Annotated in this window: 105 protein-coding genes and 1 pseudogene (2 of these 106 cut by a window edge); 73 read left to right on the top strand and 33 right to left on the bottom strand. The window is 69.7% G+C overall.

The genetic code is table 11. The annotated features are described in order from the left end of the window. The 9 genes from ABZX12_RS02500 to ABZX12_RS02460 all read left to right on the top strand — a co-directional run. On the top strand, positions 1 to 839 hold the end of the coding sequence (locus tag ABZX12_RS02500; RefSeq protein WP_355689115.1) for a sodium:solute symporter family protein. The gene continues 841 nt to the left of window position 1, outside the view; the window shows 839 of its 1,680 coding nt (coding positions 842–1,680); its start codon lies off the left edge, out of view; the stop codon is at positions 837 to 839. A 13-nt stretch (positions 840 to 852) separates the two neighbouring features. Further along, the gene (locus ABZX12_RS02495) at positions 853 to 1,098 is read left to right on the top strand and encodes a hypothetical protein (RefSeq protein WP_355689113.1); all 246 of its coding nucleotides are present in this window, start codon (positions 853 to 855) and stop codon (positions 1,096 to 1,098) included. 97 nt (positions 1,099 to 1,195) lie between these two features. Further along, complete coding sequence (locus ABZX12_RS02490; RefSeq protein ID WP_355689111.1) at positions 1,196 to 1,963, top strand: phytanoyl-CoA dioxygenase family protein; 768 nt, start codon at positions 1,196 to 1,198, stop codon at positions 1,961 to 1,963. Then, positions 1,960 to 2,862, top strand: a complete 903-nt coding sequence (locus ABZX12_RS02485) for an AraC family transcriptional regulator (RefSeq protein ID WP_355689109.1) — start codon at positions 1,960 to 1,962, stop codon at positions 2,860 to 2,862. Before ABZX12_RS02490 ends, ABZX12_RS02485 begins: the two co-directional genes overlap by 4 nt. A gap of 113 nt (positions 2,863 to 2,975) precedes the next feature. Further along, a complete protein-coding gene (locus ABZX12_RS02480; protein ID WP_355689107.1) occupies positions 2,976 to 3,836 on the top strand; it encodes a trypsin-like serine protease in 861 nt (286 codons plus the stop codon). A gap of 205 nt (positions 3,837 to 4,041) precedes the next feature. Then, entirely contained in the window at positions 4,042 to 6,522 is a 2,481-nt protein-coding gene (leuS, locus tag ABZX12_RS02475) for a leucine--tRNA ligase (RefSeq protein WP_355689105.1), read from the top strand. Then, entirely contained in the window at positions 6,522 to 6,926 is a 405-nt protein-coding gene (locus tag ABZX12_RS02470) for a YjbQ family protein (protein ID WP_355689103.1), read from the top strand. The genes leuS and ABZX12_RS02470 overlap by 1 nt, the downstream gene beginning before the upstream one ends. 100 nt (positions 6,927 to 7,026) lie before the next feature. Then, positions 7,027 to 7,221: a hypothetical protein gene (locus tag ABZX12_RS02465; protein WP_355689101.1), complete on the top strand. Its 195-nt coding sequence runs from the start codon at positions 7,027 to 7,029 to the stop codon at positions 7,219 to 7,221. Positions 7,222 to 7,383: 162 nt separating this feature from the next. After that, a complete protein-coding gene (locus tag ABZX12_RS02460; protein WP_355689099.1) occupies positions 7,384 to 9,972 on the top strand; it encodes a helix-turn-helix domain-containing protein in 2,589 nt (862 codons plus the stop codon). Between the two features lie 665 nt (positions 9,973 to 10,637). On the opposite strand, the gene ABZX12_RS02455 is transcribed toward ABZX12_RS02460, so the two are convergent. Further along, the gene (locus ABZX12_RS02455; RefSeq protein WP_355689097.1) at positions 10,638 to 11,222 is read right to left on the bottom strand and encodes an ABATE domain-containing protein; all 585 of its coding nucleotides are present in this window, start codon (positions 11,220 to 11,222) and stop codon (positions 10,638 to 10,640) included. Positions 11,223 to 11,326: 104 nt separating this feature from the next. On the opposite strand from ABZX12_RS02455, the gene ABZX12_RS02450 reads away from it, so the two are divergent. The 4 genes from ABZX12_RS02450 to ABZX12_RS02435 are packed head-to-tail and all read left to right on the top strand — an operon-like array spanning position 11,327 to position 13,843. Next, complete coding sequence (locus ABZX12_RS02450) at positions 11,327 to 11,875, top strand: carboxymuconolactone decarboxylase family protein (protein ID WP_355689096.1); 549 nt, start codon at positions 11,327 to 11,329, stop codon at positions 11,873 to 11,875. Further along, positions 11,872 to 12,738 (top strand): pyridoxamine 5'-phosphate oxidase family protein, encoded by an 867-nt coding sequence (locus tag ABZX12_RS02445; RefSeq protein WP_355689094.1) that lies wholly within the window; start codon positions 11,872 to 11,874, stop codon positions 12,736 to 12,738. Before ABZX12_RS02450 ends, ABZX12_RS02445 begins: the two co-directional genes overlap by 4 nt. Further along, entirely contained in the window at positions 12,735 to 13,196 is a 462-nt protein-coding gene (locus tag ABZX12_RS02440) for a nuclear transport factor 2 family protein (RefSeq protein WP_355689093.1), read from the top strand. Before ABZX12_RS02445 ends, ABZX12_RS02440 begins: the two co-directional genes overlap by 4 nt. Positions 13,197 to 13,201: 5 nt before the next feature. After that, entirely contained in the window at positions 13,202 to 13,843 is a 642-nt protein-coding gene (locus ABZX12_RS02435; protein ID WP_355689091.1) for a hypothetical protein, read from the top strand. Here ABZX12_RS02435 and ABZX12_RS02430 read toward each other — a convergent pair. Further along, entirely contained in the window at positions 13,804 to 14,316 is a 513-nt protein-coding gene (locus ABZX12_RS02430; RefSeq protein WP_355689089.1) for a pyridoxamine 5'-phosphate oxidase family protein, read from the bottom strand. The genes ABZX12_RS02435 and ABZX12_RS02430 overlap by 40 nt on opposite strands. 53 nt (positions 14,317 to 14,369) lie before the next feature. Here ABZX12_RS02430 and ABZX12_RS02425 point away from each other — a divergent pair, with 53 nt between their 5' ends. The 3 genes from ABZX12_RS02425 (at position 14,370) to ABZX12_RS02415 (ending at position 19,439) form a co-directional block, all read left to right on the top strand. Continuing rightward, a complete protein-coding gene (locus ABZX12_RS02425) occupies positions 14,370 to 15,212 on the top strand; it encodes a DegV family protein (RefSeq protein WP_355689087.1) in 843 nt (280 codons plus the stop codon). A 1,034-nt stretch (positions 15,213 to 16,246) separates the two neighbouring features. Beyond that, positions 16,247 to 16,963, top strand: coding sequence for a helix-hairpin-helix domain-containing protein (locus tag ABZX12_RS02420; RefSeq protein WP_355689086.1), 717 nt, complete (start codon positions 16,247 to 16,249; stop codon positions 16,961 to 16,963). Then, entirely contained in the window at positions 16,950 to 19,439 is a 2,490-nt protein-coding gene (locus ABZX12_RS02415; RefSeq protein WP_355689084.1) for a ComEC/Rec2 family competence protein, read from the top strand. The genes ABZX12_RS02420 and ABZX12_RS02415 overlap by 14 nt, the downstream gene beginning before the upstream one ends. Positions 19,440 to 19,539: 100 nt before the next feature. Here ABZX12_RS02415 and ABZX12_RS02410 read toward each other — a convergent pair whose 3' ends face one another. After that, on the bottom strand, positions 19,540 to 20,085 hold the full coding sequence (locus ABZX12_RS02410) for an isochorismatase family protein (protein ID WP_355689083.1): 546 nt from the start codon (positions 20,083 to 20,085) through the stop codon (positions 19,540 to 19,542). Positions 20,086 to 20,239: 154 nt separating this feature from the next. Here ABZX12_RS02410 and holA point away from each other — a divergent pair, with 154 nt between their 5' ends. After that, positions 20,240 to 21,235, top strand: coding sequence for a DNA polymerase III subunit delta (gene holA / locus ABZX12_RS02405; RefSeq protein ID WP_355689081.1), 996 nt, complete (start codon positions 20,240 to 20,242; stop codon positions 21,233 to 21,235). Positions 21,236 to 21,280: 45 nt separating this feature from the next. On the opposite strand, the gene ABZX12_RS02400 is transcribed toward holA, so the two are convergent. Both ABZX12_RS02400 and rpsT read right to left on the bottom strand, forming a co-directional pair. Continuing rightward, positions 21,281 to 22,258, bottom strand: a complete 978-nt coding sequence (locus ABZX12_RS02400; RefSeq protein ID WP_355689079.1) for an NAD(P)-dependent oxidoreductase — start codon at positions 22,256 to 22,258, stop codon at positions 21,281 to 21,283. A gap of 128 nt (positions 22,259 to 22,386) precedes the next feature. Continuing rightward, positions 22,387 to 22,647, bottom strand: a complete 261-nt coding sequence (rpsT, locus tag ABZX12_RS02395; RefSeq protein ID WP_141859325.1) for a 30S ribosomal protein S20 — start codon at positions 22,645 to 22,647, stop codon at positions 22,387 to 22,389. Positions 22,648 to 22,818: 171 nt separating this feature from the next. Between rpsT and ABZX12_RS02390 the strand changes: the two genes are divergently transcribed. Together ABZX12_RS02390 and ABZX12_RS02385 are read left to right on the top strand one after the other, a co-directional pair. Continuing rightward, positions 22,819 to 23,751, top strand: a complete 933-nt coding sequence (locus ABZX12_RS02390; RefSeq protein ID WP_355689077.1) for a DUF2207 domain-containing protein — start codon at positions 22,819 to 22,821, stop codon at positions 23,749 to 23,751. An 82-nt stretch (positions 23,752 to 23,833) separates the two neighbouring features. Then, positions 23,834 to 26,827, top strand: coding sequence for a S8 family serine peptidase (locus ABZX12_RS02385; RefSeq protein ID WP_355689075.1), 2,994 nt, complete (start codon positions 23,834 to 23,836; stop codon positions 26,825 to 26,827). A 44-nt stretch (positions 26,828 to 26,871) separates the two neighbouring features. Here the strand turns inward: ABZX12_RS02385 and ABZX12_RS02380 are convergent, their stop codons facing one another. The 4 genes and pseudogenes from ABZX12_RS02380 to ABZX12_RS02365 form a co-directional block, all read right to left on the bottom strand. Then, positions 26,872 to 27,993, bottom strand: coding sequence for a hypothetical protein (locus ABZX12_RS02380; RefSeq protein WP_355689073.1), 1,122 nt, complete (start codon positions 27,991 to 27,993; stop codon positions 26,872 to 26,874). Continuing rightward, complete coding sequence (locus ABZX12_RS02375) at positions 27,990 to 28,106, bottom strand: hypothetical protein (protein ID WP_355689720.1); 117 nt, start codon at positions 28,104 to 28,106, stop codon at positions 27,990 to 27,992. Before ABZX12_RS02375 ends, ABZX12_RS02380 begins: the two co-directional genes overlap by 4 nt. Positions 28,107 to 28,216: 110 nt before the next feature. Further along, a pseudogene (locus ABZX12_RS02370) lies at positions 28,217 to 28,294 on the bottom strand (SigE family RNA polymerase sigma factor); the annotation flags it as partial. Between the two features lie 126 nt (positions 28,295 to 28,420). Then, positions 28,421 to 29,326 carry a hypothetical protein gene (locus tag ABZX12_RS02365; protein WP_355689072.1) on the bottom strand — a complete coding sequence of 302 codons (906 nt, stop codon included), beginning with the start codon at positions 29,324 to 29,326 and terminating at the stop codon, positions 28,421 to 28,423. A 120-nt stretch (positions 29,327 to 29,446) separates the two neighbouring features. Between ABZX12_RS02365 and lepA the strand changes: the two genes are divergently transcribed. From lepA to ABZX12_RS02325, 8 genes are all read left to right on the top strand, one after another. Continuing rightward, the gene (gene lepA / locus ABZX12_RS02360; RefSeq protein WP_355689071.1) at positions 29,447 to 31,336 is read left to right on the top strand and encodes a translation elongation factor 4; all 1,890 of its coding nucleotides are present in this window, start codon (positions 29,447 to 29,449) and stop codon (positions 31,334 to 31,336) included. Next, complete coding sequence (locus ABZX12_RS02355; protein WP_355689070.1) at positions 31,337 to 32,245, top strand: aminoglycoside phosphotransferase family protein; 909 nt, start codon at positions 31,337 to 31,339, stop codon at positions 32,243 to 32,245. A 71-nt stretch (positions 32,246 to 32,316) separates the two neighbouring features. After that, positions 32,317 to 32,895: a TetR/AcrR family transcriptional regulator gene (locus tag ABZX12_RS02350; RefSeq protein WP_355689069.1), complete on the top strand. Its 579-nt coding sequence runs from the start codon at positions 32,317 to 32,319 to the stop codon at positions 32,893 to 32,895. After that, a complete protein-coding gene (locus tag ABZX12_RS02345; RefSeq protein WP_355689068.1) occupies positions 32,892 to 34,271 on the top strand; it encodes an MFS transporter in 1,380 nt (459 codons plus the stop codon). The genes ABZX12_RS02350 and ABZX12_RS02345 overlap by 4 nt, the downstream gene beginning before the upstream one ends. Positions 34,272 to 34,311: 40 nt before the next feature. Further along, complete coding sequence (locus ABZX12_RS02340; protein ID WP_355689066.1) at positions 34,312 to 34,938, top strand: MOSC domain-containing protein; 627 nt, start codon at positions 34,312 to 34,314, stop codon at positions 34,936 to 34,938. Then, the gene (locus ABZX12_RS02335; protein ID WP_355689064.1) at positions 34,935 to 36,173 is read left to right on the top strand and encodes an MFS transporter; all 1,239 of its coding nucleotides are present in this window, start codon (positions 34,935 to 34,937) and stop codon (positions 36,171 to 36,173) included. The genes ABZX12_RS02340 and ABZX12_RS02335 overlap by 4 nt, the downstream gene beginning before the upstream one ends. Before the next feature lie 71 nt (positions 36,174 to 36,244). After that, positions 36,245 to 37,015 (top strand): hypothetical protein, encoded by a 771-nt coding sequence (locus tag ABZX12_RS02330; RefSeq protein ID WP_355689062.1) that lies wholly within the window; start codon positions 36,245 to 36,247, stop codon positions 37,013 to 37,015. Positions 37,016 to 37,017: 2 nt separating this feature from the next. Beyond that, on the top strand, positions 37,018 to 37,731 hold the full coding sequence (locus ABZX12_RS02325; RefSeq protein ID WP_355689061.1) for a class F sortase: 714 nt from the start codon (positions 37,018 to 37,020) through the stop codon (positions 37,729 to 37,731). Here ABZX12_RS02325 and ABZX12_RS02320 read toward each other — a convergent pair. From ABZX12_RS02320 to kduI, 3 genes are read right to left on the bottom strand one after another with little or no spacing between them, the layout of a single operon-like run. Continuing rightward, a complete protein-coding gene (locus ABZX12_RS02320) occupies positions 37,716 to 38,465 on the bottom strand; it encodes an IclR family transcriptional regulator (RefSeq protein ID WP_355689060.1) in 750 nt (249 codons plus the stop codon). The two genes, ABZX12_RS02325 and ABZX12_RS02320, sit on opposite strands and share 16 nt — an antisense overlap. A gap of 19 nt (positions 38,466 to 38,484) precedes the next feature. Further along, the gene (locus ABZX12_RS02315) at positions 38,485 to 39,240 is read right to left on the bottom strand and encodes an SDR family oxidoreductase (protein ID WP_355689059.1); all 756 of its coding nucleotides are present in this window, start codon (positions 39,238 to 39,240) and stop codon (positions 38,485 to 38,487) included. Continuing rightward, positions 39,237 to 40,061 carry a 5-dehydro-4-deoxy-D-glucuronate isomerase gene (kduI, locus tag ABZX12_RS02310; protein WP_355689057.1) on the bottom strand — a complete coding sequence of 275 codons (825 nt, stop codon included), beginning with the start codon at positions 40,059 to 40,061 and terminating at the stop codon, positions 39,237 to 39,239. Before kduI ends, ABZX12_RS02315 begins: the two co-directional genes overlap by 4 nt. 140 nt (positions 40,062 to 40,201) lie before the next feature. Between kduI and ABZX12_RS02305 the strand changes: the two genes are divergently transcribed. The 4 genes from ABZX12_RS02305 to ABZX12_RS02290 all read left to right on the top strand — a co-directional run bounded on the left by ABZX12_RS02305 (position 40,202) and on the right by ABZX12_RS02290 (position 45,909). Then, positions 40,202 to 41,713 carry a sodium:solute symporter family protein gene (locus ABZX12_RS02305; RefSeq protein ID WP_355689055.1) on the top strand — a complete coding sequence of 504 codons (1,512 nt, stop codon included), beginning with the start codon at positions 40,202 to 40,204 and terminating at the stop codon, positions 41,711 to 41,713. Positions 41,714 to 41,765: 52 nt separating this feature from the next. Continuing rightward, on the top strand, positions 41,766 to 41,951 hold the full coding sequence (locus tag ABZX12_RS02300) for a tautomerase family protein (RefSeq protein WP_355485809.1): 186 nt from the start codon (positions 41,766 to 41,768) through the stop codon (positions 41,949 to 41,951). 165 nt (positions 41,952 to 42,116) lie between these two features. Then, positions 42,117 to 43,142: an aspartate-semialdehyde dehydrogenase gene (locus tag ABZX12_RS02295; RefSeq protein ID WP_355689053.1), complete on the top strand. Its 1,026-nt coding sequence runs from the start codon at positions 42,117 to 42,119 to the stop codon at positions 43,140 to 43,142. Positions 43,143 to 43,182: 40 nt separating this feature from the next. Beyond that, positions 43,183 to 45,909, top strand: a complete 2,727-nt coding sequence (locus ABZX12_RS02290) for a BTAD domain-containing putative transcriptional regulator (RefSeq protein WP_355689051.1) — start codon at positions 43,183 to 43,185, stop codon at positions 45,907 to 45,909. Here ABZX12_RS02290 and ABZX12_RS02285 read toward each other — a convergent pair. Beyond that, the gene (locus tag ABZX12_RS02285; protein WP_355689050.1) at positions 45,897 to 47,492 is read right to left on the bottom strand and encodes a peptide-N4-asparagine amidase; all 1,596 of its coding nucleotides are present in this window, start codon (positions 47,490 to 47,492) and stop codon (positions 45,897 to 45,899) included. The genes ABZX12_RS02290 and ABZX12_RS02285 overlap by 13 nt on opposite strands. A 108-nt stretch (positions 47,493 to 47,600) precedes the next feature. Between ABZX12_RS02285 and ABZX12_RS02280 the strand changes: the two genes are divergently transcribed. Next, on the top strand, positions 47,601 to 49,436 hold the full coding sequence (locus ABZX12_RS02280) for an AMP-dependent synthetase/ligase (RefSeq protein WP_355689048.1): 1,836 nt from the start codon (positions 47,601 to 47,603) through the stop codon (positions 49,434 to 49,436). 102 nt (positions 49,437 to 49,538) lie between these two features. Here the strand turns inward: ABZX12_RS02280 and ABZX12_RS02275 are convergent, their stop codons facing one another. Beyond that, positions 49,539 to 50,210: an IMP cyclohydrolase gene (locus ABZX12_RS02275; protein ID WP_355689046.1), complete on the bottom strand. Its 672-nt coding sequence runs from the start codon at positions 50,208 to 50,210 to the stop codon at positions 49,539 to 49,541. 53 nt (positions 50,211 to 50,263) lie between these two features. Here ABZX12_RS02275 and ABZX12_RS02270 point away from each other — a divergent pair, with 53 nt between their 5' ends. Then, positions 50,264 to 50,566 (top strand): hypothetical protein, encoded by a 303-nt coding sequence (locus tag ABZX12_RS02270; RefSeq protein ID WP_355689044.1) that lies wholly within the window; start codon positions 50,264 to 50,266, stop codon positions 50,564 to 50,566. A gap of 3 nt (positions 50,567 to 50,569) precedes the next feature. On the opposite strand, the gene ABZX12_RS02265 is transcribed toward ABZX12_RS02270, so the two are convergent. Both ABZX12_RS02265 and ABZX12_RS02260 read right to left on the bottom strand, forming a co-directional pair. Beyond that, complete coding sequence (locus tag ABZX12_RS02265) at positions 50,570 to 51,460, bottom strand: MBL fold metallo-hydrolase (RefSeq protein WP_355689042.1); 891 nt, start codon at positions 51,458 to 51,460, stop codon at positions 50,570 to 50,572. Between the two features lie 103 nt (positions 51,461 to 51,563). Next, the gene (locus tag ABZX12_RS02260; RefSeq protein ID WP_355689041.1) at positions 51,564 to 52,241 is read right to left on the bottom strand and encodes a Crp/Fnr family transcriptional regulator; all 678 of its coding nucleotides are present in this window, start codon (positions 52,239 to 52,241) and stop codon (positions 51,564 to 51,566) included. A gap of 287 nt (positions 52,242 to 52,528) precedes the next feature. Between ABZX12_RS02260 and ABZX12_RS02255 the strand changes: the two genes are divergently transcribed. The 4 genes from ABZX12_RS02255 to ABZX12_RS02240 all read left to right on the top strand — a co-directional run bounded on the left by ABZX12_RS02255 (position 52,529) and on the right by ABZX12_RS02240 (position 58,178). Beyond that, complete coding sequence (locus tag ABZX12_RS02255) at positions 52,529 to 52,981, top strand: META domain-containing protein (protein WP_355689718.1); 453 nt, start codon at positions 52,529 to 52,531, stop codon at positions 52,979 to 52,981. Positions 52,982 to 53,042: 61 nt separating this feature from the next. Next, positions 53,043 to 54,269: a radical SAM family heme chaperone HemW gene (gene hemW, locus ABZX12_RS02250; protein ID WP_355689039.1), complete on the top strand. Its 1,227-nt coding sequence runs from the start codon at positions 53,043 to 53,045 to the stop codon at positions 54,267 to 54,269. A 98-nt stretch (positions 54,270 to 54,367) separates the two neighbouring features. Continuing rightward, positions 54,368 to 56,761: a polysaccharide lyase 8 family protein gene (locus ABZX12_RS02245; protein WP_355689037.1), complete on the top strand. Its 2,394-nt coding sequence runs from the start codon at positions 54,368 to 54,370 to the stop codon at positions 56,759 to 56,761. Between the two features lie 79 nt (positions 56,762 to 56,840). Beyond that, on the top strand, positions 56,841 to 58,178 hold the full coding sequence (locus tag ABZX12_RS02240) for a M60 family metallopeptidase (RefSeq protein ID WP_355689036.1): 1,338 nt from the start codon (positions 56,841 to 56,843) through the stop codon (positions 58,176 to 58,178). 89 nt (positions 58,179 to 58,267) lie between these two features. On the opposite strand, the gene ABZX12_RS02235 is transcribed toward ABZX12_RS02240, so the two are convergent. Genes ABZX12_RS02235 through ABZX12_RS02220 form a run of 4 tightly spaced genes read right to left on the bottom strand, consistent with a single transcriptional unit; the run spans position 58,268 to position 62,946 of the window. Then, a complete protein-coding gene (locus ABZX12_RS02235; protein ID WP_355689035.1) occupies positions 58,268 to 59,527 on the bottom strand; it encodes an alpha-L-fucosidase in 1,260 nt (419 codons plus the stop codon). Then, positions 59,524 to 61,179, bottom strand: a complete 1,656-nt coding sequence (locus ABZX12_RS02230; RefSeq protein ID WP_355689033.1) for an extracellular solute-binding protein — start codon at positions 61,177 to 61,179, stop codon at positions 59,524 to 59,526. Before ABZX12_RS02230 ends, ABZX12_RS02235 begins: the two co-directional genes overlap by 4 nt. 10 nt (positions 61,180 to 61,189) lie before the next feature. Further along, positions 61,190 to 62,083: a carbohydrate ABC transporter permease gene (locus ABZX12_RS02225; RefSeq protein WP_355689031.1), complete on the bottom strand. Its 894-nt coding sequence runs from the start codon at positions 62,081 to 62,083 to the stop codon at positions 61,190 to 61,192. Further along, complete coding sequence (locus ABZX12_RS02220; protein ID WP_355689029.1) at positions 62,080 to 62,946, bottom strand: ABC transporter permease subunit; 867 nt, start codon at positions 62,944 to 62,946, stop codon at positions 62,080 to 62,082. The genes ABZX12_RS02225 and ABZX12_RS02220 overlap by 4 nt, the downstream gene beginning before the upstream one ends. Before the next feature lie 286 nt (positions 62,947 to 63,232). On the opposite strand from ABZX12_RS02220, the gene ABZX12_RS02215 reads away from it, so the two are divergent. The 6 genes from ABZX12_RS02215 (at position 63,233) to ABZX12_RS02190 (ending at position 72,586) form a co-directional block, all read left to right on the top strand. Further along, on the top strand, positions 63,233 to 64,321 hold the full coding sequence (locus ABZX12_RS02215) for a hydroxyacid dehydrogenase (protein WP_355689027.1): 1,089 nt from the start codon (positions 63,233 to 63,235) through the stop codon (positions 64,319 to 64,321). A 38-nt stretch (positions 64,322 to 64,359) separates the two neighbouring features. Further along, complete coding sequence (locus ABZX12_RS02210; RefSeq protein WP_355689025.1) at positions 64,360 to 66,195, top strand: DUF2264 domain-containing protein; 1,836 nt, start codon at positions 64,360 to 64,362, stop codon at positions 66,193 to 66,195. Further along, positions 66,155 to 67,255 carry a LacI family DNA-binding transcriptional regulator gene (locus ABZX12_RS02205; RefSeq protein ID WP_355689023.1) on the top strand — a complete coding sequence of 367 codons (1,101 nt, stop codon included), beginning with the start codon at positions 66,155 to 66,157 and terminating at the stop codon, positions 67,253 to 67,255. The genes ABZX12_RS02210 and ABZX12_RS02205 overlap by 41 nt, the downstream gene beginning before the upstream one ends. Before the next feature lie 212 nt (positions 67,256 to 67,467). After that, the gene (locus ABZX12_RS02200; protein WP_355689021.1) at positions 67,468 to 68,790 is read left to right on the top strand and encodes an ABC transporter substrate-binding protein; all 1,323 of its coding nucleotides are present in this window, start codon (positions 67,468 to 67,470) and stop codon (positions 68,788 to 68,790) included. A gap of 106 nt (positions 68,791 to 68,896) precedes the next feature. Beyond that, complete coding sequence (locus ABZX12_RS02195; RefSeq protein WP_355689019.1) at positions 68,897 to 69,916, top strand: LacI family DNA-binding transcriptional regulator; 1,020 nt, start codon at positions 68,897 to 68,899, stop codon at positions 69,914 to 69,916. 93 nt (positions 69,917 to 70,009) lie between these two features. Further along, the gene (locus ABZX12_RS02190) at positions 70,010 to 72,586 is read left to right on the top strand and encodes a DUF3376 domain-containing protein (RefSeq protein WP_355689018.1); all 2,577 of its coding nucleotides are present in this window, start codon (positions 70,010 to 70,012) and stop codon (positions 72,584 to 72,586) included. Positions 72,587 to 72,619: 33 nt separating this feature from the next. Here the strand turns inward: ABZX12_RS02190 and ABZX12_RS02185 are convergent, their stop codons facing one another. The 4 genes from ABZX12_RS02185 to ABZX12_RS02170 all read right to left on the bottom strand — a co-directional run bounded on the left by ABZX12_RS02185 (position 72,620) and on the right by ABZX12_RS02170 (position 76,242). Then, on the bottom strand, positions 72,620 to 73,444 hold the full coding sequence (locus ABZX12_RS02185) for a DUF3097 domain-containing protein (RefSeq protein WP_355689016.1): 825 nt from the start codon (positions 73,442 to 73,444) through the stop codon (positions 72,620 to 72,622). A 9-nt stretch (positions 73,445 to 73,453) separates the two neighbouring features. Next, complete coding sequence (locus ABZX12_RS02180) at positions 73,454 to 74,983, bottom strand: NCS1 family nucleobase:cation symporter-1 (protein WP_355689015.1); 1,530 nt, start codon at positions 74,981 to 74,983, stop codon at positions 73,454 to 73,456. A gap of 91 nt (positions 74,984 to 75,074) precedes the next feature. Next, entirely contained in the window at positions 75,075 to 75,845 is a 771-nt protein-coding gene (locus ABZX12_RS02175) for an MBL fold metallo-hydrolase (RefSeq protein ID WP_355689014.1), read from the bottom strand. Positions 75,846 to 75,855: 10 nt separating this feature from the next. Further along, positions 75,856 to 76,242, bottom strand: a complete 387-nt coding sequence (locus tag ABZX12_RS02170; protein ID WP_355689012.1) for an EF-Tu/IF-2/RF-3 family GTPase — start codon at positions 76,240 to 76,242, stop codon at positions 75,856 to 75,858. A gap of 93 nt (positions 76,243 to 76,335) precedes the next feature. Here ABZX12_RS02170 and ABZX12_RS02165 point away from each other — a divergent pair, with 93 nt between their 5' ends. The 10 genes from ABZX12_RS02165 (at position 76,336) to ABZX12_RS02120 (ending at position 84,269) form a co-directional block, all read left to right on the top strand. Continuing rightward, complete coding sequence (locus tag ABZX12_RS02165) at positions 76,336 to 76,986, top strand: ThuA domain-containing protein (protein WP_355689010.1); 651 nt, start codon at positions 76,336 to 76,338, stop codon at positions 76,984 to 76,986. Further along, positions 76,983 to 78,074: a Gfo/Idh/MocA family oxidoreductase gene (locus tag ABZX12_RS02160; protein ID WP_355689008.1), complete on the top strand. Its 1,092-nt coding sequence runs from the start codon at positions 76,983 to 76,985 to the stop codon at positions 78,072 to 78,074. Before ABZX12_RS02165 ends, ABZX12_RS02160 begins: the two co-directional genes overlap by 4 nt. Before the next feature lie 49 nt (positions 78,075 to 78,123). Then, entirely contained in the window at positions 78,124 to 79,146 is a 1,023-nt protein-coding gene (gene hrcA / locus ABZX12_RS02155) for a heat-inducible transcriptional repressor HrcA (RefSeq protein WP_355689006.1), read from the top strand. Positions 79,147 to 79,177: 31 nt separating this feature from the next. Beyond that, positions 79,178 to 80,320: a molecular chaperone DnaJ gene (dnaJ, locus tag ABZX12_RS02150; protein ID WP_355485778.1), complete on the top strand. Its 1,143-nt coding sequence runs from the start codon at positions 79,178 to 79,180 to the stop codon at positions 80,318 to 80,320. Then, positions 80,321 to 81,037, top strand: coding sequence for a 16S rRNA (uracil(1498)-N(3))-methyltransferase (locus ABZX12_RS02145; RefSeq protein ID WP_355689004.1), 717 nt, complete (start codon positions 80,321 to 80,323; stop codon positions 81,035 to 81,037). Positions 81,038 to 81,087: 50 nt separating this feature from the next. Then, entirely contained in the window at positions 81,088 to 81,417 is a 330-nt protein-coding gene (locus tag ABZX12_RS02140) for a helix-turn-helix domain-containing protein (RefSeq protein WP_355689003.1), read from the top strand. A 98-nt stretch (positions 81,418 to 81,515) separates the two neighbouring features. Continuing rightward, positions 81,516 to 81,938, top strand: coding sequence for a hypothetical protein (locus tag ABZX12_RS02135; RefSeq protein WP_355689002.1), 423 nt, complete (start codon positions 81,516 to 81,518; stop codon positions 81,936 to 81,938). Next, positions 81,935 to 82,144: a hypothetical protein gene (locus ABZX12_RS02130; protein ID WP_355689000.1), complete on the top strand. Its 210-nt coding sequence runs from the start codon at positions 81,935 to 81,937 to the stop codon at positions 82,142 to 82,144. The genes ABZX12_RS02135 and ABZX12_RS02130 overlap by 4 nt, the downstream gene beginning before the upstream one ends. A 23-nt stretch (positions 82,145 to 82,167) precedes the next feature. Continuing rightward, the gene (locus ABZX12_RS02125; RefSeq protein WP_355688999.1) at positions 82,168 to 82,854 is read left to right on the top strand and encodes a response regulator transcription factor; all 687 of its coding nucleotides are present in this window, start codon (positions 82,168 to 82,170) and stop codon (positions 82,852 to 82,854) included. Further along, a complete protein-coding gene (locus ABZX12_RS02120; RefSeq protein WP_355688997.1) occupies positions 82,854 to 84,269 on the top strand; it encodes a HAMP domain-containing sensor histidine kinase in 1,416 nt (471 codons plus the stop codon). Before ABZX12_RS02125 ends, ABZX12_RS02120 begins: the two co-directional genes overlap by 1 nt. Here the strand turns inward: ABZX12_RS02120 and ABZX12_RS02115 are convergent. Together ABZX12_RS02115 and ABZX12_RS02110 are read right to left on the bottom strand one after the other, a co-directional pair. Beyond that, positions 84,262 to 85,389 carry a Gmad2 immunoglobulin-like domain-containing protein gene (locus ABZX12_RS02115; protein WP_355688995.1) on the bottom strand — a complete coding sequence of 376 codons (1,128 nt, stop codon included), beginning with the start codon at positions 85,387 to 85,389 and terminating at the stop codon, positions 84,262 to 84,264. The genes ABZX12_RS02120 and ABZX12_RS02115 overlap by 8 nt on opposite strands. Continuing rightward, a complete protein-coding gene (locus ABZX12_RS02110; protein WP_355688993.1) occupies positions 85,386 to 85,895 on the bottom strand; it encodes a SigE family RNA polymerase sigma factor in 510 nt (169 codons plus the stop codon). Before ABZX12_RS02110 ends, ABZX12_RS02115 begins: the two co-directional genes overlap by 4 nt. Before the next feature lie 104 nt (positions 85,896 to 85,999). Here ABZX12_RS02110 and ABZX12_RS02105 point away from each other — a divergent pair, with 104 nt between their 5' ends. From ABZX12_RS02105 to ABZX12_RS02070, 8 genes are all read left to right on the top strand, one after another. Continuing rightward, entirely contained in the window at positions 86,000 to 86,962 is a 963-nt protein-coding gene (locus ABZX12_RS02105; protein WP_355688992.1) for a hypothetical protein, read from the top strand. Positions 86,963 to 87,113: 151 nt separating this feature from the next. Next, positions 87,114 to 88,040 carry a PhoH family protein gene (locus tag ABZX12_RS02100; RefSeq protein WP_355689717.1) on the top strand — a complete coding sequence of 309 codons (927 nt, stop codon included), beginning with the start codon at positions 87,114 to 87,116 and terminating at the stop codon, positions 88,038 to 88,040. Beyond that, positions 88,037 to 88,513, top strand: coding sequence for an rRNA maturation RNase YbeY (gene ybeY / locus ABZX12_RS02095; RefSeq protein WP_355485772.1), 477 nt, complete (start codon positions 88,037 to 88,039; stop codon positions 88,511 to 88,513). Before ABZX12_RS02100 ends, ybeY begins: the two co-directional genes overlap by 4 nt. Positions 88,514 to 88,520: 7 nt before the next feature. Then, the gene (locus ABZX12_RS02090) at positions 88,521 to 89,825 is read left to right on the top strand and encodes a hemolysin family protein (protein ID WP_355688991.1); all 1,305 of its coding nucleotides are present in this window, start codon (positions 88,521 to 88,523) and stop codon (positions 89,823 to 89,825) included. A 19-nt stretch (positions 89,826 to 89,844) separates the two neighbouring features. Beyond that, complete coding sequence (locus ABZX12_RS02085; protein WP_355688989.1) at positions 89,845 to 90,177, top strand: cytidine deaminase; 333 nt, start codon at positions 89,845 to 89,847, stop codon at positions 90,175 to 90,177. Continuing rightward, complete coding sequence (era, locus tag ABZX12_RS02080; RefSeq protein ID WP_355688987.1) at positions 90,161 to 91,090, top strand: GTPase Era; 930 nt, start codon at positions 90,161 to 90,163, stop codon at positions 91,088 to 91,090. Before ABZX12_RS02085 ends, era begins: the two co-directional genes overlap by 17 nt. Beyond that, the gene (locus ABZX12_RS02075; protein ID WP_355688986.1) at positions 91,090 to 91,758 is read left to right on the top strand and encodes a GNAT family N-acetyltransferase; all 669 of its coding nucleotides are present in this window, start codon (positions 91,090 to 91,092) and stop codon (positions 91,756 to 91,758) included. Before era ends, ABZX12_RS02075 begins: the two co-directional genes overlap by 1 nt. A gap of 127 nt (positions 91,759 to 91,885) precedes the next feature. Next, complete coding sequence (locus ABZX12_RS02070; RefSeq protein ID WP_355688984.1) at positions 91,886 to 92,839, top strand: hypothetical protein; 954 nt, start codon at positions 91,886 to 91,888, stop codon at positions 92,837 to 92,839. A gap of 55 nt (positions 92,840 to 92,894) precedes the next feature. Here ABZX12_RS02070 and ABZX12_RS02065 read toward each other — a convergent pair whose 3' ends face one another. Both ABZX12_RS02065 and ABZX12_RS02060 read right to left on the bottom strand, forming a co-directional pair. Continuing rightward, positions 92,895 to 93,902 carry a GNAT family N-acetyltransferase gene (locus ABZX12_RS02065; protein WP_355688983.1) on the bottom strand — a complete coding sequence of 336 codons (1,008 nt, stop codon included), beginning with the start codon at positions 93,900 to 93,902 and terminating at the stop codon, positions 92,895 to 92,897. 41 nt (positions 93,903 to 93,943) lie between these two features. Further along, on the bottom strand, positions 93,944 to 94,927 hold the full coding sequence (locus tag ABZX12_RS02060; protein WP_355688981.1) for an oxidoreductase: 984 nt from the start codon (positions 94,925 to 94,927) through the stop codon (positions 93,944 to 93,946). A gap of 73 nt (positions 94,928 to 95,000) precedes the next feature. On the opposite strand from ABZX12_RS02060, the gene ABZX12_RS02055 reads away from it, so the two are divergent. Beyond that, positions 95,001 to 95,939 carry an AraC family transcriptional regulator gene (locus tag ABZX12_RS02055; protein ID WP_355688979.1) on the top strand — a complete coding sequence of 313 codons (939 nt, stop codon included), beginning with the start codon at positions 95,001 to 95,003 and terminating at the stop codon, positions 95,937 to 95,939. Positions 95,940 to 96,004: 65 nt separating this feature from the next. Beyond that, complete coding sequence (gene katG, locus ABZX12_RS02050; RefSeq protein WP_355688978.1) at positions 96,005 to 98,212, top strand: catalase/peroxidase HPI; 2,208 nt, start codon at positions 96,005 to 96,007, stop codon at positions 98,210 to 98,212. 6 nt (positions 98,213 to 98,218) lie between these two features. Here katG and ABZX12_RS02045 read toward each other — a convergent pair whose 3' ends face one another. Genes ABZX12_RS02045 through ABZX12_RS02035 form a run of 3 tightly spaced genes read right to left on the bottom strand, consistent with a single transcriptional unit; the run spans position 98,219 to position 100,106 of the window. Beyond that, positions 98,219 to 98,638 (bottom strand): PPOX class F420-dependent oxidoreductase, encoded by a 420-nt coding sequence (locus tag ABZX12_RS02045; RefSeq protein WP_355688976.1) that lies wholly within the window; start codon positions 98,636 to 98,638, stop codon positions 98,219 to 98,221. A 17-nt stretch (positions 98,639 to 98,655) separates the two neighbouring features. After that, positions 98,656 to 99,315 carry an alpha/beta hydrolase gene (locus ABZX12_RS02040; RefSeq protein ID WP_355688975.1) on the bottom strand — a complete coding sequence of 220 codons (660 nt, stop codon included), beginning with the start codon at positions 99,313 to 99,315 and terminating at the stop codon, positions 98,656 to 98,658. 11 nt (positions 99,316 to 99,326) lie between these two features. Further along, the gene (locus tag ABZX12_RS02035; RefSeq protein WP_355688973.1) at positions 99,327 to 100,106 is read right to left on the bottom strand and encodes a hypothetical protein; all 780 of its coding nucleotides are present in this window, start codon (positions 100,104 to 100,106) and stop codon (positions 99,327 to 99,329) included. A gap of 113 nt (positions 100,107 to 100,219) precedes the next feature. On the opposite strand from ABZX12_RS02035, the gene ABZX12_RS02030 reads away from it, so the two are divergent. After that, positions 100,220 to 101,527: a DUF1800 domain-containing protein gene (locus ABZX12_RS02030; RefSeq protein ID WP_355688971.1), complete on the top strand. Its 1,308-nt coding sequence runs from the start codon at positions 100,220 to 100,222 to the stop codon at positions 101,525 to 101,527. 8 nt (positions 101,528 to 101,535) lie between these two features. Beyond that, the gene (locus tag ABZX12_RS02025; protein ID WP_355688970.1) at positions 101,536 to 102,786 is read left to right on the top strand and encodes a DUF1501 domain-containing protein; all 1,251 of its coding nucleotides are present in this window, start codon (positions 101,536 to 101,538) and stop codon (positions 102,784 to 102,786) included. 156 nt (positions 102,787 to 102,942) lie between these two features. On the opposite strand, the gene ABZX12_RS02020 is transcribed toward ABZX12_RS02025, so the two are convergent. Beyond that, positions 102,943 to 104,265, bottom strand: a complete 1,323-nt coding sequence (locus ABZX12_RS02020; protein ID WP_355688968.1) for a HAMP domain-containing sensor histidine kinase — start codon at positions 104,263 to 104,265, stop codon at positions 102,943 to 102,945. Continuing rightward, on the bottom strand, positions 104,262 to 104,924 hold the full coding sequence (locus ABZX12_RS02015) for a response regulator transcription factor (protein WP_355688966.1): 663 nt from the start codon (positions 104,922 to 104,924) through the stop codon (positions 104,262 to 104,264). Before ABZX12_RS02015 ends, ABZX12_RS02020 begins: the two co-directional genes overlap by 4 nt. A gap of 312 nt (positions 104,925 to 105,236) precedes the next feature. Between ABZX12_RS02015 and leuA the strand changes: the two genes are divergently transcribed. The 8 genes from leuA to ABZX12_RS01975 all read left to right on the top strand — a co-directional run. Beyond that, positions 105,237 to 106,910, top strand: a complete 1,674-nt coding sequence (gene leuA / locus ABZX12_RS02010; RefSeq protein ID WP_355689716.1) for a 2-isopropylmalate synthase — start codon at positions 105,237 to 105,239, stop codon at positions 106,908 to 106,910. Between the two features lie 247 nt (positions 106,911 to 107,157). After that, positions 107,158 to 108,258, top strand: a complete 1,101-nt coding sequence (locus ABZX12_RS02005; protein ID WP_355688964.1) for an ABC transporter permease — start codon at positions 107,158 to 107,160, stop codon at positions 108,256 to 108,258. Positions 108,259 to 108,262: 4 nt separating this feature from the next. Next, on the top strand, positions 108,263 to 109,159 hold the full coding sequence (locus tag ABZX12_RS02000) for an ABC transporter permease (RefSeq protein ID WP_355688962.1): 897 nt from the start codon (positions 108,263 to 108,265) through the stop codon (positions 109,157 to 109,159). Between the two features lie 5 nt (positions 109,160 to 109,164). Beyond that, positions 109,165 to 110,262 (top strand): ABC transporter ATP-binding protein, encoded by a 1,098-nt coding sequence (locus tag ABZX12_RS01995; protein ID WP_355688961.1) that lies wholly within the window; start codon positions 109,165 to 109,167, stop codon positions 110,260 to 110,262. Continuing rightward, positions 110,259 to 111,317 carry an ABC transporter ATP-binding protein gene (locus ABZX12_RS01990; protein WP_355688960.1) on the top strand — a complete coding sequence of 353 codons (1,059 nt, stop codon included), beginning with the start codon at positions 110,259 to 110,261 and terminating at the stop codon, positions 111,315 to 111,317. Before ABZX12_RS01995 ends, ABZX12_RS01990 begins: the two co-directional genes overlap by 4 nt. After that, entirely contained in the window at positions 111,317 to 111,535 is a 219-nt protein-coding gene (locus ABZX12_RS01985) for a hypothetical protein (protein WP_355688959.1), read from the top strand. The genes ABZX12_RS01990 and ABZX12_RS01985 overlap by 1 nt, the downstream gene beginning before the upstream one ends. A 45-nt stretch (positions 111,536 to 111,580) precedes the next feature. Then, complete coding sequence (locus ABZX12_RS01980; protein WP_355688957.1) at positions 111,581 to 113,446, top strand: ABC transporter substrate-binding protein; 1,866 nt, start codon at positions 111,581 to 111,583, stop codon at positions 113,444 to 113,446. Positions 113,447 to 113,497: 51 nt separating this feature from the next. Then, on the top strand, positions 113,498 to 114,129 hold the 5' end (the start) of the coding sequence (locus tag ABZX12_RS01975) for a GNAT family N-acetyltransferase (protein WP_355688956.1). 817 nt of this gene lie beyond the right edge of the window; only the first 632 of its 1,449 coding nucleotides appear in the window; its start codon is at positions 113,498 to 113,500; the stop codon falls past the right edge of the window.

The following is a 114,129-nucleotide window of genomic DNA, read 5'->3' as shown; positions in this document are numbered from 1 at the left end:
TGTCGGCGGCCCGGCGGACCCCGATCATCGGCTCGTTCCCGAAGATGTTCGTGCCGTTCATCGTGATCATCCCCGGCATCATCGCCGCGGTGATCGTGCCGGAACTGGCCCAGTTCAAGGCAACCGGCAGCGGCGAGGTCGACTACAACGACGCGCTCCTGCTGCTGATGCGCGACCTGCTGCCGAACGGCATGCTCGGCCTGGCGATCACCGGCCTGCTGGCCTCGTTCATGGCCGGTATGGCGGCGAACCTGAGCTCGTTCAACACCGTCATGTCGTACGACATCATCGAGCGCTACGTGATCAAGGACCGGCCGGACGACTTCTACCTGCGGACCGGCCGCTGGGTGACGGTCGCGGGCACGGTGATCGCGATCGGCACGGCCGCGATCGCGTCCGGCTACAGCAACCTGATGGACTACCTGCAGCAGCTGTTCTCGTTCTTCAACGCACCGCTGTTCGCCACCTTCATCCTCGGTATGTTCTGGAAGCGGATGACCGCGGCGGCCGGCTGGATCGGCCTGGTCAGCGGTACGGCGACCGCGATCCTGGTGTTCGTGCTGTCCGAGAACGGCGTGATCAACCTGCCCGGTCAGGGCGCCAGCTTCGTCGGCGCCGGTGCGGCCTTCGTGGTCGACATCCTGATCAGCGTCCTGGTCAGCACCATGACCCGGCCGAAGGAGGACTCCGAACTGGTCGGCCTGGTGTACTCGCTGACGCCGAAGGAGCAGCGCACCGAGGTGACGCTGCGCGGTGACCACGGCTGGTACCGCAGGCCGGTCCTGCTGGCCGGGATCTCGCTGGCGATGACCGTCGTCCTGAACATCGTCTTCGGCTGATTGGGAGCAAGTGATGGCACAGAAGAAGACCGGAGCGTTCGACATCCGGATCGTGATCGCCGCCCTGGTCGGGATCTACGGCGTGGTGCTGACGATCCTCGGCCTGGTCGAGAAGCAGGCCGAGATCGACAAGGCGGCCGGAATCAACATCAACCTCTGGGGCGGCATCGGGATGCTGCTGTTCACCGCCCTGTTCGTGCTCTGGGCCCGGCTGCGGCCGATCGTCGTACCGGTCGAGGACACGTCGGCCGGCAAGTAGTCATGTCCGTTCGGCGAACATCGGCGTCCGGTCGGGTCCTCCCGTCCGGACGCCGCCGTTCGTAGGCTCGAAGTACCCGATCAGGAAGTACTCCGAGATGACGATCACAGACGGGCGTCCCGAACTCTCGACGCTCGCGCAGCAGTACGCCGAGAACGGCTTCGTCCTGGTGAAAGGCCTGCTCAGCAAGGAAGAAGCGGCCCACTACCGGCAGCGCAGCCACGACCTGCTGGCGCAGCTGAACCGGTCCGACGACCCGACCTGGGGCGCCGCCCGGGGCATGACCGAGGCGCCGACGAAGCTGCAGCACCTGCACGACGCGCAGTTCTACGACGCCGAGTTCTCGAAGCTGATGGTGGACCCGCGGTTCACCGACGTGGCCGCCGCGGTGATGGGTGTGGACAACGTCCAGTTGCACCACACCAAGCTGTTCGTGAAGCCGCCGGAGAACGGTTCGCCGTTCCCGCTGCACCAGGACCACCCGTTCTTTCCGCACACCTACCACCGGGTCGGGGCGGCGATCTTCCACTTCGACGACGCGCCGGAGGACAAGGGCTGCGTGCGGGTCATCCCGGGCAGCCACAAGGACGGGCCGCGGGAGCACAGCCCGGAGGGGTCGTACCACCTGCTGGAGCCCGGTTTCGACGCGGCGACGCCGCAGCCGGCCGAGGCGGGCGACGTTCTGTTCTTCACGTACCTGACCGTGCACGGGTCCGGCGTGAACACCAGCGACGAGGCGCGCACCACATGGCTGATCCAGTACCGCGACCCGGCGGACCCGCCGACGGTGAAGACCCACGACTGGTCGCTCGGCCAGGGCATGATGCTGCGAGGAGTCGACCCGACCGGCAGGAGCGCTGTTTGACCCTCCCTCCGATGCTCTCCGGCGTCGCTGCGGCGGACCGGTTCGTCGACCTCGCGGGACTGCTCGAGTCCTGCGAGGTCGACGGCTTCCGTGCGGACTTCTTGAGCTGGGGGCACTACCGGCCCGAGTACTGGCGCAACTACTGGCACACGCACTCGTTCCACGAGGTGTGCCTGGCGTACTCCGGCGAGGGCCGCTTCAACAACGGCACCGTGCGGTACGACGTGACGCCCGGCTCGGTGTTCCTCGCGCGGCCCGGCGACGTCCACGAGATCGAGTCCTCACGCACGTCGCCGCTCGGCATCGCCTTCTGGGGCTTCACCTTTCGTCCGGGGTCCGACGAGCGAGGGTGGTGGTCCGGGCTGACCCGTGCTGACGGCCCGGTCATGTCCGCGAGAAGCGGTTCGCTGCCGGCACTGATCACAGGCCTGGCTGCGGAGGCGGCTGCGCCGGTCTCGGGCTACAGCACTGTGCTGGCTGCTCTTGGTGCCACCCTCGTGCTGGAAACGGCCCGTGCGTTCGCGTTGGACGAGGACCTGGCAGTGGAGCCCGTCAGGCGCGACCGTGGGCCGCTGGTGGTCGAGGCGATGCAGCGGCACCTCCGCGACAACCTGTCCCGTCCGATCACCGTCCGGGACGTGGCGGCCGTCGTACACCTGTCGGAGCGGCACGCCGAGCGACTGTTCACGCAGCAGACAGGCGCCTCGATCATGTCGACGCTCCGCCGGCTCCGGCTCGAGCTGTCCGCACAGCTGCTGCTGGACCACACCCTGTCCATCACGGAGGTAGCACGCGCCTGCGGCTACTCCGACGTACGGCCGTTCTCCACTGCGTTCAAACGCAAGTACGGCCGTACGCCGGGCGACCACCGCCGGGCCGGCGGCACGGAGTTCATCTGAAACGACGTGTCTGAACGAACTGTCACACAGGGTAGTCAAACGAAGTCTGGACAGCGCGAGGCGTGATTGCTCCAATGCCCTCAGGTATCCCGCATACCCCAGGAGGGGAACATATGAGGACACGACTCGGCCGAATCATCGGTCTGTGCGCACTCGCTCTCGGACTGGCCGTCACCCCGGCGCTGTCCGCCAGCGCGATCACCGGCGGTGAACCGGACGGCAACGCGCACCCCAACGTCGGGCTGATCCTGTTCTACCAACCGGACGGGCGGTTCCGGTGCACGGCGACGCTCGTCTCGCCGACCGTCGTGGTGACCGCGGCGCACTGCACCCTCGGCACCCTCGGCAAGACCCTGGTGACGTTCGACTCGGTGATCGCCGAGCAGCCGCCGTCGCCGTTCCCGGTCGCCGCCGACCCGTCGAAGGGCTACACGCAGGCGGAGCTCGAAGCAGCCGGCTACAAGTCCGGTACGGCGTACGCACACCCGCAGTACTCCGACTTCACCGACCTGGCCAACTGGAACGACGTCGGCGTCATCGTGCTCGACCGGCCGGTCACCAACATCGCCCCGGCGAAGATCGCGCCCGCCAACTACCTGAACGCGTACCAGCAGCCCAAGCTGAACAGCACGATCTTCACGTCGGTCGGCTACGGCACCGAGGTCCGCAAGGCCGACTCCGGCCCGCAGAAGCCGACCCCGATGTCGTACCCGCTGCTGCGCCGCTGGGCCGAGGAGCCCGGGCAGAAGCTCACGCCGCAGATCCTGCAGGTCAACGGCAACGAGAACGACAACCGCGGCACCGGCGGCACCTGCTTCGGTGACTCCGGCGGCCCGACGTTCCTCAACAACTACCAAGTGACCGTGACCAGCTACGGCTACACGAGCAACTGCCGTTACCTCGACGGCCTGCAGCGGATCGACATCAAGGTCGTCCAGGACTGGCTGAAGACGTTCGGCGTCCCGATCGGCTGACAGCCCTGTGTGCCGCGACCGTCCCGGACGGTCGCGGCACCGGTGCTATCCTGCTGCTATGCGAGTGAGCCTGCTCCTTAGTTAGCCGTACTGGCATCCAGGCGCAATCTGAGCGCCGGTCAGTGCGGCACCCCCTCCTGTGTGAGGGGATTTTTCATTTCTGGCAGATTTAGGCTCAACAAGACCAAGAAGCAGGAGTAGGACCGTGACGGAGCAGGTGGAGGACGCCCCTATCGACCGGGGTGGCTACGACTTCAACGCCATGCAGGCCAAGTGGCGTCCGGTGTGGGAGAAGCTGGACCCGTTCAGGGCGAAGGACGACGGCTCGGCGGAGCGCCGCTACGCGCTCACGATGTTCTCCTACCCCTCCGGCGACCTGCACATGGGCCACGCCGAGGTGTTCGCGCTGCACGACGTGCTGGCGCGCTACTGGTTCCAGCAGGGGTACGACGTCCTGAACCCGATCGGCTGGGACTCGTTCGGCCTGCCCGCCGAGAACGCGGCGATCAAGCGCAACGAGCACCCGGCGACGTACACGTACGCCAACATCGAGACCCAGGCGGAGTCGATCCGGCGCTACGCGCTGAGCTTCGACTGGTCCCGCCGGCTGCACACGTCCGACCCGGAGTACTACCGCTGGACGCAGTGGCTGTTCCTGCGGCTGTACGAGCGTGGTCTGGCCTACCGCAAGGCGTCGTTCGTCAACTGGTGCCCCAACGACCAGACCGTGCTGGCCAACGAGCAGGTCGTCCAGGGCCGCTGTGAGCGCTGCGGCTGGGAGGTCACCAAGCGCGAGCTGACCCAGTGGTACTTCAAGACCACGGAGTACGCCCAGCGGCTGCTGGACGACATGGAGCTGCTGCAGTGGCCGGAAGAGATCCTGCTGATGCAGCGCAACTGGATCGGCCGCTCCGAGGGCGCGTTCGCGAACTTCGAGGTCGAGGGCCGCGACGAACCGATCAAGGTCTTCACCACCCGGCCGGACACGCTGTTCGGCGCCACCTTCATGGTGGTCGCGCCGGACGCGAAGCTGGCCGCCGAGCTGGTCACGCCGGAGCAGCAGGAGGCGTTCGACACCTACCTGGCGAAGGTCAAGGGCGAGACCGAGATCGAGCGGCTGAGCACCGAGCGGGAGAAGACCGGTGTCTTCCTGGGGTCGTACGCGATCAACCCGGTGACCGGGCAGCGGATCCCGATCTGGGCCGCCGACTACGTGCTGGCCGACTACGGCACCGGCGCGATCATGGCGGTCCCGGCGCAGGACACCCGGGACTACGAGTTCGCCGAGAAGTTCGAGCTGCCGATCGTGCGGACGGTGCAACCTCCGGCCGACTTCGACGGCAAGGCCTACACCGGTGACGGCCCGGCGATCAACAGCGCGAACGACGAGATCAGCCTGGACGGGCTGGAGGTCGCCGAGGCCAAGTCGCGGATCATCGACTGGCTGGAGACCAAGGGCCTGGGCGAGCGGACGATCAACTACCGCCTGCGCGACTGGCTGCTGAGCCGCCAGCGGTACTGGGGCTGCCCGATCCCGATCATCCACTGCCCGTCCTGCGGCGAGGTCCCGGTCCCGGACGACCAGCTGCCGATGGAGCTGCCGGACCTGCGCGGCGCCGACCTGCAGCCGAAGGGGGTCTCGCCGCTGGCGGCCGCCCGCGAGTGGGTCGAGGTCGACTGCCCGAAGTGCGGCGGCAAGGCCGAGCGCGACACCGACACGATGGACACGTTCGTCGACTCGTCCTGGTACTTCCTGCGCTACCTGTCGCCGGAGTACACCGACGGCCCGTTCGACCAGGCGACCGCGGATCGGTGGATGTCGGTGTACCAGTACGTCGGCGGCAAGGAGCACGCCGTACTGCATCTCCTGTACGCGCGCTTCTTCGTCAAGGCGCTGCACGACATGGGCCTGCTGCGGGTCACCGAGCCGTTCACCCGGCTGCTGAACCAGGGCCAGGTCATCAACCAGGGCAAGGCGATGAGCAAGTCCCTGGGCAACGGCGTGAACCTGGGCGACATGATCGACGAGTACGGCGTCGACGCGGTCCGGCTGACCATGGTCTTCGCCGGTCCGCCGTCGGACGACATCGACTGGGCCGACATGTCGCCGGGCGGCTCGCTGAAGTTCCTGCAGCGGGCGTGGCGGCTGGCCGGAGCGGTCGAGTCGCCGGTCGGCGCGGACCCGTCGACCGGTGACGTGGAGCTGCGCAAACTGACCCACCGGACGGTCGCGGACGCGGCCGAGCTGATCGACTCGCACCGCTTCAACGTCATGGTCGCCCGGATCATGGAGCTGGTGAACGCGACCCGGAAGGCGATCGACTCCGGCCCCGGTGCGGCCGACCCGGCCGTGCGTGAGGCGGTCGAGACGGTGGCGGTGCTGCTGAGCCTGGTCGCGCCGTACACGGCCGAGGAAATGTGGGAAGAGCTGGGCCACGAGCCCACGGTCGCCAAGGCCGGCTGGCCGAAGGTCGACCCGGCGCTGCTGGTCCAGGAGTCGGTCACCTGCGTCGTCCAGATCGCCGGCAAGGTGAAGGACCGGCTGGAGGTCGCGCCGGACATCTCCGACGCCGACCTGGAGCAGCTGGCGCTGGCGTCCGAGGCGATCCAGAAGGCGCTGGACGGCCGCGGCACCCGCAAGGTGATCGTGCGGGCGCCCAAGCTGGTCAACATCGTCCCCGCCTGATGGACTCGGTAGTCCTCGAGGTGCACACCGGTGCTCGTGAGGTCGTCCTCGACCTCACGAGCCGGTGTGCGCAGTTCGTCGACGGCCGGGGAGACGGCCTGCTGCACGTGTTCGTGCCGCACGCGACGGCCGGCGTGGCGATCCTGGAGACCGGGGCGGGCAGCGACGACGACCTGCTCGCGGTGCTCGAGGATCTCCTGCCGCGGGACTTCGGCTGGCGGCACCGGCACGGTTCGCCCGGCCACGGCCGCGACCACGTGCTGCCCGCGCTGATCCCGCCCTCCGCGACCGTGCCGGTCCTGGCCGGGCGGCTGACCCTCGGCACCTGGCAGTCGATCTGTCTGGTCGACACCAATCGCGACAATCCCGACCGGCAGGTCAGGTTGTCGTTCCTGGCCGGTTAGCGGACTACCCGGTAACAAGTAATTCCGGGATTTTCGTGACTTATCGTGATGTTGCCGATCGCGTTACGTTTGCGAAACACGACTCCGCTTGAATTACCGCATGGCTGCCCTTGACACGCTGCGCGACGTCACCGTCGACCTCCTGGTTCGCGCCACCCGCGGCATTTCCGACGGCAGCCTGCTGAATGCGGACTCCGGTCGCGCCGATACCCGCGCCCGCCTCGACGACTGGTCCGACGTGCTTTCTCTGTACGCCGCCGACAGTGAATCCCCAGCGGTTCGCGCAACTGCTTGAAGCGTGCATTTCTGAGTCCACAGGTGTTTCCCGTCCGTTGCTCCGGTCAACGAATTGTGTGACCCAGGCCGCATCCCGCACGCCGGTCAGGACCCGCAGAGGCCCGCCCGTCACGCTATGTTGTGCGGAGGGTGTGTGAGGCCTCCAGAGGGGTGACGGGCTGTGTCGGACACGGAAAGCCGGGCGGACGGGCGGCGGGGTTTCGCCGATCTGTTGCTCGACTTGAGGGTCCAGGCCGGTCTTTCCCAGGAGGAGCTGGCCGATCGGGCCGGGCTGAGCGTCCGGTCGATCCGTGAGATGGAGGCCGGCCGCGTCGCGCGGCCGCGCAAGGACTCCGTCCGGCTGCTCGCCTCCGCGCTCGGCCTGCAGCCCGACGACAGCGAGCACTTCCTGGCCGCCGCGGGCCACGGCTCGGCGCGCCCCGTCGTACGGCCGAACGTCGCCGCAGCCCACGTCGTCTCGGTCGCGGACGCCGCGCCGACCGGTCTGCGCTGGCGTGGCACCCGGCCGATCCCGGACGGACTCGTCGGCCGGGAGCAGGAGCTGTTCGAGCTCGAGGAGCTGCTGCGGCAGAACCGGCTCGTCACCCTCGTCGGCCCCGGCGGGGTCGGCAAGACCGAGCTGGCGCTCGCCGCCGCGGACCGGTTCTCGGGCGCCGACACGACCGTCGTGGTCGTCGACCTCACCACCGTCCAGCGCGACGCCGCCGTACCGTCTGCGATCCTGGACGCCTTCGGCACAGCGCCCGGTACTTCCGACCTCGACGACGTCCTGTCCGGCCGCCGGCCCGGTGACCTGGTCATCGTCGAGGACAACGCCGAGCACGTCCTCGACGGTGTCGCCACGGTCGCCAACCGGATGGTCCGCAGCTTCCCGGGTATCGGTGTGCTGGTCACGTCCCGGATCCCGCTCGGCCTGCCGGACGAGGTGGTACGCCGCGTGCAGGTGCTCGGCGTACCGGCGAACGACGAAAGCTTCGAGGAGGTCTCGGCGTCGCCGGCTGTCGAGATGTTCTGCCGTCGTGTGGCCCGCGTGCGCCCGGACTTCAAGCTGACGCCTGCGAACGCTCCGACCGTGGCGCGGCTGTGCCGACGGCTGGACGGATTGCCGCTCGCGCTGGAGCTTGCCGCCGCGCGGGCCGGATCGCTGTCGGTGGATACGATCCTTGCCGCGCTGGACGACCGCTTCCGGTTGCTGTCCGGGCCGCGCCGGTTCGGTGCGCCGCATCAGCGGACGCTGGCGGACACGATCGCGTGGAGCGTCGACGCACTGTCGGACCCGGCGCGGCAGCTGCTCTACCGGGCCTCGGTGCTCGGCTCGCCGTTCACGCTCGAGGCCGTGGCGGGCGTGTGTACGGGAGAACCGATCGACGAGCTCGACGTACCGATGCTGCTGGCCGAGCTGGTGGAGAAGTCGCTGCTGCAGCCGGTGCACGAGTTCGAGCAGCTGTACGGCGCGCGGTACAAGCTGCTGGAGACGATCCGGGAGCACGCGTACGCCGGGCTGTCGTCGCAGGACGATCTCACCGAGTTCCGTGACCGTGCCGTCGAGTGGTGCGCGACGTACGTGTCGGGGCTGGAAGGCGCGTGGTCGTCGCCGGACCGCGACCGGCGGTACCGGGCGGCGCATGCGAACTCGGCGCTGTTCGAGGTGGCGCTGGCGCGGGCGGGCGAGCTGGGGGAGTGGGACACCGCGGCGCGGATCGTGCTCGGGTTCCGGATCGCGTGGCAGTACCAGGCAAGTGTGGCCGAGAGCGGGATCCGGTGGGCGACGCTGTGCGCCGAGAACGTTTCCGACAAGGAGACGAGCGGCAGGCTGCTCGCCATCGCGGGCCGGCTGTCCAGCCTGACCGGCGATATCCGTGGCGCGCGCCGGCACTACGGGGAGGCGCGCACGCGGATCCCTGGTGAGACCGAGATGGGCCTCGTCGCACGGGGCGGCTGGGTGTCGTCCGGCTCGCATCTGCTCGACACACAGAGTCTGGCCGAGATACCGGCGCTGGTGGCCGACGCCCGGAAGCATGGCGACGTACAGCGTTCAGCCACGGTGCAGGCGATCTGTGGGCTGGCGCTGCTCCGGTGGGGCCGTCTGGTCGAGGCCAAGGAGTTGCTGCTCGCGTGGGAGGCCGCGCTGGTCAATCCGGGTGTCTACCCGGACGAGATCGCGTACATGGCGCTCAGCCGCGTCGACCTGGAGCTGGGGAACCTGTCCGGCGCACGGCACTGGGCCGAGCTCGCCCGCGACAGCCAGGCGTCGGACGATCCTGAGCGCACCAAGGTCGCCGGATGCCTGGCGATGGTCGAGTACCACGAGGGCCGGTACGACGAGGCGCGGACGCTGCTCGACCAGGCCGATGCGGACATCCGCGGGCACCGTGGGTACTTCGACTACCTGGTGATGCTCTACCGGTCCCGGCTCGCGCGTGACGCCGGTGAGGTCGAGCAGGCGCGGGTTGCCGTCCTCGACGCGCTGAACCGGCTGCTGCTCGAAGGGCGGGTCGTCTACCTGCTCGAGGTGCTTCCCGAGGCTGTGGCGGTTCTGCACGCGCTCGGTCGCTCCGAGGCCGGGGACGCGGTGTGCGGTCAGCTGCTGGCCTGGCAGCAGACCATGGACCCGCCGATGCTGCCCACCGCGTGGGCCGTGCTGCAGGAGTCCTGCGCGAGCGCGTCGGTCGCGGAGGGGTGGCCCGAGCCGGACCCGGCGGCCGCCGTACAGCGGCTGGCGAACGACGTCCTCGCCGCGCTTTCCTGACGCGGATCCGCCGAAGCTGCCGGGTAACTGCCGGTTGTTCTGCCTCGTCCTGACATGGCCGCCCGACAAAGAATTACAGCCGTAGGGCAGGTTCCACGAAGCAGAGACCGACACCGGCGACCGGCAGCGAAAGAGGTGGTGAACCCATGAAGAGGCCATGGCGAACCACCGGCCTCCGGCACCCGGCGAAGGCGACGCGGAGGGCCTCCGGCGGCTGGTTGGTGGGGGCGCCGACCGGCGACCGAGAGCTCCGGAGTGCTGCGGACTGCGGATCTGTTCTGCCTGTACCGGGCGCGGTGCACCGTCAGGGCACTGCTTCCGGGGCGGGGTCCCAGCTCAGGGTCAGGCACACGACACAGGGGACGAGTGTCGCGGCCCGGCTGGTGCGGAGCAACCGGCGGGTTTGGTCACCCGCCGGCCGGCCGGCCGCTGGGGCCTCCCGGGACCTCGGCGAGCTCGCGGTCAAGCCGGTTCTGAGCGAGCCGGACACGGGGAGTAGCTCGCCGAGGCTCCGCCAACTTCAGCTGACAGCCAGGGGGAGTCAGCGGGCCGGGCTGTTGACGCACAGGGGACGTCAGTAGTCCGGCACAACCAAGAGCGAGGTGAAGGCCCGGGAGGGGTGGCCTTCACCTCGCTGGTGTTCACTGCCTGGTTCACTGGCTGGTTTACTGCTTGGCCTTTGCCGATCGGACACCTTGGTAGTGGCGTGCCGCACGGGCGCGATTTCCGCAGGCCACCGAGCACCACTCGCGTCGCTGGTGGGTCTTCGTGAAGTACAGGACGCAGCCCGGGGCGTAGCAGGCCCGCAGGAGTGACGGGTTCTCGCCGAGCAACTGCTGGGCCTCGGCCGCGACCTGCGCCAAGCCGGTGGTGACCGGGGACCCGGCGACGTCCGCGGCGAGAGTCAGGCCTGTTTCGCTCAGCCGCAACCGTTCCCGCGGGAGCTTGCTCGCCGCGTCGTTCACCACAGCGATCGCCTGGCCGGGCGTCGCGGCTGACTGCGCTGTCGCGCGCGGCCGTTCGTCGGCGGTCACGAGGGCCGCGAGCCTGCGGACGGAGTCCCGCAGTTGGCGGGCGCTGTCGTGCTCGGCGGGTGTCGCCGCAACGCCCTGCCGGTCGACGCCGACAGCGTCCAGCCACGCGTCCACGTCGCTCGGTGCGGCGAGGTCGTCGTGCAGGCCGGCGGTGTCGGCCCAGATCGTGGCCATCAGGCGGACCGGGACCGGCTCGTCGGGTAGCAGCCAGGTCATGCGGCCGAGTTTATCACGGGTGATTTGGCTTGAACCCGTTAGAAGATCCTGCTACAACTTCTAACGTATGAATCATTGATCACCCGTTAGAAGGAGACTGTGAGATGACCGAGACCACGGTGGCCCTCGCCCCGATCCAGCCGGAGACGGCCACCGGAGCTGCCAAGGAATTGCTCGACCAGGTGCAGAAGAGCCTCGGTCTGGTTCCGAACATGACCAAGGTGATGGCCAACAGCCCAGCTCTGCTGCGGGGCTATCTGGCCCTGGCCGGCGCGGTGGGCTCCGGCAGCCTCCCGGCGGCGGTGCGGGAACGCCTGGCGATCGCCACGGCGCAACTCAACGGCTGCGAGTACTGCCTGTCGGCGCACACCTACATCGGCGGCAACCTGGCCAAGGTCGACGCCGCCGAGCTCGACGCCGCCCGGAGCGGAGAGTCCGGCGACCCGCACGTCGAGGCGCTGTTGAAGCTGTCCAACACGATCGCCGCGAACGCGGGTGACGTCGATGCCGAAGCTGTCGACGAGGCGCGCGCTGCCGGTGTCACCGACGAGGAGATCGGCGAACTGGTGGCGAACCTCGCGCTGAACATCCTGACCAACTACTTCAACGTGCTGGCAGCCGTCGAGAACGACTGGCCGGTCGTCGAGCTGTGAAGACCTTCGCGGACACCGGCTTCCATGCCGGCGAGCTGGCAGTGCAGCGCAAAGCCGGCGTACAGCGCGATGCGGCCCGACTCTCCCGGATGCTCGAATCGGTGGACTTGTCCGGCGGCATCGTCAAGTTTCTCGCGGAGCGGACCTTCCTGGTCATCACAGGTCGCGACGAGACGGGCCGGCTGTGGACGTCACCGCTGGTCGGTCCGCGGGGTTTCCTGGATGCCGAATCCACCACTCGGCTGGCGGTTCACGCCGCGCCGCCGGCCGGCGACCCGCTGCACGGGATCGCCGCAGGTCAGCAAATCGGCATGACCAGTGTCGAGTTCGCCACCCGGCGGCGAGTGCGTCTCAACGGGACCCTGGTCGAGGCCACGGACGGCTTGCTCGTCGTCGACGTGGAGCAGGCCTTCGGCAACTGCCCGCAGTACATCCCGCAACGGCTGCTTTCGCCGCAGCGGTCGGAGCCGGGCGGCGACGTTCGGCGCGGGAGCGCCCTGGAAGAGCAGGACGTCAAGCTGATCGAGTCCGCGGACAGCTTCTTCCTCGGGACCGTGCGCCCCGGCCGGGGCGCGGACGCATCGCATCGCGGGGGCCCGGCGGGCTTCGTCCGCATCGACGGACAGGGCGTGTGGTGGCCGGACTACCAGGGCAACAACCTCTTCAACAGCCTCGGCAACATCGAGGTGAACCCCGAAACCGCGCTGCTCTTCTTCGAGTTCACGACCGGCCGGACGCTCCAGCTGTCCGGCACTGCGAACATCGAATGGGGCGACGACTCCGACCGCAGCATCCGATTCAGCCTCGAGCGCCTCGTGGCGGGCCACCTGCTGGGCGCACAACGTGAAAGGTCCTACCGATGACCGAAAGCCGACCACCGTTTCCCCCGTTCGATCTGGACACCGCGCTCCAGAAGGTGCAGGCCGCGGAGGACGCCTGGAACACCCGCGATCCCGAGAAGGTCGCGCTCGCGTACACACCGGATTCGGTGTGGCGCAATCGCGACGTACACCTCGTCGGGCGCCCCGCGATCGTCGAGTTCCTCACCGGCAAGTGGGAACGCGAGCAGGACTACGCTCTCCGTAAGGGTCTGTGGGGATTCCGCGAGAACCGGATGGCGGTGCGGTTCCAGTACGAGTGGCACGACGCGGAGGGGCAGTGGTGGCGTAGCTACGGCAACGAGCTGTGGGAGTTCGCGGACAACGGCCTCATGAGCCGGCGGGAGGCATCGATCAACGACCGCGGCATCGACGCCTCCGAGCGCCGGATCTTCGGACCTCGGCCGGCCGACGAGCGCGGTCGCGACTTACCGGTCTGGTGAGCGCCGTGGACAGCCAGCGGGCGTACGGCGCGCTCGCGCAGGCGGATCCGGTGCTCGCGGAACTGATCGCGCAGTACGGCACACCGGATCCGTTCGCGTTTCACGACGGCGGCCGCACCACCGGCAGCAACTTCGCGGCCATGGTCCTGCACATCCTCGGCCAGCAGATCTCGACGAAGGTCGCGTTCATCCTGTACGACCGGCTGGTCGACCTCCTGGGCGGAACGCCGACCGCCTCGTCGGTGGCCGGGCTCGGTCCTGAGCGGGTGAAGGCGCTCGGAACCTCACGGGCCAAGGCCGTCTACCTGGCCGATCTTGCCGAGCGGGTCCGGAGCGGCAGTCTCGACATCGAGCGCATGGACCATCTCACCGACGAGGAGGCCGTCGAAGCGCTTGTCGCCGTGAAAGGCGTCGGGCAATGGTCGGCCGAGATGTTCCTCATCCATCAGTTGCGGCGCGCCGACATCCTCCCCGCGGGGGACGTCGGCATCCGCAAGGCCGTTGCCGCCGCCTACCGGCTCGATGCTGTCCCGGGGGTCGACGAGGTCCGGGAGCGAGGCGCCCGGTGGGCGCCGTACCGGACCTTCGCCAGCGCCCTCCTGTGGAGCTACTTGTCCGTCAGCACTGCCGCCTTGTCGAAGGCGTAGCCGACCATCCAGGTGGGTCGGAGACGGCAGTAGACGATGTCGTCGCCCCAGCTCGAGGGGGAGCTGCCGTAGTGGTTCGTCAGGTGCTCCTCGATCTCCGCGAACTCCGGGTGCTCGGGCGTCAGGAATTCGACGTCCCCGTGACTGAACACGCCGATCCGCTCGCCGTCGACGTACGAGATGCTGGCCGCCGGACGGGCCTTCAACTGCCGTGCCTTCGCCGCCGATCCGGAGGTGGTGAAGACCCAGCGCGTGTGCAGGAAGTGGCCGTCGACGGCACTGATCCGGGGCTCACCCTTCGCGGTCACGGTGGCCAGGTTGAGCGTGCACATGCCGGTCAGAATCCGCGCCAGTTCACCGGCGTCGAGCCGGCGGGGGTCCGTGATGATGTTCTGCAGATGTTTCGTCGAACGCTCGTACGACGCGTCGAGGAGTGTCTGCAGCTCGGCGATCTCGATCGTTGTCTCCAACATCTTGTCGAGTCTGGCACTGCTCTCCGACATTAACCGTCCGGTAACCTCGCTGCATGGCAGCCCGCGTGCAGGTCGTCACCGACTCCACGGCCGGTCTGTCCACGCACGAGCTGCTCCGCCACCCGCTGACCGTCGTACCGCTTCAGGTCGTGATCGGCGGGACCTCGTACGACGACGGCGCGACCTCGGCGGACGCGGTCGCTGAGGCGCTCAAGACGTTCACGCCGGTGTCGACGAGCCGCCCGGCGCCGCAGACGTTCACCGACACGTATGCGACCTGCGCTGCCGAGGGCGCCGAGGCCGTCGTGTCCATTCACCTCTCCGGCGACATGTCCGGCACCTTCGAGGCCGCGATGATCGGTGCCAAGGAGTCCCCGATCCCGGTCCGCGTCATCGACTCCCGCTCCCTGGGCATGGGTCTCGGCTTCCCGGTCCTCGCCGCGGCCGCCGCAGCCGCCTCCGGCGAGGACGCCGCCACGGTCGAAGCCGCCGCCCGCGCCCGGATGAAGACCATCTCGTCGTACTTCTACGTGGACACGCTCGAGTACCTCCGCCGCGGCGGCCGCATCGGCGCCGCCCAGGCCCTCCTCGGCACCGCGCTGGCCGTGAAACCCCTGCTCACCATCAGCGGCGGGCGCATCGTTCCCCTCGAAAAAGTCCGCACCTCCAGCCGAGCCATCGCCCGCCTGGCCGACATCGCCGTCCAACGCGCCGGCGACACGCCCGTCCGGTTGGCGGTCCACCATCTGGCGAACCTGGAAAGGGCCCAGACCCTGGCCGACGACCTCGCCAACCGCCTTCCCCAAGCCGACGAAATCGTCCTCCGCGAAGTAGGCGCCGTCATAGGCGCCCACGTAGGCCCCGGCCTCCTCGCAGTAGTAGTAAGCCCCCACTAACCCCCTCCCAAACCCCACGCGACACGGCGAGCCGGATCCTGCGGGCTTTGAGAAGACATGCGCCGGGGACTGTGAACAGGCAATAGCTTGTTCACAGTCCCCGGCGAGTGTCGGAGCAGCGGAGCAGGTCGCCGTCGATTCCGACGACCTGGATGTTGCGCCGCCGAGCTCCAGCGAACCCGCTCGTACGCCGCGCCGCTCACGCCGCGCAGCCCACGCCGCGCCGCTCACGCCGCGCAGCCCACGCCGCGCAGCCCACGCCGCGCAGCCCACGCCGCGCCGACACGACATGGCGAGCTGGATCCGGCGGGCCTTGAGAAGACATGCACCGGGGCCTTTGAACAAGCTATTGCCTGTTCAGAGTCCCCGGCGGTTGTCAGAGCAGCCGAGCAGGACGCAGTCGATTCCGACGACCTGGATGTCGCGCCGCCCAGCTCCGCAGAACCGGCTCGTACGCCGCGCCACTCACGCCGCGCAGCCCACGCCGCGCAGCCCACGCTGCGCAGCCCACGCCGCGCCGACACGACATGGCGAGCTGGATGCGGCTGGCCTTGAGAAGACATGCACCGGGGACTTTGAACAGGCAATAGCTTGTTCACAGTCCCCGGCGGGTGTCAGAGCAGCCGAGCAGGACGCAACTGATTCCGACCTGGGTGTCGCGCTGGCCAGCTTCGTCGAACCCGCTCGTACGCCGCGGCACCCGGCGGGCGAGCGCTGTTCGCGGGGGATCGGCGTACAGCTCCGCGGAGGGGAGTTGGGGCTTCTCCACAGGAGGGAAATCGCCGGTTCGCGAGGGCCCCGAACTCGTACTTTCTCCAGGCGTGAAGGTCTTTCGCCGCACCCCACCTCCCACCCCGGACGCCCGATCCCGAGCTCTGGCCCGCTTAGCCGCCCACCCCCAGCCGCGAGCGCACCTTCACACCCCACCCCCCAACGATCCGGAGGAGCGTGACGAGGTGCGAGGCGGATGGACCCCCGACCAACCGAACCACTCTCGCGCGGACGATTCGCGTGCCGACGAGTCCCGTCCCGAAGTGCCGCGTCTCGACCGGCTGCGCGACGCGCGCTGGACCCTCGCCCCGCGCCACGTCGCGGTCCTGGCCGTCGTGCTCGTCCTCGGACTGGCCTGGCTCGCCTGGACCTTCCTCCGAGCCCGCCCCGAGTCCATCCCCGACACCCGCCCAACCACCGCCGCCTCAGGCAGCCCCGTCGCCCAACCCAACCCCACCCGACAGCAACCCGCTCCAACCCAACCGGGCGCCACCCAACCTCAAGCAACCGAACCCCAAGCCACCCCTCAAACCCCAGGCGCCACCCAATCGCCCGTAGTGGTCCACGTCGCCGGGAAGGTCCGCCGCCCGGGCCTCATCAAAGCCCCACCCGGCTCCCGAGTAGCCGACGTACTGACGCTCGCCGGCGGCCCCCTCCGTGGCGTAGACCTGACCTCCCTCAACCTCGCCCGTCAGGTAACGGACGGCGAGCAGATCATCGTCGGACAACCCGCACCCACCAACGAGCCACCGTCAAGCACCGCATCCAATCAGACAACAGCCCCCAATACCCCCGTAAACCTCAACACCGCCACCCTCGCCCAGCTCGACGCCCTTCCCGGCGTCGGCCCCGTCCTGGCCCAAAGAATCCTCGACTACCGCACCCACAACGGCCCTTTCACCACCATCGACCAACTCCAGGAGGTCCCCGGCGTAGGCCCCAAGAAGTTCGAATCCCTGAAGCCCCATGTCCGCACCTGACCCCACCCACACCGCGCCCGAGCCGCCATCCGCGGACGGCCCTGAGGCCGAGCGGCTGGATGCCCGCCTGCTCGTCCCCGCCGCCGTCGGCTGGCTGACCGCTGCGCTCCTGCTCGGCCGTCCGCCACTCGCCGGCGGGCTCATCGCCGGACTCGCACTACTCGCCGCCGCAACGCTCGCCCTACCGATCCGCCGACCACTCGGCGTCGCCACGGCACCGCCTCGAAGGATCCTCGACTGGGCAACCCGCAGCGCAACAGGCTGGACGATCGTCGGGACGTTGACTGTCGCCGGCGGGTTAGGCATCGCCGCCAGCCTCCACACCGCAACCCTCCAAGAAGGCCCAGTACGCGATCTCGCGGCCAACTCCGCAACCGTCACCGTCCGACTGAAGATCACCGACGACCCCTCCCTCAGACAATCCACCACCAGCAGACGGCCGCCGTACGTCATCGTCAGAGCAACCGTCGAAGAGATCCGCAGCCGCGCCGGCGCAGGCCACACCGCCGCCACGCGAGTGCGTACGCCGGTGCTCGTCGTGGGTACCGCTGCGTGGCAACACGTCAGGTACGGCCAGCACATCGACGCGAGCGGAAGACTCGAGGCAACCGAAGGAGGCGCCGAGGTAGCAGCGATGCTCTCCACCCGCTCACCACCGCGCACCGTGGACGACCCGCCGTGGTGGCTCCGTGCGGCCGAGCGTGTCCGAGCCGGACTGCGAGACGCCGTCGCGGACGAGCCCGAGGACGTACGAGGGCTCGTGCCCGCGCTCGTCATGGGAGACGTCTCCGGAGTATCAGCCGACCTGGACGCCGACTTCCGAACCACCGGCCTGACCCACCTCTCGGCAGTTTCAGGTACGAACCTGACCCTCCTCCTCGCGTTCGTGCTCCCGGTCGCCCGGCTGATCGGCGTACGCGCCCGCGGCCTCACGGTGGTCGGCCTGCTGACAGTGGTCGTGTTCGTCGTCCTCGCCAGACCTCAGCCGAGCGTGCTGCGCGCAGCCGCGATGGGCCTGATCGCGTTGGCGGCGATGACAGGCGGGCCGGGCCAACGCCGTGCCGTCCGCAGTCTGTCCGGAGCAGTGATCGCCCTCCTGCTCCTGGACACCTCACTCGCGCGCTCGCCCGGGTTCGCCCTGTCGGTGCTTGCGACAGCAGGCATCATCCTGCTCGGACCGGGCTGGCGGAATGCGCTGTCGAAGTGGCTACCCGGTTGGCTGGCCGACGCAATCGCCTGCCCGCTGGCCGCGCAGCTCGCCTGTACGCCGATCGTCGCCTGGCTGTCGGGAGAGGTGTCCCTGGTCGCAGTCGCTGCCAATATGTTGGCTGGGCCAACGGTAGGCCCGGCCACGATCCTCGGCTTCGTCACGGCCGGCATCGCCTTGGTGAGCAGTGAGCTGGCACAGGTCGTCGGCTGGGCCGCGGGCTGGCCGGCACGCTGGATCATCCTCGTCGCCCGCGAGGGCGCGGACCTGCCAGGCGCCGCGAACGCCTGGCCCGCGACAGTGGTCGGCATCGCCGTTCTGACGATGCTCTGCCTCGCACTCGTCCTCGGCCTGCACCGCATCCTCGCCCGCCCGATCGCGATGATCCTGACGGTGGTGATGCTGGCAGTCGTCGTACTGCGTCCCGCCGGATCCCTCGGCTGGCCGCCTGACGACTGGCTGTTCGTCGTGTGCGATGTCGGACAGGGCGACGGCCTGGTGTTGCGAGCCGGCGACCGTACGGCGGTCGTCGTCGACACCGGCCCCGACCCGGCGGCGATGGACAGGTGCCTGAAGGACCTCAACGTCCAGCACATCCCTGTTGTCGTGCTGAGCCACTTCCACGCCGACCACGTAGGCGGCTTGGCCGGTGTCCTCAGCGGTCGGCAGGTCGGCGAGATCGAGGTGACGCCGTACTTCTCGCCGCGGGCTGAGTACGAGCGTGTGATCACCCTTGCCGCGCGGCACGGCGTCGCCGTGCGTACGGTCACGTTCCACGAGCGACGCGTCGCGGGCCAGGTGAGCTGGACGACGCTCTGGCCGGCGAGAGTGCCGTCCTTACCCGCTCCCGGTACGTCGTCCGCGACACCCACGGACGAAGGATCGCCGGAGAACAACGCCAGCATCGCCATGATGGCCGAAGTCGCCGGCCTCCGGATCCTCCTGACCGGCGACCTGGAGCCCGAGTCGCAGCGCGCAGTCCTGGCGACCGGCGCCGACCTGAAAGCAGATGTCCTCAAGGTCCCGCACCACGGCTCAGCCCAGCAAGACCCCAACTTCATAGCCGCCGCCAACGCACGCCTGGCCGTCATCTCCGCCGGCCGCAACAACGACTACGGCCACCCCGCCCCGAGAACCCTGGATCTCCTGTCCCACACCACAACCCAAACAGCAACCACCAACCTCAGCGGTCCTCTCACAGTCACCAACACCAACAACCACTTGGCCCTGACGACCCGCCCACCCCCGGAGGACGGCCTCACCAGGTGACGAACAGCCGGGGACGGACGTGTGCGTGGGGCGGCGTAGTCGAACACGGGTTGGTGGTCGCCGGTGCGGGTGAGGGCTCGACCCTTGGCCGTACGGCGCGTCAGAAAGTGACGGATGACGCGGGGGAGGTGTTGTCGGGTTGGTCGCCGAGCGACCAGGCGGCGACTCGGGAGACGATGTGGGCGGGGATCTTGTCGGCTACGCCGGGAACGGCGGGGGCGTCGTACGTGGCGTGGGCGTCGTGCGGGAGGACGACTCGGTAGCCGCGGGCCAGGGCGGTCTTGGCTGTGGCGTGTACGCACATCTCGGACATCACGCCGCAGATCGCGAGCGACCGTACGCCGGCCGACACCAGGATCTCCCCGAGAGGCGTCGCGTCGAAGCCGTCGTCGCGAGGTTTGCGTACGACGTGCTCGCGAGCTCCCGGCTGCACTGGCAAGAACAACTCCCAGCCCGGTGTGCCCGGCTCGTCGTCCGCGCCGGGCGGACCGTCGTTCTGCAGATGTACCACGACAGCTCCGGCCGCGCGGGCGCGATCAAGCAGGCCACGCACCCGATCCAACAGTTCCGCCGCTCCGGGCACCGCATCGGATCCGGAGACGAACGCAGTCTGCAGGTCAACCACCACCAATGCGTCAACAGTCAACGCCGGCTCACCGCCCGAACCCAACACACCACCTGAGCTCGTATCAGTCGTGGTGCCAGGTGAGGTCGTGGATGCTGTCGTCATGGGAGGCATCCTTGCCGGTTTGGTGCGGGGGCGCACCGGGATTGTCGGGGTGGCGTGGGATGCTGGCCGGGTGGCTGCTCGCAAAGGTTCTGCGCCGAAGCTCGGTGATGTGCTGCTGGTGACCGGGGCCGAGTCGTTCCTGGCGGATCGGGCCGTGCGATCGGCGATCGCGGCGGTGTCGAAGGACGCGGCATCGGGCGACGGTGCGGTCGAGGTGACGGATCTCGAGGCGTCGACGCTGGACGTCGGGGTGTTCGCGGAGCTGACCGGGCCGTCGTTGTTCGCGAGCGAGCGGGTGCTGGTGCTGCGCGGGCTGGAGAACCTGCCTGCGGAGATGGCGCCGCACCTGGTCGAGTACGCCGGGTCGCCGGCGGACGACGTACTTGTGGTGCTGGTGCACTCCGGCGGGCAGAAAGGCAAGGGCGTCCTCGACAAGTTGCGGAAGGCATCGGTCAACGAGGTCGTCGCGACGGCGCCGAAGACGTGGGAGCTTCCGAAGTTCGTGGCGGGGGAGATCCGGCTGCTCGGCGGGTCCGTGGACGAGGGCGCGGCGTCGGCGCTGGTGGATGCGGTCGGGCATGACCTGCGGGCGCTGGCCGGGGCGTGTTCGCAGCTGGTGTCGGATTCGGGTGGCCAGGCGGTGACGGCCGAGCTGATCGGGCAGTACTTCGGCGGGCGCGCGGAGGTCACGAGCTTCGCGGTCGCGGACGCGGCGATCGCCGGGCGGACCGAGCCGGCGCTGGAGCAGCTCCGGTGGGCGCTGGACTGCGGTGTCGCGCCGGTGCTTGTCACGAGTGCGATGGCGGGTGGGCTGCGCGGATTGGCGAAGTACGCGAGTGCGCCGAGCGGGATGCGTGAGGCCGATCTGGCGCGCGAGGTCGGCGTACCGCCGTGGAAGCTGAAGCAGCTCAAGCAACAGTCCCGAGGTTGGACACCCGGCGGTCTCGCGACCGCGATCAAGGCAGTCGCGCAAGCCGACGCCGACGTCAAAGGCGCCTCAGGCGACGCCGGCTACGCCCTCGAACGCATGGTCCTCACCATCACCCGGGCCCACGGCCGACGCTGAACTACCTCTCCCCAAGCGCCCGCTCCGAACCAGCGCTCGCCGAGGTCAGACGGACAGCGGGTTGGCGAGTGGGAGTTGGGCGTGGGTGGCGAGCCAGTGGATGGATTCGTGAATGGCGGCTTCCGGCTCGTAGCGGGGAGCGTAGGCCAGATGGGTCCTGGCTTTTTCGATGGTGAAGCACTGGCTGCGGTGGAGGTGGCCCCAGCTGGAGTCCGCGTGGTCGGGGGTGGTGGAGCGGCGGAACTCGTCCCAGGTGACGGATTCGAGGGTGGCGGTCCGGCCGAACCAGCCGGCGGCGATCTCGGCGTAGCCGCGGACCGTCAGCGCGGTCGGGGCGACGATGTTGTAGTCCTCGCCGGCGGCCGTGTCGCGGTGGTCGATGGCCTGCTGGAACGCGTGCGCCACGTCGTCGGCGTGGACGTGGTGCATGAGTTCGGCGCCGCTGCCGGGAACCCGCAGCGGCTCGCCGGCTGACAGCGTGTGCCAGACGGAGGGGTCGAGGTTGCCGAGCGGTCCGGTCGGGTGCCAGCCCGGGCCGACGATGTGACCGGGGTGCAGCGAGGTGGTCACGAGCCCACCGGAGGCGGTCTCCTCCTTCAGCATCCGCGCGATCTGGTCCTTCGCGATGCCGTACTCGTCGAAGGGCGGCCCGGCGGAGTCGCTGTCCTCGGCGATCGGGAGCTTGCGGCTCGGACCGTACCGCCAGATGGATCCGCAGTGCAGGAGATGCCCGGTCTCGCCGCGGAGCCGGCCGACCAGGGCGGTGGCCGATTCGAGGGTGAAGCAGATCAGGTCGACGACGACGTCGGCACGCAACTCGGCGACCCGGTCGCCGAACGTGCCGTCGCGGTCCTCCTGCTGCCGGTCGGCGAGCACTGCACGGACCTGCTGCCACTCCGGAGCGGCGGTGTACGCCGTCCGCGCGCCGCGGCTGATGTTGACGACCTCGTGGCCGGCGCGGACGAGCCGCGGGACGAGGAAGCTGCCGATATGACCACTGCCACCGATGACGACGATTCTCATGGCACTCCGATCAACGACTCAGGCGGTGCGGATCAGTGCGGATCAGAAGGCGTGCGGACACGCAAAAACGATCGGCCGGTCCTGCGGACGGGCCGATCGTTCGGTGGGCCGCAGAAGCGGCTCCGGCGTCAGAGAGAAGCGGCCTTCTTGAAGATGGCCGACTTGCGGTTCGCCGCCTGGTTGGCGTGGATGACGCCCTTGCTGACGGCCTTGTCGAGCAGGCGACCGGCCTTGCGGGCGGTCTCGTTGGCCTTCTCGGCCTCGCCGGCCTCGACGGCCTCGTGGAAGCGACGAACAGCCGTCTTGAGGGTCGACTTCACCGACTTGTTGCGAAGTCGCGCAGCCTCGTTCTGGCGGTTGCGCTTGATCTGGGACTTGATGTTCGCCACGGAGCAGAGCCTCGATCAGGTGTGTGCGGTCAATACAGGATGGTGTTGCGCGCACGGCTGTACACCACCCGTGGGCACGCGAAGAGCTAGATTACCAAGAAGCCCCGCCCGCAGCCAAACCGGCCTACTTCCGCCGCGGCAGTGGAACCCTTGTCCGTCAGACTACTGTCCGTGATCGACGGCAGGGTGATGCGCATCGTGGCGCTGGCGGCGCTCGCCATGGCAGTGGCGGGTGTCGTCGCCATAGCCGTCCGCGACGCGGAGCCGTTCTACCCCGGGCGCACGTCGGGCGCGCAGGTGAAGGCGCAGTACGAGATCCGCGCGGACGGCGGCCTGGACGTCACCGAGACGATCGAGTACGTGTACGACGCCTCCGGCCGCGCGCTCGACCGGGTTGTCCAGCTCCGGCGGCCTGCCGACGGGCGGCTCGACCTGTCGGTGTCCACCCGTGGCAAGGACCGCGTCTGGAAGGTCACGAACCTGAGCGCCACGGACAGCTCCGGGGCGCCGGTCGCGCTGCGGACCCGGGAGCTGGATCCGATCCTGCCGCCGGTGACCGCGACCGGCATCGACGGCTGGGACAGCCGGCTCTCGGACCTGCGGATCCAGCTCGGTGAGGACGACGAGCCGGAAGGCCACCGAGTGACCTATGTGCTGCGCTACCGCGTCCACGGCGCGCTGGACAAGACGGCGACCGGCTACGAGCTCAACTGGCCCGACGAGCGTCGCCTGGCCGAGAACCCATCGGCGACCGAGCCGAGGGCGGCTCTGGACGAGGTCCGCATCGTTGCGCCGAGCACCATCGTCACCGCGTCGTGCATCGCCTACCGCAGCGCGTGGGGATCGGACGCTCCCACTCCTTGTACGAGTGCGGGTCCAGCCGTGTTCACCCCGGGTCGGGAGCGCGCAGCCATGACGGTGAAGGTCGCTGTGCAGGCGGACGGCATCACCGACGGAGGCGCCCTCATCGACGGCTCGCCGTTGACTCGCGGCCGGCGGATTCTGCTGATCGCGGGCGCGGCCATTCTCTTCCTGGTTCTCGTCGGATTCGTCGCCCACTGCCTGATCAGGGGTTTTCCCTTGCACCTGCGTCGGCGTGCGTGACACCGGCGACACCTGACCGGCATACTCAGGGCCCCGCGAGCCCAGGGCTCCGCCATCGCTCCGTCCAGCCTGGAGGAACTTCGTGACCCGCAAACGACCGGCGATCGTCGTCGCCACCGCACTGATCGCCGCGTGTGCCGGCGTGCCGGTGCTGGTGAGCTCGGCGAACGCCAGCCAGCCGGCAGCGACGCCGGCCGACCCGGACGTCAAGCGCTCCGCTACCGGTTCGTACATCGTCCAGCTCGACGACTCCCCGGTCGCGGAGTACGACGGCGACATCGCCGGTCTCGCCGCGACCCGGGTCGTCCCGGGCGGCAAGCTGCTGAAGACGGCCGCGCCGGTCGTCGACTACGTCAAGCACCTTGCCACCGAGCGCATCGAGGTGCTCAAGGCCGTCCCGGGCGTCAAGAAGCTCTACGACTACAGCTATACGTACGCCGGGTTCTCCGCCGAGATGTCGTACGACGACGCGGTCAAGCTGGCCAAGTCGTCCGGTGTGAAGAGCGTGGAACCGAGCGAGATCCAGCACGCGGACACCGTCGACACGCCGCGCTTCCTCGGCCTGTCCGGCAAGGGCGGCGCCTGGCAGCAGGCGGGCGGGATCGACAAGGCCGGCGACGGCGTGATCATCGGCATGATCGACTCCGGGTTCGTCCCGGAGCGGGCGAGCTTCGCGCCGATGAAGACCACCGCGCAGTCCGACGCGCTGGTCGCGAAGAAGTGGAAGGGCACCTGCCAGGCCGGTGAGGAGGCGCCCGTCACCTGCAACAACAAGGTGATCGGCGCCCGGTACTTCGACAAGGGCATCGGCACCCGCCCGATCCCGGAGGAGTTCAAGTCGCCGCGCGACTACGGCGGCCACGGCACCCACACCGCCAGCACGGCGGCAGGCGACTACGGCGTCGAGATGAGCGTCCTGGGCCGCGACTACGGCAAGGGCTCCGGCATGGCGCCGCACGCCCGCCTGGCGATCTACAAGGCGCTGTGGGCGGTCGACGCGACCGGCGGCGGCAGCGGTACCGACGCCGACATCGTGGCCGCGATCGACGCCGCGGTCTCCGACGGCGTCGACGTCATCAACTACTCGATCTCCGGCAGCGGGTCGACGTACGTGAACGCGACCGGACTCGCCTTCCTGCGGGCGGCCAAGGCGGGCGTGTTCGTGGCGACCAGCGCCGGCAACACCGGTCCGGGCGACGCGACCGTCGGCAAGACCTACCCCTGGGTCACGTCGGTTGCCAACGGCACCCATGACCGCGACATCCAGACCACCGTGACGCTCGGGGACGGCAAGTCCTACACCGGCGCGGGCATCGGCTCCGGTACGCCGTCGGCGCCGGTGGTGCTGGCCAAGGACGCCGGCCTCGCGGGCGCCGACCCGACCAACCTCACGCTCTGCCAGGCGGGCACGCTCGACCCGGCGAGGGTGACGGGCAAGATCGTGGTCTGCGACCGCGGCGTGAACGCCCGCGTCGACAAGAGCCTGCAGGTGAAGAACGCCGGCGGTGTCGGCATGATCCTGCTGAACATCACCCCGGGCACGCTGGACGCCGACCTGCACTCGGTCCCGACCGTCCACCTGGACGACAAGGCCGCGCCCGCGGTGAAGGCGTACGTCAGCGGCACCGCGAACCCGACCGCCACCATCGGTCCGGGTACGCCCGTTCGCGTCAACGCGCCGAAGGTCGCCGCTTCCTCCAGCCGCGGTCCGTCCCCGGCCGGCAACGGTGACCTGCTCAAGCCGGACATCATGGCGCCCGGCACGAACGTCCTGGCCGCGACGACCGCGTTCAGCGCGGCCGGCGGCGAGTACGCGTTCATGAGCGGTACGTCGATGTCGACGCCGCACATCGCCGGTATCGCGGCCGTGCTGAAGAGCAAGCACCCGACCTGGTCCCCGATGGCGATCAAGTCCGCGCTGATGACGACTGCCACCGACAAGGACGCCAGCGGCAAGCCGATCCAGAACGACTCCGGCTCGCAGGCGAACCCGTTCGGGTACGGCGCGGGGCAGGTGCAGCCGAAGCTCGGGATGGACCCGGGCCTGGTCTACGACTCGACGTACACCGACTGGACGAAGTTCGTCTGCGGCTCCGGGCAGGTGCCGAGCACGCACGAGCTGTGCGCGAACGGCAAGATCGACCTGAGCGACCTCAACTACCCGACGATCGCGATCGGTGACCTGGCCGGCAAGCAGACCGTGAACCGGACCGTGACGAACGTCGGCAGCGTCCCGGAGGTCTACTTCCCGAAGGTCGAAGGCCTGACCGGGCTCAAGGTGACCGTGACGCCGCGGATCCTCGTCACGCTCCCGGGCCGCAGCACGACGTACAAGGTCACCATCGAGAACAACGGCGCGCCGCTCGAGCAGTACTCGTTCGGCCGGCTGGTCTGGAAGTCGGCGGAGCACTCCGTGGCCAGCACGCTGGCGATCAAGCCGCTGACAGTCAAGGCGCCGGTCCAGGTCAACGGCACCGGCACCGCCGGCTCTGCGCAGGTCCCGGTCACGGCCGGGTACACCGGGACGCTCGAGACCACCGCGGTCGGTCTGACGCCGGCGACGGTCAACGAGGCGGCGTTGAAGAACCCGGGTGGTGTGTCGTTCCCGACGACCGCGCCGAAGGTCAACGACCACGTCGCCAAGTTCACGGTCAACGTCCCGGCGGGTACGACGTACGCCAGATTCTCCACGTTCGACGCGGACTACCCGGCAGGCACTGACCTGGACGTGTTCGTCTACAAGGCTGGTACGACGACCCTGCTCGGCAGCAGCACCGGGGGCTCCGCCGAGGAGCAGGTGAGCATTCCGCAGCCCGCAGGCGGCCAGGTGGATGTGTATGTCGACCTGTACGCCGGGGCGAACGAGCAGCAGGTGAAACTCGACCACTGGGAGCTGCAGAAGGCCGAGGGCAACCTGACGGCCACACCGGCCAGCCAGCCGGTCACGGTCGCCGGTCAGACGAACGTGACGGCCAGTTGGACCGGCCTGACCGCTGGTACCAGGTACCTGGGTCAGCTGCGCTTCACGGACGGGGCCAACGGCTCCGGCTCCACACTGGTCCGCGTGGACAGCTGAACGACCAGGGCGGCCCGGCAACGACCGGGCCGCCCTGAGCTTTCTTACGGCGTATGCAACTGCAGGCCGTTCGCGTCCTTCACCAGGAGCTTGCAGTCGCCGGAGGTGACGTCGCAGCGGAACAGCTGCTGCAGAGCCTTGCCGCCCTCCCCGGCACCCCCGTCGGTGAGGGTCAGCAGATAGCTGCCGTTCTCGAAGGTCGGCAGCGGCAGCGTGTCCCACATCTTGTTCGGCAGCTTGAGCTTGGTGACCCGCCCGGTGTTGACGTCGATCGCCTCCGACCGCTGGCTGTGGATCATCGTCCGGCCGTCGGGTGACAGCACCGGGTAGAGCTGTTCCGGGCCCTGGTCGCAGTACTGCTGCTGCAGCTTGAAACCGTCGTCGCGCAGCGCGCCTGCCTTCAGACAGCGTTTCCCGTCGACCTTCGCCGACAGTACGACGGTGCCCGCCGCGGGCGGAATCGCCGCCGCCCCGTCGAATCCGGGAACGGACACTGTTCGCTGCTGACCCGTGGCCGGCTGCCAGACGACCAGCCCGGCCTTGCCCCGGCCCATCCACAGCCCGTCCTGGTTCCAGCCCAGCATGTCCGGCTGTCCGGGCGCTGCGGGCAGCTGTGCGACTTGCTTCCCGGTCGTGATGTCGAAGACGAGCACCTGGCCTCGCGTGTTGGACAGGTAGTGGAACAGTGCCACTTGCTTGCGATCCGGAGACAGCACCTGACCACCCGATCGAGGTGGGCCAATGGTCCGGAAGGTCCCCTCCGGCGTCAGGATTCCGACTTGGAACCTGCCCACACCGGGCATCAGGCTGCCCAGCCAGCCGCCGCCGGCGACGCGCCCGAGGAAGTAGCCGTCGGCGCCCTTGGGAATCCGTACCACCTGCTTGCCGTCGTGCAGCGCGTCGTCCGTGTCCACCGTGTAAGGCACCTCCGGTGCGGTAGCCGGCACCGGCGGCCCCGGCGGCCGTGCAGGCTCGGTGTCGTCGCCGGAGCGAGTCAGCAACGCGGCCGCCAGGACGACGACCAGGACGACCGCGGCAGCGGCCGCGAGGAACGGCCAGTGGCGGCGATGCCGGGGGCCGTCCAGGCCAGGGCCCTCGGCGTCGGAGGGGATCGTGGCGGCCTGCGCCTGCAGGTAGTCGCGCAGGCGCGTCTCGGTGTCGGTCATCGGAGTTCCTCGAGGCGTTCGGTCAGGACGGCGAGGCCGCGCGACGACGTGGCACGGGCGGACGACTCGCTGATCCCGAGAATCTGGGCGATCTCGGCGAACGCGAGATCCAGGTAGTACCGCAGTACGAGGACCTCACGCGTGCGCCGCGGCAGTCCTTGGAGCGCCTGCTGCTACGGTTCACCACCGCCGTACGCAGGTACCCCAGGGCCGCATCGGGCCCGCGCAGGGGCCAGCGCCGGTACAGCTCGGCAAAAGCCTCCTGTACGACGTCCTCCGCCGCCTGCCGGTCGTCCACCATCAACACGGCCAGCCGGACCAGCCCGACCCAGTGCTGCTGGTAAAGCTCCGACACGGCCGCCTGCGCAGGTGCCGAGCGTCCGATGCTCACCACGTGATTCGCCACACCCCTGAAGACGCGTGGCGATCAGAAACGCTGCATCCGTTCCCGCACCCAGTCGAGGTGGACGATCGCCTGCTCGCGCTGCCACTCCCTGATGGTGGGCAGCCCCGGGGGCGCGGGCTGCGCCGCGCCCCACCACTGGCCACCGGCGATGGCCGCGATGAATCCGGTGATCGCCTCGTCGTCCGGCAGCGCCGGCAGGTCCACCGAGCCCCGCATGTCCGCGTGCAGGATCACCGTGTCGGTCCAGCGGGGCGCCAGAGCCGGGTGCGCCCAGTCGATGAACACCACCCGGTCGTCGGTCAGGATGAGGTTGTCCGCGCGCAGGTCCCAGTGCGACAGCGCCTTGCCCTCGGCCAGCACCCGCATCGCGGACCGGGACAGCTCCGCGAACTCCTCCACCCGGCCGTCCATCCACTCCGGTACGGCGAGACCGTCGGCCAGCACGTTCTCCCAGCGGCTCAGGAAGTCATGACTCCGTACGGCGGCCACCGGTGCGTCCGGCCACGGTGACGGGTCCAGGGCGTCGGTCAGCTCGTCCAGGGCGTCCAGTACGCGATCCGCGTCGGCCTGTTCCCACGGGTGGGCGGGCAGCCGGCCCTCGATGTCCTCGAAGAGCAGCCCGACCCAGTCGCCGTCGTCGTACACGTCGTACAGCAGGGGCGTCATCGGCAGCGGGCCGATGGCCTGCACGGCGGTGATCTCCAGGCGGAACAGCTCCGGCGTCTTCGGGTTCAGCGGCGTACCGACGGCCTTCAGGAAGGCTCTGCGGCCGGAGGCGGTGACCAGGCGGGCGGCGACGCCGGGGGAGAAGCCGCCCTGCTGCGTGACGGCCGTCACCACGGCCGAGCCGAGCGAACGCTCCACCCAGGCCCGCACGGCGGCGGGCAGCTTCTCGAACGGCAACCGGACCCCAGCAGCATGCGCCATGCGTCACCACGCTAGCGGCCCGGTGGCGGTGGTGCCTCGGGGATTTTCGAATCCGCTGGACCCGCATGGGATGATTGACCGGATATTCAGGTACCACGAGACGAGAACTGGATCCCCTCCGTGCCAGCTGGCCCCACGAACGTGCCGCAGCCGGGTCGCACCGACCCGTCGCTGATCCGGAACTTCTGCATCATCGCCCACATCGACCACGGCAAGTCGACGCTGGCCGATCGGATGCTGCAGATCACCGGAGTGGTCGACGACCGCTCGATGCGGGCGCAGTACCTCGACCGGATGGACATCGAGCGTGAGCGCGGCATCACGATCAAGTCGCAGGCGGTCCGGCTGCCGTTCACGCCGGGCCCGGACTCCCCGGGCGGCCTGCTCGCCCCGGACGGCACGACGTACATCCTGAACATGATCGACACGCCGGGCCACGTCGACTTCACCTACGAGGTCTCCCGGTCGCTCGAGGCCTGCGAGGGGGCCGTCCTGCTGGTGGACGCCGCGCAGGGCATCGAGGCCCAGACCCTGGCGAACCTGTACCTCGCGCTGAACGCCGACCTGCACATCATCCCGGTGCTGAACAAGATCGACCTGCCGAGCGCGCAGCCGGAGAAGTACGCCGCTGAGCTGGCGAACATCATCGGCTGCGACCCGTCCGACGTGCTCAAGGTGTCGGCGAAGACCGGCGAGGGCGTCGAGGACCTGCTGAGCGAGATCGTCGCGCAGATCGACCCGCCGAAGGGCGTGAAGGACGCGCCGCCGCGGGCCTTGATCTTCGACTCCGTCTACGACACGTACCGCGGCGTGGTCACCTACGTCCGGGTGGTCGACGGCGAGCTGACGCACCGGGACCGGATCAAGATGATGTCGACCGGCGCGGTGCACGAGATGCTCGAGGTCGGGGTGATCTCCCCGGAGCCGGTGAAGACGCAGAGTATCGGCGTTGGCGAGGTCGGTTACCTGATCACCGGGGTGAAGGACGTCCGCCAGTCCCGCGTCGGTGACACCGTCACCTCGAACGTCAACGGCGCGACCCAGGCCCTCGGCGGCTACAAGCACCCGCAGCCGATGGTGTACGCCGGTCTGTACCCGATCGACGGCGACGACTACCCGACGCTGCGCGACGCGCTCGACAAGCTCCAGCTGAACGACGCCGCCCTGCAGTACGAGCCGGAGACCTCCGGCGCGCTCGGGTTCGGGTTCCGCTGCGGCTTCCTCGGGCTGCTGCACATGGAGATCGTCCGCGAGCGGCTCGAGCGCGAGTTCAACCTGGACCTGATCTCGACCGCGCCGAACGTGGTCTACCGGGTGGTGATGGAGGACGGGTCCGAGCACGTGGTCACGAACCCGAGCGAGTACCCCGACGGCAAGGTCGACGAGGTGTACGAGCCGGTCGTGAAGGCGACCATCCTGAGCCCGAGCGACTACATCGGCGCGATCATGGAGCTGTGCCAGACCAAGCGCGGGCAGCTGCAGGGCATGGACTACCTGTCCGAGGACCGCGTCGAGCTGCGCTACACGCTGCCGCTGGCGGAGATCGTGTTCGACTTCTTCGACCAGCTGAAGTCGAAGACCAAGGGCTACGCGTCGCTCGACTACGAGCCGACCGGCGAGCAGTCCGCGCAGCTGGTGAAGGTCGACATCCTGCTGCACGGCGAGACCGTGGACGCGTTCTCCGCGATCGTGCACCGCGACAGCGCCTACGGGTACGGCGTGGCGCTGGCCGGCAAGCTCAAGGAGCTGATCCCGCGGCAGCAGTTCGAGGTGCCGATCCAGGCCGCGATCGGGTCCCGGGTGATCGCCCGTGAGACGATCCGCGCGATCCGCAAGGACGTTCTGGCCAAGTGCTACGGCGGTGACATCACCCGGAAGCGCAAGCTGCTCGAGAAGCAGAAGGAAGGCAAGAAGCGGATGAAGATGGTCGGCCGCGTCGAGGTGCCCCAGGAGGCCTTCATCGCCGCCCTCCGGACTTCCGACGCTCCCGAGAAGGCAGGCAAGAAGTAGGTGCCGGTCGAGATTCCGGCCGGCCTGCTGGTCGTCGCTTCTCGTGGGCAAGACTGGGCCGACTGGCTCGATCGGCTGCCGCGGCTGGTCCGGGAGTTGCTCGACGAGTGGCGGTTGCAGGTCGACGGTACGGCGGCGTACGGCAATTGCGCCCTCGTCGTACCGGTGCTCGCCGACGGGCGTCGCGCCGTCCTCAAGGTGCAGTTCCCGCATTGGGAAGCCGAGACCGAGCACCTGGCGCTGCGCGACTGGGCCGGTCACGGCGCCGTCCAGCTGCTGCGCGCGGACCCGCGCCGGTTCGCGCTGCTGCTGGAGCGCCTGGAGTCCCGCGACCTGACGACGATCGACGCCCTGGACGCGTGCGAGATCGTTGGGCGGACCTACAAGCGGCTGCACGTCCCCGCAGGTCCGCAGTACCGGACCTTGTCCGGAGAGCTGCGCCGCTGGGTCGAGGGATTCCGTCAGTTGCCCGCGTCGGCGCCGGTGCCGCACCGGTACGTCGAGCAGGCGATCTCGCTCGCGGAGGACTTCGTCGCCGACCCCGCGACCGACGGGCGGCTGATCCATACCGATCTGCACTACGAGAACATGCTCGCGGCGGACCGGGAACCGTGGCTCGTCATCGACCCGAAACCGCTGTCGGGCGACCCGCACTTCGAGGTTGCGCCGCTGATCTGGAACCGCTGGGACGAGGTCGCCGCCGCCCGCGACCTGCGCTCCGCGGTGCAGCAACGGTTCTGGACCGCGGTCGACGCCGCCGGCTTCGACGAGGACCGCGCCCGCGCCTGGGTGATCGTCCGCCAGATGCTCAACGTCCTGTGGACCCTTCAGTCCACCTCGACCGACGAATCCCTGCCGCAGGACTGGCTGACCCGCAACATCGCCATCGTCAAAGCCGTCCAGGACTGATGCGCCCGCCGGGGGTGAGGTAGCAGACATTCGATTGTGGTTAGTAGTTACTACCTACTAACTTCGACGTCATGGCGACGCGGATGAGCGGGCGGGAGCGGCGGGTACAGATCCTCGGGATCGCCGAGGAGGAGTTCGCGGCCGCCGGGTTGTCCGGCGCCTCGACCGAGACGATCGCGCGCCGGGCCGGGATCACGCAGGCGTACGTGTTCCGGCTGTTCGGGACCAAGAAGCTGCTGTTCCTGGAGTGCGTGGACGCCGCGTTCGAGCGGATGCGGCTGGCGATGGTCGCGGCGGCCGGCGGGGCAAGCGGGATCGAGGCGCTGACGGCGATGGGGCACGAGTACAACGCCATGCTCGTCGACCGCACCACGCTGCTGCTGCAGTTGCAGGGCACGGCCGCGGCGGCCGCGGGCGACGGTGAGGTGCGGGACGCCGTGCGGGCGAGCTTCGCCCGGCTGTGGCAGTCCGTCGCCGACACCGCGCAGTTGGACCCGGTCACCGTGAAGGCGTTCCTCGCCTTCGGCATGCTGCTCAACACCAGCGCCGCCCTGGACCTCCCAGAGGTGGACGAGCCGTGGTCCCGCCAGGCGCGGACCCGTATCCAGCCCGGCTTGTTCACCCACATCACCACCGAGACCAACCGATGAGCACACAGGCGACGGCCAAGCCCCGGGTGCTGCCCACCTTCCTGGTCTGCGTCGGGCTCATCCTGTCCGTCGTGATCGGGAGCCTCGGCGCTCCGCTGATCACCGCGGTGGCCGAGCAGTACGACGTCCCGCTGGCAGCCGCGCAGTGGACGCTGACGATCGCCCTGCTGGCCGGAGCGGTCGCGACCCCGGTCCTCGGACGGCTCGGCTCCGGCCCGCGCCGGCGTGCCGTCATCCTGGCCATGCTGGGCGTCGAGGTCGTGGGAAGCCTGCTGACGGTGCTGCCGCTGCCCTTCGCGTTCCTGCTCGCCGGACGCGCGTTGCAGGGGTCCGGCCTCGGCCTGATCGTGTTGATGATGGCAGTTGCGCGTGACCACTTGGACGAGCCCCGGGCGGCACGAACGATCGCCTCGCTGTCGGTGGCCTCGACCGTCGGGATCGGCATCGGCTATCCGCTCTCGGGTCTGATCACGGACCTCGGCGGAGTCCGGGCCGCGTACGGTCTCGGCCTGGTCGTCACCGCGGCCGCTTTCGCGTCCGCCCTCTTCGTCGTACCGCAAGCACCGGACCGCCCGTCGGTCCGCCTCGACGTCCGCGGCGCGGTGCTGCTCGCGATCGCGCTCCCCGCGCTGCTCCTGGTGATCGGCGAGACCGCCCTGTGGCAGCGGCACGCTGCGCTCGCGCTGACGGTTCTGGCGGCCGCGCTCGCGGTGCTGGCCGGCTGGGCCTTCCTGGAGGCGCGAGTCGACAAGCCGTTGGTCGACGTACGCCTCCTGCGCCACCCGGCGATCGCGGCGGCCAACCTGGTGATGCTGATCGGCGGTGTCGGGATGTACCTGCTGTTCAGCCTGATCACCCGCTACGTGCAGACGCCGGCCGCGGCCGGGTACGGCTTCGGTCTCGACTCCTTCCAGGCCGGTCTGGTCCTCGTGCCGTTCTCGGTCCTCGGCTTCGTCGCCGGTCGTCTGGTGCCCGCCTGGCGGGATCGGCTCGGCCCGCGACTGTTGCTGACGGCAAGTACGGCGGTGGTGCTGGCGGCGTTCGTACTCTTCGCGGTCGCGCGCTCACACCTGGCCGGCCCGGTCGTTGCCATCGGCATCCTGGGATGCGGCGTCGGCGCGTTCTCGGCCGCCATGCCGGTCGTCATTCTCGCGGCGACGCCGTCCGGTGAAACGGCCAGCGCGATGAGCGTCAACGCGGTCGTGCGGAGCGTCGGCTTCTCCGCCGGCAGCGCGCTCGGCGGACTGATCCTGGCTGCACACACCACGGGCGTCTTCCCGAGGCAGTCCGGGTACGGCGCAGCGGCCTGGATCGGCGTCGCCGCCACGGCGGCGACGTTGCTGATCATCGCCGTACTGCCGCTGCAGCGTGGATAACCAGTGGAACCGTCCGCGTCCCGCGGGTGATGATGCCGGTATGCGGCTGCTGACGGTCAATGTGGTGGAGGAACTGATCCCGGGTCCCAAGGAGACGGGTTTCACCGCGATCGACAAGCGGCCGCAGTCCGGCCGGGTCCGCGTCGGCGAGCTCGGACTCGCCGGCGACCGGGTGTGCGACACCAAGAACCACGGCGGTCCCGACCAGGCCCTCTACGCGTACGCCGAGGAGGACGCGCGCTGGTGGGCGGCCGAGATCGGGCGCGACATCCCGACCGGCCTGTTCGGCGAGAACCTGCGCACCGAGGGAGTCGACATCAGCGGCGCGCTGCTCGGCGAGGTCTGGCGGATCGGCGCCGAGGTCGAGGTGACGGTCCGCGCGCCGCGCATCCCGTGCATCACCTTCCAGCACCGCATGCAGGAGCCGCACTGGGTCAAGCGGTTCCACCAGGCCGGCTGTCCCGGCGCGTACCTGAAGGTGCTGCGCGAAGGCACGATCGGCGCCGGCGACCCGATCGAGATCGTCAGCCGCCCCGACCACGAGGTCACGATCGCACGCATGTTCGCGCAGCAGGATGCCGCCAGGATGCAGCGCATGCTCGACTCCGGCGTCGACCTCATGGACGAGCTCCGCGACACGGCGCGCCGCGTCGCGGCCCGCGGGTGAGCGCGCCGAACGACCAGGGCAACGCGGTGCAGGGGTTGCTGCCGGCCCCTGGACCGTTGCGGCCGCTGGCCCTCGCGACCCTGCTGAGCCGGGTCGGGAACGGGCTGCTGATGACGGTCAGCGTGCTCTACTTCAACCGGATCGTCGGCTTGAGCATCGCCGAGGTCGGGCTCGGCCTTACCGTCGCGGGACTGTTCGGACTGCTGTCCGCCGTACCGCTGGGACATCTCGCGGATCGTCGCGACCCGCGGGGACTGTTCGTCGTCCTGAGCCTGACGGCGTGTGGCCTCTCCCTGACGTACCTGTTCGTCGACACGTTCTGGCAGTTCCTGGTCGTGAGCATCGTGCTGACGATGATCGACCGCGGCGCCGGTGCGGTCCGCGCGGCTCTGATCGCGGCGGTCACCACGGGCGCGGGTCGGGTCGCCGCCCGCGCGTACCTGCGGGCCGTCACGAACATCGGCATCATGGCCGGAGCGGGCGTCGGCGCGTTCGCGCTGCACTTCGACACCGGTACGGCGTACCGGCTGATGTTCGTGCTCGACGCCGTCCTGACCAGCATCGCGGCGTTCGTCGTCCTGGCGATCCCACGGGTCGCGCCGCAGCCGCACGACGCGGACGGCCCGGTCTGGATCGCGTTGCGCGACCGTGGGTACCTCGCCGTCGCCGCGCTGAACGCCGGCATGAGCATCCACTACGCCGTCCTCGACGTCGCGATCCCGCTCTGGGTGGTCGATCACACCGACGCGCCGCGCTGGACCGTCGCGCTGCTGCTGATCGTCAACACCGTGGTCGTAGCGCTCTTCCAGGTCCGATCGTCGCGCGGCGTCGCCGACCCGGCCACCGCGGCCCGGGCCACCCGGACCGCCGGATTGTTGCTCCTGGCCTCGATGGTGCTGATGGCCGGCGCGACCTGGGGGAACGCGGTGCTCGCGGTCGGCCTGCTCGCGGCCGGCGCGCTCGTGCAGGTGATCGGCGAGCTGCTGCAGTCGTCGGGTGCGTTCCTGCTGAGCTTCGACCTGGCGCCGGGGCACGCCCAAGGGCAGTACCAGGGTGTCTGGAACACCAGCATGTCGATCAGCACGATGCTCGCCCCGACCGTCCTCGCTCTGCTCCCGCTCGGCCTCGGCGTTCCCGGCTGGATCATCCTCGGCGTCTGGTTCGCGGTGATCGGAATCCTGTTCGTCCCGGTCGTCCGGTGGGCCGCGGACCGCCGGGTCGCGGTGGCCGCCTGAGATTCGCGCCCATCCGGAACTGCCTCGGCTCCGAAGTCCCTCCGACCGACGATGTGAGGAGAGGACTGATCATGAGACTTCGCCGCACCACGTTTGCTCTCGCAGCAGCGGCGACGCTGTCACTCGGTACTACGCTTCCGGCACACGCGGACCGAACCGTCCGGTTCACACTGGACGAGCTGAATCAGAGCGGATCACACGCGACGGCGACACTGACGTCGCGTGACGACGGCAGCTTGCATGTGAAGATCACCGGCTCCGGCTTCACGCCGAAGTCACCGCACGCGCAACACATCCACGGCTCGACCAGCGGGCACATGTTCACCTGTCCGCCTGCGAGTGCCGACAAGAACGGTGACGGACAGGTGTCCACGGAGGAGGGCCTGCCGCAGTACGGCGACGTCTTCGTCTCGCTCACCACCAAGGGCGACACCTCGAAGGCGAGCGGTTTGGCGGTTGACCGGATGCCGGTCGCCGACGCGGACGGCAACCTGAGCTACGAGCGCACCATCGCGGCGTCCGCGCTGCCCGCCGGGACCCTGGACAATCTGCAGCACCTGCACATCGTCCAGCACGGTTTGGATGCCAACGGCAACGGAAAGTACGACGCGGCGGCGCTCGGCGAGTCGGTGTTCGCGCGTTCGCTCGGCGTGAAGGGCATCCCGGAGGAGGCGACCAACCCCGCGACCTGCGGTGAGGTCGCGGCGATGGGCGGCGTCGAGACGGGGACCGGTAGCACGGCGGGTGTCGAGCACGCCGGACTGCTGGCGCTGGGCGGCATTGCGCTGCTCGGCGGCGCGACCGCGTTCCTGGCCCGGCGGCGGATCCGCGTCGAGGCTTGATCATGGCGCGCTCCGTGACGCCGTCGCGGCGGCGGTCGCGCGTGATCCTGGCGCTCGCCGGTGCTGTGCTGCTGGCTACCGGCGGGACCCTGCTCGCGGTGGCGGTGACGGCCCAACAGCCGTCACCGCCCGCGGCGGCGCCCGGTAGAACGCCCCCGAACCAGCCGTCCGTCACCCAGCCCTCCGTCACCCAGTCGCCCGTCACCCAGCCGCCCGCAAGCACCGCGACGAGGCCGAGGCATCGACTGCCACTGGCCCTGCCGGCCTCCGAGCCGGTCTCGATCGGCATCCCACGACTGAAGGTGAACTCGCCCCTCGAACAGTTGGAACTCGACGCGAACGGAGCGATGCAGGTCCCGAAGGACCCGGCCAAGGCCGGCTGGTTCACCCCGTCCCCGGCTCCGGGAGTGATCGGCCGATCGGTGATTGCCGGACACGTCACCTGGAACCACCGCCCGGCGGTCTTCTTCCGGCTCGCCGAGCTCCGGGCCGGCGACCGCATCGACGTACGGCGCCAGGACGGGCGGACCGCGGTGTTCACGGTCGAAAGCGTCGGCCAGTTCGCCAAGGACAAGTTCCCGACCGGCCAGGTGTACGGCGGATCGGATCACGCGGCGTTGCGCCTGATCACCTGCGGCGGCACGTACGACGAGGCGGCGCACCGCTACCTGGACAATGTCGTCGTGTCGGCGCGGCTCGCTCAGGGCTCGCGGTAGCCGAGGGCCGCGGAGATCTTGCGAGCGGCCTCGATCGCGGCGGGCGCCATCAGGGCGACCTGGGCGATCGACTGTTCGAGGGAGAGCGTGGAGATGCTGACCGCCGCGATCGCGGCGCCGGTGTGGTCGTGGATGACGGCCGCGACGCAGCGGATGCCCGGCTCGTTCTCCTCGTCGTCGAGCGCGTATCCGCGGGCCCTGGTCTGCGCGAGATCCGCCTTCAGCGCGGCGGCCGACGTATGCGTCAGCGGCGTCCGAGCAGGCAGGCCGGTCCGGGTGATGTGGACGTCGAGCGACTCGTCGTCCTTCTCCGCGAGCAGCGCCTTGCCGATGCCGGTGCAGTGCAGCCAGATCGCCTTGCCGACCCGCGACGGCATCCGGTACGGCTTCGGGCCGTCGAGGCGCGCGACGTAGATCGCCTCGTCACCGTTGAGCAGTCCGACGTGCACCGTGCAGCGCGTCTGCGCGACCAGGTCCGCGAGCACCGGACGGGCGACCGTGGCCAGGTCGACGTTCGTCAGCGCGTGCCCGGCCAGCCGGAGCGCCTTCGGGCCCGGGTGGTACGACCCGTCGCCGGCCTGGGCGACGAACTCGTGCTCGACGAGCGATGCCATGATCCGGTGCACGGTCGACTTGGCCAGGCCGGTCGCGTTCACGACGTCGGTGAACCGCGAGTGCTCCAGGACGGCGTCCAGCACCATCAACGTCTTGTCGATGGCCGAGGGCGAACTCATGTCGGACATCCTGCCACTCCTATCTCGCCAGCCATCCACCGTCGACGGCGAGCACCTGGCCGTTGACATAGTCCGCGGCCGCGGACGCAAGGAACACGGCGGCGCCGACGACGTCCTCGGGCCGTCCCCAGCGACCGGCCGGGATGCGTTGCCGGATCGCGGCCTCGCGGTCCGGATCCGCCCGCAACTCGGTGGTGTTGTCGGTGTCGATGTACCCGGGCGCGATCGCGTTCACCTGGACACCAGCCGGTCCCCACTCGTTGGCCAGGGCCCGGGTCAGCCCCGCCACTGCGTGCTTGCTGGCGGTGTAGGCCGGGACGGTGATCCCGCCCTGGAAGCTCAGCAGCGACGCGATCGTGACGATCTTCCCGGTCCGGCGCTCGGCCATCGCGGCCCCGATCGGCCGGGTCACCGCCCAGGTCGAGTTGAGGTTCACGTCGATCACGTGCTGCCAGTCCGCGGTCGTCGTCGCGGCCGCCGGCGCCCGCCGGATGGTGCCGGCGTTGTTGACCAGGATGTCGATCGTCCTGTTGTCGGCAATCTCTACTGCTGCTCGTTCCACCGCGGCCGGGTCGGCGAAGTCGGCGATCACCACGGACGCGTCGCCGCCGCCGTGTTGCTTGATCGCTTCCAGGGTGTCCTCGAGTGCGGCGTCGCGGGCCATCAGGATCAGCTCGGCGCCGGCCGCGGCGTACCCGGCCGCGATCGCCGCCCCGATCCCGCGCCGGGCTCCGGTGACGAGCGCCGTGCGTCCTTCGAGGCTGAAGGACGTCACCGCAGATCCCGGACGTCGACACCGTCCATGTCGCCGAACGCCTGGTTCTCGCCGGCCATCGCCCAGACGAAGCTGTACGACGCCGTGCCGCAGCCGGAGTGGATCGACCAGCTGGGGGAGATGATCGCCTGGCGGTCCGCGACCAGCAGGTGCCGGGTCTCCTCGGGCTCGCCGAGCAGGTGCACGATCCGCTCGGTCTCCGGGAGGCCGAAGTACAGGTAGCACTCGGTCCGGCGGTCGTGGGTGTGCGCGGGCATCGTGTTCCAGGTGCTGCCCGGGTGCAGGGTGGTCACGCCGAGCACGATCTGGCAGCTCTGCACGCCGTCCGCGTGGATGAACTGGTCGATCGTGCGGCGGTTCGCGGTCTGCTGGTCGCCGAGCTCGAGCCGGTTGCCCTCGCCCGGGTTCACCTGCGCGGTCGGGAACGCGGTGTGCGCCGGCGCCGAGAAGACGTAGAACGCGGACTCGGGTCCCTCGAAGACGACGTCGCGGACGCCGCGTCCGACGTACAGGCACGCGCCGGTGGCCAGCTCGTACTTGGTGCCGTCGGCGGTGACCGTGCCAGGCCCGCCGACGTTGACGATGCCGGCCTCGCGGCGCTCGAGGAAGAACTCGCTGCGGAGCTCGGGGTAGGTGTCGAGGATCAGCGGCCCGTGCGTCGGGCGGGCGCCGGCGAGCACGATCCGGTCGTGGTGGGTGAGCACCGCGGTGACGGCGCCGGGGACGAAGAGGTCGTCCACCAGGTAATGGCGGCGCAGTGCGGCCGTGTCGAAGCCGGGCAGCTGCTCGGGATGGGTGGCGTGCCTGGTCTGCAGAGTCACGGAACTAGGTTCTACTCCGCAGAACACCGTGTCAACGCTGGAACAGGGTCGGGAAAGGTTTCAAGTTCCGTCTCTTGACACCGGGTTCTGGTCAGTGGAACCTTCCAGTCACTCGCCCATCGCCCCTGGGAGGATCCCCGATGACCGCTGTGGACTGGTCGGTCCTGGTCGGCTATTTCGTGTTGATGGTGCTGATCGGGGTCTGGTCACGCACCAAGATCAAGACGGTCGTGGACTACTTCACGACCGGAGGCCGGATTCCCTGGTGGCTGTCCGGCATCTCGCACCACATGTCCGGCTACAGCGCGGTCATGTTCGTCGCGTTCGCGGCCGTCGCCTACACGTATGGCATCACCGTCTACGTCTGGTGGGCGATGACGATCGGCGTCGGTGTCGGCATCGGCGCGTTCCTGTTCGCGGCGCGGTGGAACCGGCTGCGGGCGAAACACGGGGTCGTGTCGCCGCTGGAGTACCTCGCGCGCCGCTACAACCTGCCGACGCAGCAGGCACTCGCGTACTCCGGGGCCGCGCTGAAGGTCGTCGACATCGCGTCGAAGTGGGTCGCGATCGCCGTTCTGCTGAACGGATTCACCGGTGTGCCGATCCGGTGGGGGATCCTGCTCACCGGTGTGGTGACGATGCTGTATGCCACGCTCGGCGGGCTGTGGGCCGACGTGCTCACCGACTTCGGGCAGTTCGTGATCCAGTTCGGGGCCGGTGTCGCGATGTTCGTCGGGGTGCTCGCGCACCTGGACGGCGTACCGACGTTGTGGACGATGTGGGACCAGTTGCCGGCCGGGCACGGCGACGCGCTGAACGGGCCCTACACGCCGATCTTCCTGATCGCGTTCCTGTTCATCAAGACGTTCGAGTACAACGGCGGCATGTGGAACCTGGCGCAGCGGTACATGGCCGCGCCGTCCGGTTCCGCGGCGAAGCGGTCGGCGCTGCTGTCGTCCGCGTTGTGGCTGGTCTGGCCGTTGATCCTGTTCGTCCCGATGTGCGCCGCGCCGCTGCTCGTGCATCCGGGCAAGGCCGAGCAGTCGTACGTCGCCTTGGCGCAACTGCTGCTGCCCAGCGGTCTGATCGGGCTGGTGCTGGCCGGGTTCTTCTCGCACACCATGGCGATGGTGGCCTCGGACGCGAACGCGATCTCGTCGGTGATCACGCGGGACCTGGCGCCGGTGCTGGTGCCGCGCGTGCGCCGGCTGACCGACTCCGCGACGCTGAAGATGGCGCGGATCGTCACGTTCACGTTCGTCACGGTGAGCATGCTGATCGCGATCGCGACCAACGGCGAGGGCGTGGTGCTGAAGATCGTGGTCGACCTGGTCGCCGCGACGATGGGGCCGATCGCGATCCCGCTGATGCTCGGGCTGCTGCCGTGGTTGCGGCGCAGCGGATCCCGCGCCGCGCTGGCTTCCTGGGCGATCGGGCTGTTCACCTGGACGATCGTGAAGTACGGCGTCGGCTCCACCGACACGACCCTGGTCGTCGCCTTGCCGCTGGCAACTTCTCTGGTGGTGTACGTCGGGCTCGGGCTGCTGCTGCCGGAGGGCCGCGCGGAGGTCGACGAGCTGGTCGACTCGCTGAACACCGACCCGGACGAGACCGACGAGGTCGCCGCTCGCCGGTCCGCGGCCCTGTCCTGAAATCTGAAACACTGTCCCACGACACGGAACTAGCCTCTAGGAGAACCGCCTCATGCCGAACATCACCGTCGAACTCCTCTCCGGCCGCACCCTCGACCAGCGCCGCGAGTTCGTCGCCGCGGTCACCGACTCCGCCATCGCCATCCTCGGCGCCAAGCGCGAATCGGTCCGCATCGTCTTCACCGAGATCGAGACGACCGACGTCGCCAACGGCGGCACGCTGGTCGCGGACGCCTGAGCCGCCGCCGTCCGGACCTCCAGCACTCACCGATCCCGCGCGGCGGGCGATCGGCCGGCCCGGCTGAGCGTGCGTCGGCCGGAACCGGGCCGGTTGGTGGGTGTCTGGGGTCCGCTGCGTGAAACCCGCAGGCGTCGGCGGCGCCGACCAACTACTGTCGGGCGCATGCGAGTAGGTGTTTTCGGTGCGACGGGTCAGGTCGGCGGCGTGATGCGGGAGTTGCTCGTCGAGCGCGGCTTCCCGGTGGACGAGGTGCGGTTCTTCGCGTCGGCGCGGTCGGCGGGGACGAAGCTGCCGTTCGGTGAGCGGGAGGTCGTCGTGGAGGACTCCGCGACGGCGGACTTCGCCGGGCTGGAGCTGGCGCTGTTCTCGAACGGGAAGACGGCGTCGAAGGAGCTCGCGCCGAAGGTGGCCGCGGCGGGCGCCGTCGTGGTGGACAACTCGTCCGGCTGGCGGATGGACCCGGACGTGCCGCTGGTCGTGTCTGAAGTCAACCCCGAGGACCTCGCCACGATCCCGAAGGGCATCGTCGCGAACCCGAACTGCACGACCATGGCCGCGATGCCGGTGCTGGCCCCGCTGCACCGCGAAGCCGGGCTGGCCCGTCTCGTCGTCTCGACCTACCAGGCCGTCTCCGGCTCCGGCGGCGTCGGCGTGAGCGAGCTCGAGGACCAGGCCCGCGATCTGGCGGCGGTCGGCGGCCGGCTCGCCCGCGGCACCGACGGGATCACGCTGCCCGAGCCCAAGGTGTACGCCGGGCCGATCGCCTTCAACGTGCTGCCGCTGGCCGGCTCGATCGTTGCCGACGGCACCGGTGAGACCGACGAAGAGCAGAAGCTCCGCAACGAGAGCCGCAAGATCCTGCACATCCCGGACCTGCCGGTGGCCGGCACCTGCGTCCGGGTGCCCGTCTTCACCGGCCACTCGCTCAGCATCCACGCCGAGTTCGCCGAGCCGATCACCCCGGAGCGCGCGACCGAGATCCTCGGCGCCGCGCCAGGTGTGGCCGTGACGGACCTGCCGACCCCGCTGCTCGCGGCCGGCCAGGACCCGTCGTACGTCGGCCGCATCCGCCAGGACCAGTCGGTGCCGGGCAACCGCGGGCTCGTCCTGTTCGTCTCGAACGACAACCTGCGCAAGGGCGCAGCCCTGAACGCGGTCCAGATCGCGGAGCTGCTCGCCGCGCGCTGACCCTGGGCGGGCCCTAGGATTGAACGCTCTGGCGAGGGAGGTGGCCAAGCTGGAGTTCCGGGTGCTGGGGCCGGTGGAGATCAGGACCTCCGGCGGCGACGTCGTCCCGTTGCCGTCGCGCCGGGGCGCGGTGCTGCTGGCCGCGCTCGTGCTGCGGGTGAACCGGACGGTGCCGGTCGACGAGCTCGTCGACCTGTTGTGGGACGAGGACGAGCTGCCGGGCAACCCGCGCTCCGCGCTGCAGGTGTACGTCTCCCGCTTGCGCGCCGTCCTCGGCGACACCGGCCGGTCCATGCTTCGCACCGGCGCCGGCGGCTACTCGCTGCACGTCGAGCCGGCGCAGGTCGACGTCGAGGTGTTCCGGACGTTGGTCCGCGGCGCCGCCGAGACCACCGATCCGGCCGACCGGGTGGAGCCGCTTGCGGCCGCGCTCGCGCTGTGGCGTGGCGAGCCGCTCGCGGGCCTCGACACCGGCACCGTGGCCCGGGAGCTGACCCCGCGCCTCGACGAGGAGCGCCTCCAGGCGCAGGAGCAGTATTTCGACGCGCGGCTGGCCGTCGGCGAGTCGGCTGATCTCGTCCCCGAGCTGACCGAGCTCGCCGAACGTCACCCGACCCGCGAGCGCTTCTGGGCGCAGCTGATCCGCGCCCACCAGGCCTCCGGCCGGACCGCGCTCGCGCTGGCGACGTACGGCGATGTGGCCGAGCGTCTTCGCGATCTGCTCGGCGCCGATCCCGGCCCCGAACTCAGAGACCTGCACGCCGAGCTGCTCAGCGCGACCGACAACGCAACGGAGACCAGCGTCGTGCCGCGGCAGCTGCCGGCGTCCATCCCCGCGTTCACCGGCCGCACCGACGACCTCCGGCGGCTCGACGAGCTGCTGCCGACCGCGAGCCTCGGCCTGGTCATCGGCCCGGCGGGCGTCGGCAAGACGTCGCTCGCGGTCCACTGGGCGCGGCAGGTCGCGGATCGCTTCCCCGACGGGGTCCTGTACGCCGACCTGCTCGGCTTCTCTCCCGTCGCGGAGCCGGCCGATCCGCACGCGGTCCTGTCCCGCTTCCTGGTCGCGCTCGGCACTGCACCCGATCGGCTGCCGGGGAACGTCGAGGAGCAGATCGCGTTGTATCGCAGCCTGCTGGCCGAGCGCGCGGTCCTGGTCGTCCTCGACAACGCCCGCTCCGGCGATCAGGTCCGTCCGCTGGCGACGGCCGGATCCCGGTGCCAGACCGTCGTCACCAGCCGCAACGAGCTGGCCGGCCTGGTCGCGACCGAGCAGGCCGAACCGATCCGGCTGGACGTGTTCGACCCGCTCCAGTCGAAGCAGTTGCTGGAGGCAAGGATCGGCGCGCGGCGGTTCGCGTCGGATCCGGCCAGTGTCGACGCGTTGGTGGAGCGCTGCGCCGGTCTGCCGCTGGCCCTGTCACTGCTCGCGGCGCAGATCGCGTTGCGGCCGCGCCGGGCGCTGGCGTCGTTCGTGAGCGCGCTCGGCGACGGTCCTCTGGACGCGTTGGCGACCGCGGACGGCGTCGGCGTACGGACGATCTTCTCCTGGTCGTACCGGCAGTTGCGGCCCGAGCTGGCCCGGATGTTCCGGCTGGTCACGCAGCATCCAGGCACCGAGATCACCCCCGGGGCGGCGGCCGCGCTGGCCGGCGTACCGGTGCGGGACGCCCGGCGGATGATCGCGGAGCTGGTGGCGAACCATCAGCTGATCGAGATCGAGCCGGATCGCTGGGTGCTGCACGACCTGCTGCGCGTCTACGGGCAGGAGTTGTGCGAGCCGGGGGAGGCGACGGAGGCCTTCGAGAGGCTGCTCCACTACCTCATGCACACCGGTTTCGCGGCCGCGGTGCTGCTCGCGCCGAGCCGGGTCCGGGTCGAGCTGCCGGAGCTTCCCGCGGACGTCGAGGTGGTCGCGCCGACGACCCGCGACGAGGCGTTCGCCTGGTTCGATTCCGAGCAGCCGAACAATCTGGCCGTCCTGCGGGCCGCGGCCGGGCGTGCCGACGTACTGCTGTGGCTGTGCGTCTGGACGATCGCGGACTACCTCGACTTCCGCGGCCGGTCCGGGTATCCGCAGGCGCAGCAGCTGGCGCTCGAGGCCGCGGTGCGGCTCGGCGATCTGCCCAAGCAGGCGCACACGCGACGCGATCTCGCCCGCGGGCACATGGCGATGCGGGAGTGGGACGAGGCGATCCGGCAGCACGAGCTGGCGCTCGGCATCGCGGAGGAGCTCGACGACGAGGCAGGCGTCGCGCACGGGTCACTCGGGCTCGGGCGGGTGTACACGCGGATCGGGGACCAGCGGCGCGCGATCGAGCACACCCAGCGGGCGCTGCGGATCTACGAGCGCACCGGTCATGTCGATGCGCGGGCCAATGCCCTCAACAACCTCGGCTGGTACCACTCCGAGCTCGGCGAGTACGAGGCCGGGCTCGACTACGCGCAGCAGTCCCTGAAGCTGTACGCCGAGGTCGACTCGGAGTTCGGCCGCGCCGTCGCCAGCGACACCAGCGGCTACGCGCTCGCCGGGCTCGGGCGATTCGACGAGGCGATCGCGTTGTACACGGTCGCGGTGGACATGCTGCGCGGGCTCGGCCGGCGGCTCGACACGGCGGACTGCCTGATGGCGATGGCGCGTGTCCAGGATCGCGCCGGCCGCGGCGACGGCGCCCGGGCCAGCTACGCCGCCGCCCTCGAGATCCTGGACGCGCTCGACCATCCGGATGCGGAGCTCGTCCGCAACTGCCTGGCTCAGCAGCGGTAGAAGTCCTTCGTGTACACGCCGTTCACCGCGGTCAGGGTGTGGTCGAAGCAGCCGTGCCCGATCGCCCGGTACCGCACGGTCTGGGTCCCGGTCGCGTGCCGCTGGTCCCGCGGTACGCCGTAGATCCAGGACGCGCGGCCGTCGTACGTCTCGGTGCTGGTCCGCGCCGGGGTGCGGATCGTGTCGTGGATCTTCAGGTCCGTGACCACGTCGTACCCGCCGGGGATCGTTGCGTTGGGCAAGAAGGTGAGGACGCCGTTCTTGCCGTAGTCGAGCTCGGTCCGCTCGACGCGCCCGTTGCTGATCGTGGTCGCGGTGTCCCGCCAGTCCGCGTCGAGCACGTCGCGGGACTCGCCCGCGTCCCACGTGTGCTTGGAGACGTTGCTGAGCGTGCGGCTCACGCTCGTCCGCACGCGGCCGGCCGAGGTGTCGACGTACCCGCTGATCGCGAGGCTGCGCGATGCCGTCGTGTCGACGGAGCCGGCCTGGTTGGGAGCGCCGGTCACGTCGTCGGTCTTCGCCAGCGGGCTGACGGCGTACGAGGTGAGGCTGCCGGTCGTCTGCGCGCGGTCCGCGTCAGTCCACACGTGCAGGTTCGGCACTGTGAACCAGCCGGACTGCCCGGCCGGTACGCCGTCGACGTGCACGCGGAACTCGTGCGGCTTGCCGTCGGTGAGCAGGCCTGCGAACGGGGTCAGGTCGTAGGTCAGCGGCTTGATGTCGAACGCGCGAGGCGCGGGGGAGGGGCGCCACGAATACGGGTTCGACCAGCCGCCGGTGTAGATGTACGGGTAGGGCAGCGCGATCCCCGCGAGTTTGCCGTCGATGCTCACGTCGACCTCGCGGTACGGCGATCCGTCGGGGCACGAGTATCCGGTCGCGGCCGGCGCGGACGTGTCCCAGAACTCCTCGCAGCCGCCGCCGGATCCGGTCACGTAGACCTCGCCGAGCAGGCGCGTCGTGCTGCGCGGCAAGGTCGCCGTACCGGTCAGGTCGGACTCCTCGCGGGCCTGGTTCTGCAGCGGGAGCACGGCGTTCGCGGTCGAGGCCGGCGGGGTATGGCGGTCGGCTGTGTAGAAGTCGAGCGTCACGGTGATGTCGAGGACGCCGGTGTAGGTGTCGTCGACGACGTTGCCGAGCTCCATGACGACGGGCTGCGGCGTCCGCAGGAGCGGGATGTACGCCGTGACGTCCTTCTCCACGTCCCAGGCGATACCGTCCGCGCTCGGCTCCGGGGTCGACGTACGGAAGACGCCGACACCGCCGATCGTGATGTGCCCGAGGCGGTCGTACTGGACGCCCTTCACGGCGCCGTGCATCCGCAGCACGACCTTCGACCACGGGCCCTGGCAAGCGGCCGGGGGTGTGTACGTCGCCCGGTACGGGTCGAAGTTGCGGAACTCGTTCCGGACGATCTGCACCTCGCAGTGCCTGGTGTCCGGGACGGCCACCGCCGGCGCGGGCGTCCGCGGGTCGTCGTAGTCCGAGCCGAACTCCGACGGCGGGGTCACCGCGTGGGCCGGAGCGCCCAGAGTGAGGAGAAGAACGGATAGTGAGACCAGAGCCACCGACCGTATGCGCATGTTGCGGAAACGTAATGGAGAAGGTGCAGGTGGGCAAGCGAGTGCCATGGTCAGGACGTGCGCCTTGCGAATACTCTCCGGTTACTTGACCCCCGATGGAGGCCAGTTATGAAGCCTGTTGCCGATTCCGGACAACTCGCGCTCCTCAGCAACCGCAAGGGCACCATGGCCCAGATGTTCCTGGACCGGGTGTCGGCGACGCCCGAGCGGGAGGCCTTCCGGTTCCCGCGTGGAGAGCAGTGGAAGTCGGTGACCTGGCGGGAGACCGAGGCACTGACCCGCCGGCGCGCCGCCGGCCTGATCGCGCTCGGCGTGCAGCCCGAGCAGCGGGTCGCGATCGCCTCGAGCACCCGGATCGAGTGGATCGAGTGCTACCTGGCCGCCGTACTGGCCGCCGCCGCGACCACCACGATCTACCCGTCGACGATCCCCGCCGACGTGGCCTTCATCGTGGCCGACGCCGACGTCCAGGTGGTCTTCGCCGAGGACGCCTCGCAGGTGGACAAGCTCCGCGAGCACCGCGCCGAGACGCCGTCGCTGCGCAAGGTCGTGCTGCTCGACGGCACGCCGCTCGCGAGTGACGGCGACTGGGTGATCGGGCTCGGCCAGCTGGACATGCTGGGCGACTCCTATCTCGCCGAGCACCCGTCGATTGTCGACGATCGGATCGCAGGCATCACTCCGGACACGTTGTGCACGTTGATCTACACGTCCGGCACGACGGGGCGCCCGAAGGGCGTGCGGTTGCCGCACTCGGTCTGGACGTACGAGGGCGCCGCCGTCGAGGGGATGCGGGTTCTGTCGCCGGACGACCTGCAGTTCCTGTGGCTGCCGTTGTCGCACGTGTTCGGCCAGGTGCTGCTCGCCGTCCAGTTCCAGATCGGGTTCGCCACCGCGGTGGACGGGCGGATCGACAAGATTGTCGACAATGCGGCTGTCGTCCAGCCGACGTTCATGGCCGCGGCGCCGCGGATCTTCGAGAAGGCGCACGGGCGGATCGTGACGATGATGCAGGCCGAGGGCGGCGTCAAGGCCAAGATGTTCGACTGGGCCTTCGGGGTCGGCGCGAAGGTTTCCGCGGTCCGCCAGTCCGGCAAGGAGCCGACCGGCCTGCTCGCCGCCCAGTTCGCCGCCGCCGATCGGCTCGTGCTGTCGAAGATCCGCGCCCGGTTCGGCGGGCGGGTCCGGTTCTTCGTGTCCGGGTCGGCGGCGCTGGACAAGACGCTCGCGGAGTGGTTCCACGCGGCCGGCCTGCTGATCCTCGAAGGGTACGGGCTGTCGGAGACGTCGGCGGGGTCGACGCTGAACCGCCCCACGCAGTACCGGCTGGGCAGTGTCGGGCCGGCGTTCCCCGGGACGCAGTTCAAGATCGCCGAGGACGGCGAGATCCTGATCAAGGGCGACGGCGTGATGAGCGGGTACCACAACCAGCCGGAGCAGACCGCCGAGGTGCTCGACGCCGACGGGTGGTTCCACACCGGCGACATCGGTCACTTCGACGACGAGTTCCTGTTCATCACCGACCGGAAGAAGGACCTGTTCAAGACGTCGGGCGGCAAGTACGTCGCACCGCAGGCGATCGAGGGCCGTTTCAAGACGATCTGCCCGTACGCGAGCCAGTTCGTCGTCCACGGCAACCGGCGCAACTTCGTCTCCGCCCTGGTCACCCTCGACCCCGACGCGATCGAGGGCTGGGCCACCGCGAACGGCCTCGGCGGCAAGCCGTACGCCGAGATCGTCACGTCGGACGCGGCCCGCACCATGGTCCAGGGCTACGTCGACGAACTCAACGCCGGCCTGAACCGCTGGGAAACCATCAAGAAGTTCACCATCCTCGACCGCGACCTCACGGTCGAGTCCGGCGAAATGACCCCCAGCCTCAAACTCAAACGCAAACACGTCGAAACCCAATACTCCAACCTGCTGGACAAGATGTACGAATAGCGGGCGGTCCGCGAGTCGTGAGATTCGGCTGTCCGAGCCGACCACTGTCCACGACTCGCGGCCCGGGTCGTCCGCCAATCGCCACAACTCGGCGATGAGCGGTCAGGGTGTCCTGGCCGCCTCGGTGAAGGTGCTGGTGTCGAGCCGGACTGTGATCGCGGCTACGCGAAGCGACGGCTGCAGGGATTGCCAGAGGTTGTCGGTGATCGCGGACCAGGGGAGCGCGATCACCGTGACTTCGGGGTGGCCGTTGACGACGACGTTGTCCGCAGTACCGGCGTACGTCGTCGTGGTGAGGGCGGTGCCGGGTGCTATGCGAGCGGCGTACAACGAGGGATGCTCGGTGAGCTCGGGCGCCCCGTCGTACGGCCGCGCGGCCCCGATCACCACATCCGTCAGCCCGGCGGACGTGAGTGTCGCGCCGGCAGTGATGCGCGGGGTGCGGATCGGCGGGTCGGGCTCGTAGGTCAACCCGCGCAGCGCAATCTGGAGATCGGGCTGCCGGGTTCGCGCGGCAGCCAGCTCACCCACCTGCGTGCCGTTCCCGACGATGACCCAGTCGTCCCCGCGGATCGCCGCCGTGTAGTGGCGCAGATCGTCGGCCGGCCCGCCGGACGTGTCCCGCACGATGATCTCGCGCTCGCGCACGACGAGCTCGCGAGCCTGCGACGCAGCAGACCGCCCGGTCAACCAGTACGAGAAGAACGGCACCCCGTCCACGTCCCGCCCGATCGCCAGTCCACGCCCCGGATACTCGACCCCATCGCGCAACATGGCCGCGAGCATACGCGCGCCACTGAACCCAGCCAGCTGGCATGCTGTCCGCGATGACACCGGATGGCGGACCGATCCTCTTCCTCGATGTCGACGGGACCCTCCTGCCGTACGGCGGCGATCCCGCAGGCCGACTGCTCGTTGCGGGCGTCGGGCCGCGGCTGGGAGCGCTGCTGTGTGAGCTGGTGTGGGCGACGACGTGGGGAGAGCAGGCCAACGACGAGCTCGCTGACGCAGATCGTCAGTGGGTCCGGACGCAGCACGCCGGCGCCGCCTTCCTCCGGCAGGTGCAGCCGTACCGCGGAGTCACGGACGAGGACCTCGCCGCACTCGAGGACTGGCTTCAGTGGCGATGAGGATCAGGTGCGGCGGGAGCTGTTGATCAGGCGTTGGGTTGCTGTCGGGTCGTGGGCGGGGAGGATGACCAGGCCCGGGAGGTGTTCCGCGAGGGCGAGGACCTTGCCGGTGGTTCGTCCGAGTTCGCCGCGGTCGCCGACGCCCGGGAGTTGGCGGCGTTCGAGCAGGCCGGCTTCGTAGGTGAGGTCGCCGACCATCAGGAGCGGTGGCAGGTCGCGGCGCCGGACGAGCATCGACAGCGAGCCGGGGGTGTGCCCGGGCGTCGGCAGCAGGACGATCGACCCGTCGCCCATCACGTCGTACGTCCCGCCGAACGGCGCCAGGACGGGATCGTCGGTCGGTGCGAACGTGACGTGCTTCCAGCGCCGGCCGGGGACGTCGATGTGCCTGCGGAGGAAGCCGCGCGCCTCGGGGGAGAACCCCGACAGCTCGGCCCATTCGGCCGGTGTGATCAGGAGCTCGCCGCTCAGCTGCGGGATACCGCCGATGTGGTCCTGGTGCAGGTGCGAGATGACCGCCTTGTCGACGTCGTCGACGGAGTACCCGAGCGTACCCAGTTGCGCGTCGAGGGTCTCGTCCGCGCCGATGTGGAACTTGGCGAGCCGGTCGTACACCACGCCGCTGAATCCGCCCGGGAAGTACGACGGGTCGGTCACCGAGGCGCGGTCTTGTCCGGTGTCGAACAGCACCAGCCCGTCGGCGTGCTCGACGACGTACACGTTGATCGGGCGAGGCGGCAGCCACCGGCGGGAGGTGAGCAGCCACCAGTACAGCGGCTTCTTGGTGCCGTGGGCGTGTTCGGGATGGATCTCGACGCTGCCGGTGCTGATCACCGACACGGCGCGGACCGGATCTTCGGTGCCGGCGGGCAGTCTGATCGCTTTCGTGGACATCTGAACTCCCTTCGGGCCCCGACGGATTCGGGGCGAGGAGATCAGTCTTCGTCTGGCGGCGCGGCCCGTCTGTGACTTTTGTCGTCCGCGGAAGTTGCCGTGGTCACTCCGGATTCCACGTCTGGTCGTGGAGCCCGGTCGGGTCGAGGATGTGCACGATGTCGGCCGCGGTCGCGACCAGGCCGGCCTGCCGGAACTCCCGCAGTACCCGGGCCACCACCTCACGGACCGAGCCGACGGCGTCGGCAAGTTCCTGCTGAGACATGTGCGCGACGAGTTCGCCACGTGGGCTCTGCTGCGTGGATGCCAGGTCGAGAAGGTGGGCCGCGACCCGCTGCCGCACCGTGCCGAACGCGTTCACCGCCGTCTGCCGCAGGTTCTCGTACAGGCGACGGCTCAGCTCCTCCGCCAAGGCCCACCCGACCCGGCTGTCCGTACGCGCAGCGGCCGTCAGCAGACCGGCGTCGATCCGAAACAGCGTTGAATCCGCCAGCGTCTGTACGCCGACATCCGCCGGCCCGCCGACGAGTACCGCGATGCCGAGCACGTCGCTGATCCGCGCGTACCGCACCGTCACCTGGCGCCCCTCGGGCGACGACATGAACACCCGCACCAACCCACGAACGACGAGCACCGCCTGTGGAGCAGCACCCTCCCGGTACAACGTGCTACCCGCCGGGTAATCGGCCCGCCGCCCCGACGCGAGCAACCGCCCGGTCAGCTCCTCCGGCAACCCGCCGAGAAAGCTGCCCGCCATCGCAGCCACGACATCCACAGCCACCCGCCAAGCATGACAGTCCGCCCGGGCGGCTCTTACCATGGGCAGTCGAAGGGGAGCGCCATGACGTTGGTGTACGGGCCGTTGATCGGTGGGGAAGGGTCGCCGCTCGGGAAGACGTACCTGTCGGTCTCGGTGCAGGAAGAACGGTGTGGAGCGGGCGCTGTTGCCGGGCACGCGGATCAGGGTGCAGATCCGCAAGGACGGCGTACTGATCGGACGGGCCGGGTGCAACGAGTTGAGCGGGGGGATCATGCTCGACGACGGGGTACTGCGGTTCGACCTTCACCCTGACCAACGGCCGTGCGACGCTCGTCCTGCTGGACCGGCGCTTCGCCGAACCCGATCTACCGCTGGATGGCACCACCTGGACCGTCGAGTCCGTCGTCCGCGGTGACGCCTTGGAACACTTCCCACTCACCGCCCCCGCGACTCTCACCATCGACGGCACCGAAGCGACCGGTTCAACCGGCAGCAGCCCGTTCACCGCGACCGTCACCCGCGACGACCCGACTCTCACCTTCACCGAGCTCACTGTCACCCCCACCTACCCCGAGGCCCGAGCCGCCGACCTGGAACACGCTGTCCTCGAGAACCTCCGTACGCCCCTGACTTACTCGATTCAGTCCAACCGCCTCGAACTCCGCGGCCCGAACCTAACCACCGGCCTCAACCTCAGCGCGCCCCGGCCCGAAGGAAGCCCCTACTACACCGTGCCCCGGCGCCCTGACGGCGTGCGGTGATACGGGCAGTCGGCGACCCGGTCGAGGAACCATGAGGGGAACGCCCCCGTACGATGGGTGGGTGCCGTCGACATTGCCCGAGGGGGAGGTTGCGCCCCGGGACGGGGCGCTGCCGGATGCTGCTGTCCGGGAGGCGGCGGAGCGGCCGTTCGGGTTCTACCTGCACGTTCCGTTCTGCGCGTCGCGCTGCGGGTACTGCGACTTCAACACCTACACCGCGAAGGAGCTGGGCGGCGGTGGGTCGCAGGCGTCGTACGCCGAGACCGCGGTCGCCGAGGTGCGGCTCGCGCGGCGCGTCCTGCAGGACCTGGACCGGCCGGTCGAGACGGTGTTCTTCGGGGGCGGTACGCCGACCCTCCTGCCCGCCGCGGATCTGGGGAAGATGCTGGCCGCGGTGCGGGACGAGTTCGGTCTGGCGCCGGGCGCGGAGGTGACGACCGAGGCGAATCCGGAGTCGGTGCACCCGGCCTACCTCGAAGCGTTGCTGGAAGCGGGGTTCACGCGGGTGAGCTTCGGGATGCAGAGCGCGTCGTCGCACGTCCTGCGGATCCTCGACCGGCAGCACACGCCGGGGAGAGCGTTGCAGGCGGTGAAGGAAGCCACCGCGGCCGGCTTCGAACACGTGAATCTCGACCTGATTTACGGCACCCCGGGTGAGTCGCTCGACGACTGGCGGGCGTCGCTGGAGTCGGCGCTGTCGGCGCAGCCGGACCACGTCAGCGCGTACGCGTTGATCATCGAGGACGGAACGCAGCTCGCGCGGCGGATCCGGCGTGGTGAGCTGCCGATGCCGGACGACGACGACCTCGCCGACAAGTACGTGCTGGCCGACGAGCTGCTGTCGGCCGAAGGCCTGCGGTGGTACGAGGTGTCCAACTGGGCCCGCAGTACGGCGGCGCGCTGCCGCCACAACGAGCTGTACTGGCGGGGCGACACCTGGTGGGGGATCGGCCCGGGCGCGCACAGCCACGTCGGCGGGGTGCGTTGGTGGAACGTCAAGCATCCGAGCGCGTACGCCGAGCGGATCAACGCGGGTGAGAGTCCGGCCCATGCGCGCGAGACCCTCGACGAGGAGACCCGGCGGATCGAGCGGGTGCTGCTCGAGGTCCGGCTGTCGGCGGGTCTGCCGCTGGACGTGCTGGACGCGGCGGGGCGTGCCGCCGTGGACGACGTCGTCGGTGACGGCCTGGCGGTGGTCGAGGGGCGTCCGGCGGGCGGCGAGCGGCTCGTGCTGACCGATCGCGGGCGGTTGCTCGCCGATGCGGTGGTCCGCGACCTGCTCCCGTGAAAGTGATCAGAACTGATCACAGTGAGCTGTTGACGACCGTTGTGAGCAGACGGCAGGCTGTGCGGTAAGCGTTTACTACCGCCGCCGAGGAGTCCGCGATGCCGCCCTTCATCCGTCGTCGACTGTTGCTTCAGGCCGGGCTCGCCGCCGGCGCGCTCAGCACGCTCGGGCTGCCCACCCGAGCGTTCGCCGAGGACGAGTTCGACGTCCTGCGAGCACTTTGGGCCGAGCTGAACACCGGTGGCGCGATCGACCCGGCCGATCCGGCGTACGCCGACGCGCTCGCGAACCTGAGCTCGCAGGCGCAGCAGTTCGTCGACACGATGATCACCGCGGCCGACCGGACGGCGCTCTGGCCGGACCTGCCGCTCGGCCCGAGCAGTGGCAACTTCAGCATCAGCTACACCCGACTGAAGACGATCGCGCTGGCGCGTGCAACCGCCGGTACCACGCTGACCGACGCCGGCTCCCTGCTCAGCGGCGCGCTCGACTTCCTCAACGCCAAGGCGTACAACGAGACGCTGAAAGAGACCGGGAACTGGTGGTTCTGGGAGATCGGCGCGCCGCGCGCTCTGCTGGACACCTGCATCCTGGCGTACGACGTGCTGTCGGCCGACCAGCTCACGAAGTACCTGACGGCCGTCGACCGGTTCGTGCCCGATCCGAACCGGCGGACCAACGCGCCCACGCTCCGCGAGACCGGCGCGAACCGCGTCGACAAGGCGCTGATCGTCGCGCTCCGCGGCATCGTCGGCAAGTCGGCCGCGAAACTCGCCGCCGCCCGGGACGCGCTCAGCGACGTCGCCGAATCCGGGAAGAACAGCGTTTTCACCTATGTCACCAGCGGCGACGGGTTTTACCGCGACGGCTCGTTCGTCCAGCACGGCAACCTCGCGTACGTCGGCACGTACGGCAACGTCGCGCTCGGCGGGGTCGCGAACCTGATCGCTCTGCTCGGCGGCTCCACCTGGGAGATCGCCGACCCGAACCGCGCCGTACTGCTCGATGCCGTCGAGGCCAGCTTCGCCCCGTTCGTCGTCGACGGCCTGATGATGGACTGCGTGTCCGGCCGGGCGATCTCTCGCGAACGCGCCGGCGACCACCGCAACGGCCACGGCACCACGTCGACCGTGCTGCTCCTCGCGAGCGGCGTCGCCGAGCCGTACGCGTCTCGCTACCAGGCCTTGGCCAAGGGGTGGATCACCCGCGATCGGCTCGACGACTACCTGCCCGGCGCGTCGATCCCCGAGATCTCCCGGGCGAAGGCGCTGCTCGCCGACGCCGCCGTCATGCCCGCGCCGGCCGTGCCGCGGCACTTCCAGTTCTACAACCAGGACCGCGTGGTGCACCGCCGCCCGGGCTGGACGTTCGCGATCGCGATGTCGTCGAAGCGCATGGCCCGCTACGAGTGGGGCAACGGCGAGAACCTCCGTGGCTGGTACGTCGGGGACGGGATGACCTACCTCTACAACGACGACCAGTCCCAGTTCAACGACGCGTACTGGCCGACGGTCGACGCGCAGCGCATGCCGGGGACGACGGTCAGCACGCAGCCGCGGCAACCGGGCGGGTCCGGCAGCGGCACCGGTACGGTCGCGGCGTACGCCGAATGGGTCGGCGGAGCGTCGTACCGGGGCGTCGCCGGTGCGGTCGGTATGCACCTGATCAATCACGACAAGACCTTGCAGGCGAGGAAGTCCTGGTTCTGTCTGGGCGACTCGGTCGTGGCGCTCGGCGCGGGGATCGCCGGCACCGACGGCTACCCGGTGGAGACGATTGTCGACAATCGGAATCTCCATGAGAACGGGACGGCCGCGCTGCAGGTCGACGGGCGGCCGGCCGCGGACCAGACGTACTCCGACCCGGTCTGGGCCCACTTGGACGGCGTTGCCGGCTACGTCTTCCCGGCCGGTGGTCGTCTGCGGGTGCAGTGTGAGGACCGGACCGGGGCCTGGTCCGAGATCAACATCGGTAACGACACGGCTGGCTCGACGACGCCGTACACCCGCCGCTACGCGAAGCTCGTCCTGGAGCACGGTACGGACGTCGGCTCGTACGCGTACGTGGTGTTGCCCAACGCAACCAGCCGGCGGACGGCCGAGCTGGCGGCCGATCCCGGGATGACGATCCTTGTCAACAATCCGAATGTCCAAGCCGTTCGATCCCACCGCGAGAACCTCGTGCTGGTGAACTTCTGGGCCGCAGGCTCGGTGTCCGCGGTGTCCGCGGTGCCGGGCGGCGCCGGAGCGCCTTTGGTGGCGTGTGACGGGCCTGCTTCGGTGGTGATCGGCAAGGAGGGATCGACGACGACTGTCGCGGTGTCCGATCCGAGCCGGACCGCGCAGACCGTCCGGCTGATCGTCGACCGGCAGGTCGGCGAGGTGATCGCGAAGGATCCGGCGGTCACGGTAGTTGCTACTGGCAAGCAGCTCGTCCTGGACGTCGCGGTCGGCGGCACGAAGGGTGCCACCCACAGCGTGTCCTTCCACTGAGTTCCGCAAGCAACCGGGGCCGGCCACCAGGGCCGGCCGGGTCGCCGGGTGCTGGCAAGTACAACCAGGAGGTTGTTCGATGATGCCGCACGCCCGCCCCCTGCAGCTCACCCGGCGACGTGTCCTTCAAGTAGCCGGAGCCGGCCTGGCGCTGGCCGCAGTACCAGCTGTCGCGAGAGCGCAAACCAGCACGATCACCATCCCCGCGCTCCCGTCGGCGCGCACGACCGAGCTCGACCGGACGCAGGACTCGCTCAGCGCCAGCGAACTCCGCCCGACCGGCTTCTACCTGCCGGCGGCCACCGCGCTCACCGTGGTCGTCCACGCCGGCAGCCAGGCTCCGACGCTGGTGATCGGCGCGCCCGACGCGGACGCCCGCAAGGAGTTCAAGTCGCCCCGCGAGTACCCGCTCCAGGTCGGTCGCAACACCGTGACCGACGCCGGCGGCGGTGTCGTCTACCTGAAGCTGATCGGCGACACCGGTCAGGCCAAGGTCTCGATCGGCGAGCAAGCGCAGCCGATGCCGTACTTCGTCCTCGGCTGCACCGGCGAGGCCGACTTCCAGCGCCAGCTCGACGAGCGCACCACGCCGTACGTCGAACACGTCGGCCCGCACGCGATGATCACCGTGGAACGCGCGTCGGCGCTGACGTACCGCAGCGAGAACCACACCGACCTGCTGGCCACCTACGAGGAGATCATCGGGATCGAGGACGCGACCAGCGGGTACGACGGATCCGCGCCGGTGCACGCCCGCCTGGCGCACCGGTACCACTTCGTCGGGTACCCGTCCGCGATCACCGGCGTCGGGGCGTACGCGACGCACGGGCACATGTCGTTCCCGCCGCCGATCCAGGACCGGATGCTGACCGTGTCCGGCCTGCGGACCCGTGGCTGGGGCATCTACCACGAGCTCGGTCACCAGCATCAGCAGATCACCTACAAGCCGAGTTCGCTGACGGAGGTGACGGTCAACATCTACTCACTCGCGGTCAACGCGGTCTTCGCCACGAAGTACGGCCAGGTGCCGCGGCTGCACGCACCCGACGCCAAGACCGGGCTGACGCCGTGGCAGAGCGCCCCCGGCAAGCTGCGGACGCCGGGCGTGAACTACGGCACGACGTTCGATCCCTACGAGAAGCTCGTGATGTTCGAGCAGCTGCGGCTGGCGTTCGGCAACAGCTTCTGGCCGGACCTGCACAAGCTGGTCCGGGTCGAGCGGCCGTACGCGAGCGACTACACCGACGAGGTACTCCGGCTGCGCAACCTCGTCGTCCTGTCCAGCCAGACGGCCGGCTACGACCTGAGCGACTTCTTCCGGGCCTGGGGCGTCCCGGTCGACGCCGAGGCGATCGCCCGGATCGGCGCGCTGCACCTGACCCCGCCGCCGACCGACCCGTCCGCGATCCGCGAGTAGACGATCCGCGAGTAGACAATCCGCGAGTAGACAAAAGGACGAAGGCACCCACCGGGTCGAGGTGGGTGCCTTCGTCGTTCGGGGCGGGCTCAGTCGCGCAGGAAGAGCTCGATCACGCAGCTGTCGACCTCGGGCGCGCGGTTCGGCAGCTTGAGCGTCAGCGTGTTCTCCGGCAGACCGGTGAGGTACGTGTGCCCGGGCGCCGCCGGATCGACGTCCACCCGCTTGATCTCCGACGCGTCGTGCAGGAACTGCGCGTACTCGACGCGGTCGCCCAGCCCGGGCAGATGGAGATGACCCATCGGCCACGCGAACACGTGCAGATACAGCCGCCGTCCGTTCTGCGTGTAGCGACAATCCGCCGGCGGCAGGTACGAGCTCGGGCCACAGTTGCGCACGGACCGTTCGTGCAGCCGCATCCAGTCCCCGATGCCGGCGAGGACGTCGAGCGCGCGCGGCTCCCACGCTCCACGCCCGTTCGGGCCGACGTTGAGCAGCATGTTGCCGCCCTTCGAGACCGCGTCGACCAGCATCCGGATCAGCAGCGCCGGCGACTTCCAGTCGTGGTTGTCGCGGTGGTACCCCCAGCTGCCGTTGAGCGTGTGGCACGCCTCCCACGGCACTTGCGTCCCGTTGCCGGCCGCAACCTCGTTCCCCGGCGGCTGCACCTGCTCGGGCGTGGTGAAGTCACCCGCACCGAGTCCCAGTCGATTGTTGACAAGGATGCCCGGCTGCAGCTCGCGGACCATCGCGAGCAGTTCGGCCGACCGCCACTCGTCCGGGCCCTTGGCGTTGAACCCGCGATCGGCGTACGAGAAGTCGAACCACATCACGTCGATCTGCCCGTACTCCGTGAGCAGCTCGCGGACCTGGCCGTGCAGGTAGTCGGCGTACTTCGAGACGTCGCGGTCGGCCGTACGGTCGATGAAGTCGACGTCCTTGCGCTGCGGGTGGTACAGGTCGATGGGGAACTCCGGGTGGTGCCAATCGAGCAACGAGTGGTACAGCCCGATCTTGAACCCGCGGGCCCGGAACGCGTCGACCATCGGCGCGAGCAGGTCCTTGCCCCACGGCGTGTTCGGCGCGGAGTAGTCGGTGAGCTCGGAGTCCCACAGGCAGAACCCGTCGTGGTGCTTGGTGGTGATCACCAGATAGCGCATCCCGGTGTTCCACGCGTCGTCCGCCCAGCGCACCGGGTCGTACAGGTCCGGCTCGAAGTGGTCGAAGTACGGCTGGTAGTCGTCGTCGGTGAGCTGTTCGTACGACTTCACCCACTCGTGCCGCGCCGCGGCCGCGTAGATGCCCCAGTGCACGAACAGCCCGAACCGCGCCTCGGTCAACCAGCTCATCGCGGACTGGCACCGCCGCTCAGCGCCGACTCGAACTCGCCGCGGATCTTGTCGCCGCCGTCCTTCGCCCACTTCTGCACCGCGGCCTCGAACGCGCTGATCGGCTTCCGCCCGGCGATCACGTCGTTGCGGACGTCGGTCAGCGCCTGTCCGATGTCGCCGCCGGACTTGTCGTTGGTCGGCGAGATCAGACTCGCCGTCGGGTCCTTGACGACCATGCCGATCAGCTTGGTCAGGTCCTCGTGCGCGCGCTCGACGTAGGTCGGGAACTGGGCGTTGTAGAGCGCCTGCGGCGGGGCGGTGATGTACTTCCACGGCACCGTCATCTCCGCCTCGCCCTTGCTGGTCAGCGTCGGGTTGCCTTTCGCGTCGCGGGTGAAGTCGACGCCCTCGACGCCGTACGTGAGCAGCAGGTTCTCGGTGCTGCCGAACGGCGCGGCGAAGAAGTTCGCCACCGCGAGCAGCTCCTTGGCGCGCTGCTCGTCGGCCTTCTTCATCAGCGTGTAGGCGAACAGGATGTTGTCGGACCAGGTGTTCGCCTTGCCGCCCTTCGGCGCCATCGGGACGAACGCCCGCGGGTCGTTCTCCGGGTCCAGCCGGGACATGTCCTTGACGTACCCGGAGTACGCCGGGAAGCCGTCGTACACCAGGGCGCCCTTGCCGGCCCGGAACGCGTTCTTGCGGGCGGTGCCGTCGATCCCGTCGGAGCCGGGCACGGTGAGGCCTGCCTTGACGAGCTGGACGGCGAACTCGAGGGCGGCCTGGTACTCCGGGGTCTCGAAGCTGCGGGTCAGTTTGCCGCCGTCGTCCTTCCAGCCGTTCGGGACGCCGAACATCTGCTGGATCATCGTGAAGAACGTGTTGCCCTTGGAGTTCACGATCGCCCACTGGCCCTGCTGCGGCCTGGTCAGCTCCTTGCAGGCGGCCAGGAAGTCCTCGGCGGTGGCCGGGTACTCGACACCGGCCGCGTCGAAGAGCCGCTTGTTGTAGAAGCCCGCGCCGCCGGTGATGCTGCGCGGGATCGGCAGCCCGTAGATCTTGTCCTGCACCACGCACGCCTGCCAGATCACCTGCGGGATGTTCGCGAGGTTCGGGTAGTCCTTGACCTTGTCGCCGGACAGGTACGGCGTCAGGTCGGTGCACTTTGCCGACAAGAAGGCCGGTAGATTGTTGACAAGGCTCGAGTCGGACAACAGCACCAGGTCCGGCAGTTCGTTCGCGGCGAGCACCGTCTGGAACTTCGTCGCCCAGTCGCTGTCCGGGACGATCGTCAGGTCGAGCGTGCCGCCGAGCTTCTGCTCGACCGCCTGCCAGGCTGCGTTCTTGTCCTTGGCCGGGGGCAGCGGATCGAAGATGTCGGTCATCACGCTCACCTTGCCGCCGGACAGCGGCGGCGTCTTCACCGTGGTGACGAGGTCCTTCGGGTACGTCAGGTAGCCCGGCGGTACGCCGTCCGCGGTGCCGGCGAGATCCGGCTTCGGGCCGTCGAAGGCGACGTAGGTCGGCAACGTCACCGAGGACGCGCGGGCAGGCCCGGACGCCGTACTGGCGTTGCTGCAGGCAACCAGCGTCGGGACGCCGGTGGCGCTCATCACGGCGACGCCGACTGCGCTCCGCAGGAAGCTTCTGCGACTCAGCGATGGGGTGGTCACGGTGTTTCTCCTAACCCTTGATGGCGCCGGTGAGTACGCCCTTGGTGAAGTAGCGCTGCAGGAACGGGTAGACGCAGAGGATGGGGACGAGCGCCACGACGACGACCGCCATCTGCACGGCCTGGATCGACGCGACCGCCTCGCCGGGCGACTCGGAAGCGCCGCCGACCGGCTGTCCTTGCAGGACGTAGAGGCGCAGCACGAGCGGCAACGGCCACTTGCCGGTGTCGCTGAGATAGAGCAGTGCGTTGAAGAACGCGTTCCAGTGCCCGACCGCGTAGAACAGCGCGACGACCGCGAGCACCGCCTTCGACAGCGGCAGCACGATCCGGAGCAGGATCGCGAGATCGCCGGCGCCGTCGATCCGGGCGCTGTCGAGCAGCTCGGCCGGGATGTTCTGGAAGAAGTTGCGCAGCACCAGGAAGTTGAAGGCGCTGACCAGTCCCGGGACGATCAGCGACGCGTACGAGTCGTACAGCCCGAGCGCCTTGACGAGCAGGAAGTTCGGGATGATCCCGGCCCCGAAGAGCATTGTGAACAATACTGCTGTCAACACGAACCGCCCGCCGACGATCGGCCGGCTGAGCCCGTAGGCGAGCGCGATCGTGACGACCATGTTCAGCGCCGTACCGACGACCGTGATGCCCGCACTGACCAGCAGCGCATGGCTGACCACGCCGCCGGCGAAGATCGTCCTGTACGCCGCCAGCGTCGGCTCGCTCGGGAACAACGAGATGATGCCGCCGCGCCGGGTGATCTCGGACTCGCCGGCCAGGCTCGTCGCGACGATGTTGACGAACGGGTAGAGCACCAGGAGACAGACGACCGCGATCACCGCGCCTTTGATCGCCAGCCCGGCTTTGCTCGGTGCCTCCATCCACGGCGGCCGCTGCGAGGTCTTCATCGGCTGTAGATCCCTTCGTGGCCGAAGCGGTGGGCGAGCTTGTTGGCGCCGAGGATCAGCACCAGGCCGATGGCGCCCTTGACCAGGCCGACGGCTGCCGCCGGACCCCACTGGCCGTCGAGGACGCCGTGGAAGTAGACGTAGGTGTCGAGGACCTCGGCCGCGTCGGCGCCGACCGCGTCGCGCTGCAGCAGGATCTGCTCGAAGCCGACCGAGAGGATGCTGCCGAGGTTCAGGATCAACAGCAGCAGGGTGACCGGCACGATGCCCGGCAGCGTTACGTGCCACAGCCGCCGCCAGCGGTCCGCGCCGTCGATCGCCGCGGCCTCGTAGTGCTCGGTGTCGATGTTGAGCAGCGCGGCGAGGTAGATGATCGTGCCCCAGCCGGCGTCCTTCCAGATCAGCTGCAGCGTCACCAGCCAGGGGAAGAAGCCGGAGCTCGTCATCAGGTCGGCGCGCGGCAGCCCGAGCTCGCCGAGCAGTTGCGGGAGCAGTCCGGTGCCGCCGATCAGCTGCTGACTGATCGAGATCAGGATCACCCACCCGATGAAGTGCGGCAGGTACACGACGCTCTGCACGAACCGCTTGATCTTCGGGCTGACGATGCTGTTGAGCAGCAACGCGAGCCCGATCGGCGCCGGGAAGAACAGCACCAGTTGGAGGACGGCGAACTTCAGCGTGTTGAGCAGAGCGCGGTAGAAGTCCGGCTCGGTGAACACCGCGAAGTTGCCGAAGCCGACCCACGGGCTCTCCTTGAACCCGAGATACGGCTGGTAGTCCTGGAAGACGATCACGTTGCCGAGCAGCGGCACGTAGTGGAACACCACGAAGAACAGCAACCCGGGCAACACCAGCAGCAACATCACCCGATCCCGCCACAACCGGGCGCCCAACCCAGGACCTCCGCGCCCGTGTTGCCCCTGGCGTGCGGCTCGGGAGGCTGCCCGGCGGGCGGACCAGGACGTGGCGCGGCCGGGAGAGCGGCTGACGCGGAGCATTGGGCGCCTCCTCGTAGTAAACGGTTGCTATCGTGCTGGCAGCAACCATGAAACGTTCAGTACCTGGCTGTCAAGCGGTCGTGGAACTTGTCTTGACCGATGGTCGACGGTCTGCCTACCGTTCTTAGTAACCGTTTACTAGGAGTGATCCGTGCCGAATCCTGAACCCGACCGGGGCAGCAGTCCGCGGTTGCGCACGCTCGTGGCGATGCCCGCGGAGACCTGGTCCGAGGTGGTCACCCCGGCGGCGCGCGCCCGTCTCGCTGCCGTCGCCGAGGTGCTCGGCCTCGACGTCCCGGGAGGCCTCGCCACCGGCCGGCCGTGCGGCGGGGTGGTCGACGGTGTGCCGCGGTTGGCCGGTTCGTTCGCGGAGGTGGCGGACGATCTGGCCGACGCGGAGGTGTTGCTGACCGGCTGGGGGTGTCCCCGGATCACCGCGGCCGTGCTCGACGCGGCGCCGAAGGTGCGGGCGATCGTGCATGCGGCCGGCACGATCAAGACGTTCGTGGACCCGGTGGCCTTCGAGCGTGGGGTGGAGGTGTCGTCGGCGGCGGGCGCGAATGCGGTGCCGGTCGCGGAGTTCACCGTCGCCGCGATCGTGCTGGCCGGCAAGCGAGCGTTCCGGCACCGCGACTGGTTCCGGACCTCGGGCGTGAAGCGACCGTTGCCGGGGGCACCGATCCTCGGCGCGCTCGGTACGACGGTCGGCGTCCTCGGGGCGTCCCGGATCGGCCGGTTGGTGCTCGAACGGCTCCGCGGCCTCGACGTCGACGTACTCGTGTACGACCCGTTCCTGAGTCGGGCCGAGGCTGCGGCGTACGGCGCGCGGTGGTGTGAGTTGCCGGAGCTGTTCGCGGCCAGCGACATCGTCAGCGTCCACGCACCACTGCTGCCCGAGACCGAGGGGCTGGTGTCGGCGGAGCTGCTGGCCGCGATGCCGGACGGCGGCGTACTCATCAACACCGCGCGCGGCCCGGTCGTCGATCACGCCGCCCTGGAACGCGAGTGCGTCTCGGGCCGCCTGGACGCGATCCTCGATGTCACGGACCCCGAGCCACTCCCACTCGATTCCCCGCTGCTCCAGCTCCCCAACGTCTTCATCACCCCCCACCTGGCCGGTGCCATGGGCAACGAATCCACCCGCCTGGGCGAGTCGGCCATCGCCGAGATCGAGCGACTGGCCGCTGGCCGGCCCCTCGCCCACGGCATCACCCACGAAGACCTGAGGCGAATCGCATGAGCGCCGGGTGGGCTGTGGCTGCGGAGCAGGAGGGGCGTGTGGGGCAGCTGCGGTTGCCGGCGCCGGATCGGGTTCTTTCCTCGCGGACCGGGTACACGCGGGAGACCTGGTTGGCGGTGGCGGATCACTTGCTCGAGTCGTTGGTGCCTTGGTTCACCGCGAGTGCGGCGCAGGTGCGGTTGCCGGGACGGGGGAGTTGGTCGGGGGCGGACTGCGACGGGCTGGAGGGGTTTGCGCGGTCGTTCCTGCTGGCAGCGTTCCGGATCGCGGCGACCGGTGGAGACGAGAAGCTGGTCGAGCGGTACGCGCGTGGGCTCGTGGCCGGTGCGGCGGGTGAGTGGCCGCGGTTGACGCCGTGTTCGCAGCAGATGGTGGAGGCGGCGGCGATCGCGGTCGGTCTGCACGAGTCGCGGGAATGGCTGTGGGACAAGCTCGATGGACGCGAGCAGCAACACGTCGTCGACTGGCTCAGCGGGTTCGTCGGGTCACGGACGTGGGACAACAACTGGCGGTTGTTCCAGGTCGTCGGCGAGCAGTTCCTCGCCTCCATCGGAGCGCCGTACGCGCAGGACGACATCGACGCGGGCCTCGACCGGATCGAGGACTGGTACGTGGGCGACGGGTGGTACTCCGACGGCCCCGGGCAGAACTTCGACCACTACATCGGCTGGGCGATACACCTGTACCCGGGCCTGTGGACGCGAATGGCCGGGCCCGCTGCGGACGGCCGCCTCGAGGTCTACAAGGAACGCCTGCACCGCTTCCTCGAGGACGCCGTCCATCTCGCCGGCGCCGACGGCGCACCGATCCACTTCGGTCGCTCCCTCTGCTACCGGACGGCCACCGCGGCGCCGTACTGGATGGGCGCGCTCCTCGACGCCACGCCGCTCACTCCGGGTCAGACCCGTCGCCTGTGCTCGGGCACCCTCAGGCACTTCGTGGACCGCGGTGTGCCGGACGACCGAGGCCTCCTGACGCTCGGCTGGCACCACCACTTCCTGCCGACGACGCAGCCGTACTCCGGACCCGCGTCGCCGTACTGGGCGTCCAAGGGATTCCTCGGGCTGCTGCTCCCGGCCGACCACGAGGTGTGGACCGCCCGCGAGGCCGCGCTGCCACTCGACGAGCACGACCAGATCCGCGCGATGCCGGCGCCGGGCTTCCTCGTCCAGGCGACGAAGCACGACGGCCTGGTACGCCTCCTCAACCACGGCAGTGACCACGGAGCCGAAGGCGACCCGCACTACAACCGTCTCGCCTACTCGAGTCGGACAGGCCCCGAGTTCGCCGACGAGCAGCTCGACAACCACATCAGCCTGGCCGGCGAGCGGAGCCGGATCGAGCGCATCGCCGACGGGCATTCCCGGTGGCAGGCGGGCGAGTCGCGACTCGAGGTCGCGAGCCTGGTGCACGGGCGGATCGAGGTGCGCTGCGTCCTCGTGGACGGCCCGGCCGGAGTCGTGCGGCACGGAGGGTACGCCGTCGCGGGCGAGCACCGCCCCGAGGCGAAGACCGGCGAGGTCTGGGCGCAGGCGATGCGGATCGATCGGCTGACCAGCGCGATGATCGGCCTGTACGGCTACGACGCCGCCGACGTACGGCGTGGGCTCGACACCAACGCGTTCGGCCCGCATTCCGCCACGCCGTACCTGGTTGCCGAGCACGACGGGAAAGGTCCGCGGGTGCTGGTCTCGGCGGTGGTACTGTCCGGCGACACGGTCTGGCCGCGGCAGCTGGCGGAGAGCATCGAGGTGACGGTGGACGGGTTCCACGTCACCGTGCGGTTCGCCGACGGTGCCCGGGCCGGCGTACAGCTGGGTGAGGAGGTGGGTGATGGCGGCGGAACCGCCCCGGACACGGGCGCGCCGGCGTGACCCCGAGGCGGCCCGGACGATCCGGGACGTGGCCGCCCGGGCCGGTGTCTCCACGGCGACCGTCTCCCGAGTTGTCAACGGCAACTATCCGGTCGCGGCCTCGACCCGGGCCGCGGTCGAGCGCGCGATGCGCGACCTCGGGTACGTCGCAAACGCGCACGCCCGCGCGCTGGCCGGTTCCACCACCCGCGTCGTCGGCATCGTGGTCAGCGAGATCGTCGACCCGTTCTTCGCCTACATCGCCCGCGGCGTCCAGGCCGAGGCGCTCGCCTCCGGGCGGCTCTGCCTGGTCTGCTCGACGCAGGGCGGTGAGGCCGCCGAGCTGCGGTTCGTCGACCTGCTGCTCGAGCAGCGCGCCGACGCCGTGATCCTGGTCGGCGGCGCGGTCGAGGACAAGGAGTACTTCGCCGCGGTCGGGCAGCGCGCCCGGCAGCTGGCGAGCAGCGGGTCCAGCCTGGTGCTGTGCGGCCGGCCGGGACTGGAGGACGGCGTCCCGGCGTACGCCGTGGAATACGACAACATCGGCGGCGCCGCCGCGATCACCGACCACCTGCTCAGCGCCGGGCACACCAAGATCCTGTATCTCGGCGGCCCGACCACCCTCTCGACGACCACGGCCCGGCTGCGCGGTTTCCACCAGGCCTTCGCGGCCCGCAAGCTGGAGCACGACCCGCGCCTGGTCCGGACCGGCGCGTTCGGCCGCCAATGGGGTTATCAGCAGACGCTCAAAGCCCTCGACGACGGCCTCGACTTCACCGCGATCTTCGCCGCCAACGACATCGTCGCCGCCGGTGTGTACGCCGCCCTGCGCGAGCGCGGCCTGCGGATCCCGGACGACGTCTCGGTGGTCGGGTACGACGACGTACCGGTGGCGACCGAGCTGCAGCCGGCGCTGACCACGGTCCGGGTGCCGCTGGAGGAGCTCGGGCGGGCCGCCGTACGAGCCGGCATTGCGGGTCAGGAGCCGAGCGCGGACCCGTTCGCGCACCAGCAGCCGATGACCACGCTGGGCACCGTCGTGGTGGTCCGCGACTCGGTCGGGCCGCCGGCGACCGGCTGATCACTCACAGCGAACTCCCAGCAGCCACCGCCCTCGGTGATCGTCGTGATCCGCAGCGTGACCAGCGATGACACTATGTCCGGACCTGTTCGGCCCCGTATCTCAGAGTGACGACGCGGTGCTTGACATATCCAGTGCGGCTCCCTGAGACTCAGCTCACTTTCGCGATCCGAGAGCGCTCTCAACTCCGTCCAAGTTCCAGGGAGCTTTGCATGCGGCCCAGTGCCCGCTATCGCCCCGTAGCCGGCGTGCTGGCGTGCGCCGCGATCCTGCTCGTCACCGCCTGCGGCGGTGGTTCCGGCGGCACCGAATCGGCCGGTTCCGATGCCGACGGGCCGAAGATCGAGCTGACCATCGCCACCTTCAACGAGTTCGGGTACGCCGACCTGTACGCCGAGTACGAGGCGCAGCACCCGAACATCACGATCGTGGAGAAGCACGCCAAGACCGTCGACGACCACGTCAAGAACCTGGACGCGAACCTGGCCCGCGGCACCGGCCTGGCCGACATCGAGGCGATGGAGGTCAGCTGGATCTACAAGTACCTGGCCAAGGACGACAAGTTCGTCGACCTGCGCCAGTACGGCGCGGACGACCTGCGGAACCGCTGGCTGGACTGGAAGGTGGCCGGCGCGACCACGCAGGACGGCAAGATCATCGGCTACGGCACCGACATCGGCCCGGAGGCGATCTGCTACCGCCGCGACCTGTTCGCGAAGGCCGGGCTGCCGACCGACCGGGCCAAGGTCGCCGAGCTGTTCCAGGACTGGCCGTCGTACTTCGCGGCCGGCCGGAAGTTCAAGCAGCGCGTGCCCGGCTCGGCCTGGTACGACTCCGCGGTGCTGACCTGGGAAGCGATGCGCAACCAGCTGATCCAGGCCTACTACTCCAACGAGGACCGCTTCCTCGGCGACGAGAATCCGCTGCTGAAGAACACCTGGAACCAGGTCGTGGCGGGCAGCAAGGACGGTCTGTCCGCACGGCTGCCGGCCTGGAGCGACGCGTGGAACGCGGCGTTCCGCAGCGACAAGTTCGCGACGATGGCCTGCCCGGGCTGGCTGCTCGGCGTGATCCAGGACAACGCCGGCGCCTACGGCAAGGGCAAGTGGGACGTCGCCGACGTGTTCCCCGGCGGCGGCGGAAACTGGGGCGGCTCGTACCTGACGGTGCCGGCGCAGTCGCCGCACCCCGAAGAGGCCGCGAAGCTCGCCGCCTGGCTGACCGCGCCGGAGCAGCAGGTGAAGGTGTTCAAGAAGATCGGCTCGTTCCCGTCGACGGTCGACGCCTACGACGACCCGCAGGTGAAGTCGCAGGTGAACGCGTACTTCAACAACGCGCCGGTCGGGCAGATCTTCGTCAACCGCGCCCGGAACGTGATCCTCAAGCAGCACAAGGGCCCCCGCGACGGAGAGATCAACCAGATCTTCAGCGCGGCGCTGGCGCGCGTCGACGACGGCAAGCAGACCTCGGCCGCGGCCTGGGAGCAGGCGCTCGCCGAGGCGGAGAAGACCGCGAACACCCGCGTCGGCAACTGAAGGATTTCTGCCAACACGCCCGCTCCGCCCGGCAACGACCGACGCACGTTCGTCCTCGGACGTACTACGGTGTGAACGCAGGCCAATCGAGAACTGAGGAGGGCCGATGAACGGGTCTGGTTCTCCGACACTGGAGCAGGTCGCGGCGCTCGCCGGGGTGTCGCGGGCGACTGTCTCGCGGGTGGTGAACGGATCGCCGAAGGTGCTGCCGGACACCGTCGCGGCGGTCGAGCAGGCGATCCTGCAGCTCGGCTACGTGCCGAACCGGGCGGCCCGCGCGCTGGTGACGCGGCGGACCGACTCGATCGCGATCGTCGTCCCGGAACCGGACAGCCGGGTGTTCTCCGACCCGTTCTTCGCCGGCATGCTCAGCGGCGTCAGCCGGACGCTCGCGCCGACGTCGTCCCAGCTCGTGCTGCTGATCGAGCCGGCTGCGGAACCGACCGGGGCCGACGACCAGCGTCTGCTGCGGTACCTGCGCGGCGGGCACGTGGACGGCGCGATCGTGATCAGCCACCACGGCCGCGACAACGTGCTGCAGGAGCTCGCCCAGCTGCCGCTGCCGATCGTGTTCAGCGCGCGGCCGCTCGGGGTCGACGTACCGGTGGCGAGTGTGGACGTGGACAACGTCGCCGGCGCCCGGACCGGCGTCGAGCACCTGCTGTCGATCGGCCGCCGCAAGATCGCGACGGTCGCCGGGCCGCTCGACATGACGGCCGGCATCGACCGCCTGACCGGCTACCAGGAAGTGATGAAGGAAGCCGGCCTGCCCGCGATGATCGCGTACGGCGACTTCACCGCCGACGGCGGCGAGCAGGCGGCCCTGCGCCTGCTGGACGAGCACCCGGATTTGGACGGCCTGTTCGTGGCGTCCGACCTGATGGCGACCGCGGCGCTGCGGGTGCTGTCGCAACACGGCCGCCGCGTGCCCGCGGACGTCGCCGTGGTCGGCTTCGACGACTCGGTCCTCGCCACCACGACGACCCCGAAGCTGACCACCGTCCGCCAGCCCGTGGAGCAACTCGGCGCCCGCCTCGCCGAGATCCTGCTGGCCAAGATCGGCGGCGCCGAACACACCACGCCGGAGATCTACGACACCGAACTGATCATCCGCGACAGCGCCTGACAGGCACCGGCGTCGGCGTCGCCAACACGCGAACCGCGACCACCCCACCTCGAGCGCAACGCTGTGGTATCTCTGGGTGAAAGGGGGGCGCCCATGTCGACTGACCACGAGATCCGGATCGCGCTGGTTCTGAACGGTGGTGTCAGCCTGGCGGTCTGGATGGGCGGGGTGACGCATGAGCTCGATCTGATCCGGCGCGCGTCCGGCGACGAAGGTGCGCCCGGCCCGCAGCAGTACGACGCGGTGCTCGCGGACCGCTGGCGGGAGTTGTGCCACAACGGCGCGGAACGGCGCCGCGTGGTCGTCGACGTGATCGCGGGGACCAGCGCCGGCGGCCTGAACGGTTCGCTGCTGGCGACCGCGATCGCGAACGGTTCGACCCTCGACCCCGACGGCGACGACGGTCCGTGGCTGCGCCGCAAGTGGGTCGGGCTCGGCTCGCTCGACGTCGGCAAGCTGGTGCCGTCCGCGGGCGCGAAGTCGACGTCGGTGCTCGACGGCAAGTACTTCCTGCGGCAACTCGAGGACCTGCTGAAAGGGGTCGCCGACGCGGGCGAGAGCGACGCCGAGGAGCCGGTGACGCTGTTCGTCACCGCGTCCGGGCTGGGTGTTCAGCAGTTCGAGGCGAAGGACGCGGCGGGGCAGGCGTTCGTCGTACCGGACCATCGCTACCTGTTCGGCTTCACGAGTGAGGACGCGCCGACGTACGACGGTGTGCGCCGGGAGTTCACCGTCGAGGTGAAGAACGGGCTGAAGGACACCGACCTGCTGGCGCGCGCGGCCCGTGCGTCCGCGTCGTTCCCGGCGGCCTTCGGCCCGGTGCTGGAGACACCGGAGCTGGCCGCGCAACCGCCCCGGATCCAGCCCGGCCCGGCCGAGTCCGGCTCCTGGCTCATCGACGGCGGCGTCCTCGACAACGCCCCGTTCGGCCCGGTGCTCGACGTGGTCGCCCGCCGCCCGGTCGCCGGCAAGGCCAGCCGCTACGTGCTGTACGTCGTACCGTCGGCCGGGATCGGGCGCGCGGCGACCGCCTTGGCCGGCGCGAAGGAGCCGAGCTGGCGGGTGGCCGCGCTGTCCGCGGTCCAGTTCCCGCGGGAGGTCGACTTCCGCTCCGACGTCGAGCAGCTCGAGCGGCTGCTGTTGGAGGCGGACGCGTCCTGGTCGGACACCCAGCGGCTGTTCGACCGTTGTCTCAAGCAACCAGAGGACCGGGCGCGGCTGACGGCGGCGGCCGAGGCGCTGCAGCCGGCCTACGCGCGCGGCCGTGCGGCCGGCGGCGTGTGGGAGGCGGTCACGATCGCCAGTCACGACCAGTCGACCGTGCTGGACGCCGCGACCGCGTTGTCGGAGCCGGAGATCGACGAGATCCTGACCACCGAGCATCCCTGGGTGCCCGGCCCGGACGGCTCGACGGCGGCGCTCCGGGACGACGCCGAGGGCAACCCGAGCTGGTTGTGGGGGACCGGCGCCGCGGAGCGGATCGTCCGGCTGATCCTGCGCTCGCTGCGCAACCGGGTGGGCGCCGCGGCGCCGACCGAGCGCGCCGACCTGGAGAAGCGGCTGACCGCGGCGAGCGACTGCCTGATGAAGGTCCAGGCCGTCCGGGACGCGCTGAACGCGGAGCTGGCGGCGGCGGATCTCGACCTGCGCCCGGCGGGCGGCGCCGAGGCGGTCGCGGTCGGGCTGAACGACATCTTCGAGCAGTTGCAGATCCAGCGCGCGCTCGGCGACGCGTTCGCCGCGCTGATCTCGGTGGTCGGCCGGGAGCTCGTCGACACCGCACTCGAGGTCGAGATCGTGTCCCGCTGTACGTCGGCGCGCACGCCGCAGCAGCGCAGTGCGCCGTTCCAGTTCCTGCGCCTCGGGCCGGACATTCCGCTCGCGGTGCTGGACGAGCTGCAGGAAGGATCGATCGCCAACCAGCTGAAGGACCGCATCCTGTACGGCAGCCAGGTCGGCCACTTCGGCGCGTTCGGCGCGGCCGACTGGCGGCGGTGGGACTGGCTGATGGGTCGCCTGCACTGCGTCGCGCATCTCGGCGCGATGCTCGGTGCGGACGCCAACTGGATCCGCGAGACGCAGCGCGAGGTGCTGCGGGCCGAGGGCTGGGAGCTCGACGCGGTCGCCGGCCGGATCGAGCGGCTGGCCAGGGACTTCCCGGTCGACGCCGGCCTCGGTGCGCTGGTGACGATGCGGGACGAGCTGAACGCGTCCCCCGAGGGCCGCGCGATCACCAAGGGACTCGCGGACCGGATGGTCGACGTGTCGGGCGGCCTCGGTCCGCAGGTCGGCGACTGGGTCAAGGCGGCCGCGGGCCGCAAGCAGCAGCCGGGTTCGTGGCTGCTGCGGGCCACGCGCTGGTTCACCGAGCCGGCGCGGCAGACGGTCTGGGACCGGATGGTGCGCGGCGCGAAGCTCAGCCCCGCCCGCCGGCCCGCGGTCTTCGAGCCATGGTTGCCCGCGGCAACAGCTGCGGTCGGCGTCGTGCTGCTCGTGCTGTCCGGACTGGTCGACGCCGCCCGGATCCCGGCTGCGGTGCTGGCCGGCGCGGTGCTGGCGCTGAGCGCGGTGCTCGGCGTGGTGACCTGGTACGTCCGCCGTACCCGCCGCCGGATCCGGTCCTGGATCGAGCGGCGGATGCCGGAGATCAGAGGTCCCGCCAAGAGCTGACGCGTAGCAGGGGGCAGCTCTTGGCGGGACCTCTCAGTCCAGCGTCACGAAGTCGATGAGTTCCTCGACGCGGCCGAGCAGGGCCGGGTCGAGGTCGGCGAAGCTGTTCACCTTGGACAGGATGTGCTTCCAGGCCGCGGCGACGTCGGCCTGGTCGGTGGCCGGCCAGCCGAACGCCTGCAGCACGCCCTTCTTCCAGTCCTGGCCGTGCGGGACCCGCGGCCACGCCTTGATGCCGACCGACGACGGCTTGACCGCTTCCCAGATGTCGATGAACGGGTGCCCGACGACGTGCACGTAGCGGTCCGTCACCTGGGCCGCGATCTTCGACTCCTTCGACCCCTCGACCAGGTGGTCGACGAGGACGCCGAGCCGCCGCCCGGGGCCGGGCTGGAACCGGTTGACGATCTGGACCAGGTCGTCGACGCCTTCGAGGTACTCGACCACGACGCCCTCGATTCGCAGGTCGTCGCCCCACACCTTCTCGACCAGTTCGGCGTCGTGCCGCCCCTCGACGTAGATCCGGCTGGCCCGCGCGACCTTGGCCCGGACGTTGTCGACGGCCACCGATCCGGACGCGGTCCGGGTCTTCTTCGCCGGGCCGGCCTTCTTCGGCGGCTTCAGGCTGACCGGTTTGCCGTCGAGCCAGAAGCCCGGGCCCAGCGGGTAGGTGCGGATCTTGCCGTGCCGGTCCTCGAGGTCGACGACGCCGTGCTCCCAGCGCACGATCGCGCCGACGAAGCCCGAGCTCGGCTCCTCGACGACCATGCCCTTCTCGATCTCGACCTCGACGGTCCGCCCGTTCTTGGGCTTGCGCCAGTCACCCGCGAGTACGTCGTTCCCATACCTGTCAGCCACGCGCCAACTCTAATAACTGGGAGCGGCCGCGGTCGGCGTTGACTGTCGGCTCGGCGCGGCCAGGGTGAGCGCGTAGTAGGCCGCGAATCCGGCGACCAGGCCGACCGCCCACGAGTAGTCGTACAGCGGCTTGAGGAACGGGATCAGGCCGTCGGCCGGGAACGGGCCGGCGCCCGGGTTCGAGTACGCGCCGCCGACCGCGAGCAGCGATCCGAACAGCGTGGCGACGACACCGCGCCAGTTCCAGCCGGCGTTGTACCAGTACCGGCCGCCGGGCCGGTAGAGGTCGGCGAGTGCCAGGTTCGTCCGGTCGAGCACCCAGTAGCCCGCGATCAGGACGCCGGCCACCGACGCGAGCAGCCCGCCGTAGAACGACAGCCAGACGAAGATGTAGATCGACGGGTCCGAGATCAGCCGCCACGGCTGGATCACGATGCCGATCACGCCGGTGAGCAGGCCCGCGGTCCGGAAGTTCAGCCAGCGCGGCAACGCGTTCGCGAAGTCGTACGACGGACTCACGACGTTGGCCGCCACGTTGCAGGACATCGTCGCGAGGATCGCCATGATCAGCCCGATCGTCACGATCACCGGATTCTCGAAGCGCCGGGTGAGCTCGACCGGGTCCCAGATCGCCGAGCCGTACAGCACCACGGTGCCGGACGTGGTGATGATCGAGACCAGCGCGATGAACGACATCGTGGTCGGCAGGCCGATGATCTGCCCCCAGACCTGTTGCCGCTGGCCCTTCCCGAACCGGGTGAAGTCCGGCATGTTCAGCGACAGCGTGGCCCAGAACGCGATCATGCCCATCAGCGACGGCGCGAAGATCTTCCAGAAGTCGGCGTCCCAGCCGAGTTTCGACGGCTGCGAAAGGATCGGCCCGAAACCGCCGGCCTTCACCAGGATCGCCACCATCAGCGCCACGAACGCGACCGTCACCAGCGGGGCCGCCCAGTTCTCGAAGCGGCGCAGACCCTCAATACCACGCAAGATCAGCACCATCTGCAGCACCCAGAAGAACGCGAAGCTCAGCCACATCGTCCACGGGTGCCCGCCGATCGCGGCCGCCTCGGTCCAGCCCTTGCCGAACAGCTCGCCGACGATCACGTAGATGGCCTGCCCGCCGATCCAGGTCTGGATCCCGAACCAGCCGCAGGCGATGAAGGCCCGCAGCAGGGCCGGGAGGTTCGCGCCGCGGACGCCGTAGAACGCCCGGGCGAACACCGGGAACGGGATGCCGTACTTCGTCCCGGCGTGGCTGTTCAGCAGCAGCGGGACGAGCACGATCAGGTTCCCGAGGGTGATCGTCAGGAACGCCTGCAGCCAGTTCATCCCGAGCGCCACCAGGCCGGACGCGAGCAGGTAGCTGGGGATGTTGTGCGCCATCCCCATCCACAGCGCGGCGTAGTTGTACGTCGTCCAGGTCCGCTCGGGCAGCCGGGTCGGGGCCAGCTCGGCGTTGGCGTACGGGCTGTCCGCGAGCACGACGGGATCAGCCAGTTCGACTCGCCCGTCCGGGTGAACAGTTTGCTGGGCCATCTGATCCCACCTCATCCGGTCGGGCGTTGTCCGTTCCGAACAAGTTGCGCGACCGGATGACGTCGTGTCAACGGACAACTACCCGAAAGGACTATCCCGGGCCGACAAGGGGCAGCGTCGGGCGCTGCGGCGTGCCGAGGGCCGCGTAGCCGCGGCGGATCGCGTCCTGGAGCTTGTCGACCGGCCACGGCCAGTCCTCGGTGTGCTTCAGCGCGTCCTCGAGCGGGGTGCCGGCGTGGTGCAGGGTGGAGATGGTGTTGGCGACCTTGCCCAGCTCGATCGCCTGGTCGTGGGCGAACTCGAGGTCCACGACCGCGCCGTGGCCCGGGACGATCTTCACGTCCTGCGGCATCATGCCGACCACGGCCTGGATCGTGTCCGGCCACTCCAGCGGGAACGAGTCCTCGCCGTACGACGGCGGCGCCGACTCCTCGAGCAGGTCGCCGACGAAGAACACGTCCACGTCCGGCACGGCGACCACGGTGTCGCCGGAGGTGTGCGCGTTGCCGACGTACAGCAGCTCGACGCGGCGGTCGCCGAGGTCGATCACCTTGGCGGCCGCGAACGTCGTACCGGCCAGGTTCTCCTCAGTGGCGGCGTTCTCGTGCAGGTAGACGGTGGCGTCGGTGAACACGCTGTTACCGGCCACGTGGTCGAAGTGGGCGTGGGTGTTGACGACCCATGTCACCGGCGCGTCGGTCAGCTCGCGGATGTGCTCGCGGAGCTGCTCGGCCTCCGCGGTGGTGGCCCGGGTGTCGATCACCAGCGCGCCGTCGGCGCCGACGACCAGGCCGACGTTCAGGTCCCATTCGTCGTACCGCCGGACCCAGGTGCGATCGCCGATCTCGGCCCAAGCGCTCATGCCGTCGAGATTACTTGCTCAGCACATCGCCCCTGAGCACCTGGTCCCGGCTGACACCGCGCAGCAGCAGGCCGACGTTGTCGCCGGCCTTCGCGGTCTGCACCGTCTTGCGGAACATCTCGACGCCCGTCACCTCGACCTGCTGCATCGGCTGCCCGGCGCGGGTGAGCAGCACCTGCTCGCCGACCGACACGGTCCCGGCCTGTACCCGGCCGGTCACCACGGTGCCGCGGCCGGTGATCGAGAACACGTCCTCGACCGTCATCCCGAACGAGCCCACCGGCAACGTGTCCTGCGGCCGCGGCGGCGCCGGAAAGCTGTTGGCCTCCGCATGCCCGCGCGCGAGCATCTCCTGCGGATCCATCGGATTCGACCGCTTCCAGAACTTCCAGCCCATCCCTCGACACTAGCTGTTGGCAAGCCCTCTACCCGGGACCTAGAGTCGCAACTGTTCCGAACGGAATCTCGAAACTTTCGAAGGGTGGCCGGTGTGACGACACGACGTGCTGTGGTGGTCCGGGGCGGCTGGGAAGGGCACTCGCCGGTCGAGGCGACCGACCTGTTCATCCCGTTCCTCAAGGAGAACGGTTTCGACGTCACGGTCTCCGACACGACTGCCGCGTATCTCGACCTGGACGGCGTCGACCTCGTCCTGCAGTGCGTGACGATGAGCGACATCGAGCAGGACCACTTCAAGGGCCTGGAGGCGGCGATCCGCCGCGGCACCGGGTTCGCCGGCTGGCACGGCGGCATCGCCGACTCGTTCCGGAAGAACGTGGACTACAGCTTCATCACCGGCGGGCAGTTCATCTCGCACCCGCACGGCTTCACCGACTACCGCGTCGACGTGGTCCCGGAGCAGTCCGACCACCCGATCGTCGAGGGCATCACGCACTTCGACGTGCACACCGAGCAGTACTACATCCACTACGACCCGACCAACACCATCCTCGCCACCACGACGTTCCAGTCGCACCCGGACTACCCGTGGATCGAGGGCGCCGTGATGCCCGCGGTCTGGACCCGCACCTGGGGTGAGGGCAAGGTCTTCGTCTGCACCGTCGGCCACAAGCTGGACGATCTGGAGACGCCCGAGGTCAAGACGATCATCGAGCGGGGGCTGCTGTGGGCGAGCAAGTGACACGCGTCGGCATCGTCGGTACCGGCGTCATCTCGGGGACCTATCTCGACCACCTGGGCAAGTTGCCCGGCGTCGACGTGGTCGCGGTCGCCGACCTGGACCGCTCCCGCGCCGAGGCGATCGCGGAGCAGAACGACGGGATCCGCGCGCTGACTCCCGACGAGCTGTACGCGGCTGACGACATTGAGATTGTCGTCAATCTGACGATCCCGGCCGCGCACGCCGCTGTGCACCAGGCCGCGCTGGCCGCCGGCAAGCACGTGTACGGCGAGAAGCCGCTGGCCATGGACCGTGCCGAGGCGGAGCCGCTGCTCAAGTACGCCGCCGCCAACGACCTGCGGATCGGCTGCGCACCGGACACGGTCCTCGGCACCGGCACCCAGACTGCCCGGGCCGTGATCGACCGCGGTGACATCGGCACCCCGCACGCGGCGACCGCGTTCATGGTGACGCCCGGCCACGAGCTGTGGCACCCGGCGCCCGAGTTCTATTACCAGCCGGGCGGCGGCCCGGTCCTCGACATGGGTCCGTACTACGTGACCAGCCTGGTGACGCTGCTCGGGCCGGTCGTCCGGGTGACCGCCCGCGCCGGTCGGGCGAAGCAGCAGCGGAAGATCCACACCGGGCCGCGGGCCGGGACCGTGTTCGACGTCGAGGTGCCGACGCACGTGACCGGCGTGCTGGAGCACGAGTCGGGCGCGCTGACCACGGTGCTGATGTCGTTCGACGTGTGGGCCGGGCGGCTGCCGCGGATCGAGGTCCACGGCACGGACGGCAGCCTGTCCGTACCGGACCCGAACGGGTTCGACGGGACCGTCGAGATCGTCACCCCGGAGCAGCGCGAGTGGACCGAGGTACCGGTCGCGGGCGGGTACGCCGGGGCCGGGCGCGGGGTCGGCGTCGCGGACATGGCCCGGGCGCTGCGCACCGGCGAGCCGCACCGCGCCAGCGGCGAGCTGGCCTACCACGTGCTCGACGTCCTCGAGTCGTTCGTCGACTCCGCGGTGCAGGATCAGCCGCTTGATGTGGCCAGTACAGTGACGCGCCCCGCGGCCGTTCCGTTGGGAGCGTCGCCCGAGACCGCCTAGACTGGCACTCTGAAGGATTGAGTGCCAAGAGGCGGAGAGGGTGGTGCGCGTGCTCGACGAACGCAAGCTGGATGTTCTCCGCGCCATCGTCGAGGACTACGTGGCCACCCATGAGCCGGTCGGCTCGAAGACTCTGGTCGACCGGCACAACCTCGGCGTCTCCCCGGCCACCGTGCGCAACGACATGGCCGCGCTGGAGGAAGAGGGGTACATCACCCAGCCGCACACCAGCGCTGGCCGGATCCCGACCGACGCGGGCTACCGGCTGTTCGTCGACAAGCTGAGCACGGTCAAGACCCTCTCGATCGCCGAGAAGAAGGCGATCACGTCGTTCCTGGCCGGAGCGGTCGACCTGGACGACGTGGTCCGCCGGACCGTCCGGCTGCTGGCGCAGATCACCCGCCAGGTCGCCATCGTGCAGTACCCGTCGCTGAACCGGTCGAGTGTGCGGCACATCGAGGTCGTCACGATGAGCCCGCGGCGGTTGCTGCTCGTGCTGATCACCAGCAACGGCCGGGTCGAGCAGCGGCACGTCGAGCACCCGCACGACGTCGACGAGCAGCTGATCGCGGACCTGCGGTCCCGGCTGAACACGGCGCTGGCCGGTCAGCGCCTGACCGACGCGACGGCGTCGCTGGCCGGTGTGCCGGAGCTGTTCGCGCCGGCCGACCGGTCACTGGTCGCGGCGATCGTCACCACGCTGCTGGAGGCGTTCACCGACGAGGTCGGCGAGCAGCGGATCGCGGTCGGCGGCGCCGCCAACCTGACCCGGTACGGCGACGACTTCGAGCGGAACGTGAAGCCGGTGCTGGAGGCGCTGGAGGAGCACGTCATCCTGCTCAAGCTGCTCGGCGAGGCGACCAACCCGCAGACGCTGACCGTCCGGATCGGCCACGAGAACCCCTTCGAGGAACTCGCGACGACCTCGGTGGTCGCGACCGGCTACGGGTCGAAGTCCGAGGTGCTGGCCACACTGGGCATCGTCGGACCGACGCACATGGACTATCCGAGCACGATGGGCGCCGTACGGGCCGTCGCGCGCTACGTCAGCCAGATCCTGGCTGAGTCATGACGATTTTGCTATCAACCCCCTGGTCTGGAGTATGAGCACCGATTACTACGCCGTCCTAGGTGTCAGCCGTGACGCGTCACCGGACGAGATCAAGAAGGCGTACCGCAAGCTGGCGCGCCAGTACCACCCGGACGTGAACGACTCCGAGGACGCGCACCAGAAGTTCCAGGAGATCGGGCGCGCGTTCCAGGTGCTCAGTGACCCGCAGAAGCGGCAGATGCACGACCTCGGCGGCGACCCGTTCGCGGCCGCGGGCGGCGGGCCGGGCGGCGCCGGCTTCGGCCAGGCGTTCACGTTCACCGACATCATGGACGCGTTCTTCGGCCAGACCGGCGGGGCGACCCGCGGGCCGCGGCCGCGGACCCGGCGCGGTCAGGACGCGCTGATCCCGCTGCGGATCGACCTGGCCGAGGCCGCGTTCGGGACGACCCGGGAGCTCAAGGTCGACACCGCCGTGCTGTGCCCGACCTGTAGCGGGTCCGGAGCGGCGGCCGGGTCCGAGCCGGTCACCTGCGAGATCTGCCACGGTCGCGGCGAGGTGACGCACACGCAGCGGTCGTTCCTCGGCGAGGTGCGGACCATGCGCCCGTGCCCGAACTGCCGCGGCTACGGCACCACGATCCCGAACCCGTGCGTCGAGTGTTCCGGCGACGGCCGCGTGCGGTCCCGGCGGACCGTCACGGTGAAGATCCCGGGCGGCGTCGACACCGGGACGCGTGTGCAGCTGTCCGGTCAGGGCGAGGTCGGCCCGGGCGGCGGCCCGGCCGGTGACCTGTACGTCGAGATCGAGGTCGAGCCGCACGACATCTTCACCCGCAACGGTGACGACCTGCACTGCACCGTGACGCTGCCGATGACCGCGGCCGCGCTCGGTACGACGATCGACCTGCCGACGCTCGAGGGCGAGACGACGCCGCTGGAGATCCGGCCCGGCACGCAGTCCGGTACCGCGATGACGCTGTCCGCCCGCGGCGTACCGCGGCTGCGGCACGCCGGTCGCGGCGACCTGATCGTCCAGGTCATCGTCGAGACCCCGACCAAGCTCGACGACGCCCAGGCCGACCTGCTGAAGCAGCTGGCCGGCCTCCGCGACGAGGAGCGCCCGCAAGGCCAGGTCCAGGCCACCCACAAGGGCGTCTTCGGCCGCCTCCGCGACGCCTTCGGCGCCCACTAGATGGGTGTCGCGGTCTTCCAGCTGGAAGACCTGTCCGGTGCCGAGCTGACCCTCGACGGGGCCGAGGGTCGGCACGCGGCCGTCGTACGGCGGATCGGGCCGGGGGAGCGCGTCCGCCTGACGGACGGGCGCGGCGCCTGGGCCGAGGGGCCGGTCGTCACGGCGAGCAAGACCGGTGTGACGGTGGCCGTCGACGAGCGCGGGAGCATGCCCGCCGCGGCGCCGCGGGTGGTCGTGGTGCAGGCGGTGCCGAAGGGCGAGCGGGCCGAGCTGGCGGTGGAGATGCTGACCGAGGTCGGCGTCGACGTGATCGTGCCGTGGAACGCGGAGCGCAGTCAGTTCCGGGCCAACCCCGAGCGGGTCGGGAAGCTGCTCGGGAAGTGGCGGGCCTGGGCGTTCGAGGCGAGCAAGCAGTCGCGGCGGGCCTGGTTCGCCGAGGTGGCGCCACTCGCGACCACGGACGAGGTCGCCGCCCTGCTGGCCGGCGCCGCGCTTCCCGTCGTACTGCACGAAGAAGCCACTGTCCCGCTGGCCTCGCTCGAGCCGCCCGCGACCGGTGACGTCGTCATCGTGATCGGCCCCGAGGGCGGCATCGCCCCAGCGGAGCTGAAGGCCTTCGAGGTCGAGCCGGTCCGCCTCGGCGACACCGTTCTGCGGACTTCGACGGCCGGCGTCGCGGCCGCCGCCGCGCTGCTGGCGCGCTCACGTTGGCTGTGACGATCCGCGGCGTACGCTGTTAGACAGCAACCGAACACAAGGATCGGACCATGCCCGTCGAGTCAGCCCGCGCCCGCACACTCACCCATGCCGACCCGGCCGAGGTGCCGCTGCAGGTGGCGCTGGACGCGCTCGCGGACCCGGTGCGGCGGTCGATCCTGCGAGACCTGGCTGTGCACGACGAGTGGACGCGCGCGTGCGGCACGTTCGACCTGCCGGTGAAGAAGGCGACCGCCAGCCACCACTTCGCCGTCCTGCGGTCCGCCGGGCTGATCGAGCAGCGCGACGAAGGCGCCCGCCGCCTCAACCGCCTGCGCCGCGCCGAGTTCGACTCGGCCTTCCCCGGCCTGCTCGCCGCCACCATCGACCGCGCGGACTGAACAACTCTTACAAACCCCGAACACAGCGCCGACCGTCCTCGAATTCCCGTCGGGAAGTCTCGTTCCATCGCAACGAACGAGCACGAGGAGCACATACCATGCACAGGTCTGTACGCGGCGCACTCGCGGCCGGTACGTCGGCTGTCGTCCTGGTCGGTGGTCTCGTGGGAGGTACGACGGTCGCGGCCGCCGACCCGACTCCCACGCCGACCCCCGCCCCGTCGTACAACCCGGTGACGCTCAGCCCGGAGGAGTCGCAGAAGTTGTGCGCCGAACTCCTGCCCAAGCTGATCGCCCGCCGGGACAAGCTGGCGACCCGGATCAACGGCAGCGCCGACGTGAAGGGTTCGGTGGCGTGGCTCAAGGCGCGGGCCGCCGCACAGAAGGCGAAGGGACACGACAAGGTCGCCGCCCGGCTGGAGCAGCGGGCGCAACGCCGGACCGAGCGGCTGACGCAACTCGGCACCGTCAAGACGAAGCTGGAGACGTTCAAGACCGAGCATTGCCAGGTGGCCAAGTGACACGCAAGCCGCTGGTTGTGCTGATCGGTACGGCGGGCATCGTCCTCGGCCTGTCCGCGTGCGGCTCCGCCGACCGGCCGGGAGAGCAGGGCTCGGGCCAGGCTCCGGCGACCCAACAGGTGGGGTCGCCGGAGCAGGAGCTGGATCGGATCGGGTCTACCCTTGACGCGATCGATCGCGAGCTGGCCGGGGACGACGCGCCCTGACCGCGAATCCCCAGGAGCCGAAGATGACCGCTGCCGGTCGCGGGCTGGTCCTGGTGGTCGAGGACGAGGCGGCGATCGCCGAGGTGATCGCGCTGTACCTGCGCCGCGACGGCTTCGGCGTCCGGATCGAGTCGGACGGCGAAGCCGCGCTCGCCGCGTGGCGGCGGATGCGTCCGGTCGCGGTGATCCTCGACATCGGACTGCCCGGGAAGGACGGCGCGGAGATCTGCCGGACGATGCGGGCGGCGGGGGACTGGACGCCGGTGCTGTTCGTCACGGCGCGGGACGACGAGGTGGACCGGCTGCTCGGGCTGGAGCTCGGAGCGGACGACTACATCACCAAGCCGTTCAGCCCACGGGAACTGGCCGCGCGGGTCCGGACCGTTCTGCGGCGTGCGTCCGGCACGGTGACCGCCGCCGAGGTGCTGGCGGTGGGCGCGGTACGCGTGGACGTGACCAGGCGACGGGCCTGGGCCGGGGACGCCGAAGTGAGTCTGACGTCCACCGAGTTCGACCTGCTCGCGCAGTTGTTCCGGCGGCCGGGCAGGGTGTTCGAGCGGGACGAGCTCCTGAGTTCGGTGTGGGGATACCAGTCCGCCGCCGGCACGCGGACCGTGGACGTCCACATCGCCCAGCTCCGCGCCAAGCTCGGGTCCGCCAGCCCGATCCGCACCGTCCGGGGCGTCGGCTACGCCGCCGACCTCGACTGATGGCGCAGTTGCTCGCCGCCGACGAGCGGGTGGCGGTCCCGCAGGCGGTCGGCCGCGGCTCGTTGACCAACCGGATCGTGCTGACCTGCGTAGCGGTAGCGGGGATCGCCGTCCTGGTAGCCGGCCTGGTGATGGCCGGGCTGGCGCGGCAGTCGGCGCAGAATGTCCTGCAGCAGTCGCTGGCAGCCCAGGCCGACGTGATCGCAGGTCAGGTGGACCAGCGCGGCCTCGGTCCGCGCGCGGCCGGGCTCGGACGGGTAGCTCAGGTCGTCCGCGGGCAGGGCATCGTCGTCGTGCTGCTGTTGCCTCGGCGCGGGCTGCAGTCCACCGATCCACAGTCCACGCAGGCAGCCGGTGCCGCCGGGCTCGATGCGATCGGCCAGGCGCAGCAGATCTCCACCGAGGTCCGCGTCGGTCACACGGACTACCTGGTGGAGGCCCGTGGTCTCGGTGACAACTCCGGCTTTGCTCTGGTCGAGCCGGTCCGGCTCTCGGGCGACACGCGGCGCATCCTGTTGCGCAACATCCTCGTCGCGCTCGGCGCCGGTCTTGTGGTCGCCGCGATGGCGGGCGCCGTCCTCGGGCGGCTGCTGGGGCGCCCATTACGTCGTACGGCGAATGTCGCGGCCGCGATGCGTCAGGGGCGACGCGACCTGCACGCACCGGTGGAGGGACCGACCGAGGTGGCCGAGGTCGCGCACGCGGTCAACGAGTTGTCGGTCGCGTTGCGGCACAGCGAGGCGCGGCAGCGTGAGTTCCTGCTGTCGGTCTCCCATGAGCTCCGGACGCCGCTCACCGCCGTCCACGGATTCGCGGAGTCGCTCGCGGACGGCGTCGCACCTGACCCGCGGCATGCCGGCGAGGTGATTCAGCGCGAGTCGCTGCGACTCGAACGGCTGGTCAGCGATCTCCTCGATCTCGCGCGGATCGGGGCCGACCAGTTCCAGCTGGATCTCGCCCGGGTCGATCTGCGGGAGACGCTGACCGCCTGCGCCGAGGTGTGGCGTGTCCGCTGTGCCGGCCAGGGCGTGCAGTTCCGCCTGGAACTTCCGCCGGAGCCTGCGGTCGCGACCACCGATCCACGGCGCATCCGCCAGGTGCTCGACGGTCTCGCGGAGAACGCCCTCCGGGTCACGCCGGCCGGTGCGCAGCTGACGATGTCGTTGGGCCGGCAGCCGGGCGGCGCCGTCGCGCTCCAGGTTCGCGACGGCGGTCCGGGGCTGGCATCCGAGGACTACGCGGTCGCGTTCCGGCCCGGCGTACTCAACCGGAAGTACCGCGGCAGTCGCCCGGTCGGGTCTGGGATCGGTCTCGCGCTCGCGCACGGCCTCGTCACCCGCCTCGGCGGAACGTTGACCGCCGGACGGGCGCCGGAAGGCGGCGCCGCCTTCACAATCGTGCTGCCGGCTACTTGACCAGGATCGACTTGGTGTCGGTGTCGGTGACGCGGCCGTCCTCCGGCGACACGAGGTACACGCTGACCTGCCACGGGCCAGGGCTGAGCGTGAGCTGGAAGGAGTACGGCGAGAACTTCTGGCCTTCCTTGGTGTTGGCGAAGCTCTTCTTCGTCTCCCGGGTCTTCAGGTTCGTCACCTGGTAGTTGACCGTCGCCTCGTAGGCGGCTGCCACGCCTTGGACCGTCAGCTTGGGCTCCACGGCCTGGTCCTCGGTCGGAGATTCGATCCAGACGAGCGCCTGGACCTCCGCGGCCTGGGCGCGTCCCAGCGGTGCACTGGTGTCGACCTGGCCGAACAGCTTCTGCACCGAGCGGCCGGCCTGGGTGACCTGGACCGGCGTCTGGTTGTCCTGCAGCGCGCCTTGGACCGTGTAGACGAGCTGCTGAGTGGCGAGCCTGGCGAGCTTGCTGTCCAGCGTCGCCTTCGGGAGCTCCTTGAAGTCGACCGTGACGACGCCGCCCGAGCGGGTGACGGTGTTCAGCGCCGCGCCGCGCCAGACCGAGTAGTAGTCCGGGTCGCTCGGCTGCTTGGAGGTCATGATGCGGACCGCCTGCTCGGCCGGGCGGCCGCTGACCTTGGCCCAGGTGCGGTACAGCCGGACGGCCGACTTCTCCCGCGCGCCGACCTGCTGACCGAGCCAGTAGACCGGCACCACAGCGCTCTTGACCTCCGGTTCCGCGACGCTGCGGTCGGTCGGGCCGGCGGTCTTCGGGGAGGGGGACGTGCTCGGTGGCTCGGTCGGTGCCGCGGACGGTTCGGGCGAGGCGGGCAGGACCGATGGCGCCTGGCTCTGCGGTGCGCCGGTCGCGGTGACCGTCGTACCGGGGCCTGCGACCTCGTCGCCGTCGTTGGCGGTGTCGTCGGCGCCGTTCAGCACGGTGAAGGCGCCGATCGCGGCCGCGGTGCCGACCGCGGCCAGGCCGGCGGTCATCAGCCAGGGGCGCCGCGCGGCCGGGCGCTGGGCGTGCGCGCGGGCGCGGATCTCCGGCAGCGCGTCGGACGGCTCGATCCGGTCCGCCTCCTCGTGCAGGGCGCGCCGCATCAGCTCGTCGAACGGGTCATTCTGTTTGTCGTTCATACGGTCTGCTCCAGGAGCTGGCGCAGCGACTTGCTCGCGCGCGCGGCGTGGCTCTTCACGGATCCCCGGCTGATGCCCATCGTGTCCGCGATCTCGGCCTCCGACAGGTCACCGTAGTACCGCAGGACCATCACGGTGCGCTGCTTCTCCGGGAGGGTCCGCATCGCCTCGATCACCCGGTCCGTCTCCGCGGTCCGCAGGACGGCCTGTTCGGCGCTGGGCTCGTCGGGCAGCGACTTCGGGGTGTGTTTGTCCACCACCACCAGGTGGCGCTGGCGGGAGCGGCAGCGGTTCACCACCGCGGTCCGCAGGTACGCGAGCGCCTTGTGCGGGTCGCGCAGCCGGTTCCAGCGGCCGTGCATCGCGACGAACGCGTCCTGCACGATCTCCTCCGCCGTCCCGCTGTCGCGCAGCAGCAGGGTCCCGAGGCGGACCAGCGAGGTGTAGTGCGCGGTGTAGACAGCCGTCAGCGCCTCGTCGGCATCCCACGAGGACTCATGTGTCACGCACTCTTCGTACACCACGGCCGGTTGTGCCACGAAAAGACGACGCAAAGACCCTGTCCCAGGTTGACAACAGCCGTGGCCCGGAAACGTGGAATTCTGAGGGGATGAAGCAGCGCGGGGACGGTACGTGGTCGGGTCACCACGACATCACGTACGCCGCCGTGGCCCGGCTGTACCAGCACCTGTCCGCCCCGGACGGGACCATCCACGGGCTCCGGCGGGACGAGTACGCCGCCGCGCTGGACAAGGCCCAGGCACACCAGGACCGGCCGCTGGGCGCGGGCCTGATCGAGAACTTCAATGGGATGGGACTGTCCTATCCGTACGCAGGCCCCGGGCCGACCACGCACTCGGCGTACGCGAACCCGAACGCGCAACGCGAACACTTCATGGCGGACCCGTACCGCAAGGGCTGGGACAACCTCGCCACGAACGTCGAGTACGTCCACGAGCAACTCGCCGCCGCGCACGGTGCGTCGGACGGCGAGTTCACGCATCTCGGCGCGGCCGCGCACGCCCTGCAGGACAGCTACTCCGGCGCGCACGCCTGGCGAGAGGACGCGGTGTACGACGGTGATCCGGCCGCGCCGGTGCAGTCGCTGCACGTGTTCACACCGATGCATGCAGTAGGAATCCCGGACGGGAAGAACACGCACGCCGACGAGTTCGACAAGCCGCCGGCCGCCTCCGGATCCACCCGTGCCGCGATCGAGGCGACGTACCGGATGCTGCGCAGCTACGAGCTGCACCGGAACCAGGAGCCCGGCGCGGCCGACCGGGCCCGGCGCACCGAGCTCGCCCCGATGCTGCGCCCGTCGCCGTCCGGCGTGACCGTCAACCTGCACCCGACCCGCGAATGGGCGGCAGAGCGCGACCGCCGGATCGGGCTCGAGCGCGCCTGCGCCGAGCCGGGCTCCGCGCCGGGGCGCGGCGAGCTGGACCGGCTGAGCGCGGTCCTCGCGGCGAACGCCGACGCGGCCCGGATCACGCCCGCCACCGGGGCGCCGGCGACGAGGCCAGGCGTGTCCGGAGGAATTTCGAGTGAGGGTGTCGGACGGGGCGGCTAGCATGGACAGGGTCAATGCCACTGATCTCAGGAGGAAGAGCCTGTCCAGGCCACGCAGTATCGAACCGGAGGCGCGCGCGAACGGCCCGGTGGCCGGCGCCGCCGCCAGCACGCAGGCGTCGCACAAGATCGTCGTGCCGAACAGCATCGACATGGTGGCCCTGCTCGGAGCCCGGGACGAGTTCCTCCGCATCGTCGAGAAGGAGTTCGCCGCCGACATCATGGTCCGCGGCAACGAGATCACGCTCGTCGGTGAGCCGGCCGAGCTCGCCCTCACCGAGCGCCTCCTCGACGAGCTGGTCGCGGTGGTCCGCACCGGCCACGGGCTGACCGCGGACTCGGTCGAGCGCAGCATCGCGATGATCAAGCAGGCCACCGCGGAGTCCCCGCGCGAGGTCCTGACCCAGAACATCCTGTCCAGCCGCGGCCGCACCATCCGGCCGAAGACGCTGAACCAGAAGCGCTACGTCGACGCCATCGACAAGAACACGATCGTCTTCGGCATCGGCCCGGCCGGTACCGGCAAGACCTACCTGGCGGTCGCCAAGGCGGTCCAGGCGCTGCAGGCCAAGGAGGTCAACCGGATCATCCTGACCCGGCCGGCCGTCGAGGCCGGTGAGCGGCTCGGGTTCCTGCCCGGCACCCTGTCGGAGAAGATCGACCCGTACCTGCGGCCGCTGTACGACGCGCTGCACGACATGCTCGACCCGGAGTCCATCCCGCGGCTGATGACCGCCGGCACGATCGAGATCGCGCCGCTGGCCTACATGCGCGGCCGGACGCTGAACGACGCCTACATCATCCTGGACGAGGCGCAGAACACCTCGCCGGAGCAGATGAAGATGTTCCTCACCCGGCTCGGGTTCGGCTCGAAGATGGTCGTCACCGGCGACGTCACCCAGGTCGACCTGCCGAACGGCACGAATTCCGGCCTCCGGGTGGTGCAGGAAATTCTCGACGGCGTGCAGGATCTGGCATTCTGCCGGTTGACATCGCATGACGTGGTCCGGCACAAGCTGGTCGGCCGGATCGTGTCGGCGTACGAAAACTACGAAGGCAGTGCTGATTCCCACCGATGAACGTCGAGGTCAACAACGAGTCCGGCGTGGAGATCGACGCGCACGGACTGATGCGGCTCAGCCGGTTCGTGATGTCGTCGCTGCGGCTGCACCCGGAGTGTGAGCTGTCGATCAAGCTGGTCGACGAGGACACCATGGCGCGGTATCACGTCGAGTTCCTGGACCTGCCGGGTCCGACCGACGTGATGTCGTGGCCGATGGACGAGCTGCGGCCGGGGTCCGACGGCGAGTCGGACGACGACCTGCCGCTCGGCCACCTCGGCGACATCGCGCTCTGCCCGACGGTCGCCGCCGCGCAGGGCGCGAAGGCCGGCCACGGCACCTGGGCCGAGCTCGAGCTGCTGACGGTGCACGGCATCCTGCACCTGCTCGGCTACGACCACGCCGAACCCGCCGAGAAAGCGGAGATGTGGGACGTCCAGGGCCGCCTGCTGGAAGCATGGCGCGCACCCGGCAATCGTTTAGAGGCGTGATACTGCGATGACTTCCCACGACCTGGTCCTGCTGGTTGTGGCTGCGGTGCTGGTGCTGCTCGCCGGACTGTTCGCCGGCGCGGAGGCGGCGCTGTCGTCGTACTCGAAGGTGCGGGCGAACGAGCAGGTCGAGCAGGGCAACCTGCGCGCGGTCAAGCTGCGCGACCTGCTGTCCGACGCGCCGCGGTACCTGAACTCGCTGTTGCTGCTCCGGCTGAGCTGCGAGATCACCGCGATCGTGCTCGTCACCCAGGCGCTGTCCGGGGTCCTCGAGGTGACCTGGGAACACATCCTGATCACCGCCGTGGTGATGGTGCTGATCTCCTACGTGATCATCGGGGTCGCCCCGCGGACGCTCGGCCGGCAGCACTCGGACCGGTTCGCGATCCTGTCGGCCGGCCCGGTGATGGCGGTGACCCGGATCCTCGGTCCGCTGCCGAAGGTGCTGATCATGCTCGGCAACGCGCTGACCCCGGGCAAGGGGTTCGCCGAAGGCCCGTTCGCGACCGAGGCCGAGCTGCGGGCGCTGGTCGACTACGCGGAGAAGTCCGCGGTGATCGAGTCCGGCGAGCGGCAGATGATCCACTCGGTGTTCGAGCTCGGCGACACCATCGTCCGCGAGGTGATGGTGCCGCGGACCGACATGGTCTACATCGAGCGGCACAAGAAGCTCCGCCAGCTCACGTCGCTGGCGCTGCGCTCGGGGTTCTCGCGGATCCCGGTGATCGGCGAGTCGCTCGACGACATCGTCGGCGTCGTCTACCTCAAGGACGTGATGCGCCGGGTGTACGACAACGCCCAGGCCGAGTCGACCGAGCGGGTCGAGTCGGTGATGCGGCCGTGCATGTACGTCCCGGACTCCAAGCCCGTCGACGAGCTGCTCCGCGAGATGCAGGCGGCCCGGATGCACCTGGCGATCGTCGTCGACGAGTACGGCGGAACGGCGGGGCTGGTCGCGATCGAGGACATCCTGGAGGAGATCGTCGGCGAGATCACCGACGAGTACGACGAGGACCCGGACTCGGTGCAGCACCTGTCCGACGGCGCCTACCGGGTGTCGAGCCGGCTGCCGATCGACGAGCTGGGCGAGCTGTTCGGCGTCCCGCTGGACGACGACGACGTCGACACCGTCGGCGGCCTGATGGCCAAGCTGCTCGGCAAGGTGCCGATCCCGGGCGCCGAGGTGACGATCGAGGGCCTGTCGCTGACCGCGGAGCGGCCGTCGGGCCGCCGCAACCAGGTAGGTACCGTTCTGGTACGGCGCGCGGAACCCGCGCCGGAGTCCCAGGACCAGAACCACCAGCACGCCTGATCGCCTAGGAGCAATCACCTTGTCGGACCTCTCGGCGGAAGACGCCAAACTCGTCACGCTCGCCCGCGCCGCGCGCGCCCGGACCCGGGCCGCGGAAGGAGCCGCTGTCCGGGACTCCGACGGACGGACGTACGCCGCCTGCACGGTCGCGCTCGACACCGTCGAGCTGACCGCGCTGCAGCTGGCGGTGGCGATGGCGCTCGCGTCGGGTGTGAAGGGACTGGAGGCGGCCGCGGTGGTCACCGAGTCCGAGTCCGCCGACGTCAACGTCGTACGGCATTTCGCCGGCGCCAACATTCCCGTAGTCCTTGCCCTCGGCACTGGAGAGGTCCGCGATGTCGTCCACACCTGAGAATTTCAAGGCGGGCTTCGCCTGTTTCGTCGGCCGGCCGAACGCGGGCAAGTCCACCCTCACCAACGCGCTGGTGGGGAAGAAGATCGTGATCACCTCGTCGAAGCCGCAGACCACGCGGCACGCCGTCCGCGGGATCGTGCACCGGCCTGACGCGCAGCTGATCCTGGTCGACACGCCCGGGCTGCACAAGCCGCGCACGCTGCTCGGGGAGCGGCTGAACGACCTGGTCAAGACCACCTGGGCCGAGGTCGACGTGATCGCGGTCTGCCTGCCGGCCAGCGACAAGATCGGCCCCGGCGACCGCTTCCTGGTCGGCGAGGCGGCGAAGGTCGCGAAGACGCCGAAGGTCGCGCTCGCCACCAAGGCGGACCTGGTCGAGCCCGACCGGATGGTCGCGCACCTGGCCGACATCCAGGCGCTCGGCGAGTCGGTCGGCATCGAGTGGGCGTCGATCGTCCCGGTGTCCGCGACCTCGGGGTACCAGGTCGACCTGGTCGCCGAGGAGCTCGTGAAGCTGCTGCCGGACGGCTTCCCGCTGTACCCGGACGGCGACATCACCGACGAGCCCGAGGAGACGCTGGTCGCGGAGCTGATCCGCGAGGCGGCGCTGGAAGGCGTCCGCGACGAGCTGCCGCACTCGATCGCCGTGACGATCGACGAGATGAACCTGCGCGAGGACCGCCCCGAGGACAAGCCGCTGCTGGACGTCTACGCGAACATCTTCCTCGAGCGGGAGAGCCAGAAGGGCATCGTGATCGGCCACAAGGGCGCCCGGCTGCGCGAGGTGGGTGCGGCGGCCCGGCGGCAGATCGAGGCTTTGCTCGGGACGCCCGTGTACCTCGATCTGCACGTCAAGATCGCGAAGAACTGGCAGACCGACGCGAAGCACCTGCGCAAGCTGGGTTTCTGATGACCCTGCGCAACCCCGTGCATGCCGCGCTGACCGGCCCGCACGCTTCCTTCGCGGAGATCCGCGGCCACGCCCGTCGCTACCCGACGGCCGTGGCGCCGTTCCTCGCGCTGCCCGACGAACCGACCGAGCAGGACTGGGTCGACGCGGCAGTCCTCGTCGGCCCCGGCAAGACCGCGGCGCTGATGCGTCCGGCACTTCCGGTGCCGGACAGCTTCAAGATCGAGGCCGAGATCGACCTGGTCCAGTTCGTCGCGCCGGCGTCGCTCCCGGCCGCAGATCCCGAGGCGGTCGTCCTCGGGCCGGACGACGTCCCCGAGATGCTCGCGCTCGTGGCCTTGACCGACCCGGGCCCGTTTCGGAGCCGGACCATCGAGCTCGGCACGTATGTCGGCATCCGCCGCGACGGCGACCTGATCGCGATGGCCGGCACCCGCTTCGCGCTGCCCGATCACACCGAGATCAGCGCGGTCTGCACGCATCCGTCGTACCAGGGGCAGGGTCTGGCCAGCCGCCTGATCCGCACGGTCGCCGCACACATCACCGCAGCCGGCCGAACCCCGTTCCTGCACACCGGCGGCGCCAACACCACCGCCATCCGCCTCTACAACGCGCTGGGCTTCACGCTCTCGAACCGCATGAAGGTCACGGTCGTCGAGGCGGTCTAGCCTGGAATCGTTGCAACAAGGTGCAACAAGGTGCAATCGCGGCGTGTTCTGTCCCCCGCGCGCGTTAGGCTCGCGCACGATCTCGAGGCTCATCGAGGTTGTTCATGTCCTGAGGGGGACTCCCAGTATGAAACTGCAGCGCTTCGCGCTCGCCCTGGCCGGGGTCGGCATGCTCGCCGCCACGGCCGCCGCCGGCCCTGCCACCGCCGCCGTCCGGTCCACCCCGACGCCCGCGATGGCCGACCCGGCCCACGGCAACCTGAAGACCACGCCGAACGCCAAGCTCGCCTCCGCGGGATGCGTGCAGGACGTGGGTTTCAACACCCCGAGGCCGGGGATCAGCGACGTCGACATCACACCGGCCAAGCCACCGCGCGGTGTGTTCTACGCGGACTTCCCGTTCGTCGGCACCCGTCTCAACACGACGTGGTACGGCGTGAAGACCGACGCGCACTTCTACTACCACAGCCTGTTCGTGCAAGGTGGGACGCTGTACCGCGGTGTCACCTACTTCGACACCGACTACGCGCGGCCGACGTACGCGCGGATCGGCTCCGGCTGGACCAGCTTCACCCAGCTCGTCACGTCGAACTACGCGATCACCGCGCCGAACCGCTCGTACCTGTACGGGCTGAGCACCAACGGCAGCCTGTACCGCTACGCGGCGTCGGGTGCCACCTTCCGGGCCCTCGGTCACTTCCCAGGCTTCAAGGGCTTCAAGGCGATGACCGTGATCTCCGAGACCCCGACGTACGACACGCTGCTGATGACTACCAAGGCCGGTGCGCTGTGGACGGTCCGGATCCCGGCCGCGGCCTCGACCAAGCCGATCCTGAAGCTCGTCCGGAGCGCCGGCTTCGCTGCCTACGAGTCGCTGGCCGCCAGGGAGTGCGGTGACAAGGGCGGCACGCTGGTGACCGGTTTCGACAACGAGACCGATTCGGTCTACCAGTACGCGATGAGCAAGTTCAACGGCTCGAAGACCGCGGTCACGTCCTACGGCCGGGTCCCTGGCGGCACCGTCCCGGGCACCGGCATCTTCTCGGTCACCGGCCACTGGAACCAGTTGGTGGGGGAGTGATCCTGCCGTAGTGCAGAGCCGGGGGCGCCGCTCGATGCGGCGCCCCCGGTCTGTTTCAGAGCTTCTTCTGGTACGCCAGGAAGCGCGCCACGATCCGGTAGCCGAGCTGCTCGTTGATGCCGATCATGTGGTTGTTGGACTCGGCGTTCCAGGTGTCGACCTGGGTGAGTGCCGGCTCGGCGTCGCGGACGTGCAGCAGCATCGCGGTCTTGAGCAGGGCGCCGAGGCGGTGGCCCCGGTGCTCGCGAGCGACCGCGGTGTCGTGCTGTTCGCCGATGTGCGGGCGCTCGCGCTCGACTGCGATCACCGTGTGACCGGCGAGCTCGCCGGTGGCCTTCTCCCGGGCGATGACCCGGTAGAGGGTGTGGTCGCTCTTCGCCTGCGCCTCTTCGTACGCCCGCAGCCGCTCGCGGCTGTAGACGTCGTCCTCGATGTCCAGGTCGTCCTTCGGCGCGTCGTTGATGGACGCGGTCACCGCGATCATTCCGTCGAGCATGTCCTCGGGCAGCGCGCCGGTGAGCGTGACCAGCTCGTACGCCGTCGACGCCGCGACCGCCTCGTCGTACAGCGACCGGACGATCGACCAGTCGAGCCCGGCCAGGTCCTGCCGGCGGTTGACCTCGACCGCCTTCTGCTCGTACCCGTGCTTGTGCGCCAGCGCGATCGCGTCCGGCAGGTCGAACCCGCCGAAGCCCATCATCGTGCGGCCTTCGTCGCGGGCGAGCTGCTCGACGTACTCGATCAGCTCCGCCTCGACCGTGCCGTCGGTGCCGTCGGTGCCGTCGCGATGGTCCGGATGGACCGTGAGCTCGAACCACACCTGGTTGGTGTTGTCGTACGTCGGCAGCGAGACCGTAGCCACGGCGACCGCCCTACCGTCGGCGTTGCGGGCCAGGAACCCCCGCTGCGGCTCGAGGTCCCAGCCGTACCGCAGCAGGTTCGCGAACCCGCGCGGCGTCGGGCGCACCAGCTCCGGGCAGTCCTGTGCGAAGGCTGCGCTCTGGACGGCTACTGCGTCGATGCACCCGGCCTCGTCGTCGGGTGACAGTTCGGTGATCTCCACGCCCACAGGGTCCACCGAGTGGACTGCTTACCGCGAGTGGTTTATTCGCGGTCGAGAAGTTCCTCGCTGAGCTTCCACAACCGTCGCGCGTTGTCCCGGTCGATCGCGTAGGGCAGGACGCCGAACGCACCCGGGGTCACGGCCAGCACGTCGGCGTCCGGTACGTCGGACGTGTGCAGCGTCGCGATGTCGACGTCCTCGCAGTACACCCCGCCGTACCCGTCGAGCTGCGGACTGACCGCGCACCAGACCTGCGTCGCCGCGCCCTGCTCCGCCGTCTTCAGCCCGCGCGCGGGATCGATGATCGGCTCGTAGTTCTCGTCCAGGAACCCGCCCTGGCGCAACAGCTCACGGTCCGAGTGCCGGGCCAGGTGCGTGATGATGCTGCCGGGGTGGACCGCGAAGGCGCGGATCCCGTTGCCCCGTTCGCGTTCGTCCAGTTCGACGGCGAACAGCACGTTCGCGGTCTTCGACTGCCCGTACGCCGGGTACGGCGCGTACTCGCGGCGCTCGAAGTTCGGGTCGTCGAAGTGCACGTCGCTGTACCGGTGGCCGCGCGACGAGACCGACACGACGCGCGCCCCACCGGCCTTGCGCAGTGCCGGAAGCAGCCGGGTCGTGAGCTGGAAGTGCCCGAGATGGTTGGTCGCGAACTGCGACTCGTAGCCGCGGGCGTCCCGGGTCAACGGGTTCGCCATGATCCCCGCGCTGTTCACCAGGATGTGCAACGGCCGCCCGTCGCGCTGGAAGTCGTCCGCGAACGCGTCGATGCTCGCCCGATCGAGCAGATCCATCCGCTCGACGGCGACCCCGTCGACATCGGCCAGCTCGGCCGCGGCTCGCTCGACGTCACGCGCCGGCACCACGACCTCGGCCCCGGCCGACCGGAACGCGCGGACGGTCGCCTTGCCCAGCCCGGAGTACCCGCCCGTGACGATCGCGAGCTTCCCGTGCAGATCGATGCCTTCGAGGACGTCGTCCGTCGTCGACGCCGCGGTGAATCCAGAACCCAGTGGTGTTTGCATGGCTCCACGCTAGGCAGCTGTCGCCGGACGGAGAATGCTTGAGAGTCTCGATAACTTGCGCGATAGTACGGAGGTGGCCGATCCGCTGACCGACACCCTGGCGCTCACCGAAGCGCACTGCCACGTCTCGCGCGGCTTCGAGGCGTACGGCGAGTGGGCGCTGCGCTACCCCGCCTCGCACCGGCTCAAGTTCACCGCGACGGTCGAGGGCACGTGCTGGATCGACTTCGACGATCTCGACGTCGGCCGGATCGCCATGGAGCCGGGCGACGTCGTCCTGTTCGACGGTCGGCACGAGTTCGTGAAGGGCAACTCGGACTCGGCGCCGATCGGCGACGCGGTCGAGGCCTTCGGAGCCGCCGACGGAACGATCGCCCGCTTCGGCGACGGCGCCGGGAGCGGCCGTGGCCCGAAGGTCGTCGGCGTCGGCGGACACGTCTCGCTGAACCGCACCGGCGAGGAGTTGCTGATGCGCGCGCTGCCGCCGGTGATCCACCTGCGGGCCACCGACGAGCGGGCCGCGACGTTCCGCTGGCTGTTGAAGCGGTTGGCGCGGGAGGCGGCGACCTCCGAGCCCGGTGCGAGCCTGGCAGCGGACGATGTCGCGCACCTGCTGTTCCTGGAGGCTCTCCGCGCCTGTCTCACCGAGGCCGACGCACTGCCGGCCGGCTGGCTACGGGCGATCGCCGACGAGCGGATCGCGCCCGCGCTGCGCCTGATGCACGACCAGCCCGGCCGGGCGTGGCAACTCGAGGAGCTCGCCCGGGCGGCCGCGATGTCGCGGACGACGTTCGCCGAGCGGTTCCGTTCGGTGGCCGGCGTGCCGCCGCTGACGTACCTGCTCAACTGGCGGATGCGCCTGGCCGAGCGCGCCTTGCGCGACGAGGACACGCCGCTGGCGGCGCTCGCGCATTCCCTGGGGTACACGTCGGACAGCGCGTTCAGCAACGCCTTCAAACGCGTCAACGGCATCGCTCCGCGTCGCTACCGGGAGGCCGCCCGGCACTCTTGACCGATTCCAGACTGCGGAGAAGACTCGCAAAGTCAGCAATCGCGTACCCGAGAGGTTGACCGACCATGTCTGACACGTCCGGAGTTACCCAGCACGGGAGCGAGAGCGAGAACCCGGCGATCGACTCGCCGACGCCGCAGGTCGACAGGCCGAGGACCAACCGGGACTGGTGGCCGAACCAGCTGGACCTGACCATCCTGCACCCGCACGCCGCCAAGTCGAACCCGATGGCGGAGGATTTCGACTACGCCGCGGAGTTCGGGAAACTGGACGTCGACGAGCTCAAGCGGGACCTCGTCGAGGTGATGCGGACGTCGCAGGACTGGTGGCCGGCCGACTTCGGGCACTACGGGCCGCTGTTCATCCGGATGAGCTGGCACGCGGCCGGCACGTACCGGATCGAGGACGGCCGCGGTGGCGCGGGCGACGGCGCGCAGCGGTTCGCGCCGTTGAACAGCTGGCCGGACAACGCCAACCTGGACAAGGCCCGGCGGCTGCTCTGGCCGGTGAAGCAGAAGTACGGCCGGAAGATCTCCTGGGCCGACCTGCTGGTGCTGGCCGGCAACGTCGCGCTGGAAGACATGGGGTTCCGCACGTTCGGCTTCGGGTTCGGCCGCGAGGACGTCTGGGAGCCGGAGGAGATCTACTGGGGCCCGGAGGACACCTGGCTCGGTGACGAGCGGTACAGCGGCGACCGGCAGCTCGGCGGTCCGCTCGGTGCGGTGCAGATGGGCCTGATCTACGTGAATCCGGAGGGCCCGAACGGCAACCCGGACCCGCTGGCCGCGGCGCGCGACATCCGCGAGACGTTCCGCCGGATGGCGATGAACGACGAGGAGACGGTGGCGCTGATCGCGGGCGGGCACACCTTCGGCAAGACCCACGGCGCCGGACCCGCGGAGAGCGTCGGCCCGGAGCCGGAGGCAGCGCCCCTCGAGGCGCAGGGGCTCGGGTGGAAGAGCACGTACGGGACCGGGAAGGCCGGCGACGCGATCACCAGCGGTCTCGAGGTGACCTGGACGAACACGCCGACCCAGTGGGGCAACGGCTTCTTCGAGAACCTGTTCGGGCACGAGTGGGAGCTGACCGACAGTCCGGCCGGGGCCAAGCAGTGGGTCGCGAAGGACGCGGAGGAGACGGTGCCGGACGCGCACGACCCGTCCCGCAAGCACCGGCCGACGATGCTGACCACCGACCTCGCCCTGCGCCTGGACCCGGTGTACGGCCCGATCTCGCGGCGCTTCTACGAGAACCCCGACGAGTTCGCGCTCGCCTTCGCGAAGGCCTGGTACAAGCTGCTGCACCGCGACATGGGACCGGTCTCGCGGTTCCTCGGGCCGTGGGTGCCGGAGCCGCAGCTCTGGCAGGACCCGGTGCCGGCCGTCGACCACGAGCTGGTCGACGACGCCGACATCGCGGCCCTGAAGGAGAAGCTCCTCGGGTCCGGGTTGTCGGTGCGGCAGCTCGTCTCGACCGCGTGGGCCGCGGCGGCCGACTTCCGCGGCACGGACAAGCGCGGCGGTGCGAACGGTGCGCGGATCCGGCTCGAGCCGCAGCGGAGCTGGGAGGTCAACGAGCCGGCCGAGCTGGCCACGGTCCTGCAGACGCTCGAGCAGGTCCAGCAGGACTTCAACGGCTCGCAGACCGGCGGGAAGCGGGTCTCGCTCGCCGACCTGATCGTGCTCGGTGGCAGCGCGGCGGTCGAGCAGGCCGCGAAGAACGCCGGCCTGGACGTCACGGTGCCGTTCCGTCCCGGCCGGACCGACGCCTCGCAGGAGCAGACCGACGTCGACTCGTTCGCCCTGCTGGAACCGCGGGCCGACGGCTTCCGGAACTATCTGCGCGCGGGCGAGAAGCTGTCGGCGGAGACGCTGCTCCTGGACCGTGCGTACATGCTGACCCTGACGGCGCCCGAGATGACCGTGCTGGTGGGCGGTCTGCGGGTCCTCGGGGCGAACACCGGCGGCGCGCGGCACGGTGTCTTCACCGACCGCACGGACACGCTGTCGACCGACTTCTTCGTCAACCTGCTGGCGCCGGGCACGCAATGGCGGGCGTCGGAGTCGGACGAGAACCTGTTCGAGATCCGGGACGTCGCGAGCGGCGAGCTGAAGTGGACCGCAACGGCGGCCGACCTGGTCTTCGGGTCGAACTCGCAGCTGCGGTCCCTGTCCGAGGTCTACGCGAGCGCGGACGCCCAGGAGAAGTTCGTGGCGGACTTCGTCGCGGCGTGGGTCAAGGTGATGGAACTGGATCGCTTCGACCTGCGCTGAGGTCGGTCAGGACGGCGCCGGCATCCCGTAGGCGTGGTCGACGGTCATCGAGAACATCAGCCGCCGGTCCTGCACCATGACCGCGCGGTACTCGTCCCAGTCCGGGTGCTCGCCCGACGCGGTCCGGTAGTAGTCGACGAGATCCTGCACGACGTCGTCGTAGGGGTCGGCTGCTACCGGACTGAGCTCCGCCTTGCCTTCGAGGACGACGTACGAGCGGCCGCCGGGACCGTCGACGTACAGGCTGGCGCGTGGGTCGCGCCTCAGGTTCTTGGTCTTCGCGCGTCCGTCGGTGAGCGAGACCCGCACGCGGGATCCGTCGAACACGTACGTCACATTGGACAGCTGGGGCCGGCCGTCGCGCTTGAGCGTGACCAGGACGCCGAGCCCGTGGGTGCCGATCCGGTCGAGGAGGGTTTCCGTCATACCGCAAGCCTAGGAATTCAAGCGCCCTTGAAGGCAAGGAACTCCCGCACCGTGGACAGCCAGCGCTCCGGAGCCCGGCTGTGGATCCGGTGACCGGCCTCGATCGTCACGACTGTTGCCGAGGGCATCTGGTCGGCGACCGACGCGAACCGGGTCTGGTCGAGGTGGCTCCGGTCTCCGCCCGCCAGCAGCAGAGTTGGCGCTTCGACCGTCGCGAGGCCGGTCCACCAATCAGGCTGCGGCCGTCGGAGGTCGGCTATGACGTCGCGCAACAACCGGCGATCACAGCGCCGCCTCGTCAGCCACCCCGCGAGCAGCAAGGCTGCGGCCGGCATCGGCTTGCTGGTGGGCTCGCTGTCGCTGCCGTCGCGAGGCGGCACCGGCAGCTCCTCGAGGACCAGTCGCTCGACTCGATCCGGTGCGGCCGCCGCTACCGCGCTCGCGACGTACGCTCCGAGCGAGTTGCCGACGATCGTCACGTGGTCCAGGGCGTCGAGCTCACGCAGTATCTGATCGCGGAAGTCCGCCAGCAGGTAGCGGCGACGTCGAGGAGCGGCGCCGTGGCCGAGCAACGTCGGGCAATGCACGTGGTAGCCCATCGCCTCGAACTCCGGGACGAAGCGATCCCAGGTCGACGGCCCACTTGTACCGGCGTGCAAACACACCAGATTCTTCATCGACACTCCTTTCAGAGACTCACCAGCAGTACACCGGCCACCACCACGACCAGTCCCGTGACGCGCGGCCGCTCACGCAGAACGACCGCACCGAGCAGCGTGCCGAGGACGACATTCATCGATCGGCCGATCGCCACGGTCGCGACCGAGGCGACCGACAGCGCGAGCAGGACGAGTCCGTAGCTCGCCGGCATCAGTACCGCGACCGGCGCCGCCCGCCGCCAGTCCCGCAGCGCACCGCGGTGATCTCGTACGACGGCCGACAGCGCGACGACCTGTGCCACGTTCGCCACCGCGAGGTAGGTCAGTAGGTCGACGTGCAGCGAACCGACGGCGAACGCGTCCCGGAGCGTGTACGCCGCCGTGCACGTGGCGACGCCCGACCCGAGCAGCACGGCTCGCGCTGGGGTCCGCGATTGCGGGCGATCCATCAGCAGCACGCCGATCAGCACGAGCGCGGCGTCCGCGAACACGCGCGGGCCGGATCCGCCCGCGACTGCTACCAGGGCCGGAGCGGTGCCGCGACTCACGGCGTAGACCGTCGAGAAGTCCCCGAAGGCGTACGCCTTCTGCAGCGTGACGGCGTACGTCGTGTGCAACGCCATGCTCACGACTCCCGCCCACCACGCCGTGGCGGGCGAGCCGCGAACCAGCAGGACGAGCGACACCGGCAGCGTCAGCAGGCCGCACAGCCAGGTGAAGCCGGGGCCGCCGAGGCCTCCGCGCTTCATGAGCACGTTCCATCCGGCGTGACAGCCGGCGGAGGCGGTCAGCAGGCCGAGGGCGATCACGTAGACAGTGTCTACAGGACTCTGGTAGACGCTGCCTACTCGGACCTGTGGATCCGCTGAGGAAAACGCCCGGATACTGGTCCGGCGGCGGCCGGGTGGAAACCATCGGGGGCATGACCGAGATCAGCGAAACCGCCCTGGTCCGGCGCCTGAACGACCGGCTGGGATTCGGGCCGGCGCCCGGGGACCTCCGGGCCGGCGTCGACGAGACCGTCCGGCGCCTGCTCGGGCCGGCGACGGATGCGGCGGCCGGAGCCCTCGCCCCGCCGACCGGCTTGGCGCCGCCCGCCAAGAACAAGCAGGACGGCAAGCAGGACGGCAAGCAGGACAAGGATGCGAAGAAGGCTGCGGCCAGGCAGCGGGCCGCGCAGGAGCGCAAGCTGACGATCTGGTGGCTGGACCGGATGGCGGTGAGCCGGACCGCGGGGGAGCGGCTGACCTGGTTCTGGCACGGCCACTTCGCGACCAGCAACCAGAAGGTCCGGAACGCGGCCTGGATGCTGGCGCAGAACCAGACCCAGCGCAGGCTCGCGCTCGGCCGGTTCGGTGACCTGGCGCAGGCGATGGTCGTGGACGCCGCGCTGATCCGCTGGCTCGACGGGCAGCGCAACCGCAAGGGCTCGCCGAACGAGAACCTGGCGCGCGAGTTCATGGAGCTGTTCACGCTCGGCATCGGGCATTACCAGGAAGCGGACGTGGCGCAGGCGGCCCGCTGCCTGACCGGGTGGGTGCTGCGGGAGCAGGGCGCGATGTTCCAGCGTCGGCGGTTCGACTCCGGCACCAAGACGGTGCTCGGGAGGACCGGCGACTTCGACGCGAAGGGCTTCGCGGGGCTGGCGCTGGCCCAGCCCGCGTCGGCCGCGTTCGTCATCGGGCGGCTGTGGTTCCGCTTGGTGTCGGCGACACCGCCCGATGCCGCGACGGTTGCCCGGCTGACGGCGGCGTACGGCGAGGATCGGGACGTCAGATCGTTGCTGACGGCAATGGTTGGCGAGTCGGGGTTCAAGGACCCGGCGTCGAGTCTGGTGAAGCAGCCGGTGGAGTGGGCGGTCGGGCTGCTGCGTGCGTTGAAGCTGCGGCCGGGACAGCTGGAGGAGAAGGAGCAGACCAAGCTGCTCGCGGGGCTCCGGGGGATGGGGCAGTTGCCGTACCGCCCGCCGAGTGTCGGCGGCTGGCCGGCGGGTGCGACTTGGCTGACGACATCGGCCGGTGTCACGCGACTGCAGCTCGCGCAGCAGGTGGCGAAGCAGGCCGATCTGTCGATTGTCGACAATGCGACGGATCGGGTGAGCGCGGTCGGCGCACTGCTCGGCGTCGACGGCTGGTCCGAGCGGACGCGCGCGGCCCTGACCGGTGTGAAGGAACCTGCGCAGCTGGTCGCGGTCGCGGCCTGCGCCCCCGAGTACGTCGTGAGCGGCTAGGAGGAGTTGTGGACAATCTGACGAGACGCCGGTTCCTGACGCTCAGCGGAGTCACGGCCGCGGGAGCGCTGGCGGCCGGAGCGACCCAGGTGAACTGGTCCGACCTGATGACCGCGGCGGTCGACGACCCGCTGCCGAGCGACCAGTCGGTGCTGGTCGTCATCACGCTGTACGGCGGGAACGACGGGTTGAACACGGTCGTCCCGGCGGCGGATCCGGCGTACCAGAAGGCGCGGCCGGACCTGGCCTACGCAGGCGACGAGGTCCTGGACCTCGGCGACGGGCTCGGGCTGAACCCGGGGATGAAGGGCCTCAAGGGGTTGTGGGACGACCAGCGGCTCGCGATCGTCCGCGGGGTCGGCTACCCGGATCCGGATCGCAGTCATTTCCGGTCGATGGCGATCTGGCAGACCGCGTCACCGAAGTCGCCGGTCCCGACCGGATGGCTCGGCCGCTGGCTCGACGCGACCGGCGCGGACCCGCTCCGCGCGGTGTCCGTCGAGCCCACGCTGCCGCCGTTGCTGGCCGGCGAGACCACGGCCGCGGCATCGCTGCCGTTGCGCGGGCTGGCGTTACCGGGCGGGGCGTTGGGTACGGCGTACGCGGCGCTGGGCAAACCCAGTCCGGGCGAGGGGCCGTGGCAGGCGCGGGCCGCCAAGTCGGTGCTGGATCTGCAGAACGCGACGCAGGTGCTCGGCAAGGCGGTGCGGAGCGGTCACGAACAGGAGGACGAGGACGACGAGGAACGGACGAAAGGCGCGTCCGCGGGCGGCGCCTCGCAGCTGGGCGCACAGCTCGAGCTCATCGCCGGTCTGATCGAGGCCGGGGTGCCGACGCGGGCGTACTCGGCGTCGCTCGGCGGCTTCGACACCCACGCCGACGAACGCGGCACGCAGCAGCGGCTGCTGACCGAGCTGGACGGTGCGCTGACGCCGTTCGTCCAACGGCTGCAGAAGACCGACCGCGGGAAGAACGCGGTCGTCCTCGTGTACTCCGAGTTCGGCCGCCGCGTCCAGGCGAACGGCAGCGACGGCACGGACCACGGCACCGCCGGCCCTGTCTTCGTCCTCGGCTCCAAGGTCTCCGGCGGCTTCTACGGCGAACAGCCCAGCCTCACGAACCTCTCCAACGGCGACCTGAAGGCGACCACAGACTTCCGCGACGTCTACGCCACCGTCCTCCACCAGGTCCTGGGCGCCGACCCCGCCCGAATCCTCGCCAACCACACCACCACCATCTCGACCCTCCTCCGCGTTTAGGCCCGCCCACCCCCCTCGGCGCCGATGCGGTGGCTGCGCATCCGATGCGGTAGCCGCGCATCTGATGGGTTGGCGTCCGAGAGTATGGGTTGGCGTCCGGCATGTCAGTCGCCGACCCTGCATCTTGGACGCCAACCCACCAAACGAGTCGAGGGGTCAGCGAGCGGTGCGGGGGTCGGGAGATATCGGTGGGAGGTGGAGGTGGAAGGCTGCGCCGGGCTTCCCGTCCGGGCGGTCGGTGACGGTGAGGTTGCCGCCGTGGGCGCGAGCTACGCCGCGGGCGATGGCGAGCCCAAGGCCGGCGCCTTTGCTGTGCGGGCCGTGGACGAGGCGGGCGAAGATGCGCTCGCGGGCCGCGGGCGGTACGCCGGGGCCGTCGTCCTCGACCAGTACGCCGGCGGGGCTGACCGTGATGCGTAGCGTGGCCGCGCCGGCCTGGCGGGCGTTGTCGACGAGGTTGGTGAGGACCTGGGTGAGGCGGTCGCCGTCGGCGGTGACCGTCCCCGCGCCGCAGACCTCGACGGCAACTTCGGGTGCTGTCAGGCGGAGGCGGGCGGCCTGGGCCTCGGCGAGCTCGCGGAGGTCCACGGGAGCGAGGTGGAGTTGGAGACCGGCGTCGATGCGGCTGAGCTCGAGCAGGTCGGCGACGAGCGTGCCGGCGCGACGCGACTCGCGCACGAGCAGCAACTCCAGCTCCTCACGCTGCGCCGCCGACGCATCCGGGCCCAGCTGGATCAGCGTCTCCGCAGCGGTCTGCAATCCAGCCACCGGCGTCCGCAGCTCATGCGCAGCGTCAGCAACGAACTCACGCATCCGATCCTCCGACCATCGCGCCGCGCCTTCTGCGTGCCGGGCCGCGCGCTCGGCGCCTTCCAGGGCGTCGAGCATCTCGTCGAAGGCGGCGGCCGTCCGGCCGAGCTCGGTGTCGGCGCGTTTCGGCTGCAACCGCCCACCGCGCCGCCCCGCCGCGATCGACCGGGCCAAACCGGTCATCGCGTCCAGCGGCGCCAGCGCGAACCGCATCCCGATCACCAAGGCGAGCGCGGTGATCAGGATCGCCAGTCCGCCGGAGATCAGCAGCACGTTGCGCAGCCGCGCACTGGCATCCGCGAGCAGCGCCGTGTCCGCGGACAGCAGCAGCGTCGCGCCTTTCGTCTGCTGACCGGCCTGCAACGTCGCCTTGACCTGCCGTACGGTCGCGCCGGGGTCAACGGGCGGTGCGCCGAGCTGCCGTCCGGTCCGCAGGATCAGCGTCACCCGGACCCCGTCCGCGTCCACCCGGCGTACCAAGTTGCTGGGGGCAACGTTCTGCCGGGCGAGCTGCTGGGCCAGCTGCGCCCGCCCGGTGAGCAGCGAGTCGAGACTCCGCTCCGCCTGCGCGTCGAACACCGCCTTCACCGTCAGTCCCGTGACAGGCAGCACCACCAGCAGTACGGCGATAGCGGTCAACGTCACCCGCACCCGCAGCGACAGGTTCATGCGCGCAACACGTATCCCGAGCCGCGGACCGTGTGCAGCAGACGTGGACCGTGGGCCTCGAGCTTGCGGCGCAGGCCGCTGACGTAGACCTCGACCAGGTTGTCGGCGTAGTCGTCGTACCCCCAGACCGCGGTCAGCAGTTGCGTCTTGCCGACCACCTTCCCGTCCCGCCCGGCGAGGAACGCGAGCAGCTTGAACTCGGTCGCGGTCAGGTCGATCTCCGCTCCGGCCCGGCGTACCGCCTGCGCCTCGACGTCCACCTCCAGGTCGCCGACCGTCAGCACGGTCCGCAGCCTGCCCATCCGGCGCAGGACCGCCTCCACACGGGCGATCAACTCGGCCAGGACGAACGGCTTGACCACATAATCGTCCGCACCGGTCCGCAGCCCGTGCAGCCGGTCGTCGACGGCGTCCCGCGCGGTCAGCAGGATGACGCCGGCGTTCGACGTCTCCCGCGCGACCGTGAGCAGCTCGAACCCGTCGCGCCCGGGGAGCATCACGTCGAGCAGCAGCAGGTCCGGCCGGTACTCGGCCAGCTCCCGCTCGAGCCCGTCACCGTCCGGCCGCGTGCGGACGCCGTACCCGGCCTCGGTCAGCGCGATCCCGACGGCGGTCCGGATCGGCTCCGCGTCCTCGACCACCAGAACTCGCGGCGTCATCGGGCCATCCTCGCATCGCCGGAAGCCCCCGGACCGCAACCCTCAGCACATCCTCAGCCAACGGCTCGTCACTCTCCGTGTCTCGCCGGTCGAGACCCCGGGTTCGACGGGCCGGGGGAGTTGTGCCTACACTCACTGGCATCATGCGGCACCAGCTTCTCCTCCTTCGCTGCCGCGGCGAGGCCTGACAAGGCCGGTCCCTCGCCGCGGAGTCTTGACGTACGCCGGTCGTCCCTCACGACACCCGTACCTCCGAGGAGAACCCCCGTGGCACCGAAGAACCAGCCCCAGCCTGTTCAGCAGCCGTCCGGTATGCCGACCCATCGCTACCGCGCGTTCCCGCCGATCGACCTGCCGGACCGCACCTGGCCGGCCAAGTCCGTCGACCGCACGCCGCGCTGGCTGTCCACCGACCTCCGCGACGGCAACCAGGCGCTGGTCGAGCCGATGTCCCCGGCCCGCAAGCGGCGGATGTTCGACCTCTTGGTGAAGATGGGCTACAAGGAGATCGAGGTCGGTTTCCCGAGCGCCAGCCAGTACGACTTCGACTTCGTCCGCAGCCTGATCGAGGACGACGTGATCCCCGACGACGTGACGATCTCGGTGCTGACCCAGGCACGCGAGGAGCTGATCGAGCGCACCGTGCAGTCGCTGCAGGGCTCGCCGAAGGCCACGATTCACCTGTACAACGCGACCGCGCCGCTGTTCCGCCGGGTGGTGTTCAACGTCGACAAGGCCGAGTGCCGCACGATCGCGGTCCGCGGCACCGAGACCGTGATGAAGTACGCCGACGACATCCTCGGCGACTGCGAGTTCGGGTACCAGTACAGCCCGGAGATCTTCACCGGCACCGAGCTGGAGTTCGCGCTCGAGGTGTGCGAGGCGGTCAGCGACGTGTGGCAGCCCGCTGCGGGCCGCGAGATCATCCTGAACCTGCCGGCCACCGTCGAGATGTGCACCCCGAACGTGTACGCCGACCAGATCGAGTGGTTCGGCCGCAACCTGACCCGGCGCGAGCACAGCACGATAAGCCTGCACCCGCACAACGACCGCGGTACGGCGGTGGCCGCCACCGAGCTGGCCCTGATGGCCGGTGCGGACCGCGTCGAGGGCTGCCTGTTCGGCCACGGCGAGCGCACCGGCAACGTCGACCTGGTGACACTGGGGATGAACCTGTTCAGTCAGGGCATCGACCCGCAGATCGACTTCTCCGACATCGACGAGATCCGCCGCACCGTCGAGTACTGCACCCAGATGCGGGTTCCGGAGCGCCAGCCGTACGCCGGTGACCTGGTCTACACCGCCTTCTCCGGCTCGCACCAGGACGCGATCAAGAAGGGCCTGGAGGCGCTCGACAAGCAGGCCGCGGCCGAGGGCAAGCCGGTCGGCGAGATCGCCTGGGAGGCGCCGTACCTGCCGATCGACCCGAAGGACGTCGGCCGCAGCTACGAGGCCGTGATCCGGGTGAACTCGCAGTCCGGCAAGGGCGGCGTCGCGTACATCATGAAGTCGGAGCACCGGCTCGACCTGCCGCGCCGGCTGCAGATCGAGTTCAGCCGGGTGATCCAGCAGCACACCGACAACGAGGGCGGCGAGGTCGGCCCGCAGCAGATGTGGGACATCTTCGCGGCCGAGTACCTGGCGCCCGGCGCGCTGTCGCTGCTGAGCGTCAACTCGACGTCCGGCGAGGGGCAGGGCGACCAGCTCCGGGTTCAGGTCTATGCCAACGGCGTACCCCACGAACTGGTTGGTGAAGGCAACGGTCCGGTCTCGGCCTTCGTGGACGCGATCAAGCCGCTGAAGTACGACGTCCGGGTGCTCGACTATCACGAGCACGCGCTCTCCGCGGGCGGCGATGCGCTGGCCGCGGCGTACGTCGAATGCGAGGTCGGCGACGACGTGTACTGGGGTGTCGGCCGGGACGCCAACATCCTCACCGCATCCTTGAAGGCCGTGGTGTCCGCTGTCAACCGCGCCACCCGCTGACCAGCCGGTAACACCAAGCCGAACTGCCCGTCTCCGTGTCGGAGGCGGGCAGTTGCTGTACTCCCCGGTACCGTTGCGTCACAGACCGCAACGTTGTCTCAACGTTGCCTCAAGTCGTTGACTCGCTGACCAGCTATGCGCAGACTGTCTGCTCAATGCGCAGATCCTTGCAAGACAGTGTTACTAAGTCGAGCTGATCACGGGTCTGCGCCACCGACTTTCCCTGGTAGTCGCGTGGAGGTGAGCAGTGAGCGGTGCGGTCGACACGTCCGCGGCGAAGCTGATCGAAGGACCTGCCGTCGAACCGAGACCCTCGGCTGCTCGGCGTTTCGTCAACGCCTGGCTCGTCCGAAGACTGTTCAAGGCGGTCCTGACGATCTTCATCGTCACCACCGGTACGTTCTTCCTGGTCCGGCTGCTGCCGGGGAACCCGGTCGAGACGTACATCCAGACGCAGATCGCGCAGACCGGCATCTCGTACGAGGCCGCCGCCGCGCAGGCGCAGAACCTGTTCTCACTGGATCCGGACGCGCCGCTGCTGTCGCAGTACGGCACCTACATGCTGAACCTGCTGCACGGTGACTTCGGCAACTCGGTGCTGTCGCCGGGGACGACGGTCGCGGACGTGATCAAGACCTACCTGCCGTGGACGCTGTTCTCGGTCGGCGTCGCCACCGTCTTCAGCTTCGTCATCGGCATCGTGGCCGGCATGATCATGGCCTACCGCCGGGAGAGCTGGGTCGACCACCTGCTGACGTCGATCGGCTCGCTGCTGCACGCGATCCCGAACTACATCCTCGCGATCCTGATCGTGGTGTTCCTCGGCGTGAAACTGCAGCTGTTCAACCTCACCGAGGCCCGCGGTTCCTACACGCCCGGCGTCGAGCCGTCGTTCAGCCTGAGCTTCCTGAACGACATCTTCTACCACGCGACGCTGCCGATCCTGGCCTATGCGCTGACCACGGTCGGTTCCTGGGCGCTGGTGATGAAGTCGTCGACGGTCGAGACCCTCGGCGAGGACTACGTCACGGTCGCCCGGGCCCGCGGCCTGTCCGACTCGCGGATCCGGTCCGGGTACGTCGGGCGCAACGCCGTGCTGCCGCTGTTCAGCCAGCTCGCCGTCTCGCTCGGTTTCGTGGTCGGCGGCTCGATCTTCGTCGAGCGGATCTTCGGCTACCAGGGCATCGGGTTCAGCCTGTTCAACGCGGTCAACGGCCGCGACTACCCGGTGCTGCAGGGCATCTTCCTGGTCGTGACGATCTCGGTGGTGGTGGCCAACCTGGCCGCGGACCTCCTCTACAGCCAGCTGGATCCGCGGATCCGCGTCGGCGGCGAAGGGGAGAAGTGACGACATGACCGAAGCCACCATTCCCGTCACCTCCATCGGGACGACCGGCGTCTCCCGGTTCGCCGGCATCATGCGCTCGCTGCGCCGCAGTCCGGCCGGTTTCATCGGGTTCGTGATCGTCGGCCTGATGGTGCTGATCACCGCGATCGTGCCGTTCTTCCTCCCCGAGGTCACCCCGAACGTCAAGGAGATCCTGCTCCCGGCCGGTTCGCCCGGGCACCTACTCGGCACCGACAACGAGGGCAAGGACGTCCTGATCCAGATGATCGGCGGCGGCCGGACGGTGATCTTCGTCGGCTTCGTGGCCGCGGCGATCTCGACCGCGCTGGCGATCGTCCTCGGCTCGCTGGCGGCGTACCTCGGCGGCTGGGTCGACTCGGTCGTGGTCACGCTGTCCGACGTCTTCCTGACGGTCCCGCAGATCGTCCTGCTCGCCGTCCTCGGCGCCTTCTTCAGGCTCGACTCGCCGATCCTGCTCGCGCTGCTGGTCGGCGGCCTGTCCTGGCCGGTGCTCACCCGCGCGGTCCGCGCCCAGGTGTTCTCGCTGAAGGAACGCGAGTTCGTCGAGGCCGCGCGGCTGCTCGACCTCGGCACGATCCGGGTGGTGTTCGTCGAGATCCTGCCGAACATGGCCAGCTTCATCCTGATGAACTTCATGATCGGCGTGACGAACGCGATCTACCAGCTGGTCGGCCTCTACCTGCTCGGTCTGGCCCCGCTGACCGGCTCGAACTGGGGCATCATGCTCAACCGCGCCTGGATCGCCGGCGCCATCTTCAACGACGCGAGCCTGGCCTGGATCCTCAGCCCGGTGGTCGCGATCATCCTGCTGCTGCTCGGACTGGTGATGATGACGAGATCCCTCGAAGAGATCCTCAACCCGCGGCTCCGGGACCGGTGAGCACGGTGACGACGACTCCTTCGGGCAAAACCAGCACAGCGAGCCCCCGCGCCACGCGCGGCGGCCAGGGCAAGCCACTGCTGTCGATCCGCGACTTCAAGGTCGAGTACCGAACCGGGGCCGGGGCGACGGTGCAGGCGGTCCGCGGTGTCGACCTCGACCTGTTCCCCGGCGAGAGCCTCGCGCTGGTGGGCGAGAGCGGCTGCGGCAAGACGACGTTCGGACTCGGACTGCTGCGGTTGCTGCCGCGCCTCGGGCACGCCAGCGGCAAGGTCACCTTCAACCGCAGCGACGGCACCGAGATCGACGTCCTCGGCCTGGACGGCAAGGACCTGCGGCAGTTCCGCTGGCGGGACGCGGCGATGGTCTTCCAGGGCGCGATGAACGCGTTCAACCCGGTCCTGAAGATCCGCGCGCACATGCACGACACGATGCGCGCCCACACGAAGGCCAGTAGGCAGGAGATCGAGGACCGGGCGTCCGAGCTGCTCCGGCTGGTCCGGCTGGAGCCGTCCCGGGTCCTCGACTGCTACCCGCACGAGCTGTCCGGCGGTATGCGGCAGCGGGTGCTGATCGCGATGAGCCTGCTGCTCGAGCCCGAGGTGCTGATCCTCGACGAGCCGACCACCGCGCTCGACATCCTCACCCAGCGCTCGGTCGTCGACGTCCTGCACGAGGTCCGCGAACGCCTCGGGTTCTCGATGATCTTCATCTCCCACGACCTGTCGCTGGCCGCCGAGCTCGCGGACCGGGTCGCGACCATGTACGCCGGGCGCATCATCGAGACCGGCGGCGTCCGGGACATGTTCTACCGGCCGCGGCACCCGTACACGCTCGGGCTGATCAAGGCCGTGCCGCCGATCGTCGGCGACCTGCCGGACATGGAGTCGATCCCGGGCGGCCCGCCGAGCCTTGCCGCGCTCCCGAAGGGCTGCACGTTCAGCCCGCGGTGCAAGTTCGCCACCGAGGAGTGCAAGGAGGAGGACCCGGCCCTGATCCCGATCACCGACGAGCCGGGCGACGCGCACGAGGCGGCCTGCATCCATTGGAAACAAGTGCACCTCGAGCGTGAGGTGCCGAGCGACTTGGGGAACGCATCATGAGCGCGCTGGAGAAGTCCCCCGAGATCTCTGGGTCCGCCGCCCGGACGCCGCTGATGACGCTCGGCGGGGTCAGCCAGGTGTTCAGCACCAAGGCCGGCCCGATTCGTGCAGTCGACGACGTCGACCTGTCGGTCAACCCCGGCGAGGTGCTCTGCCTGGTCGGCGAGAGCGGCTCCGGGAAGACCACCGCGGCCCGGATGGCGGCCGGCCTGTCCAGGCCGAGCAGCGGCGAGGTGGCCTTCGACGGCAAGGACGTCTGGTCGATGAACCGGCAGGACTTCAGTGCCTTCCGGCGCAGCGTGCAGTACGTGCACCAGGACCCGTACGCCTCGCTCAACCCGACGCGGACGATCCAGCAGACACTCATCGCCCCGCTGCTCAAGCACGGTGTGGTGAAGACCAAGAAGGCGGCCGCCGAGCGCGCGGCCGAGCTGCTCACCAAGGTCGACCTGACCCCGCCCGAGAACTACCTGCCGAAGTTCCCGCACCAGCTGTCCGGCGGCCAGCGGCAGCGGGTCGCGGTCGCCCGGGCGCTGACGCTGGACCCGAAGCTGATCATCGCCGACGAGTCCACCTCGATGCTGGACGTGTCGATCCGGATCAGCGTGCTGGCGATGCTCGGCCGGCTCCGCGACGACCTCGGCGTGGGGTTCTTGTTCATCACCCACGACCTGGCGATCGCGAAGTACTTCGGCTGGAACGGCAAGACCGCGGTGATGTACCTGGGCCGGATCGTCGAGTTCGGGCCGACGCCGAAGATCATCAACGCGCCGACGCACCCGTACACCCGGGCGCTGATCGACGCGATCCCCGAGCCGGACCCGGACCTGACCAAGACCAAGGGCCGCGAATCCCTGCGCAGCCTGGAGATCCCGAGCTTGGCGAACCTGCCGTCCGGCTGCTCGTTCCATCCGCGCTGCCCGCTGTTCGAGGACGGGCTGTGCGACGCGACGGTCCCCGCCCTCACCACGATCCGATCCGGCCAGTCCGCCGCGTGCCACGTGGTCGCGCGCGACGGCGTACCAGAGGCCGGGCCGGATGACCTGGGGGCTTGATGTCACCTCAGCTCGGCCGGATGGCCCTCGGCTGGGCGACGTTCCTGGTGCTGGCCAGCGGAGTACTGCTGCTCACGCTGTCGCCGGGCACGCCGGAGTTCGTCGTCACCCTGTTCACCTTGTGTTTGGGCCTGCTACTGGGCCTGGTGGTCGGCGCCGGGATCTTCGTGATCCGGCGGCGGGAAAAACGCGAGGGCGGTAGTCAATCCCACCAGTAGTACCTGACCCACATGGGCGTGCGGTCAGTCCAGAAAGGACGAAGGATGAGTCCCACCGACACCAACGATCCCGGCACCAACGGAACGGGCGCGAGCGCCCTGACCAATGCGGTCTCCCGCCGGCACGTGCTCCAGCTGTTCGGCATCGCCGGTGTCGGCGCCGCCGGCATCGGCTCGCTGACGGCGTGCTCGCCGAGCTCGCCGAACAGCAACAGCGAGGGCGGCGGAAAGTCCGGCACCAAGGAGTTCCACGGGGCGTACCCGTACCAGCTCCCGCCGAAGGGTCACTTCAACCTGATCGCCGGTGTCACCGACGGCATTCAGGCGAGCAACAGCCCCTACTTCGACCTCGTCTACCCCAGCGCCGGCATGTACTACTGGGCCGACAAGAAGTGGGAATGGATGATGGCCGAGTCCGGGACCCTGGACGAGGCGAACAAGACCTACACCCTGAAGCTGCGCTCCGGCCTGAAGTGGAGCGACGACAAGCCGGTGACGGCCAAGGACGTCGTGTCGACGTTCAACCTGCGCTGGCTGCTGCGCCAGCAGGAGTGGACGTTCCTGACCGACATCAGCGCCAAGGACGACACCACGGTGGTCTTCACCATCGGTACGCCGTCCACCGTGCTCGAGCGCTACATCCTCCGCGCCGGCATCCTGCCGGACTCGGTGTACGGCGAGTGGGCGACCAAGGCCGAGGCCCTGCGCAAGGCCAAGACCAGCCTGGACAGCGCCGAGGGCAAGCAGCTGAACGGCGACTTCCAGAAGTTCCGTCCGGAGAACCCGCCGGTCTCGGGTCCGTTCAACTTCGACGTGAAGAGCATGACCAACGCGCAGATGTCGCTGGTCAAGAACGACAAGGGCCTGTTCGCCGACAAGATCGGCTTCACCAAGGTCGTGCTGTACAACGGTGAGACCTCGGACATCACGCCGGTCGTGATGAACAAGGACGTCGACTACGCCACCCACGGTTTCGCGGTGGCCAGCGAGAAGACCATGCTGGGTTCCGGTTTCCGGATCCTCCGGCCGCCGGTGTACTCGGGCCCGTCGCTGGTGTTCAACTACACCACCCACCCGGAGCTCGCCGACGCCCGCGTCCGGCAGGCGATCGCCTACGTCCTGGACCGCAGCGAGAACGGCACCGTCGCGCTCGGCGACTCCGGCAAGCCCTGCAAGTTCATGGCCGGCTTCTCCGACATCCTGGTTCCGGACTGGATCTCGGACGCCGACCAGAAGAAGCTGCAGCCGTACGAGAAGGACGAGGCCAAGGCCACCTCGCTGCTGCAGGCCGCCGGGTGGAAGAAGACCGGCGGCAAGTGGATGCTGCCGAACGGCAAGCCGGCCGCCTACGACATCAAGTTCCCGACCGAGTTCGCCGACTGGAACCCGGCCGCCACCAACGCGGCCGACCAGCTGAACAAGTTCGGGTTCAACATCACCAAGCGCGGTATCACCTTCACCCAGCTGAACCCGGACGTACTGGCCGGCAAGTTCGACATCGCCATCCAGACCTGGGGCGCTTCGAGCCACCCGCACCCGTACTTCGCGTTCGTCCAGGACCTGTACACGTTCAACTACGTGATCGCGGCGAACTCGGGCGGCAAGGGCATGAACTTCCCGCTCAACCAGACCACCTCGGCCGGTCCGATCGACCTCAAGGCCGTCGTGGACAAGTCCGCCCAGGGCCTGAACCTCGACGAGCAGAAGAAGAACATCACCGCCGCGGCGATGGCGTTCAACGAACTGCTGCCGATCATCCCGCTCTGGGAGCGCTACGGTAACAACCCCGCGCTCGAGGGCACCCGGGTGGCGAAGTTCCCGGCCGACGACGACTCGATCCTGAAGAACGCGCCGTACGCGGACAACTTCGTGATCATGGGCATGTACTCGGGCAAGGTCGCGCCGGTCTAAAGCACTGGCGTTCTGACCCGATTGTTTGGTTGGGTCGGCCGGGTGATCAGCATGCGCGAGATCGACCCGGCCGACCTGGCCTTGTTCGACGAGTGGTACGACGCCTTCCGGGCCGGCGCGGTCGCCGGGCGGGAGGCCGCGCTGGTGACCGGACCCGAGGCGCTCGGGTACTCGCTGCGCAACCCGAGCCCGTTGAAACAGCGGATCGTGGTCGGCGCGTTCGAGGACGACCGGGTGCTCGCCACGATGCTGTTCGAGTACCGGCTGAACGACAATCTCGACACGGTCGAGGTCGAGATCGACGTTCCGCCCGCGCACCGGCGGCGGGGGATCGGCACGGCGCTGTGGCAGTGGGCCGCGACCCGTGCCGCCCAGCTCGGGCGGACGATCGTGCAGGCCGAGGTCGCCGTACCGGCTGCTGGGTCGCCCGGGGCGGTGTTCGCCACGCGGCTCGGATTCCAGGTCGAGCACGTCGAGGAGCATCTCGTCGTACCGCTGCCGTACGACGATCTGCGCCTCGAGGAGCTGCGCTCCGATGCCGGGCGGCTCGACGGGTACCGGCTGACGTCGTGGGCGGGGCTGTGCCCGCCGGAGCACCAGCAGGCGTACGCCGACCTGCACACCGCGATGGATCTCGACGTACCGACCGGCGGCATGACGCGTGAGGTCGTGCCGTGGACGGT

Source organism: Kribbella sp. NPDC003505, from assembly GCF_040610875.1.
GTDB lineage: Bacteria > Actinomycetota > Actinomycetes > Propionibacteriales > Kribbellaceae > Kribbella.
This window is presented reverse-complemented; position numbering and strand designations above follow the sequence as displayed.

Coding starts and splice junctions, on each gene's coding strand:
- ABZX12_RS02495 (WP_355689113.1), top strand. CDS start 853: ATGGCACAGAAGAAGACCGGAGCGTTCGACATCCGGATCGTGATCGCC.
- ABZX12_RS02490 (WP_355689111.1), top strand. CDS start 1,196: ATGACGATCACAGACGGGCGTCCCGAACTCTCGACGCTCGCGCAGCAG.
- ABZX12_RS02480 (WP_355689107.1), top strand. CDS start 2,976: ATGAGGACACGACTCGGCCGAATCATCGGTCTGTGCGCACTCGCTCTC.
- ABZX12_RS02470 (WP_355689103.1), top strand. CDS start 6,522: ATGGACTCGGTAGTCCTCGAGGTGCACACCGGTGCTCGTGAGGTCGTC.
- ABZX12_RS02465 (WP_355689101.1), top strand. CDS start 7,027: ATGGCTGCCCTTGACACGCTGCGCGACGTCACCGTCGACCTCCTGGTT.
- ABZX12_RS02455 (WP_355689097.1), bottom strand. CDS start 11,222: ATGACCTGGCTGCTACCCGACGAGCCGGTCCCGGTCCGCCTGATGGCC.
- ABZX12_RS02450 (WP_355689096.1), top strand. CDS start 11,327: ATGACCGAGACCACGGTGGCCCTCGCCCCGATCCAGCCGGAGACGGCC.
- ABZX12_RS02440 (WP_355689093.1), top strand. CDS start 12,735: ATGACCGAAAGCCGACCACCGTTTCCCCCGTTCGATCTGGACACCGCG.
- ABZX12_RS02430 (WP_355689089.1), bottom strand. CDS start 14,316: ATGTTGGAGACAACGATCGAGATCGCCGAGCTGCAGACACTCCTCGAC.
- ABZX12_RS02425 (WP_355689087.1), top strand. CDS start 14,370: ATGGCAGCCCGCGTGCAGGTCGTCACCGACTCCACGGCCGGTCTGTCC.
- ABZX12_RS02415 (WP_355689084.1), top strand. CDS start 16,950: ATGTCCGCACCTGACCCCACCCACACCGCGCCCGAGCCGCCATCCGCG.
- ABZX12_RS02400 (WP_355689079.1), bottom strand. CDS start 22,258: ATGAGAATCGTCGTCATCGGTGGCAGTGGTCATATCGGCAGCTTCCTC.
- ABZX12_RS02380 (WP_355689073.1), bottom strand. CDS start 27,993: ATGACCGACACCGAGACGCGCCTGCGCGACTACCTGCAGGCGCAGGCC.
- ABZX12_RS02365 (WP_355689072.1), bottom strand. CDS start 29,326: ATGGCGCATGCTGCTGGGGTCCGGTTGCCGTTCGAGAAGCTGCCCGCC.
- ABZX12_RS02350 (WP_355689069.1), top strand. CDS start 32,317: ATGGCGACGCGGATGAGCGGGCGGGAGCGGCGGGTACAGATCCTCGGG.
- ABZX12_RS02345 (WP_355689068.1), top strand. CDS start 32,892: ATGAGCACACAGGCGACGGCCAAGCCCCGGGTGCTGCCCACCTTCCTG.
- ABZX12_RS02340 (WP_355689066.1), top strand. CDS start 34,312: ATGCGGCTGCTGACGGTCAATGTGGTGGAGGAACTGATCCCGGGTCCC.
- ABZX12_RS02330 (WP_355689062.1), top strand. CDS start 36,245: ATGAGACTTCGCCGCACCACGTTTGCTCTCGCAGCAGCGGCGACGCTG.
- ABZX12_RS02325 (WP_355689061.1), top strand. CDS start 37,018: ATGGCGCGCTCCGTGACGCCGTCGCGGCGGCGGTCGCGCGTGATCCTG.
- ABZX12_RS02320 (WP_355689060.1), bottom strand. CDS start 38,465: ATGAGTTCGCCCTCGGCCATCGACAAGACGTTGATGGTGCTGGACGCC.
- ABZX12_RS02305 (WP_355689055.1), top strand. CDS start 40,202: ATGACCGCTGTGGACTGGTCGGTCCTGGTCGGCTATTTCGTGTTGATG.
- ABZX12_RS02300 (WP_355485809.1), top strand. CDS start 41,766: ATGCCGAACATCACCGTCGAACTCCTCTCCGGCCGCACCCTCGACCAG.
- ABZX12_RS02295 (WP_355689053.1), top strand. CDS start 42,117: ATGCGAGTAGGTGTTTTCGGTGCGACGGGTCAGGTCGGCGGCGTGATG.
- ABZX12_RS02285 (WP_355689050.1), bottom strand. CDS start 47,492: ATGCGCATACGGTCGGTGGCTCTGGTCTCACTATCCGTTCTTCTCCTC.
- ABZX12_RS02280 (WP_355689048.1), top strand. CDS start 47,601: ATGAAGCCTGTTGCCGATTCCGGACAACTCGCGCTCCTCAGCAACCGC.
- ABZX12_RS02275 (WP_355689046.1), bottom strand. CDS start 50,210: ATGTTGCGCGATGGGGTCGAGTATCCGGGGCGTGGACTGGCGATCGGG.
- ABZX12_RS02270 (WP_355689044.1), top strand. CDS start 50,264: ATGACACCGGATGGCGGACCGATCCTCTTCCTCGATGTCGACGGGACC.
- ABZX12_RS02265 (WP_355689042.1), bottom strand. CDS start 51,460: ATGTCCACGAAAGCGATCAGACTGCCCGCCGGCACCGAAGATCCGGTC.
- ABZX12_RS02245 (WP_355689037.1), top strand. CDS start 54,368: ATGCCGCCCTTCATCCGTCGTCGACTGTTGCTTCAGGCCGGGCTCGCC.
- ABZX12_RS02240 (WP_355689036.1), top strand. CDS start 56,841: ATGATGCCGCACGCCCGCCCCCTGCAGCTCACCCGGCGACGTGTCCTT.
- ABZX12_RS02235 (WP_355689035.1), bottom strand. CDS start 59,527: ATGAGCTGGTTGACCGAGGCGCGGTTCGGGCTGTTCGTGCACTGGGGC.
- ABZX12_RS02225 (WP_355689031.1), bottom strand. CDS start 62,083: ATGAAGACCTCGCAGCGGCCGCCGTGGATGGAGGCACCGAGCAAAGCC.
- ABZX12_RS02220 (WP_355689029.1), bottom strand. CDS start 62,946: ATGTTGCTGCTGGTGTTGCCCGGGTTGCTGTTCTTCGTGGTGTTCCAC.
- ABZX12_RS02205 (WP_355689023.1), top strand. CDS start 66,155: ATGGCGGCGGAACCGCCCCGGACACGGGCGCGCCGGCGTGACCCCGAG.
- ABZX12_RS02200 (WP_355689021.1), top strand. CDS start 67,468: ATGCGGCCCAGTGCCCGCTATCGCCCCGTAGCCGGCGTGCTGGCGTGC.
- ABZX12_RS02195 (WP_355689019.1), top strand. CDS start 68,897: ATGAACGGGTCTGGTTCTCCGACACTGGAGCAGGTCGCGGCGCTCGCC.
- ABZX12_RS02190 (WP_355689018.1), top strand. CDS start 70,010: ATGTCGACTGACCACGAGATCCGGATCGCGCTGGTTCTGAACGGTGGT.
- ABZX12_RS02180 (WP_355689015.1), bottom strand. CDS start 74,983: ATGGCCCAGCAAACTGTTCACCCGGACGGGCGAGTCGAACTGGCTGAT.
- ABZX12_RS02175 (WP_355689014.1), bottom strand. CDS start 75,845: ATGAGCGCTTGGGCCGAGATCGGCGATCGCACCTGGGTCCGGCGGTAC.
- ABZX12_RS02170 (WP_355689012.1), bottom strand. CDS start 76,242: ATGGGCTGGAAGTTCTGGAAGCGGTCGAATCCGATGGATCCGCAGGAG.
- dnaJ (WP_355485778.1), top strand. CDS start 79,178: ATGAGCACCGATTACTACGCCGTCCTAGGTGTCAGCCGTGACGCGTCA.
- ABZX12_RS02145 (WP_355689004.1), top strand. CDS start 80,321: ATGGGTGTCGCGGTCTTCCAGCTGGAAGACCTGTCCGGTGCCGAGCTG.
- ABZX12_RS02140 (WP_355689003.1), top strand. CDS start 81,088: ATGCCCGTCGAGTCAGCCCGCGCCCGCACACTCACCCATGCCGACCCG.
- ABZX12_RS02135 (WP_355689002.1), top strand. CDS start 81,516: ATGCACAGGTCTGTACGCGGCGCACTCGCGGCCGGTACGTCGGCTGTC.
- ABZX12_RS02125 (WP_355688999.1), top strand. CDS start 82,168: ATGACCGCTGCCGGTCGCGGGCTGGTCCTGGTGGTCGAGGACGAGGCG.
- ABZX12_RS02120 (WP_355688997.1), top strand. CDS start 82,854: ATGGCGCAGTTGCTCGCCGCCGACGAGCGGGTGGCGGTCCCGCAGGCG.
- ABZX12_RS02115 (WP_355688995.1), bottom strand. CDS start 85,389: ATGAACGACAAACAGAATGACCCGTTCGACGAGCTGATGCGGCGCGCC.
- ABZX12_RS02105 (WP_355688992.1), top strand. CDS start 86,000: ATGAAGCAGCGCGGGGACGGTACGTGGTCGGGTCACCACGACATCACG.
- ABZX12_RS02100 (WP_355689717.1), top strand. CDS start 87,114: ATGGTGGCCCTGCTCGGAGCCCGGGACGAGTTCCTCCGCATCGTCGAG.
- ybeY (WP_355485772.1), top strand. CDS start 88,037: ATGAACGTCGAGGTCAACAACGAGTCCGGCGTGGAGATCGACGCGCAC.
- ABZX12_RS02090 (WP_355688991.1), top strand. CDS start 88,521: ATGACTTCCCACGACCTGGTCCTGCTGGTTGTGGCTGCGGTGCTGGTG.
- era (WP_355688987.1), top strand. CDS start 90,161: ATGTCGTCCACACCTGAGAATTTCAAGGCGGGCTTCGCCTGTTTCGTC.
- ABZX12_RS02075 (WP_355688986.1), top strand. CDS start 91,090: ATGACCCTGCGCAACCCCGTGCATGCCGCGCTGACCGGCCCGCACGCT.
- ABZX12_RS02070 (WP_355688984.1), top strand. CDS start 91,886: ATGAAACTGCAGCGCTTCGCGCTCGCCCTGGCCGGGGTCGGCATGCTC.
- ABZX12_RS02060 (WP_355688981.1), bottom strand. CDS start 94,927: ATGCAAACACCACTGGGTTCTGGATTCACCGCGGCGTCGACGACGGAC.
- katG (WP_355688978.1), top strand. CDS start 96,005: ATGTCTGACACGTCCGGAGTTACCCAGCACGGGAGCGAGAGCGAGAAC.
- ABZX12_RS02045 (WP_355688976.1), bottom strand. CDS start 98,638: ATGACGGAAACCCTCCTCGACCGGATCGGCACCCACGGGCTCGGCGTC.
- ABZX12_RS02040 (WP_355688975.1), bottom strand. CDS start 99,315: ATGAAGAATCTGGTGTGTTTGCACGCCGGTACAAGTGGGCCGTCGACC.
- ABZX12_RS02030 (WP_355688971.1), top strand. CDS start 100,220: ATGACCGAGATCAGCGAAACCGCCCTGGTCCGGCGCCTGAACGACCGG.
- ABZX12_RS02020 (WP_355688968.1), bottom strand. CDS start 104,265: ATGAACCTGTCGCTGCGGGTGCGGGTGACGTTGACCGCTATCGCCGTA.
- ABZX12_RS02015 (WP_355688966.1), bottom strand. CDS start 104,924: ATGACGCCGCGAGTTCTGGTGGTCGAGGACGCGGAGCCGATCCGGACC.
- leuA (WP_355689716.1), top strand. CDS start 105,237: ATGCCGACCCATCGCTACCGCGCGTTCCCGCCGATCGACCTGCCGGAC.
- ABZX12_RS02000 (WP_355688962.1), top strand. CDS start 108,263: ATGACCGAAGCCACCATTCCCGTCACCTCCATCGGGACGACCGGCGTC.
- ABZX12_RS01990 (WP_355688960.1), top strand. CDS start 110,259: ATGAGCGCGCTGGAGAAGTCCCCCGAGATCTCTGGGTCCGCCGCCCGG.
- ABZX12_RS01985 (WP_355688959.1), top strand. CDS start 111,317: ATGTCACCTCAGCTCGGCCGGATGGCCCTCGGCTGGGCGACGTTCCTG.
- ABZX12_RS01980 (WP_355688957.1), top strand. CDS start 111,581: ATGAGTCCCACCGACACCAACGATCCCGGCACCAACGGAACGGGCGCG.